Source organism: Myxococcus sp. CA040A, from assembly GCF_013336725.1.
Lineage (GTDB): Bacteria > Myxococcota > Myxococcia > Myxococcales > Myxococcaceae > Myxococcus > Myxococcus llanfairpwllgwyngyllgogerychwyrndrobwllllantysiliogogogochensis.
Genome location: NZ_JABUMR010000002.1, coordinates 486,656 through 601,998, shown reverse-complemented (window position 1 = coordinate 601,998; position 115,343 = coordinate 486,656). Strand labels below are relative to the sequence as shown.

At 68.3% G+C, this 115,343-nt stretch carries 85 protein-coding genes, 2 tRNA genes and 1 pseudogene (2 of these 88 running past the window's edge); 30 read left to right on the top strand and 58 right to left on the bottom strand.

Features of this window, described 5'->3' with window-relative positions:
- A protein-coding gene (locus HUA75_RS09305) for a reverse transcriptase domain-containing protein (protein ID WP_254627473.1) crosses the window boundary here: on the bottom strand, positions 1-302 show its beginning. Its footprint begins 334 nt before the window's first position; 302 of the gene's 636 nt are visible here — the first part of the coding sequence; the start codon lies at positions 300-302; its stop codon lies off the left edge, out of view.
- A gap of 1,111 nt (positions 303-1,413) precedes the next feature.
- Between HUA75_RS09305 and HUA75_RS09300 the strand changes: the two genes are divergently transcribed.
- Together HUA75_RS09300 and HUA75_RS09295 are read left to right on the top strand one after the other, a co-directional pair.
- Entirely contained in the window at positions 1,414-2,691 is a 1,278-nt protein-coding gene (locus HUA75_RS09300) for a fibronectin type III domain-containing protein (RefSeq protein WP_174486160.1), read from the top strand.
- Positions 2,692-2,745: 54 nt separating this feature from the next.
- Positions 2,746-3,162, top strand: coding sequence for a hypothetical protein (locus HUA75_RS09295; RefSeq protein ID WP_174486159.1), 417 nt, complete (start codon positions 2,746-2,748; stop codon positions 3,160-3,162).
- 426 nt (positions 3,163-3,588) lie between these two features.
- Here the strand turns inward: HUA75_RS09295 and HUA75_RS46170 are convergent, their stop codons facing one another.
- From HUA75_RS46170 to HUA75_RS09230, 13 genes are all read right to left on the bottom strand, one after another.
- Positions 3,589-5,040, bottom strand: coding sequence for a hypothetical protein (locus HUA75_RS46170; RefSeq protein ID WP_217446004.1), 1,452 nt, complete (start codon positions 5,038-5,040; stop codon positions 3,589-3,591).
- A gap of 80 nt (positions 5,041-5,120) precedes the next feature.
- Positions 5,121-8,129: an SNF2-related protein gene (locus HUA75_RS09285; protein ID WP_217446003.1), complete on the bottom strand. Its 3,009-nt coding sequence runs from the start codon at positions 8,127-8,129 to the stop codon at positions 5,121-5,123.
- A gap of 312 nt (positions 8,130-8,441) precedes the next feature.
- Positions 8,442-8,657 carry a hypothetical protein gene (locus HUA75_RS09280; protein WP_174486156.1) on the bottom strand — a complete coding sequence of 72 codons (216 nt, stop codon included), beginning with the start codon at positions 8,655-8,657 and terminating at the stop codon, positions 8,442-8,444.
- 205 nt (positions 8,658-8,862) lie between these two features.
- A complete protein-coding gene (locus tag HUA75_RS09275) occupies positions 8,863-9,063 on the bottom strand; it encodes a hypothetical protein (protein ID WP_217446002.1) in 201 nt (66 codons plus the stop codon).
- Positions 9,064-9,305: 242 nt separating this feature from the next.
- Complete coding sequence (locus tag HUA75_RS09270) at positions 9,306-10,319, bottom strand: phosphotransferase enzyme family protein (RefSeq protein ID WP_174486154.1); 1,014 nt, start codon at positions 10,317-10,319, stop codon at positions 9,306-9,308.
- Positions 10,320-10,327: 8 nt separating this feature from the next.
- Entirely contained in the window at positions 10,328-12,076 is a 1,749-nt protein-coding gene (locus HUA75_RS09265) for a hypothetical protein (protein ID WP_174486153.1), read from the bottom strand.
- 6 nt (positions 12,077-12,082) lie between these two features.
- A complete protein-coding gene (locus tag HUA75_RS09260) occupies positions 12,083-13,579 on the bottom strand; it encodes a TolC family protein (RefSeq protein WP_174486152.1) in 1,497 nt (498 codons plus the stop codon).
- On the bottom strand, positions 13,576-15,687 hold the full coding sequence (locus HUA75_RS09255) for an ABC transporter ATP-binding protein (protein WP_174486151.1): 2,112 nt from the start codon (positions 15,685-15,687) through the stop codon (positions 13,576-13,578). The genes HUA75_RS09260 and HUA75_RS09255 overlap by 4 nt, the downstream gene beginning before the upstream one ends.
- On the bottom strand, positions 15,684-18,413 hold the full coding sequence (locus HUA75_RS09250) for an ATP-binding cassette domain-containing protein (RefSeq protein ID WP_174486150.1): 2,730 nt from the start codon (positions 18,411-18,413) through the stop codon (positions 15,684-15,686). Before HUA75_RS09250 ends, HUA75_RS09255 begins: the two co-directional genes overlap by 4 nt.
- A 2-nt stretch (positions 18,414-18,415) precedes the next feature.
- Positions 18,416-19,633, bottom strand: a complete 1,218-nt coding sequence (locus tag HUA75_RS09245) for an HlyD family secretion protein (protein WP_174486149.1) — start codon at positions 19,631-19,633, stop codon at positions 18,416-18,418.
- A gap of 610 nt (positions 19,634-20,243) precedes the next feature.
- Positions 20,244-20,654: a hypothetical protein gene (locus HUA75_RS46565; protein WP_254627472.1), complete on the bottom strand. Its 411-nt coding sequence runs from the start codon at positions 20,652-20,654 to the stop codon at positions 20,244-20,246.
- Positions 20,655-21,968: 1,314 nt separating this feature from the next.
- Positions 21,969-23,219, bottom strand: a complete 1,251-nt coding sequence (locus tag HUA75_RS09235; protein WP_174486148.1) for an imm11 family protein — start codon at positions 23,217-23,219, stop codon at positions 21,969-21,971.
- A 15-nt stretch (positions 23,220-23,234) separates the two neighbouring features.
- Complete coding sequence (locus HUA75_RS09230) at positions 23,235-24,599, bottom strand: AHH domain-containing protein (RefSeq protein WP_246137451.1); 1,365 nt, start codon at positions 24,597-24,599, stop codon at positions 23,235-23,237.
- A gap of 498 nt (positions 24,600-25,097) precedes the next feature.
- Between HUA75_RS09230 and HUA75_RS09225 the strand changes: the two genes are divergently transcribed.
- Positions 25,098-25,171: transfer RNA gene (locus tag HUA75_RS09225), tRNA-Ile, on the top strand.
- An 11-nt stretch (positions 25,172-25,182) separates the two neighbouring features.
- Here HUA75_RS09225 and HUA75_RS46560 read toward each other — a convergent pair.
- Positions 25,183-25,674 (bottom strand): hypothetical protein, encoded by a 492-nt coding sequence (locus tag HUA75_RS46560; RefSeq protein WP_254627471.1) that lies wholly within the window; start codon positions 25,672-25,674, stop codon positions 25,183-25,185.
- Between the two features lie 170 nt (positions 25,675-25,844).
- Positions 25,845-26,432: a hypothetical protein gene (locus HUA75_RS09215; protein WP_174486147.1), complete on the bottom strand. Its 588-nt coding sequence runs from the start codon at positions 26,430-26,432 to the stop codon at positions 25,845-25,847.
- 180 nt (positions 26,433-26,612) lie between these two features.
- On the opposite strand from HUA75_RS09215, the gene HUA75_RS09210 reads away from it, so the two are divergent.
- From HUA75_RS09210 to HUA75_RS09200, 3 genes are all read left to right on the top strand, one after another.
- Positions 26,613-26,870 carry a ribbon-helix-helix domain-containing protein gene (locus HUA75_RS09210; RefSeq protein WP_141645598.1) on the top strand — a complete coding sequence of 86 codons (258 nt, stop codon included), beginning with the start codon at positions 26,613-26,615 and terminating at the stop codon, positions 26,868-26,870.
- Positions 26,867-27,040: a hypothetical protein gene (locus HUA75_RS09205; protein ID WP_174485933.1), complete on the top strand. Its 174-nt coding sequence runs from the start codon at positions 26,867-26,869 to the stop codon at positions 27,038-27,040. Before HUA75_RS09210 ends, HUA75_RS09205 begins: the two co-directional genes overlap by 4 nt.
- Positions 27,041-27,125: 85 nt before the next feature.
- Positions 27,126-27,515, top strand: coding sequence for a hypothetical protein (locus HUA75_RS09200; RefSeq protein WP_141645597.1), 390 nt, complete (start codon positions 27,126-27,128; stop codon positions 27,513-27,515).
- Positions 27,516-27,554: 39 nt separating this feature from the next.
- Here the strand turns inward: HUA75_RS09200 and HUA75_RS09195 are convergent, their stop codons facing one another.
- Genes HUA75_RS09195 through HUA75_RS09185 form a run of 3 tightly spaced genes read right to left on the bottom strand, consistent with a single transcriptional unit; the run spans position 27,555 to position 29,574 of the window.
- On the bottom strand, positions 27,555-28,619 hold the full coding sequence (locus HUA75_RS09195) for a lysylphosphatidylglycerol synthase transmembrane domain-containing protein (protein ID WP_174486146.1): 1,065 nt from the start codon (positions 28,617-28,619) through the stop codon (positions 27,555-27,557).
- A gap of 17 nt (positions 28,620-28,636) precedes the next feature.
- Complete coding sequence (locus HUA75_RS09190; protein ID WP_174486145.1) at positions 28,637-29,368, bottom strand: CpsB/CapC family capsule biosynthesis tyrosine phosphatase; 732 nt, start codon at positions 29,366-29,368, stop codon at positions 28,637-28,639.
- Complete coding sequence (locus HUA75_RS09185) at positions 29,365-29,574, bottom strand: DNA gyrase inhibitor YacG (RefSeq protein ID WP_174455586.1); 210 nt, start codon at positions 29,572-29,574, stop codon at positions 29,365-29,367. The genes HUA75_RS09190 and HUA75_RS09185 overlap by 4 nt, the downstream gene beginning before the upstream one ends.
- Positions 29,575-29,658: 84 nt before the next feature.
- On the opposite strand from HUA75_RS09185, the gene HUA75_RS09180 reads away from it, so the two are divergent.
- Complete coding sequence (locus HUA75_RS09180) at positions 29,659-30,648, top strand: NAD(P)H-quinone oxidoreductase (RefSeq protein ID WP_174486144.1); 990 nt, start codon at positions 29,659-29,661, stop codon at positions 30,646-30,648.
- Between the two features lie 65 nt (positions 30,649-30,713).
- Here the strand turns inward: HUA75_RS09180 and HUA75_RS09175 are convergent, their stop codons facing one another.
- Positions 30,714-32,075 carry a M57 family metalloprotease gene (locus HUA75_RS09175; RefSeq protein ID WP_254627470.1) on the bottom strand — a complete coding sequence of 454 codons (1,362 nt, stop codon included), beginning with the start codon at positions 32,073-32,075 and terminating at the stop codon, positions 30,714-30,716.
- Between the two features lie 323 nt (positions 32,076-32,398).
- On the opposite strand from HUA75_RS09175, the gene HUA75_RS09170 reads away from it, so the two are divergent.
- Positions 32,399-32,902, top strand: a complete 504-nt coding sequence (locus HUA75_RS09170; RefSeq protein ID WP_217446001.1) for a hypothetical protein — start codon at positions 32,399-32,401, stop codon at positions 32,900-32,902.
- 39 nt (positions 32,903-32,941) lie between these two features.
- On the opposite strand, the gene HUA75_RS09165 is transcribed toward HUA75_RS09170, so the two are convergent.
- Entirely contained in the window at positions 32,942-33,472 is a 531-nt protein-coding gene (locus HUA75_RS09165) for a hypothetical protein (RefSeq protein ID WP_174455589.1), read from the bottom strand.
- 390 nt (positions 33,473-33,862) lie between these two features.
- Between HUA75_RS09165 and HUA75_RS09160 the strand changes: the two genes are divergently transcribed.
- From HUA75_RS09160 to HUA75_RS09145, 5 genes and pseudogenes are all read left to right on the top strand, one after another.
- Positions 33,863-36,697, top strand: a complete 2,835-nt coding sequence (locus HUA75_RS09160) for a serine/threonine-protein kinase (RefSeq protein ID WP_174486142.1) — start codon at positions 33,863-33,865, stop codon at positions 36,695-36,697.
- A gap of 7 nt (positions 36,698-36,704) precedes the next feature.
- Positions 36,705-37,724, top strand: a complete 1,020-nt coding sequence (locus HUA75_RS09155; RefSeq protein ID WP_174486141.1) for a hypothetical protein — start codon at positions 36,705-36,707, stop codon at positions 37,722-37,724.
- An 11-nt stretch (positions 37,725-37,735) separates the two neighbouring features.
- A pseudogene (locus HUA75_RS47885) lies at positions 37,736-38,872 on the top strand (DUF4215 domain-containing protein); the annotation flags it as partial.
- An 87-nt stretch (positions 38,873-38,959) separates the two neighbouring features.
- The gene (locus HUA75_RS46550; protein WP_254614516.1) at positions 38,960-39,436 is read left to right on the top strand and encodes a hypothetical protein; all 477 of its coding nucleotides are present in this window, start codon (positions 38,960-38,962) and stop codon (positions 39,434-39,436) included.
- A gap of 43 nt (positions 39,437-39,479) precedes the next feature.
- Positions 39,480-40,517 (top strand): agmatinase family protein, encoded by a 1,038-nt coding sequence (locus HUA75_RS09145; RefSeq protein ID WP_174486139.1) that lies wholly within the window; start codon positions 39,480-39,482, stop codon positions 40,515-40,517.
- A 3-nt stretch (positions 40,518-40,520) separates the two neighbouring features.
- On the opposite strand, the gene HUA75_RS09140 is transcribed toward HUA75_RS09145, so the two are convergent.
- Positions 40,521-41,156, bottom strand: a complete 636-nt coding sequence (locus HUA75_RS09140) for a response regulator (RefSeq protein ID WP_174486138.1) — start codon at positions 41,154-41,156, stop codon at positions 40,521-40,523.
- 243 nt (positions 41,157-41,399) lie between these two features.
- On the opposite strand from HUA75_RS09140, the gene HUA75_RS09135 reads away from it, so the two are divergent.
- Together HUA75_RS09135 and HUA75_RS09130 are read left to right on the top strand one after the other, a co-directional pair.
- On the top strand, positions 41,400-42,743 hold the full coding sequence (locus HUA75_RS09135) for a trypsin-like peptidase domain-containing protein (protein ID WP_174455593.1): 1,344 nt from the start codon (positions 41,400-41,402) through the stop codon (positions 42,741-42,743).
- Positions 42,744-42,821: 78 nt separating this feature from the next.
- Positions 42,822-45,173 (top strand): protein kinase, encoded by a 2,352-nt coding sequence (locus HUA75_RS09130; protein WP_174486137.1) that lies wholly within the window; start codon positions 42,822-42,824, stop codon positions 45,171-45,173.
- Positions 45,174-45,225: 52 nt separating this feature from the next.
- Here the strand turns inward: HUA75_RS09130 and HUA75_RS09125 are convergent, their stop codons facing one another.
- From HUA75_RS09125 to HUA75_RS09115, 3 genes are all read right to left on the bottom strand, one after another.
- Positions 45,226-47,166: an ATP-binding protein gene (locus tag HUA75_RS09125; RefSeq protein WP_174486136.1), complete on the bottom strand. Its 1,941-nt coding sequence runs from the start codon at positions 47,164-47,166 to the stop codon at positions 45,226-45,228.
- A gap of 117 nt (positions 47,167-47,283) precedes the next feature.
- Positions 47,284-48,660 (bottom strand): general secretion pathway protein GspE, encoded by a 1,377-nt coding sequence (locus HUA75_RS09120; protein WP_174486135.1) that lies wholly within the window; start codon positions 48,658-48,660, stop codon positions 47,284-47,286.
- A gap of 54 nt (positions 48,661-48,714) precedes the next feature.
- Positions 48,715-49,101 carry a VOC family protein gene (locus tag HUA75_RS09115; RefSeq protein WP_174455597.1) on the bottom strand — a complete coding sequence of 129 codons (387 nt, stop codon included), beginning with the start codon at positions 49,099-49,101 and terminating at the stop codon, positions 48,715-48,717.
- Between the two features lie 27 nt (positions 49,102-49,128).
- On the opposite strand from HUA75_RS09115, the gene HUA75_RS09110 reads away from it, so the two are divergent.
- Entirely contained in the window at positions 49,129-50,508 is a 1,380-nt protein-coding gene (locus HUA75_RS09110) for a response regulator (protein ID WP_254627468.1), read from the top strand.
- Between the two features lies 1 nt (position 50,509).
- Here the strand turns inward: HUA75_RS09110 and HUA75_RS09105 are convergent, their stop codons facing one another.
- The 7 genes from HUA75_RS09105 to HUA75_RS09075 all read right to left on the bottom strand — a co-directional run bounded on the left by HUA75_RS09105 (position 50,510) and on the right by HUA75_RS09075 (position 67,230).
- Complete coding sequence (locus HUA75_RS09105; protein WP_174486133.1) at positions 50,510-53,575, bottom strand: hypothetical protein; 3,066 nt, start codon at positions 53,573-53,575, stop codon at positions 50,510-50,512.
- 9 nt (positions 53,576-53,584) lie between these two features.
- On the bottom strand, positions 53,585-57,193 hold the full coding sequence (locus tag HUA75_RS09100; protein WP_174486132.1) for a flagellar motor protein: 3,609 nt from the start codon (positions 57,191-57,193) through the stop codon (positions 53,585-53,587).
- Positions 57,190-59,094: a hypothetical protein gene (locus HUA75_RS09095; RefSeq protein WP_174486131.1), complete on the bottom strand. Its 1,905-nt coding sequence runs from the start codon at positions 59,092-59,094 to the stop codon at positions 57,190-57,192. Before HUA75_RS09095 ends, HUA75_RS09100 begins: the two co-directional genes overlap by 4 nt.
- Positions 59,095-59,137: 43 nt before the next feature.
- Positions 59,138-60,805, bottom strand: a complete 1,668-nt coding sequence (locus HUA75_RS09090) for a hypothetical protein (RefSeq protein WP_174486130.1) — start codon at positions 60,803-60,805, stop codon at positions 59,138-59,140.
- A gap of 249 nt (positions 60,806-61,054) precedes the next feature.
- Positions 61,055-62,023 carry a FecR domain-containing protein gene (locus HUA75_RS09085; protein WP_174486129.1) on the bottom strand — a complete coding sequence of 323 codons (969 nt, stop codon included), beginning with the start codon at positions 62,021-62,023 and terminating at the stop codon, positions 61,055-61,057.
- A gap of 36 nt (positions 62,024-62,059) precedes the next feature.
- A complete protein-coding gene (locus HUA75_RS09080) occupies positions 62,060-63,907 on the bottom strand; it encodes an ATP-binding protein (RefSeq protein WP_141648754.1) in 1,848 nt (615 codons plus the stop codon).
- Positions 63,904-67,230 carry a response regulator gene (locus tag HUA75_RS09075; RefSeq protein WP_141648755.1) on the bottom strand — a complete coding sequence of 1,109 codons (3,327 nt, stop codon included), beginning with the start codon at positions 67,228-67,230 and terminating at the stop codon, positions 63,904-63,906. The genes HUA75_RS09080 and HUA75_RS09075 overlap by 4 nt, the downstream gene beginning before the upstream one ends.
- Before the next feature lie 198 nt (positions 67,231-67,428).
- Between HUA75_RS09075 and lexA the strand changes: the two genes are divergently transcribed.
- On the top strand, positions 67,429-68,094 hold the full coding sequence (lexA, locus tag HUA75_RS09070; protein ID WP_141648756.1) for a transcriptional repressor LexA: 666 nt from the start codon (positions 67,429-67,431) through the stop codon (positions 68,092-68,094).
- A gap of 34 nt (positions 68,095-68,128) precedes the next feature.
- On the opposite strand, the gene HUA75_RS09065 is transcribed toward lexA, so the two are convergent.
- The 4 genes from HUA75_RS09065 to surE form a co-directional block, all read right to left on the bottom strand.
- A complete protein-coding gene (locus HUA75_RS09065) occupies positions 68,129-69,265 on the bottom strand; it encodes a lipopolysaccharide assembly protein LapB (protein ID WP_141648757.1) in 1,137 nt (378 codons plus the stop codon).
- A gap of 15 nt (positions 69,266-69,280) precedes the next feature.
- Positions 69,281-70,372: a hypothetical protein gene (locus HUA75_RS09060; protein WP_174455606.1), complete on the bottom strand. Its 1,092-nt coding sequence runs from the start codon at positions 70,370-70,372 to the stop codon at positions 69,281-69,283.
- Positions 70,373-70,502: 130 nt separating this feature from the next.
- Entirely contained in the window at positions 70,503-71,246 is a 744-nt protein-coding gene (locus tag HUA75_RS09055; RefSeq protein ID WP_371746098.1) for a peptidoglycan DD-metalloendopeptidase family protein, read from the bottom strand.
- Positions 71,247-71,458: 212 nt separating this feature from the next.
- Entirely contained in the window at positions 71,459-72,241 is a 783-nt protein-coding gene (gene surE, locus HUA75_RS09050) for a 5'/3'-nucleotidase SurE (protein WP_141648760.1), read from the bottom strand.
- A gap of 79 nt (positions 72,242-72,320) precedes the next feature.
- Between surE and HUA75_RS09045 the strand changes: the two genes are divergently transcribed.
- Positions 72,321-73,391, top strand: coding sequence for an ADP-ribosylglycohydrolase family protein (locus HUA75_RS09045; RefSeq protein ID WP_174455608.1), 1,071 nt, complete (start codon positions 72,321-72,323; stop codon positions 73,389-73,391).
- Between the two features lie 113 nt (positions 73,392-73,504).
- On the opposite strand, the gene HUA75_RS09040 is transcribed toward HUA75_RS09045, so the two are convergent.
- From HUA75_RS09040 to HUA75_RS09025, 4 genes are all read right to left on the bottom strand, one after another.
- Positions 73,505-73,681 (bottom strand): hypothetical protein, encoded by a 177-nt coding sequence (locus HUA75_RS09040; RefSeq protein WP_174455609.1) that lies wholly within the window; start codon positions 73,679-73,681, stop codon positions 73,505-73,507.
- Between the two features lie 384 nt (positions 73,682-74,065).
- A complete protein-coding gene (locus HUA75_RS09035; RefSeq protein WP_141645765.1) occupies positions 74,066-74,491 on the bottom strand; it encodes a type II toxin-antitoxin system RatA family toxin in 426 nt (141 codons plus the stop codon).
- Between the two features lie 33 nt (positions 74,492-74,524).
- Complete coding sequence (gene glpX / locus HUA75_RS09030; protein ID WP_174486128.1) at positions 74,525-75,493, bottom strand: class II fructose-bisphosphatase; 969 nt, start codon at positions 75,491-75,493, stop codon at positions 74,525-74,527.
- 13 nt (positions 75,494-75,506) lie between these two features.
- A complete protein-coding gene (locus HUA75_RS09025; RefSeq protein WP_141645763.1) occupies positions 75,507-75,917 on the bottom strand; it encodes a thioesterase family protein in 411 nt (136 codons plus the stop codon).
- A gap of 100 nt (positions 75,918-76,017) precedes the next feature.
- On the opposite strand from HUA75_RS09025, the gene HUA75_RS09020 reads away from it, so the two are divergent.
- Complete coding sequence (locus HUA75_RS09020) at positions 76,018-77,634, top strand: alkaline phosphatase family protein (RefSeq protein WP_174477722.1); 1,617 nt, start codon at positions 76,018-76,020, stop codon at positions 77,632-77,634.
- Between the two features lie 57 nt (positions 77,635-77,691).
- Here the strand turns inward: HUA75_RS09020 and HUA75_RS09015 are convergent, their stop codons facing one another.
- Positions 77,692-78,453, bottom strand: coding sequence for an alpha/beta fold hydrolase (locus tag HUA75_RS09015; RefSeq protein ID WP_174486127.1), 762 nt, complete (start codon positions 78,451-78,453; stop codon positions 77,692-77,694).
- Positions 78,454-78,557: 104 nt separating this feature from the next.
- Between HUA75_RS09015 and HUA75_RS09010 the strand changes: the two genes are divergently transcribed.
- Complete coding sequence (locus HUA75_RS09010; RefSeq protein WP_254627466.1) at positions 78,558-79,259, top strand: YafY family protein; 702 nt, start codon at positions 78,558-78,560, stop codon at positions 79,257-79,259.
- Positions 79,260-79,266: 7 nt separating this feature from the next.
- Here the strand turns inward: HUA75_RS09010 and nadC are convergent, their stop codons facing one another.
- From nadC to HUA75_RS08990, 4 genes are all read right to left on the bottom strand, one after another.
- Positions 79,267-80,148, bottom strand: a complete 882-nt coding sequence (gene nadC, locus HUA75_RS09005) for a carboxylating nicotinate-nucleotide diphosphorylase (protein ID WP_174455614.1) — start codon at positions 80,146-80,148, stop codon at positions 79,267-79,269.
- 11 nt (positions 80,149-80,159) lie between these two features.
- A complete protein-coding gene (locus tag HUA75_RS09000; protein ID WP_174486126.1) occupies positions 80,160-83,978 on the bottom strand; it encodes a valine--tRNA ligase in 3,819 nt (1,272 codons plus the stop codon).
- Between the two features lie 66 nt (positions 83,979-84,044).
- Entirely contained in the window at positions 84,045-85,337 is a 1,293-nt protein-coding gene (locus tag HUA75_RS08995) for a PleD family two-component system response regulator (RefSeq protein WP_174477718.1), read from the bottom strand.
- A gap of 117 nt (positions 85,338-85,454) precedes the next feature.
- Positions 85,455-86,270 carry a chemotaxis protein CheW gene (locus tag HUA75_RS08990; protein ID WP_141645757.1) on the bottom strand — a complete coding sequence of 272 codons (816 nt, stop codon included), beginning with the start codon at positions 86,268-86,270 and terminating at the stop codon, positions 85,455-85,457.
- 50 nt (positions 86,271-86,320) lie between these two features.
- On the opposite strand from HUA75_RS08990, the gene HUA75_RS08985 reads away from it, so the two are divergent.
- Positions 86,321-87,700 (top strand): diguanylate cyclase, encoded by a 1,380-nt coding sequence (locus HUA75_RS08985; protein ID WP_141645769.1) that lies wholly within the window; start codon positions 86,321-86,323, stop codon positions 87,698-87,700.
- 1 nt (position 87,701) lies between these two features.
- Here HUA75_RS08985 and HUA75_RS08980 read toward each other — a convergent pair whose 3' ends face one another.
- Positions 87,702-88,094 (bottom strand): demethoxyubiquinone hydroxylase family protein, encoded by a 393-nt coding sequence (locus HUA75_RS08980; protein ID WP_141645756.1) that lies wholly within the window; start codon positions 88,092-88,094, stop codon positions 87,702-87,704.
- Between the two features lie 149 nt (positions 88,095-88,243).
- Here HUA75_RS08980 and sinK point away from each other — a divergent pair, with 149 nt between their 5' ends.
- A complete protein-coding gene (sinK, locus tag HUA75_RS08975; protein ID WP_174455878.1) occupies positions 88,244-89,755 on the top strand; it encodes a hybrid histidine protein kinase/response regulator SinK in 1,512 nt (503 codons plus the stop codon).
- Entirely contained in the window at positions 89,752-90,915 is a 1,164-nt protein-coding gene (gene sinM / locus HUA75_RS08970) for a signal integration modulator SinM (protein WP_174486125.1), read from the top strand. Before sinK ends, sinM begins: the two co-directional genes overlap by 4 nt.
- A 114-nt stretch (positions 90,916-91,029) precedes the next feature.
- Here the strand turns inward: sinM and groL are convergent, their stop codons facing one another.
- Both groL and HUA75_RS08960 read right to left on the bottom strand, forming a co-directional pair.
- Positions 91,030-92,682 (bottom strand): chaperonin GroEL, encoded by a 1,653-nt coding sequence (groL, locus tag HUA75_RS08965; protein WP_141645753.1) that lies wholly within the window; start codon positions 92,680-92,682, stop codon positions 91,030-91,032.
- A gap of 169 nt (positions 92,683-92,851) precedes the next feature.
- Positions 92,852-93,208: a response regulator gene (locus HUA75_RS08960; RefSeq protein ID WP_174455618.1), complete on the bottom strand. Its 357-nt coding sequence runs from the start codon at positions 93,206-93,208 to the stop codon at positions 92,852-92,854.
- 91 nt (positions 93,209-93,299) lie between these two features.
- Here HUA75_RS08960 and HUA75_RS08955 point away from each other — a divergent pair, with 91 nt between their 5' ends.
- Positions 93,300-94,373, top strand: coding sequence for a metallopeptidase family protein (locus HUA75_RS08955; RefSeq protein ID WP_174486124.1), 1,074 nt, complete (start codon positions 93,300-93,302; stop codon positions 94,371-94,373).
- Here HUA75_RS08955 and HUA75_RS08950 read toward each other — a convergent pair.
- The gene (locus HUA75_RS08950; RefSeq protein ID WP_254627465.1) at positions 94,327-95,355 is read right to left on the bottom strand and encodes an NAD-dependent epimerase/dehydratase family protein; all 1,029 of its coding nucleotides are present in this window, start codon (positions 95,353-95,355) and stop codon (positions 94,327-94,329) included. The genes HUA75_RS08955 and HUA75_RS08950 overlap by 47 nt on opposite strands.
- Positions 95,356-95,436: 81 nt before the next feature.
- On the opposite strand from HUA75_RS08950, the gene HUA75_RS08945 reads away from it, so the two are divergent.
- From HUA75_RS08945 to HUA75_RS08925, 5 genes are all read left to right on the top strand, one after another.
- Positions 95,437-96,060, top strand: coding sequence for a TetR/AcrR family transcriptional regulator (locus tag HUA75_RS08945; protein WP_174486123.1), 624 nt, complete (start codon positions 95,437-95,439; stop codon positions 96,058-96,060).
- 40 nt (positions 96,061-96,100) lie between these two features.
- Positions 96,101-96,199, top strand: a tRNA-Sec gene (locus HUA75_RS08940).
- Positions 96,200-96,956: 757 nt separating this feature from the next.
- Positions 96,957-98,333, top strand: coding sequence for an AHH domain-containing protein (locus tag HUA75_RS08935; protein WP_174477715.1), 1,377 nt, complete (start codon positions 96,957-96,959; stop codon positions 98,331-98,333).
- A 15-nt stretch (positions 98,334-98,348) separates the two neighbouring features.
- Positions 98,349-98,945, top strand: coding sequence for an imm11 family protein (locus HUA75_RS08930; RefSeq protein ID WP_141645749.1), 597 nt, complete (start codon positions 98,349-98,351; stop codon positions 98,943-98,945).
- Between the two features lie 341 nt (positions 98,946-99,286).
- A complete protein-coding gene (locus HUA75_RS08925; RefSeq protein ID WP_254627464.1) occupies positions 99,287-100,156 on the top strand; it encodes a HEAT repeat domain-containing protein in 870 nt (289 codons plus the stop codon).
- Positions 100,157-100,240: 84 nt separating this feature from the next.
- On the opposite strand, the gene HUA75_RS08920 is transcribed toward HUA75_RS08925, so the two are convergent.
- The 9 genes from HUA75_RS08920 to HUA75_RS08880 form a co-directional block, all read right to left on the bottom strand.
- Positions 100,241-100,933, bottom strand: coding sequence for a glutathione S-transferase C-terminal domain-containing protein (locus HUA75_RS08920; protein WP_174486122.1), 693 nt, complete (start codon positions 100,931-100,933; stop codon positions 100,241-100,243).
- A gap of 27 nt (positions 100,934-100,960) precedes the next feature.
- Positions 100,961-102,238, bottom strand: a complete 1,278-nt coding sequence (locus tag HUA75_RS08915) for an MDR family MFS transporter (RefSeq protein ID WP_371746082.1) — start codon at positions 102,236-102,238, stop codon at positions 100,961-100,963.
- Positions 102,235-103,359 carry a beta-propeller fold lactonase family protein gene (locus tag HUA75_RS46165; protein WP_217446000.1) on the bottom strand — a complete coding sequence of 375 codons (1,125 nt, stop codon included), beginning with the start codon at positions 103,357-103,359 and terminating at the stop codon, positions 102,235-102,237. The genes HUA75_RS08915 and HUA75_RS46165 overlap by 4 nt, the downstream gene beginning before the upstream one ends.
- A gap of 88 nt (positions 103,360-103,447) precedes the next feature.
- Positions 103,448-104,977, bottom strand: coding sequence for an FAD-dependent monooxygenase (locus tag HUA75_RS08905; protein ID WP_217445999.1), 1,530 nt, complete (start codon positions 104,975-104,977; stop codon positions 103,448-103,450).
- 61 nt (positions 104,978-105,038) lie between these two features.
- Positions 105,039-106,457, bottom strand: a complete 1,419-nt coding sequence (locus HUA75_RS08900; protein ID WP_174486121.1) for a cytochrome P450 — start codon at positions 106,455-106,457, stop codon at positions 105,039-105,041.
- On the bottom strand, positions 106,454-107,317 hold the full coding sequence (locus HUA75_RS08895) for a cyclopropane-fatty-acyl-phospholipid synthase family protein (protein ID WP_174455625.1): 864 nt from the start codon (positions 107,315-107,317) through the stop codon (positions 106,454-106,456). Before HUA75_RS08895 ends, HUA75_RS08900 begins: the two co-directional genes overlap by 4 nt.
- Positions 107,318-107,418: 101 nt before the next feature.
- Positions 107,419-108,495, bottom strand: a complete 1,077-nt coding sequence (locus HUA75_RS08890) for a methyltransferase (protein ID WP_141645733.1) — start codon at positions 108,493-108,495, stop codon at positions 107,419-107,421.
- Positions 108,496-108,616: 121 nt separating this feature from the next.
- Entirely contained in the window at positions 108,617-108,829 is a 213-nt protein-coding gene (locus tag HUA75_RS08885) for an MbtH family protein (protein WP_141645734.1), read from the bottom strand.
- Between the two features lie 58 nt (positions 108,830-108,887).
- Positions 108,888-109,811 carry a hypothetical protein gene (locus tag HUA75_RS08880; RefSeq protein WP_141645735.1) on the bottom strand — a complete coding sequence of 308 codons (924 nt, stop codon included), beginning with the start codon at positions 109,809-109,811 and terminating at the stop codon, positions 108,888-108,890.
- A 245-nt stretch (positions 109,812-110,056) separates the two neighbouring features.
- Here HUA75_RS08880 and HUA75_RS08875 point away from each other — a divergent pair, with 245 nt between their 5' ends.
- A protein-coding gene (locus HUA75_RS08875; RefSeq protein ID WP_174486120.1) for a non-ribosomal peptide synthetase crosses the window boundary here: on the top strand, positions 110,057-115,343 show its 5' portion. Its footprint extends 17 nt past the window's final position; 5,287 of the gene's 5,304 nt are visible here — the first part of the coding sequence; the start codon lies at positions 110,057-110,059; the stop codon falls past the right edge of the window.

Here is a 115,343-nt window from a genome sequence, read left to right as displayed (position 1 = left end):
ATGTGCACCCGACGCACGGGCGGCGCTCGGTAGGTGCCGGACTTCATACGCCCCAGCAGCGAGCGGAGGTTGTCCTCCAGACTCGCCGCGTACTCCTGGGCCGTTTGTCCGTCGACGCCTACCGCGCCGTCCTTGCGCACCCGCCTGTGAGCCTCGCGTAGCCAGTCGATGTCGATGTGGTGGGCCAGCGTCGTGAAGGCAATGTCCGGCCCCTGCCTCGCCAGCGTTGCTATCCTTTGAAGTCGCGTTGAGATGGGGATGGGACTCGGTGTTCCCGCCATCTTTCCCTCCTTGGGGTCCATGTTCCGGTGCCCCCTTCCCTCCGCAGGGTCCGGCCCCGAGCAGCAGCCGTTCCCCTGCCTCTGCGGTACTACGAAGCACTCCGACGCCATGTCGCTCCTCCCGCTATCGGCTTCGTTGCCTTCGCCCTCGCGGTACCACCCTCGTCCGTCTTTCGCTCCTCCGGGAGGCGGACGCATCGCCCGGAAGCCAGGGTTGTTCTGACGGGTTCCCCAACCGTCTCGTGGAGGTGGAAGAGACAAGGCCTCCCAGGTTCCTGGGGAGCCCCCTTGCGTACGTACCCCGCTCTGGCGACCCCGGTGAGGCTGGGAACGCCTGGCCAAACTCGCGGCGCGCCCAGTACAGCCTTCCGTCTCTTGAACGACGTCGGCCCTCACGAGACCAACTCTTTCCGGGCTCAATAACGCGGCCCGCACGCTCGCTGTCTACGCTTCGCAGCCCGGGTTACCCCGGCGCCACGCAAGACTCGCTTCCGGCTGGTGGCCACCTTTGCCGGACAGGGATTTCACCTGCTGGGCTCCATGTGAGGTTTCGGTTCCGGCTATGCCATTACGTCCTCCTCATCCAGGCTTGGCCTAGCGCACTCAAGGTAGATGTCGCGTGAGAGGGTTCAGTCGAAGCGCTTCAACTCCTGTACGGCAGGGGTGAGGTTCGGAGAGGGGCCGAGACGGACGGGGCCTGCTGGCGTCCAGTTACGCGTGTCGCGGCTCCTGCGCTCCGGGTGACGGGCTTGGGCGCGCAGGTACACTTGGTGGCGTCCGGCGAGCAGCGCGGCCTCGCGGCCGAAGTGCCTATCCTCCGGTATGACTAAACGGTTGGCGGAGTGGCGATGCTCGGTGTTGTACCAAGCCACGAAGCGCATCACCCAGGCGCGCGCGTCCTCAGCCGCGTAGGGGCGCTGCGGGAAGGTGGAACTGTACTCCAGCGCCCGAAGCCCCCGAGCAGTATGGGTCCACCGAACAATCCCACTGCGATTGTAAACCGCCATCAGCAGCGGGGCCGCCCCGCCCTCCGGGCGTTCTATCGGGCAACACATGCGGCTTACACTCCCGCGCGCCATCCCCTCCTCGGCTCGAATCCCTGACCGGGGCAATCCTGCTTCAGGAGCGTCTCATGAATCGATATCTCAGCATCCTCTGCGCGGCCCTCCTCCTCTCCGGCGCGCTGGGGCCAGGAGTCGCGACGGCCAGCCCGACGTTTCCGTATCCCTGGCCGGACTACTCGGTGGTGCCGGTGTTGTTCGTGCCCACCGACTGGAGCGTGAGCAGCGCTGAGGTGCAGGCAGAGGCCACCGCCATCAACAACGCGATGGCCGACATCCAGCGCTTCTATGCGACCTACAATAACGGGGCGACCTTCGTGCGCAACCCGGTGCAGGTGGTTCAGGCCAACGGCGCCAAGGAGGCGTACGGCATCTCGTGGGGTCCGGGAAACATCTACGACGACGGGGTCATCACCATCACGGGCAACATGGAGGGGGCCGTCATGGCGGAGCTGCACTCGCGCGGATTCCCTACCCCTCCGGCGCAGAATGAGAGCGGCTACGTCACGATGATCTTCTTCAAGGGCGCCGGCGGCTTCGCTGGAGGACGTGGGTATACCGGCGGCAACGGCGGCCAGGCCATCGTCGGCGACTGGGCCATCGACAGCCTCCAGGGCCACGTGGCGGAGGGCGCCTACTGGTGGTCCGGCCAGCGCAAGCAGACCGGCGCCGTCGCTCACGAGCTCGGCCACGGCTTCGGCCTTCCCCACCCCGATAGCGTGGGCTGGGGGATGGAGACCTCCGTGATGGGCTTCTGGTGGGACTATCCGACAATCGGTCTGAACGACTACGACCGGAACTCCCTCGCCGCGAACAAGAGCGCCTTCTTCACCGTTCCGGCGGCGCCGACCGGTCAGACCGCGACCGCGCTCAATGGCAACAGCATCCGGGTCAACTGGACCGACAAGTCCAGCAATGAAACCGGGTTCCAGATCACCAACGGGGTCACGACCGTGAGCGTGGGCACCAACACCACCACCTACACGTGGACGGGCCTGTCGCCCAACACCTATATGTGCTTCGCCATCCGCGCCTACAGCGCCACGGGCACCTCCGCCTGGACGCCGTACGCCTGCACCACCACGCCCGCGGTGCCCGCCATGCCGACGAACCAGACGGCCACCGCCATCAGCAGCTCCAGCATCCGGGTGAACTGGACGGACACCTCTGGCAACGAGACCGGGTTCCAGCTGACCAACGGTGTCACCACGCGGAACCTCGGCGCCAACACCACCACGTATACCTGGGGCGGCCTCGCGTCTGGCACGTACATGTGCTTCGCCATCCGCTCCCAGAACGCGGCAGGCGCCTCCGCCTGGACGCCGTACGCCTGTACGACAACACCGTAGCCACGGGCAGAGGGACGGCCGCGCAGAGGCATGTCACACTGGGTGGCCTCCCCCATGAAAATCGTTCGCAACATCCTCGCGGTCATTATCGGCTTTGCCGTGGGCTCTGTCGTCAACATGGCGCTCGTGACGCTCGGCCCGCGGGTGATTCCCGCCCCCGCCGGTGTCGATGCATCCAACGCCGAGAGCCTCGCCGCTTCGATTCACCTGTTCGAGCCAAAGCACTTCGTGTTTCCGTTCCTGGCCCACGCGCTCGGCACGCTCGCCGGAGCGCTGGTCGCGTTCCTCATCGCAGGGAGTCGTCGCAGGGTCTTCGCGTTCGCGGTCGGCACGCTCTTCCTGGCCGGCGGCATCGCGGCGAGCTTCATGATTCCTGCACCGACGTGGTTCATCGTGATCGACATCGTGGTGGCCTACCTGCCGATGGCGTGGCTCGCCACGCGGGTGGGGCGCGAATTTCCCTTCGTGTGACTCCGCTTCTTTCCAAGCGTCACGAACACAAGTCCTGGGCGTGTCCACAGCATGCGCGAGGTGGGCCTCGGCACGAGGGCCCCCCAGGCCGTGTGGTGTTGAGGCTCAAGTCAGCCAACAGGCCCAGGCTCCTGCCACTCACCTGATGGGAGTGAGGCCTGGGCAGGCGTGTACCCCAATGGGGCTCACGCGGCCTGTCCACCAGCCGGGAGCTTCGCTCGGGCGGCCCCATCTGCGGCCCTCCTCGGCCCCTCTGCCCCCTCAACAGCGCTCTCCTTCCCTCTTATGCGCGTCGCGCTCTCGATCTTCGTCTTCTGGGGGCGTCGCTCCGCGTAAGCCTGTCTTGGACGCAACGTTACTGCCAGCGTATTCCCTCAAAAGGACCGTTGACGTCATTCGGGTGCGGTTAGAGATGCTTCCTGAGTATCAGGTCATTTCCTTGTCGACTGCGCCCACTGGAGCACGACGCCTGTGGCGTTCGATGTTGTCCGCAGCGGAAGGAGGGCGGATGACACCGATTTGATAGACAGGCAGGCTGAGACCATAGGAAACAGCGAGAAACGGAAAGTCTTCGTCTTTCACGCCCTGCACTTTTAAGTCCCGGGGGAGTGGGAATTCCAGCTTCCGAAGTCCGGGAACATTGCAGCCGTCCATGAGGCGCTTGCTGGTTGTTTCCAATGCGTCAAGATACACCTTCATCTTTCTTCCCCCTCCTGCGATAAAAAGAGGGACGCCAGTGCGCCAGACGGGTGACAGTGGGTCCCGACAGTTGCGGACTTTCAGTAACATGGCCATCAGCATCTGTGTGCACGCTTGCGCGAAGGATGTATCTACTGTGTCAAGATTCAGTCCGGGCTCGCGCGAGTATGCAGCAATGGCATCCGGAATCTTCTTGAGAGGGTCTTCATGTCGCCACTCGCTCTCGATAGCGTGTCCTCGCTGAGAGAGCTGGCTGAGCCGATACTTGTGCAATTCGTACACACCCTTGGGCTGTACGTCGCATTCGAGCAATTGATATTGGTCGTCACCCGTTTCAGGAGAGTGGAGTACGAAACCGCAGAGGTCCACGGTGGATGCTCCGATGTCCAAGAGGAAGTGTAGGCCCTCTTTTCGCAATGAACTCCTGGCATAGCCGGACGCTTCTGCGGCCACCTCTGGGACGACATTCAAATCAACGGGTTGACCCGTCTCGTCGCGAGCGGCTTCGAGACTGCATCGTGCGACCGCGGCTTTAGCGGCCTCCTCTGTGATAGGCCCCGACGTGCAGGCCAACGCCCACCCAGCCTTCGCGACATCTCCGAAGATGCGCTGCAATGCCTCGTCGCCGCTTCCTGTCGATGGGATACCGAAGTTCATCGACCAGCGGATTCGTCCTTGGCGTGTAAGTGCCCGTTCTTCGTTGGCGGAGAACCATTTGCGAGCCTCTCGAAGGACCAGTCCGACGTACCCTGCAGCGCAAGCCCTGATGTCCATTGGGTTGTGAGGAGACCTGGCAGCAGGTAGCTCCAAGAGGCGCACTTTCAGGTCACGGATGATGGTGCCGTGGTCAGATGTCTTGAGGTCGAACCTCCCGTCAGTTCCGATGCGGACTGCCGTTGGCACACGGAATCGTCCGGCGCGCGCCTCTATTTTCTCAAGAGGGATTGCAACCACACGCCCTCCGGCAACGAAAGGAGTGCGGATGGTCACTTTGGTGCTGGATGTTCCGAAATCGAATCCGATGACGGTTTCGATAGATGGGGCCGGAGACGTGCGCTGCGTCCGGATTACCCGACTTGCTGCAGATGCAAATTCTTTGAGTCGTGCCGCAACTCCCGAAGATGGAGCTGCAGTGGAATCTGTTTTAGCGTTGCTTGTTTCGCGCGAAGGAGCGTCCAACGGACGACTCCGAGTGGGACTTCTTTCCCGACGACCATGCGCAGGTTCATCAGACATGTACTCCCCCCAGGAGGCATGGGCTATCGCCCAATGACCTCCAGTAGCCCTACACATAAATCTGTTTTGAAATGCTTAAGCTCTCTGCGTTCGGAGATGGCTAATCGTTGGCGCTCGACGCGGGCTTTGATCATCGCGATACGCGTTTCAGTCGCCCGAGCCAAGCCTGTGCGGCCTGCCAGTCGGTGCTTCTCATAAGTTGCTCCCAGGCGCCGCATTTGACCCTCTAAATGGAGTTCGAGGGTGTGCTCCTGTGCATCGGCCCGGTCGATGTTCTGGAGCTGCAGCTCGCCAACGAACTTTTCGTACTGCTCGTCGCAGCGCTCAAGGCATACATTGTTGATACAATGCGCTGCTCGACTGATGAGGTCGTCAGTGGCTCCGCGCCAGTTCCGGCCATGTTGGGTCGCGATGACGACAATTCGCTCGGCTTCCTGGGGGCTTACGAGCGGGAAGGTGCCGTCGAGGCGTTCCACTGCATAATGGAGTTGCTCAATCTCCTGGACACCACGAACCGACCAAAGCTGCGTGCTGAACGCATAGAGGCCGGGTGCCACTCCCTTTTCGTCGCGTGCAGCGTCTAGTTGAAGACAGACGGCTGGCTGACTGTCAACTCCCAAGTCTCGCTCACGCCTCACCGCAAATCGCACCACTGGGTGCATTTGCCCGATGGTTTCGTGAGAGTGACTGTTGGCGCCGACAATGCGATTGTCGAAACGGCAGGTAACGGGGCGTGGGTCGTTACGGATAAGTGATGTTGCGGCGCGAGCTTTTGTGTTGCGTAGAAAGTTCTCCAGGTCGAATTTGGCCTGACTGGAAAGAGAGACCTCCATCACACAAGCATCGCCCCCGATCTGTCGGAACTGGCTTCCAGCATAATGCAGCGTGAAGAACCCGACGACGAAGTCGCGCACGTCCTCGCCGGTGATTCGTCGACCTGTTTCTCTTGCTGCGGAGATGTGCTGCAGGATGTAGTCGCCGTATTGAACCAGATGCGCAGCCTCTTTCTCCAGGTCGTCCTCTTGCTGTCGGCGGTTGGCAATCGCTTGTGCCGTCTGTTCTATTCGTGCCTCCTCCTCCTCTGGCGTCAGCTTGCGCGAAAGAAGTTCGAGCGTGAGGTCTTGGATGTGCTCGGCAAGAATGGGCTCCAATGAGCCAAGTGATGCCTCGGCTATCGCGAGACGTCGATAGAGCCGCTCGTAGATTCGCGAATCGATGGTGTCGTCATAGAAAAGATTCCACACCACGATGCGCTCGGACTTCTGTCCGAGACGGTCGAGGCGGCCGATGCGCTGCTCAAGCCGCATCGGATTCCAGGGGAGATCGTAGTTTATGAGCAACCGGCAGAACTGCAGGTCAACACCCTCGCTGCCTACCTCGGAGGACAGAAGGACACGTGGACCATCCTGCTTACCGAATCGAGCCAAGACTTCGTCTTTGTCACTCCCTCCATAAAGCAGAACGGCCGTGATATTCTCGCCGGTCAGCCGCTCATGGAGATACTCCAGCGTAGGCCGAAAGTATGCAAAGACGACGACGCGCTCTGTGGGATGGCTTTTAAGGTATTCCCCCAGTTCGGTGCTGAAGCGGTGGTACTTGGAGTCGCTCTCCCAGAGTTGCTTGAGATTGCCCAATTTTGACGCATTGGCCACGAGTTGCTGGACGAGAGGACCACCCGAGTCATCTGTTTCAACGTCAATGCCTAGGTCCTGTGTGAGGAGGAGGGCATCATCAGCGCCTCGTTTTTGCCAGGCACGGAGAGCCGCTGGCATGGAACTCGACATCTGCCGCTGTGGCGTGACAAGGAGAAAGCCTTCGTGGCCACCTGCCTTGATGCAGTACTCGCGCACGGTCTCGGTTACGATGTCGTAGAAACTGCGCTCGACTTCTGTCAGGTGAATTGCTTGGTCGCGTGGCTCCCGGATGACACGCCACTCGGTAACATCTCGTTTCCGGGTGCGGGTGACCGCATGCCCTAGCAGGTTGACCGATTCCAGGCGTTGCGCAAGCCTGCTCACCGTTTCACGGTCGAAGGCGGTCGAGGTCGTTTGGGCTTCCTTGAGGAGGCCGGCCAGTTGGCGGCTCGTCTTCAGTACGGGATGCGCTAGGGCGGTACGGAGTAGCTCTGCAAGCTCCGTGGGGGTACATCGGCCTGTCAACAGGCGGTCCCTTGCGCGGATTAGAGGTGCATTGGCTTTTAATTGCTGTTCGAAGACGGCTGGTTGATGAAATGTGTCTTCGTCGATCAGGGTGAGGAGCTGGAATAGATCCTCGTTCTTGAGATGGATCGGCGTCGCCGACAGCAGGACGATGTACTCCGAAACACGTCGAAGGAGCCGGGCTACCTCCGCACTCTGGCTTGCGGGATTGCGCAGATAGTGAGCCTCGTCGATGACAAGGACATCTATCAGTCGGGTGCCCTCTTGATTCTCTTGAAGAAAGCGAGCCAGTTCGCTAGCTCCTCCTTCTGTATCGGTGTCCTCCCATCCTCGCAGTGGACGGATGCCTTGCAGGCTGGCGATGATCGCGAACTCTCCGGCGTGCCCGCTATCGAGTGCCTCTTTCATCCGGCTGAGCGTTTCTCTCGCCCCCAGAACCTCGGCCTGCACGCCAAAGCGGCGTGCCAGTTCATCCTTCCATTTCGTGCGCAAGACCGAAGGACACACCACCAGAAGGCGACGAGCGTCAAAGCGGCTGCGAAACTCCGTCCAGATGAGTCCGGCTTCGATGGTCTTGCCCAAGCCGACTTCATCCGCGATGAGAATGCCTGTCGTGGGAGACTGAAGGAGCTTTACGACAGGCTTGAACTGGTATGCATAGAAGTCGCTATTCGTTGCGTCTAGGCTATACAGGACGTTGGCCAGTCGTCCTGTGAGCCGTGCGCGCACCAGGGCGCGTCCAAGTTCATGTACGGAGCTGAAATGGCCGCTTTCGAAAACGTCGAGCGGATCCTTGGGTACCTCGTCGACTGCCTCGAGTTGATCCTCAGGTACGTACTGGGAGCCTTCGGGAAAGGCGACCTGGCGCAGCAAGCTATTGCCGCGTTGGCGCTGGCCACTTCCGAGAAGACCTACTCGCGTAGGATCTGTCCTGAGGCGTACCCTGCTACCGGGTTCCATGGTTGGAGAGTCTTCCAACTCTGGTGCGGTCTTTCAATCCAGGGGGAACGACGCGCCGCGGTGCAAGTCTAGTGCAATCTGAAAGGTTGAACTTCTCTGGGGAAATGAAGGAGCCGCGAGCCTCATCCACACTGTGAGGTGTGCGAGCTGAGGTGCAGGACTACCCGGTCTGCTGGGTCTGAGATAACCCTGAGCTCTGGCGAATAGGGAGTATGTGTTGCGCCGCTACTCTGCTCCCTCGGGACGCATGCACAGGATCTTCAACATCGACGCGGCGTGGATGAACGTCGCGACCGTGTTGGCCTCCGTGGAGGGCGTGGACTCGGACGAGGTGGACTCGTCGAGGATGCGAGCGCGGGCTCCAGCCATGAATCCGATGGTGTCCCTGGGATTGGCCTTGCTGCCCTCACGAGCGTTGCTGGTGTCGATGCCGCGGCGCATCAGCTTGCAGCAGAGTCCTCGTGGGGAGGCTCAAGTTCTCGGGGGTTGTCGAAGCGGGCGTCGGGAAAGCGGGTGAGAGCCATGGAGGATTGAAGGACGGGTGATGGCAGCCTCTCTCAGGGCTCGTTTCCCGGAGGCTCGACGAACGGGACGCCACACCCGGGACAGGCCGGGGCGCTCGCCGCTCCACCCAGGTACTTGTGCATCAGGGGCAGCGCCAGACCAGGAGCATGGGCACCACCGTCACCGCCATGGCGCCCATGAGCAGCTTGCCGAGCAGCGGCGCGTGCTCCTCCGGCCACGGCAGGAAGGACAGGCTCAGCAGCCGTGTTGTCAGTACGATGGCGTCGTTGAGGATGCGCCGGCGCGCCCTGAACCTCGCGGCGACCTCCGGGTCGAACGTCATGGCTAGCGCCCGAAGCCCACCGCCATGTGCGAGGTTGGCCCTCGGCACGAGGGCCACCCCAGGCCGCGTGGTGTTGAGTGTCAAGACAGCCAACAGCCCCAGGCTCCTGCCACGCACCTGATGGGAGCGCGGCCTGGGCAGGCGCGTGCCCCAAGGGGCTCAAGCGCCCTGTCCACCGGCCGCGAGCATCACTCGGGCGGCCCCGCTAGCGGCCCCCTCCCTCCCCCTCAACAGCGCCCGCGCTAGAAGCTCGTGAAATCAATCTGCAGGACGGGTGTGTCCGCTTCGATGTCGCGCCTGAACCGCCCCCACCGGTCGAGCGTGCTCTCGTCGAGCACAGCCGGGTCGCGATACTGGTGGAACAGCGCGTAATTCATCGAGCGCTGGAGCGCGAGCAGGTCCGGCACGGCCGCGAGCCACTCGCGATCCATCCGTCGGAGCTCCCGATACCCTTCGAGGAACGGCCCCAGGAACGCAGCGACCGCTTCGTCGCGCGCCTCTCGAGCCTCGCCTCGCGCGATGTAGAAGAGGAGGACCGCGATGTCCTTGACAAACCACGCGTACTCGCAGTTGTCGAAGTCGAACGCGGTGATCTTCCCTTCGGCGAAGCAGAAGTTGTGCATGTGGAGATCGGCGTGGATCAGCCCGTAGCTCTCCGGTGTTCGCGGGAGCCGATTCAATCGCTCGATGATCGCCGCGGTGCGCTCGCGAACGAGCTTCTCCTCGGGGGGCGCGAACCGGTCGATGTCGACCACGTCGTACTCATGCCATTCCTGGCGCTTGAGCCTGGGGCTCGAAGGCGCGTAGGTCTCGGCGCGGTTGTGGAGCCGCGCGAACAGCCGGCCCATGTCGCGGAACAGGGGGGGCTTCCAGTAGCGCTCCTTGAGCGGAGGCGCGTCGTCGAAGACGACGCCCGGCGCGCGCTCGAACGCGGTGACGACGAAGTAGCTGCCGGGCTCGCGGTCTTCGATCCGCTCCACGAACTGCCCCGAATCGGAGAGGATCGGCGATGCGACTGGAATGCGCGCGGCGGCCAGATAGCGAACGAACTCGACCTCCCCCTGCGTGTAGTCAATCGTTCGCCGCGTACTGTGCGAGATGCGCAAGATAAGGCCATCGCCGTCGTCGTTCTCCGCCTCGTAGACGAAGTTCTCGAAGGCCTGGAGCTCGGTGAGCTGCTCGGGCGACAGGCCATACCGGCGCGCGGCCTCATCGCGAATCGGTTCGTGGAAGCGGCGGACAAGCTCTGGATGCATCGAACCCTCTAGTCCTTCAACGTGAGGCTGCTCCCACCGTAGCCCAGCACGGTCGAGGCAGAGTCGCTGGTGACCGAGACGCCCAGGCCGCGCGCGAGGGTCTCCGCCAACGGGGGGCCATTGCGCGGCCGCGTGAACACAGCCAGGTCCATGCCGGTCAGGGGGGAATCCGGGCGCCGGAGCCGCTGGTTCAGCATCGCTTGCTCGCGCTCGACGACGCGCAGGCACCGGCGCTCAAGGGCGAACGCGCTGGCAGCGACGCTGGCGAGTTCATCGCGGATGGGCTCCGCCACGACCGCGTCTTGCGGCAGCCCGTGCGCGAAGAGCTCGGCCAGTCGCCGCCGGCTCGTGTCCTGCTCGGCGGGATCCAGCTTCGCCAGCTCGTCCAGCGAGGTGCCCTGTGGCGTGCCGAGGAACGCCTCGCCAATGCGCGCGAACAACCAGCGGCTGAGCTTGATCTCGCGCTGGTATGTCTCCGCGAGTGGGAAATCGTCCCGGAGCAACGGGTAACGCGCGACATCGATCGGCGCCTCCACGAACTCTTGCAGCGCGGTGCGCGGGAGGTGTCCGGCGAACGCCGCCCGGAGCCGTTCGTGGAGCAGCCCCTGGCTCGCGCCGAGGAAGCGGACCACCGCTTCGACGCGCTGCCCGAGCAGGCCGTAATCGATCGCGGCGTCGAGATCGCCGAGGCGCGCCGCGATGTCGGGCTGGGCCTCAATGGGTGCCGGGGCCGCGCCGATCAACACCTGCATATACTCATTGATCAGCGCCGGAGGCCCGGCGCACACGCCGTGCGGACCATTGAAGACCGCGTGACGCTCGGCATAGTCCACGATCGTTTGCACGGTGACGGGCTGCTCGGGGGCGTCGCGCACCAGGTCGTTGGTGACCAGGCGAACTCCGTCGATCAGCCGGAACATGGCCGCGAGCCCGCTGTCGAGCTCTCCGTTCGGCACGGGCTGGTTGCCCCGCACCATCACGTACCCGACCGACGCGAGCGTGCAGACGACCATCATGTGGAGTTCGCCCGCGGTGAGCACGCCCGGGGTCCGGGGCGGCATGCGCGCGAAGAAGGCCTTGCGGAACTGCTCGGTCAGCGAGAGCAGGTCCGGCCACTGACGCGCCATGGCCTTCATCGCGGTCACGTTCATCGGGAGTTCGTTCTGGTACCGACTCCCCGCGTAGTGGCACTGCTTGCGCACGGTGGGGAGATCGAGGAACAAGGTGCGAGGTCCGACGTTGTTCTCGCCCACTTGCCGGCCGTCACCGTCGACCGCCGGATGCGCCACGCGGTAGACCGGTACGACCACCTCGAGGTTCGACAGCTCCAACGCCCGTCCGTACGCCTGTTCGGTCAGCACGGGGCAACGATTGTCGTGGGCGCTGAACGTGAGCGGCTCACGCCCGGCTGGCACCTCACCCAACCGCTCAGGGTAGGACACCGAGGTGCGGCCCGTGGGCGCATCCGAGACCCGCTTCAACACCCCCTGTTCGATCAATGCCTCGAGCAGGTCCCGCATCGTGTCCCAGGAATGGGGCGAGCCGTCCGACCACGCCATGGCGTCGGAGGCTTGAAATTGCTCGACCTGGAGCAGCTTCTCACCCACGGGCGCGATGTCCGGCTCGTCGAAGATGAGCTCCACCTCGCCATAGAAGAGGTGTAGGACCTGCTGGCCATTCCCCGCGTCGATCCGGTCGTGCGTGAGTCGCCTTCGATGGGGAATGTAGAGAATCTCATCCGCTTGTAGCTGTGCCATGGCTTCTCACTCCCGATTCAGTGTGACGTCGCGCGACCAGGTGCCGCCGAGCGAACGATAGACCGCGACGCGATGGTTGAGCAGCAGCCGTTGCGCTTGCAGACTCGCGCGCTCCAGCCCGACCAGGTTCGTCAGGGCGGAGAGCACCGTCAGGTAGTCCGAACGCCCCTGCTCGAAGAGCCGCCTCGCCTCGTCCAGGAGCTTCCGCCCGAGCTGGACCTGCGCGCGCAGGGCGCGCAGGCTCGTCGCCCCGGTCTCCTCCTGGACCACGGCATCCTGCACCCGTCCGATCGCGGTGTTCAGCGCGAGCTGGTATTGGACGTGGCGACGGTGGAGCTGGATCGGCAGGCGCATGTGCTCGGTGAATCGCCTTCCATCGAAAAAGGCCCAGGTCAGGTTCACGCCGACGACGGACTGGTGGAGGACCGGCTCCGAGAGGCCGACCTTCGCGGCGCCCACGCTGCCCACCAGTTCGATTGTCGGAAGCCAGCTCGCCCGGTTCGCGTTGATGCGGTGCTCGACCTCGGCGACGCGCAGCTCCTGGAGCCGCATCTCCGGCGTGTTCGCGTTCAGGTCTCCTGGCGTTCCGAGTCTGGGCGGAGGCGGGAGATCGGGGAGCTGTCGCTCGAGGGGGACGATGTCGTCCGCGGGATTGGGGACCCGGCCCAGCAGCGCCTTCAGCTCCGAATTCAAGAGCGCGCTCCGGGCGGAGATCAGCGGCACCTGCGCTTCGAGGTTCAGCAGCAACTGCTCCTGCTGCAGCACCGCGAGCCGGGGCGTGAGTTGCTGGTCGAACCGCGCTTGAATCAGCCGCAGCAGCTCCTTGTTGTAGTCGATCTGCCGCAGCGTGAGGTCCCGGAGCGCGCGGGCCTCGAGGATGTCGAACCAGACCTGGGCGATCCGCTGCGCGAGGTCCTGGACGCGGGCCTCGGTGAGCTGCCGCTGCTGCTCGGCGAAGTTCATTCCCGCGCTCCGCTGCGCGGCGAGGTTTCCGAACAGGTCGACCTGGTACCTCACGCCGACATCGGCGGTGGCGATGCTGTACCTGGCCCGGGTTGCCGGCGCGGGCGGAACGATGGCGACCACATGACTCAGCCCCGCCGGGTTGAGGATGCCGACCTGGAGCGGGTACCACCAACCTTGCGGCACGTTGGGGTCGAGCTGGTTCTCGTAGATCAGATCCCGCACGTCGTGCAGGACCAGGCTGTTGGCGAAGCACTCCTGGATGGCCGTGTCGAGCGCCGGATCGGCGAACGCCGACCACCAGACCTCGTCCTGGGTGACGTGCTCGGCGGGCCGCGAGGGTGCGCCCTCCTCCTTCGGCGGCCGAGGGCTTGGAGCCCCACCCTCGGGTGCGCTGGACGGTGGAGGCGGCTCGGTGCTCGGCTCGACGGAGGTCGAGTAGCTGCCTGGCGCCTGAGGCGGTGTGACGACGACGGGACGGATCAGCCCACAACCGGAGCAGGTCGTCGCGAGGAGTGCGAGCGTGAGTCGAAGGCTCATGGGTGACTGACGACCACGAGGGCTTTGGCGTGGTTGAGGACGCAGCGCTGCGCGACCCGCATGGTCTCCGGGTCGAGGGAGGCGAAGCTCTCGTCGAGGATGACCAGCTCGACCCCCTGCAGCAGCGTGCGCGCGATGTAGAGCCGGCTCTTCTCGCCGTGCGAGAGTTGCCAGCCGGTCTCGCCGATCATCTCCTCGAGGCCGGCGGGCATCTTGGCGACCAGTTCGTCCAGCCCGAGCTCCTTGCACAGCGCGGCGGCCTTGGTCCGCAGCTCGGGCGAGGTCGGCCACTCGCGCCCGAGCAGGAGGTTGTACGCGAAGCTGCCGGACAGGACGTGGTTCTCGTGGAACTGCGGCGCGGCGGTGATGCGCTTGCGCCAGCCCGAGGAGCCGAACGTCGCGCGGTCCAACGCGTGCAGCAGCATCACCCCGCCCTGCGGCGTCCTCATGCCCGTGAGCAGCGACACCAGCGTCGACTTGCCACCGCCCGAGGGGCCCTCCAGCAGGATGCGGTCGCCCTGCGCGATCTGGAACGAGCAGTTCTCGAGCACCGGCCGGGTGCGCGCGTCGTGCCGGAAGGTCACGCCCCGCGCCTCGATGAGGTTTCCGCCGGCGGCGTCGGTGGGCTTGCCTCCCTCCATTTCGAGAGGGACCTTCGATTCGAGCTCGGGGCGGCCCACCGCGAGCAACAAGTCGCGAATCTGCTCGAACGACACCGCCGCCTGGGAGACCTGCTGGAAGAAGACGGAGACCTCGTCGAAGGCTCGCAGCGCGAGCAAGATGCCGCCCACGGCCACCGCCAGCGCGCTGGCATTGGCCGTACCGCTGCTGAACGTCGGCAGCAAGGTCAGCAGGGCGAGCACCAACCAGCCGTCGCGCAGGAGCGCGGTCAGCTGCATGGTCCGGCGATCCATGACCTTCGAGATCTCGGAGTAGGAGCTCAAGCGGACGTCTTCGCCATCATGCCAGCGCTCGAGTGGGAGCTGCGCCAGCCGCGTTCGATGGCCGAGCATGCGCTCGAGCAGGTCGTGGGTGATCTCGACGCGCGCGCCCGACCACGCCCGCTGGACGCCGTAGTGGCGGCGCGCGAGGACGAACGCGACCACGACCAAGAGGACGAGCACGATCGCCTGGAGCCACCCTCCCGCCCCGAGCACGAGGATGACGCCCGCCAGGACCAGGTCGACGAGCGACAACACCGCGAGCAGCGCGCCGCCGACCGCGAGCTGCTCGACGACCTCGGCCTCGGCGACGCGGCCGAAATGGCGGCCGATGCCGTCGAGCCGCACCTCGTCGGGGGTCAGCTTGAGGGTTCCCGCGAGGAGCTGCTGCTTGAGCAGCGTTCCGAGCCGGATCGAGAACACGCCCTGCCACCACACCTCGAGCATGCGCAGCGGAATCGCGCACGCGATCACGGCGATCCACCCCAGGAACCAGCCGGTCTCGAGGTGGGCCTGGAGCGCGGCGCGCCCGAGCAACCAGAACGAGGCAGCCAGCACCAGCGAGAGGAGCGTGTGGCTCACGAGGATGCCGACGACGAGCGACGGGATGTCGCCAAGCAGCGTCCGCCGGCTCGCGGTGCGCCTGGGGCGCATGATCCAACCGGTGCGCAACTGCGCCTGGCCGAGCCGCTGCAGCAGCATCTGGGAGCGGGCGTGCTCGCGCGCACGGGGCGACATCTCCACGCCGCCGAGCAGCTGGTCCACCTCGGCGACGGTGGCTTCCTGCTCTTCGCGCAGGAGCGCGAGCGCGCTCTTCGTCGGGACCGAAACCGCCGTGGCGTCGCGCGCGAGCAGGCGCAGCTTCCCGCGCCGCATCCCCAGCAGCACCAGATAGGACGGGACGCCGTCTCGCCGGACCTGGAGGATGCAGGGCGCGGCGCGTTCGAGGACGTCGGGCAGCTCGCTGTAGAGCGGCGTGATTGGCTCGAGCTCCACGCCGAGTCGATCTCCGAGCGCGAACATCCAGACCCGGCTCGGCTCGACGGCCGCCGCGGGCGGAGCGATCTCGCCCGCGGCCCTGCCATAGCCTTGCCTCTGCGCCAGTTGCTCCAGCGCGTCGGGCAGTCGCTCGACCGGCCACAACAGGTCGGAGTTCGAGCGCGTCATCCCACCAGCTCCAAGCCGCCCGCGGCGGGCTCCGCGACCGGCGTCTCCACGGGCTTCGGCGCCGGCCTCTCCACCAGTTGGCCGCCCGAAAGCCACCAATGGCGCCAGTGCCCACCGCCCCAGAGCAGCGTGCGATTCTCCTGGTCGGCGCGAAGGAGCACGGAGTACCGCGACTCCTTGTTCGCGAGCAGCACCTTCGGCGGCCCGTTCTCGAGGATCCGACCGTTCTCGACCACGAGCACGCGATCGAACTCCTGGGTGTGCTCGACGTCGTGGGTGACACAGAGGAGCGTGATGTCCGCCCAGAGCCGCCGGGACTCGGCGAGGAGCCGCGCGCGCCGGTCGCGATCGAGACCGCGAAAGGGCTCGTCGAGGATGGCCAGGCGCACGCCGGAGCGAAGCATCGCGCGCGCCAGGCGCACGCGCTGACCCTGGCCTCCCGAGACCAGCCCTCCGCCTTCGCCCAACGACGTCTGCAGCCCGTCTGGAAGCGCCTCGAGGATGTCGAGCATCTCGGCGCCCTTGAGCGCCCCAGACAGTGCCCAGCCGTGCGCGCCATCGTTGCCATACCGGAGGTTGTCGATGAGGCTCTGGTTCCAGAGACTGATCGCCGGATCCACCCAGGCCGTGGTGCGCCGCAGCCGCTCGACAGCGGCCTGATCGAGTACCTGCCCGTCGACCTTGATCTCACCGCGCGCCGGCCGGAGCCAGCCGAGCAAGAGGCCGACCAGCGTCGACTTGCCTGCTCCGGAGACACCGACCACGGCCACGTGCTCGCCGGGGGCGATGTTCAAGGAAACCTTGTCGAGGATGGTGTGACCGCCGCCTTTCACGCGGACCTTCTCCATCACGATCGAAACGCCGCTCGCGGCGTCCGCGGACGCGACAGGCTCCTGCACTGGTGCCTCGGGCCGGGCTGGCGTCTCCTTGATGTCGCCGATGATGTCGAGGAGCCGGCGAACCCGGTTCATCGCATTCGGGAACGCGCGGCTCAGCACCATCAGTCGCTGGCCGAGGATGGGGAACCGCAGCGCCCAATAGACGACCAACAACACCAGCGATGCCCGCTCGGTGCCCGCGAGGTACGCATAGACGAGCAGCATGACGAGGCCGTAGCTCCCCAGCATCAGCCCGCCTTCGAACCCGACCGACAGCGTCTGGATCCAATAGCGCGCCTTGGTCCAGCTGACGAGCAAGGTCTCCTGCGCGCGGCGCAACGACCGCTCGGCGCCGTGGATCCGAATGGGCGTGAGCCCGACGAGCGCGTTCAGGGTGAATCCGCTGAGCGCGCCTGAGTGCATCTGCACGCGCAGGTCGGGCTCGAAGAGCAGCTTCTGCGCGACCAGGGGCACAAGCAGCGTGACCGCCGCGAGCGCGAGCACGATGTGCCATGCATACGGTGCGGCCCAGATGAGCGCGGCGGTGATGCTCGCGACCTCGAGCGACAGGATGACGGCCTGCGCGAGCAGCTGCGGCAGCGACCGCATCGCCTGGATGTTGTGCGTGCGAGACGCCATGTCGGAGGCGAGCCGGCTCTGGAAATAGCGGTCCTCCATCTCGGGGAGCTTCTCGAAGTACGCCTTCCGCAGCCGCACCTCGAGCCGGCGGCCGATGCCGAGCAATCCCAATGAAATGGGGATTTGGATGACCATGAAGCAGAGCGCGACGCCCGCGAGAACGGCCATGCCCGTCGCGCGCTGCGCGAACGTGCCGAGGTCGCGCCCCAGGTCGAGCACGCCCCGCAGCATCAGCGCTTGCAGGATCCGCCCGAAGGTGGCGAACACCAGTCCCACCGCAATCAGGCCCGGAACGACCCACGAATCTTCGCCTCGCAGGCGGAGCAGCGTTCGCGCCGGGCTCACCTGCCTGGCGACGAGCTCCGTCGCCAGGCTGCTCGCGAGCACGGCTTTCGGCGCGTCTTCGCCCGCGCTCGAAGCCTCGCGCCAACCGCGAACCCGCATCAGCACCGCGCCGGTCATCGACACCTCGCCCTCCACCTCGGGGTTGGGGCGAGCGGACCAATAGGCAGCGGGAATGGGCACTTCGCCGGAAGCGTCCTTCGCAATCATGGATTGCAGCAGACCCGCCGCCGTCCGACCTCGACGGACAGCGCCCGCGCGGATCATCGCTTCGGACGCCCGGCACGCGGCGTCGAGCCTGGCGATCGACAGATACCCGGGGTCCTCGAGCGCCCGGGCAACCAGCTCCCGCGCCTGCGTCGCCCCCAGGTCCAGCAGGCGGCGCTCGAACGTCGCGACCGCCTCCTCGGACCCGGCCCATTCGCGCCAGCCGGCCGCCGGAACGGACGTGGTGTGCTGGTACAGGTGGCTCTGCAGCGTCGAAATCCGGGTCCAGTGACGGCCCGCCGCCGGGTCCATGACCTGGATGAATGGGCCGACGCGCTTCCACAGCACCACGAAGTGCGGCCGTCCTCCCGCGCTGAGCGTGACGATGATGGCGGGGAGCGCCTTGGCTTCAGGGACCACCACGTGATCAAGCGGAAGCATCACCTCCTCGGAGTCGAGCCCGAGTTGGTTCGCGACTTCATCCAAGGTGACGATCGAGGTGCCGTCGACGTCCGTCTGACACACTTCGCGCAGGACGCGATAGTTGAGCTCGACGCCCATTCCCGCGAACAGGCTCTTGAGCGAAGCGGGACCGCAGTCCGTCGCCGAGATCTGGATCACCTCGGGAATGATCGAGCGCCGGACCCTGGGAGCAGTCATGGTCAGCGGGCCTCGGCTTCGGGCTGAAACACGGTCACGGGCGGTTCTTCAGGCTGCGGATTCCATTCGCCGAGCGCCCGCATCAGCAGCGCGACAGGCGACGCCCGCGCGACCTCGACCTCCACCACCAGGGTCATGCCGTGGCGGAGCTGGATGCGCGGATCGTCCGGCGGTGCGAACTTGAGCTCGACGCGCACCGTACCGGGGATGGCCTCGGGCGTGGCGGTCTGCCCGGGCTCGGTCCCGACGGCCGTCACCCTGGCGGGGACCGTCCCGTAGATGGTGTTCGGGTAGCCGTCGAGCTTGAGGCGCGCCGTCTGGCCGGGCTGGATCAATCCGACGACCTCCTTCGGGAAACGGGCGCGCACCCGCACCTCGGCATTGCTCGCGACGATGGTTCCGACCCGCTGACCATCGGCGATGAATGCTCCCGAGCCGAGCTCCGCCACGTCGACCAGGTGGCCCGTGGCCGGCGCCCGATACAGCTTCCGCTCAATCTGGTACTCGAGGCGGTCGATGGCGCCCCGGAGCTCCCGGATCCGCCCCTCGGCGCCCAGCTCCTCGCGCTCGAGTCCGAGCAGCTGCGCGGCGAGGGCTTGACGGCGCACGTTCTGCTCGCGCTGCAGTCGGGTGAGCGCCAGGCCCTGCGCCGTCTGCGCGAAGCTGAGCGCGTCGACATCGGTCTTGCGCTCGAGCTTCTCCATCTCCGAGACCGCGCCCGTCGGGCTCTTGATGGCCAGCTCCGCGCGTTCCACCGCGAGCCGGTGCCTGGGCACGAGCTCCTGCGCCCTCCCTAGCACCTCCTTGACCGCGACCTCGTCCACCCGTGCCGTCAAAGCCGCCTCTTCGCGCTTGTTGGTGATCTGCTGGCGGATGATGGCGAGTTCCTTCTCGGTCGCGGCGAGCGTCGCCTTGCTCCTCTCGAGTTCGAGGCGCTCGGCCCGTGCGTCGAACTCGATGAGAAGGTCGCCTTCCTTGACCTGGTGGTCGAGTTTGAGCATCGAGAGCACGACCCTGCCCGCGCTGGGCGGCTCAATGCGATGGACGGCGTTGTGTGGCTCGATCCGAGCCTGTGAGCTGGCCTTGACGAGCGGGACCTTGGCGAACAGCGACCAGGCGATGAGCCCGCCGGCGCACAACACCATCAGAGCGACGAACACGAGGCGCGTGTCCGACTCATAGCTCAGGGAACGAAGGGTCCGCTCGAAGGGATATGCCATGGTCCGCGAACCAAAGTCGCCTTAATGGTCGCGCCCTGTCAACACCTCGGCCACTGCTTTGTGATTCACGCTCCCATTGGATGAATACGGGCGCATCGATGCGACACGGGACTTTGCCCGCATCGCCGCAATGCGCCACACATTGTACCTTGGTTCGATTTGACATTCAGTTTCTACTACACGTACCGTTCAACCAGAAAGGAGGCACGACATGAAGATCAAGCTCCACGTTCGCGGCGGCCCCAAGGCGCGCGCGTAGTCAGTCGTTTTGACGCCTGCTGTCGAAGCTGGGCGTCCCTCGTTTTCGATACCAGAGAAGGGGTTGATGGGGAGCTTCCATCAGCCCCTTCTCTCATTTCTGGCAACGTCTTGACCTTGCAGGTGCTCATTCCCGCCAGGTTGCTCCAGAACCTCTCAGGTGCTTGAACCGAATATACCAGGGCGCGCCTGAGTGGCTGTTGTAGCAGTCTCGGGGCTTCCCAACCTGGGGCTGCACCTCAATCCCAACTCCGCAAGTCGGGCAGGCTCGCCCGCCATTTTCTCCCTGCTCCGCCGTGTGCCGCGGCAGCATTGATGAGCAAATCGGCCTGCTTGAGCTGACTTGGCACCCTCATCCTCCGACCTGCTGAGTCAGCCACCCTCGGCACGGAGATTTTGAAGGGTTCAGGCAGCAGCGGCCACCGCTACTGGGCCTGGAGTCCGCTCGCCCAAGCCTGGTGCGGGCGCGGTCTGGAGTGAACCGCCAGCGGACGCGGGCGCCCTCCTTGTTGCGCGTTCGCGCCCACCGGGCCACCTCCCGTTTCCACAGCGCCTCCTTGACCGCGACCTCGTCCACCCCTGCCGTCAAAGCCGCCTCTTCGCGCTCGTTGGTGCTCTGCTGGCGGATGACGGCGAGCTCCTTCTCGGTCGCGGCGAGCGTCGCCTTGCTCCTCTCGAGCGCGAGGCGCTCGGCCTGTGCGTCGAACTCGATGAGAAGGTCGCCCTCCTTGACCTCCTGGTCGAGGTTGGGCAGCGAGAGCACGACCCTGCCGCGCTGGGCGGCTCGATGCGATGGACGGCGTTGTGTGGCTCGATCCGGGCCTGTGAGCTGACCTCGACGAGCGGGACCTTGGCGAACAGCGACCAGGTCATGAGCCCGCCGGCGCACACCGCCATCAGAGCAACGAACACGAGGCGAGTGTCCGACTCGTAGTTCAGGGAACGAAGGGTCCGCTCGAAGGGACATGCCGTGGTCCGCGAACCAAAGTCGCCTTGATGGTCGCGCCCTGTCAACACCTCGGCCACTGCTTTTGATTCACGCTCCCATTGGCTGAATACGTGCACATCGATGCGACGCGGGGCTTCGCCCGCATCGCCGCAATGCGCCACACTTCTGAAGGAACTATTGTTCCTTGGTTCGATTTGACATCCAGTTTCGAGTACACGTAGCGTTCAACTTGAAAGGAGGCACGACATGAAGATCAAGCTCCACGTCCGCGGCGGCCCGAAGGCGCGCTAGTAGTCAGTCGTTTGACGCCAGCTGTCGTATCTGGGCGTCCCTCGTTTCCGATTACCAGAGGGGGGTTGATGGGGATCTTCCATCAGCCCCTCCTCTCATTTCTGGCAACGTCTTGACCTTGCAGGTGCTCGTTCCCGCCAGGTTGCTCCAGAACGTCTCAGGTGCTTGATCCGAATATTCCAGGGCGCTTCTGGGTGGCTGTTGTAGCAGTCTCGGGGCTTCCCAAAGCGGGGCGGCACCTCAATCCCAACTCCGCAAGTCGGGCAGGCTCGCCCGCCATTTTGTCCCTGCTCCGCCGTGTGCCGCGCCAGCATTGATGAGCAAATCGGCCTGCTTGAGCTGACTTGGCACCATCATCCGCTGACCTGTTGAGTCAGCCACCCTCGGTGAGTACCTCGGCACAGAGACTTTGAAGGGTTCAGGCAGCAGCGGACGCGGGCACCCTCCTTGTTGCGCGCCCGCTCCCACCGGGCCACCTCCCGTTTCAAGGTGGCCTTGGTGCCAATTCGCCTGTCCAGGCCTTGGCGGGTGAGCCCGCTGATTTCAATCTCCACCGTGTTCAGCGTCGTAACGGCGGGGCTTGACAGGCATGGCCTGCAGGGCGTGCGGGCTTCTCCCATCAACTGGCAGGGAGTCTCATCGAAACAGACCACCAGCCTCTTGGCGGCTGGTGGTTCGAGGGGGGGGTCCGCGAAGTCATCAGATGATCGCCATTCCGCGAGAGGGCGTGCAGGCCCCCCTGGCTCCAGCTTCTCGTTGTGACGCCGGCCAGCGCCCAACCCTCGGAGCTGGCCGGAGTTGCCCTCCGTGATTGACGTCATCCCCTGGCTGAGCCCGTCACACCACGGACTGGCGCCAGGCGCGCGACAGATGCCCCTGGCCGTCCTGGGCGAAGCGCCGCACCAACTCGTCCCGACCGCGCTTCCCGTGTTCGAGCAAGTACGCCAGCTCCACGGGCATCAACACCTTGACGGTGACCAGCCGCACCTCGCCCGCCGACAGGGTGAAGCGGACAGGCAGCGTGCTCGATTCCATCCCCAGCAACACCCCCACCCGGCCCTCCTTCGTCAGCAGAGAATCAGGCATCCCCTGGCCTGAGACTTCCATGGAAAGAAAGCCTGCCTTCACCTTCTCACGCACGCTTTCGTGTGCCGCGAGTTCGTCCCCCACCCGCTCCAACACCTGCAGGTGCCAGCTCTTCTCGACATGATCGAGGGGCTCGTTTGTCTCCAGGGCCAATTCCACACCGAAGCCCACCGACGGCTCCGCGCGGTCCACGAAGGAGTCCGAGAGGCCATCCGTCACCAGCAGGGTCCGTTCATTCCCGCGGTGGATGACACGCCACGCCTGACGCCGGGCCGGCCAGCAACCACCGACGACGATGGGAATGATGACCTCTTCGTCCAGCCTCCCCAGACTTCGCCAGAAGGCGCTCCGGGCAGCGTCTGTCTGCTCCGCCAGCGTCATGAGCCTCCGGTTGCGTTCGCGTTCCTCCGGTCTGAGGTCGCTCGGACCGGTGACCTCCTCGAATTTCCCCCCCGTGACGCCCGCTCCTACCAGAGCCTCCTTGATGTCCTCGGACACGATGAGTGTCCCAGTCCAGCCCCAGGTCCGGAACACCTTCGCATCACCTACCTTCGTCGGGTCGATTCGCATGCCCGACACACTGCGATACTGCCCGACCTTCTCCGGGCGCCCATCCTCCGACTTCCAGTACCTCACCTCGCGGGAGGTATTGTCATCAATGCACCGGATCAGTCGAGTAGCCACGAGGATACAGTTCGGCCCAGGCAGCCCGTCGATGTCGACCGAGATAACCTGCACATCGTCAGGCGCCAGCTCCGCGAAGATGGTTGCGACTCTCTGATGAACGACGGGAGCGCCACCAACGTCCGTCAGCGTGAAGTCGAGAGGGCTCCCAGGGTGGTAGATGGGAATCCGGAACCGCTCTCCAATCGCAACGGGGCAGCCCTCTGTGAACTGCCACGGGTCGTCCACCTCTCGCCCCTGTGAGTCCGTGGGGTCTCCCAGCAACCAGCGCCCCTGGATCTCCATGTCATCAGCTAGCTCAAAGAATCGCTTCGCCATGAGTTTTTCCTCACCTCACTCAGTCCGCGTCACCAGCTTGTTGAGATCGGTGCCCGGCGTGGATATCTGTACCGACAAATCCCTCAGTTCCGCCGTCAGACTTTCACGACACTGCTGAATGCTCCTGCAGCGCCTCATCGCGTCCTGCAGTCGGCGGAACACCTCTCGATGATATTCAACGGGGTGAGGCCCTTTGTGGCCCGACACGCGAACCCTATTGACGGCGTCGCCGAGTGACATTCCGGCCCGGTCGAAGAGCCTCTGGAATCTAGGGGACCACGGGCCACCGTTGCTGATGGAGTCCCACCACTTGTTCGTGGCGATGTGGTGTTCGTGCGCAGCGGTCGCCACCGGCTCTGCCGCCACGGCTTGCGTACCACGTGCTGTCTCCGCGACAGCCTCCGGGTCCAAGGCGATGGTGATGACTCCTCCCGGAGCCACCGCCACGGAGGTGACCTGCCCTGCCGCCGCCAGCCTGAAGCCGCCCTGCTCGACTCCAACCAGTGCCGCCTGTGCGGAACCAGGGAGCGTGGGGATCCGTGCAGCCAGCGTCTGAGCCGTACTGCCCAGCGCCGCCATGGCCAGCATGACGAACGCCCGCGCGGCGTTCTTTCCCATCACCTCCCCGTACTTCTCTCCGGCATCCTCGATCTCATCGAAGGTAGTCGCGACCTCCACCTCCGTCGCCAACACCCTCCAGCCTTGGACAAGGCTCCACACCGTGTCCCAACCCAGGTAAGCAATGAGCGCCACAGTCAGCGTCGCGGCGATTCCCTTCGAAAGAACCGGGTCAGGCGCCAGCCACAACGCGAAGTAGACGGCTCCCGTCGTGGCTAGCATCGTCACCATTGCATCCTTGTCCGTCAGGTCCTCCAGTGCCTCCGCCGTTTCATCCCAGACCGAGTCCAGGGCCAGACGAAAGGCCAGCGTGCGCTTGCCGTCCTCGTTCAGCGTGACGTCCTCAGCCAGCAGATGCAGACAGTCCTGAGGCTTTTTCTGGCGCTGGCACCAGCGTCCGTAGGCACTCGCCAACTCCGTTTGCGCACCCTGCTCCTCCTTCACAAGAAGACGACCCCGCTGCGGATCTTCGACGGAGACCAATCCCAATCGCCCTCGCACATGAGACGAAGTGCGAGCGGGTCCCAGGTTGAACAGCCTCAGCGTTGCTTCTTTTGGTCGAGAGGTGCGTGGCGAGGTGCGCGCCAGCTTCTGGACTGCCTCCTGAAACTCGTCGACCTCCAGTCTGACTGGCTCGTCGTCCGTACGTGGCGTGTAAACAAGGGCGAGCCCCTCGCCCGTTTCCAGGCGCACGACGCGCGTGGTCGCGCAGCCTGTTCCCAGAAACACCAGCAGCACCACCATGCCCCAGTGCAGCGTCATGCGCCTCCCCTCGTCATTGCTTCCCATCTTGAGGGACGAAATCCATGGAGTACCAGCGCGGATTGACCGCTCCCAGGGAGAGTGATGCAGAGATGCTCCACGCCACAGTCCGCGGCAAAGCGACCTGGTGGGAGTCTTTCGCTGACATCCAGCCTTCAGCACCGGCGCCGCTGGCTGGCGACGTCATGGTCCGAAGCAACGGCGCCTGGAGGGTGGCCCCCGCCGCGCGGGCCCCCCTCCGGATTTATCTCCGGGAAGGCAAGGACCCAGCACCACGAGTACGGCCGGGCTGCTCAGGCCCCAGGCGCGGCAAGGTCCTCTGTTCCTCGTGCCACCCGGGTGGAAAGGACGCCCGGTCCGGCACGGAGGTCCACTTCCGGAAGGGTCCTGTACCCGCCCCGCGCTCTGAAGCCCGACGGAGGCAACAGCCTGGTCGCCTGGTCGCTTCGAAGTTCTTGCGGTGACGCGACGCTCCCGATATACGGGCCCTCACTTCACGGCCAGGTAGCTCACCTGGTTAGAGCGGCGGTCTCATAATCCGCAGGTAGTCGGTTCAAGTCCGACCCTGGCCACTGCCCCGGAGTCACTTTCTGAGTGATTCCGGGGCTTTTCTTTTTCGTGGCACTGGGACTCCCCAAGGGGCCAGCCCCACGCCGGAGCAGCTCAGGCGTCGTAACCCGTGGCCCCCCGCAGCACGACGACCGTGCGCGTCGCCGGGTAGGCTGAACGCGTGGCAGTTGTGGCAGCGGACCTCCAGCGTCGCGAGCCACGCCTGGACCTCGCCACCCCCGGCGTAGGCATCAATCCCCGCCAGCAGTGCCGCCCCGTCACCGGAGTCGTTCGACGACAGCAGGAGGCTCTGCGCAAGCCCCGCCCGGTTCGTCGCGATACCCTCCGTGAACGTCGGGGAGTCCTGGTACCGCATTCGAGCCACGGAAGTCGAAGAAGCGCGGATACACACCGTGTAGCTCGTGGCCGTCCCCGTGAAGGTCTCCACGGAGATGAACAGCGGCAGGCCCGACAGGCCCCATACAACCAGACACGCAACCAACAGCAACAGGTTGCAAAGCCTCATCAGTCCGCTCCAGGCGGTTGACTCAGGGAATAAACAAGAACGTGACCATCCGGCCACGAGACATGCCAATCCCGTCACACCCGCGCGAGCACCGAGTCGCTGTCGGATTGATACACCCTCGGAAAGCAGCGCCGGCCCGAACCCAGGGCCGACGCCTCACGACCTTCAGCTCAGGAGTCGTAACCCGTGTAGCCCTGCAGCACGACGACCTTGCGACTGGCCGGGTAGTACAGCACCGCGTACTGGTAGAACTCGTGGCAGTTGTGGCAGGGCACTTCCTGGGTGGCAATCCATGCCTGGATTTCCCCACCGCCCGCGTAGGCATCAATGGCCGCCAGCACCGCGAGGCCATTGCCGTAGTAGTTCGAGCTCAGGAAGATGCTCTGGGACAGGCCCGCGCGGTTGGTGAAGATGCCGTCCTCGGGGAACGGTAGGCCCTGGTTCAGGTCCGCCACCTTGGCCAGCACCGCCTGGATGGTCACCGGAGTCGCGGGGCACTGCGGGGTGATGTAGGCATTGATGGTGTCCAGGTAATGCCAGGCACCACTGTTGGAGCCGGCATTCCAAGCCACCCGCGCCGGCTCCAGCGACGACGCGTTGATGGCCGTCAACGACAGCGGCACCGCGGGACATACCTTCGCCAGCGACGCGGCGGACTCGTCCGCCTGCACCAGCGACACGGGCTCCCGAACTCCCTCGGCGCCAGCGGAGAACGAAAAGACAGCGGCAGCGGCGACGCACACACGACGAATGTTCATCAGTTCGCTCCAGGTGAGAAGTCCGCGAATTACCACACCAATTTGAGAAAACGGATAACAAAGGTGTCACTTCCACCCCGCGTGGTCCGGGCCGTTTTGTTGACGAGTCCCCGGAGCGCCCTCCTAATGCCAGGACAGGTCGGTAGCGGCCTGTAGCAGCCACGCCAGGAGGAACCCCCGATGCAAGATGGAAACGCCAGCCCCCTGAGCCCCGAGCTTCCCGTGTCCCCGGCCGCCGCCGAGGTCTCCGTGGACGCACGTGGGCCCGAGGCCGACATCGTCTCCACCCACGTCCTGGTGCCGGAGGAGCAGGTCCAGAAGCTGCGCGAGCTGGCGCGGCGGACCCGCATCCACCAGAGCGAGTACCTCCGCGAGGCGGTGGAGGACCTGCTCGGCAAGTACGGCCGAGGCCCCGCGAAGGAAGAAGGCCAGTCGTGACGCGTCGGGCCTTCATGCAGCACGGAGTGCCGCCCCGCACGCGCGAGCACCTGTCGCCCGCGCGGCTCCATGACAGGGAGACGGCGCGTGGCCCACGCGCTCGTACGGCTTCCGAGCGCCCCACCTCCATCCGCGACGCCATCATTCGCTGGTTGGACCAGGAGTTGTAGGACCGACACACCCGGCCCCTGTCTGGAGGCTGGCGACACGCGCGGGCTAGGCTGGCGGCATCCTTTCGCAGGAGCCCCGCACCCCATGCGCTCTCTCATCCTGACCGCCACCCTCGCCGTCGCCGCCTCCGGCTGTTCCACCACCGGTGGCTTCCAGAAGCTCTACCCCGGCATGACGGCGCGGGAAGTCGTAGATGCCATGGGCGAAGGTCCCACCCGGGCCCAGGAGTTCCCCGACAAGTCCACCGCCTGGTACTACGGCGAGGACCGCTGCGTGCTGATGCGCGACGACAAGCTCGTCTCCAAGGCGACGTCGAAGGAGCGCGTCGCGGTGGACACCCCCGTCGTCTCCATCCGGGACACCGCCAAGGCCTGGTGCGCGCCGGACGGCTACGCCGACGAGGGCCGCAGCGAGCACCAGGTCGACACGCCCTTCGGCACCATCAAGCGGAACATCGACCCGTCGGCGCCCTGAACAAGTCCAGGGCGCACTCCCGCGAGGACCTCGCGGGGCTCACGTCGTGGGAGCCGCGGCTTCGCCTTCCTTCTCCAGCTTGCCCGCGATGTCCTTGAAGGACAGGTGGCCCAGCGACATGAGGAGGATGCCGAAGCCCACCGTCTGCGCCGTCTGCGCGAACCACATCACGTTCGCGTAGGCCAGCCCGCTGGCATTCACCACGGAGGCGGGAAGGAAGAGGCTCAGGCCCACCTTGCAGGCCGCCTGGAACGTCCCGACCATGCCCGGCGCCGCCGGAATCATCACTCCCACCACCAGCACGCACAGCACCACGTAGGCCTGGAAGAGCGACAGCTCCAAGGGCTGACACGCGGTGCCGGCCGCCACGCCCGAACAGTCGAAGGCGTTCGCCAGCAGCATCATCCCGAAGCCGTTCAGGCCCCAGTAGCCCAACGTGAAGAGGAAGAAGTAGACCACCTGCTTCGCGTCCGGCAGCTGCCGCATGGCGCCCACGAAGGTGTCGACGATGTCCGCCACCTTGTCGGCCAGGCCCGGAGCGAGGCGGCCCACCGTCGCGCGCACCAGGCGCACGGTGCGCTCCTGCTGCCACAGCCCGACGAGGAGGAAGAGCAGCCCCCCGCCGAACACGGCGAACATCAGCCACGAGCCCAGCTTGACGTAGCGGACCTCGGGCGTCTCGTTCGGGACGAAGAAGAGCAGCACGCGCATCGACGAGGCGACGAAGAGGCCGTCGACGATTCGCTCCAGCACCACGGACGTCATCGCCGCGCTGCGGCGGATGGAGCTGCGCTGGGCGATGAGGAAGGGCCGGGCGAACTCCCCCAGGCGGAACGGCAGCACCAGCAGCATCATGAAGCCGATGCCGGACGCCTCGTTCAGCTTGCGGAAGGGGATGCGCTCCATGCCCGACAGCAGGCTCCCCCATCGCAGCGTGCGGAACACGTGGATGGCGAAGAGGCAACCGAAGTACGGCACCAACCAGACGTAGTTGGCCGACTTCAGGCTGGCGAGTTGGGTGCCCCAATCGGTGTCCCGAAAGGCCCACCACAGGAAGAGGACGGTGACCAGCAGACTGGCTGTGAGCTTGACGGCGCGTTTCACGGCGGCCGGGTATACCGTCAGTCCTGGCCGGACTCCAGCGACTCTCCCACCAGAAGGCGAGACGGGTTGCCCCGGAGGAGGCGGCCGAATGCCTCCTCCCCTGCCCTGCCCTTGAGTTCCTCCAGTGCTCGACCGAGCCAATCCCGGGCCCCGACGGGGCCGTGGAGGTCCGTGGCGGCCACGGAATAGAGGCCGTCGTCCAGGAACGCCCGGGCCAGCTTCTTCGCCGTCGCGCCATAGCGGCCGATGAGCGCGCCCACGTCGAGCTGGAGGTGGGCACCCGAGCGAACGGCGTCGGCCGCGCGCCCCTTGCGCTCGAACTCCAGGCACCGCTCGGGATGGGCGATGAGCGGCATCACCCCCTTCGTGCGAATGCGGAAGAGGATGTCCAGGAGCGCCGGGACGGGCGCGGTGTAGGGCAGCTCCACCAGCGTCACACGGCCCGTCCCCAGCATGCGCGCCGAGGGCGTTCCCAGGCCGCGCAAGAAGGCGTCATCCAGGATGTTCTCCGCGTTGCGGCCGAGCACCAGCGGGATTCGCTCCCGCGCCAGGGCGGCCGTCAGCTCGGCGAGCCGGGCCTCCACGACGTCGACGGGTGCGTACTCGGGGCGGGCGTGGGGGCTCGGCGCCACGGTGGAGAAGCCCAGGTCGACCAGGACGCGCGCCATCTCCAGCGCATCCTCCAGCGTGCGCGCGCCATCATCCACGGCCGGCAGCAGGTGACAGTGCAGGTCGACGAAGCCGCTCACGCATCCTCGCCCTGGCGGTCGGGGTGGCTGCCGGATGGCAGCTCATCCTCCGACTGCTCGGCCTGGCGATCGGGCATGCGGTACTCCTCCCCCAACCACCGGCCCAGGTCCACGGCGCGGCAACGCCGGGAACAGAACGGAAAGGCTGGGTTCTCCGACCGCGGAGGGGAGGGCTTCTTACAGATGGGACAGGGGGCAGTGCTCATGATGGACCTGTCCTTAGATAAGCCTTGACGCTCTCGCGAGCCAGGACGTTTCGTGCCCGCTCGTTCGAGAGGGAGGTCCGCGCCATGAAGGTCATGCGAATCACCGAACCCGGTGGCCCCGAAGTGCTCGCGGAGGAGGAGCGCCCCGAGCCCACGCCCGGCCCCGGCGAGCTGCGGGTGCGCGTCCGGGCCACCGCCCTGAACCGCGCGGACCTGCTCCAGATTCGCGGGCTCTACCCCGCCCCGCCGGACGTGCCCCCTGACGTGCCGGGCCTCGAGTACGCGGGCGAGGTGGAGGCCGTGGGTCCTCGCACGCGCCGCTTCAAGGTGGGCGACCGGGTGATGGGACTGGTGGGTGGTGGCGCCTGGGCGCAGCAGTTGCTCACGTACGAGCGCGAGGCCCTGCCGATGCCAGAGGGGATGGACTTCACGGACGCGGCGGCGCTGCCCGAGGCGTACCTCACCGCGTACGACGCGCTGGTGCTCCAGGGAGGCTTGAAGCCCGGCGAGACGGTGCTCGTACACGCGGTGGCCAGCGGCGTGGGTTCCGCGTCGGCGCTGCTGTGCCAGGCCATGGGTGCGCGCGTGGTGGGCACGGGACGCAACGCGGCCAAGCTGGCGCGAGCCTCCGACTGGGGCGTGGCGCGCACGGTGCTGTGCGAGTCCTCGCCCCCCAGCTTCGCGGACGCCGTGCGCGAGGAGACCGGAGGCCGGGGCGCGGACCTGTGCCTGGACCTGGTGGGAGGAGACTACGTCCCGGAGTCGCTCCAGGCCCTGGCCCCTCGGGGGCGGATGATGCTGGTGGGGCTGGTGGCCGGGATGCACACGGACCTGAACCTGGGGCTGCTGTTGACCAAACGTCTCACCATGACGGGCACGGTGCTGCGCAGTCGCCCCATGGAGGAGAAGATGGCCCTGGCGCAGAGCGCGGAGCGCCACCTGCTTCCCCTGTTCCGCTCCGGCGCGTTGCGAGCCGTGGTGGACGCGGTGCTGCCCAAGGCTGAGCTGCGTCAGGGATTGGAGCGCATGGCGCGCAACGACTCGGTGGGCAAGCTGGTCGTGCGCTGGGAGTGACGGGCCAGCGCGGGACGGCCGGGTTGTCCTGGCCGCCCCGCTCCTGGAATGTCGTGGCGCTCAGCTCAGGGAGGCCCGAGGCGGCCCACGCGGATTCGCCCGTCCGCCGAGGCATAGAAACGCCCGCCACCGACGGAGTCCCACAGGGTCCCGCCGCTGTAGGGATTGTTGTTGTCGACGGCGATGGTGAGCGGCTGGGTCCCCGTGCCAAAGGCAACCGTATAGGTGCTCAGGGCCGGCATGGACACCCCCGCGAAGGTGGCCCGGTACCAGGTGTAGGTCGCGCCGAAGGGGCTGCACTGGACTCCCGTGTTGAAGACAGACGTAGCGACTCCCGCCACGGCGCCGGCGAAGCCATTGCCCACGCGAATGTGCGCGGCCGTCGGCGCCGCCCCCGCGGCGAAGCAGCCCTCCGCGAAGTTCGTCTGCACGTCGATGGGGAAGTAGAACGATTGGGCCACCTGGGCCGTCACCGACACGTTGTGGGTGTGCGTCGCGGGCACGGAGCGGTCCACGTTGGCGTTCGTATGCCAGCCATAGAGGAGGGCGGCGCCCGCGGCGTCCGGATAGGTGATGTTGAGCGTGGAGGTCGTCACGCCGTTGCACCAGGGATAGTGCATCGTCGAGTTGACGTCGTAGGGCGTGAGCGCGCGCCAGTTGTTGTCCTCGAAGCAGGGACTGGGGTTCCGCGTGTGCTCATGCCGGAAGCCCAGGATGTGCCCCAACTCGTGGATGAGCACCGTGGCCGTCGTCACGTTGGGCGAGCTGGGCGGCGCGGGGTCCAGTCCGGCGATGTTGATGACCAGCGTGCGCGCCACACAGCCACCTCCCGAGGGGAAGAAGGCACACGCGCCGCTGCCCGTCCAGGGCTGCACGGAGAACGTCACCGCGAGGTTGGCATTGGTGCAGTTCGCATCCTGGCTCGCGTCATAGATGAACTGGACGTCCGCGACGAACCGCCAGTTCGCCGCCGCGTTCGCCATCTCATTGACCATGCGCGCCTTGTTCGCGCCAAACGCATTGCTCACGCAGTAGCGCAGGTTGAAGCGTGAAGCCCAGGGCCAGATGTCGTCCAACCCACCCACCGTGTTGACGATGAGCGGTGACGTCCGAGTCCCCAGCGGCTCCGGGGCTCCTCGTTCCCCCAAGGCCTCCGCCTTCACGTACCGGTCATAACGCTCACGGAGCGCCTCCAGCGACACACCCAGGTCCCACTCGACGATGTAGTGCTCCTTGCCATCCACAACCTGCCGGGCGCTGCGCTGGTACTCCTCCCACGACACCACGCCTCGCGCGGACTCCCCCGCCGGAGGTGAGGCCGACGGTCCTCCGGCGTCCCCCGTCGCCGACCCACACGACCACAGCAACGGAATGACCAACAGCCCCCACCCCATGAACCTCGGCGCTGCGCCTCGGACTGGCGTCATGATTGCTCCTCTTTGGAATTGCGTGTCTGGGTACGGCCATATGCAGACTCGCACCTGACAACCACTCGCGGTCAATCGTGGAAGGCCTCTATTCCCTCACGTCTTGGATTGCCAGTTCCGCTGGCGTGGCCTTTTGGCGTGACCGATGGAATCCCGTGAGACATCAACGCGGTGCATCAGTGACGGGAACGTCACGCTCCCGCCCGCGAGCCTCCACGCACGGTGCTTGACGGCGTCACGCGCGGCGACTTATCTGAAGACTGAATCAACCCTCAACTCACGGATTCGCCGCACACGTGCGGCCCGGGAAGGCAACGCGCGACATGGGACACCTTCGGCATGGCATGGTCATCGGCTTGGCGCTGCTCGCGGGATGTGGAGGCCTGGAGGGCACGGAGGCCGGAATGGAGCGCCCCGAGGACACCGGCACCGTCGAGGCCGCCGTCTACGAGTCACCTGACAGTCTGGCCGGGCTGGTGGGCACCTACTCCCGCACCTGGCCCCTCGCGGCGCCGGAGGAGCTGCTCACGATGACGCTGACCGGCACTGAGTACGCCGACCGCGTGGAGGGCAGCTACGTGCGCACGGTGAGCCGCACCTGCCCCGTGCTGGGCTGCAACACGGAGACCGCCAGCTTCTACGCGCTCCCCAACAACCCCGCCATCGGCTCGTTCATCGCATTCAGGGACCTGGCTGGGGAGACGCGTGACGTCTATTCCATCAGCCAGATCCAGCGCAGCCTCTTCACGGGGAAGATCACCGGCATCGTCCTCCAGAAGGGCGTCAATGGCTCACAGCCCTTCACGATGACGCGCGTGGGTTTCTGACCCGCCTGGGGCGCCCGGACCTCGGACCCGGGCGCTCCTTCAATCCCAGCCGTACCAATACTTCTTCACGGGGTTGTACGAGTACTTCCAGAAGACGATGGTGTAGCAGGTGATGCCGTAGTCGTCTGGCCCCTTGCGGTAATAGCCGCCATCCGAGAGTCCCTGCCTCACCGCGGGTTCGCTCTCCAGCTCGCACGACGGCGCCTTCGACAGGTGCGCTGGAATCAGCTCCGCCACCGCCTCGGGGTACTGCCCCTTCTCGGCGTGATAGGCGTCCAGCGCCGCGATGAGCGGGGCGAACTCCTCCTCGACTCGATCAAATCGCCAGGACATCCCGCGCACCATGCCCGCGCCCGCGAGCGCGACGCCGCCCAGCAGGTAGGCCAGGGTGACGAAGTTCACCGACCTCCGTGCGGGCAGCACCGCGAGGACCAGCGTCACAAGCAGCAGCAGCCCTCCCCCCAGCGCCAGCAACGGCACGAAGAGGGCCGCGTTGAACGAGAGGTGCCCCAGCGCCGTCATCATCGCCGCGCCCACCAACACCAGGACGGGCACGAGCCAACGTGTCATTCCCTCACCGTAGCAGGCGGGCATGACAAGGTGTCGCGCAGTCGATACCCCACCCCACCTCCCGTCCCGAGGCCTGTTTCCGCCCGGGGCGCACGCGCACGCCCAAGCGCCGCTCACACGACACAGCCCTGCCCTCGCGTTCACATAGGCAAGCAGGCAAGTGTGCTCAAGATTGGCAACGAGAGCTTTCTCCGGAAAGTCCGTCCTCCCCTTCTAGAGCTCTCGTCAACGGCTGGCATCAGTCTCCCCGCGAACAGGGACCCGGGTTGCGGTCTCGTCCCTGTCGGACCCGCCCTCATCGAGATTCGCTGAAGCACGGCCCGCACCCTTCGCGGGGGCGATGGGCCGCTCGCGCTTTCCCGAGGCCCCCCTGCCTCACCGAGTACCCCTATGAAGCCAGACCCCTCTTCATCCGCCCGCAGTGCGCCCCATCCCCATGCCCCACTGCCCGGAAGCCTCGGAGCCTTTGGCCCGGGCACTCGCATCCAGCACTACGAGCTGATTCGACAGCTCGGCAGCGGAGGCATGGGGACCGTCTTCCTGGCGCGCGACACCCGGCTCGGCCGCCGCGTCGCCATCAAGCTGCTGCACACGCAGGACGCGCAGTTCGCCCGCCGCTTCATCCTCGAGGCCCGCACCACCGCCCGGTGCAGCCACGAGAACATCGTCATCATCTACGAAGTCGGTGAAGCCAACGGCAGCCCGTACATGGTGCTGGAGTACCTGCAGGGCCAGCCGCTCGACAAGCTCCTCAAGAGCAGCCCGCGCCTGCCGCCCTCGCGCGCCGTGGAGCTGATGTCGCCCGTCCTCCGCGCCCTCTCCTGCGCGCACACGCACAAGATCGTCCACCGGGACCTCAAGCCGGAGAACATCATCGTGACGGACTCCGGCACCATCAAGGTGCTGGACTTCGGCATCGCGAAGGTGCTCCAGGGCGATGAGCACCGCGGCGAGACGGACCCGCGCGCGCTCCTGGAGGGACTGCGACTGCTGCCTGTTCCGGGGACCCGGAATGAGTCGCTTCACCTGACGCGCCAGGGCGCGCTGCTCGGAACGCTGGCGTACATGTCCCCCGAGCAGTGGGGCAACGGCATCCCCGTCGACCACCGCACCGACATCTGGGCTGTCGGCATCATGCTGTTCCGGATGCTGGCGGGCCGCCATCCGCTGGAGCCCCTGCGGGGTCCCCAGTTGATGGTCACCGCGCTGCTCAACGAGCCCATGCCGACCCTCCGGGCCGTGGTTCCGGATGTCCCCGTGGAGCTCGCTTCCGTCGTCGACCGGTGCCTGCTCAAGCACAAGGCACAGCGCTTCCCGGATGCACTCGCGGTGCTGCGGGCCCTGGAGCCATTCCTCCCCGGTCGGTTCGTCCACGAGGCGGGGCTCGACGAGAGTCCCTATGCGGGCCTCGGCTCGTTCCAGGAGGCGGACTCGGCGCGGTTCTTCGGCCGCGCACGGGAGACCGCCGCGCTCGTCAACCGGCTCCAGGACCAGCCCCTGCTCGCGGTCGTCGGCCCATCGGGTGCGGGCAAGTCGTCCTTCGTTCGCGCGGGACTGGTGCCGGTGCTCAAGCGGACCGGCATCCCCTGGGAGTCGCTCATCATCCGCCCGGGGAGAGATCCGCTCGGGGCGCTGGCCAGCATGGTGGCTCCGCTCGTCACGTCGTCGCCCACGCTGGAGGAAGACCTCCGGAAGCAGCAGCAGATCACCGCGCACCTGCGACTGGAGCCGGGCTACGTGGGCGCCGTCCTGCGAGCCCGCGCCCGCCGCGAGCGCCGGCGCATCGTGTTGTTCATCGACCAGTTCGAGGAGCTCTACACGCTGGTGCCCGATGCGCGGGAGCGTCGCGCCTTCACGGCCTGCCTGTCTGGAATCGCCGACGACGCCACCTCCCCCATCCGCGTCGTCCTCTCGTTGCGCTCCGACTTCCTGGACCGGGTATCGGAGGACGAGCGCTTCATGGCGGAGCTGTCTCCAGGGTTGTTCTTCCTGGCGGCGCCCCAGAAGGACGGCCTGCGTGACGCACTCGTGCAGCCCGCGGAGATGGCGGGCTATCGCTTCGAGTCCCCCGAGATGGTGACCGAGATGCTCCAGCACCTGGAGACGACACCCGGCGCCCTGCCCTTGCTCCAGTTCGCGGCCACCCGGCTGTGGGAGGCGAGAGACCCCTCGCGCCGGATGTTGACGGAGAGCGCCTTTCAGCAGCTCGGCGGAATCGCGGGGGCGCTGGCCACGCATGCGGACAGCGTGCTCGCGGGCATGTCATTGCAGGAGCGGGCCCTGGCCCGGGCAATCTTCCTGCGGCTCGTCACGTCCGAGCGCACGCGCGCGATTGTCTCGTTGGAGGAGCTGCGAGAGCTGACCCGGGACGCGGAGGAGCTTCAGCGGCTCATCGACAGCCTTGTCCAGGCGCGACTGCTCGTCATCCAGACGGGAAACAAGGCCACGGGCGCGTCGGTGGAGCTGGTCCACGAGTCACTCATCTCCGGCTGGCCCACGCTGCGCAGGTGGCTCGAGGAGGGCCAGGAGGACTCGGCGTTCCTGGAGCAACTGCGAAACGCGGCCCGACAATGGCAGGCCAAGGCTCGGGACAGCGGACTGCTCTGGCGCGGCGAGATGGCGGACGAGGCTCGGCGATTCCAGCGGCGATATCGGGGAGAGCTGCCGCTGTTGCAGCGGGCGTTCCTGGACGCGGTGTTGGCGCAGGCGACTCGGATGGCTCGCCTCAAGCGGGGGTTCGTCGTTGGCGCGGCGACGTTGGTGACGCTGTTGTTCGCGGCGGCGGCGGTGGCGCTGGTGTTCATCCGCGAGGCGAAACAGGAGGCGGAGCACCAGGCCGTCATCGCGTTGCGCGCGGAGGCCTCGGCTCGAAACGCGGAGTTCCTGGCGAAGCGTTCGGCGGCGGAGGCCGAGGAGCGACTGGCGGAGGTCCAGGCCAAGGAACTGGACCGCCAGGAAGCGGAGCTTCGCGCGCTCGAGGCCAACGCCCAGGTCGAATCGACCAACGAAGAGCTGTTGAAGAAGAACGCCGAGCTGGTCAAGGCCGTGCAGCGGGCGCGATGGGCTCAGTACCTCGCGAACCAGGCGCTGCGCGGGGCCGAGCAGAGCGCTCAGCAGGCGCGACTCGCGCGCGCGGAGGCGGAACGACTGCTCCAACGCGAGCAGGAACGGACGTTGCGCATCCAATCCACGCTCGGAAGTTCCTTCATCGAAACCCTGAGGTGAGGCACCCATGACAGCCATTCAGAGAGGCGGCTCGCGTGGACGCGGGCTGGCCGTGGTGTTGATGTGTCTATGCGCGAGCGCTTCCATGGCGCAGCGTGTGGACAAGCCGCTGGACGTGGGCGGCGACCGCCCCTGGGCCCTGGGCGTGCCCCGGGATGAGCAGCAGGCCGCCCAGGCGCTCTTCTTCGAGGGAAATGAGCGTCTGCGAGAGTCGGTCTTCGTCGAGGCGAGTCGGAACTACCGCCGGGCCTTGCGGCATTGGAACCACCCGGCGATTCACTACAACCTGGCGCTGGCGTTGATGAACCTCGACCAGCCCATCGAGGTCCACAAGCACCTGAAGGCGGCGATGGGCCATGGACCCGAGCCGCTCGACGCCGGCAGGTACGAGCACGCCCGCTCCTACAACGCGCTGCTCGAGAAGCAGCTTGCGTGGGTGGACGTGCGGTGTGACCAGGAGGGCGCCGTCGTGACGTTGAACGGGCAGGCGCTGTTCACGGCGCCTGGGAGATATCAGGCGCTCATCCGACCCGGTGTGCACAGCATCGTCGCCTTCAAGGATGGGTATCTGCCGACGGAGAAACGTCAGCCATTGCTGCCCGGCGAGAAGGCCGAGCTGGACCTGGAGCTGTACACCGAGGACGAGGTCATCCGTTATCGGCGCCGATGGTCGGCGTGGATTCCGTGGACGGTGCTGGGCGTGGGGGTGGTGGCGGCGGGAGGTGGCGGGCTGATGCACTGGAAGGCGAATGAGGCTTTCCGGGACTTCGATTCACGCATCGACCCCAAGGGGAGCCTCCTGGAGGGAGAGCTGTCGGCGCTCCGCAGAACGGGCTCCAGATTCCACGCGGGTGCCGTGGGTGCCTATTCCCTGGGAGGCGCCGCCGCCGTCACGGGGGCGGTGCTCATCTATCTCAATCGTCAGCGGGCCTTCCGCCTCAATCCCGAGGAATCAGGTCCGTCCATGGTCATTGCCCCCGCTCTCGACTCCGAATCGAAGGGCGTCGTGGGCACGGTTCGCTTCTGAAGAGGTGATTCATGAACCAGGACTCCTTCCTCCGTGGAACCGTTACGGCGTTCATCCTCTCATTCCTGACCGCCGGCCCCCTCGCCTGTGTCCAGCCCGAGAGCACGGTCTGTCCCTCCGGAATCGTGTGCCCCGAAGGCCAGAGATGCGCCGCGTTCCAAAAGGCCTGCATCCTCAACGATTGTGGTGACGGGCTCGTCCAGACCCACCAGGGCGAACAATGCGACGATGGAAACATCAACCAGAACGACGGGTGCAACTCCGCGTGCCAGGTCGAGCGGTGCGGCGATGGAATCCTCAGCGCGGCCGATAGCGAGATGTGCGACGACGGAAACAACACGAACAACGACGGATGCAGCGCCGACTGTCTGTCCGATGAGTCCTGTGGCAACCGCGTCGTCGACGCCGTAACCCAGGAAGCCTGCGACGACGGCAACACCGTCGGTGGCGACGGGTGCTCCCAGGACTGCAAGTCCCAGGAGAAATGCGGCGACGGCTTTCTCAATGTCGAGTGGGGTGAAAACTGCGACGACGGAAACAACGAGAGCGGCGACAGATGCAGCGCGGACTGCCGGTCCCTGGAGGTCTGTGGCAACGGCGTCGTGGACGCGGCCACGGACGAGAAGTGCGACGACAGGAACACCCTCTCGGGTGACGGCTGTAGTGCCGACTGCAAGTCCACGGAGACGTGCGGGAACGGCGTCGTCGATTCCGTCGTGGGGGAAGTGTGTGACGACGGCAACAAGCTCAGGGGTGATGGGTGCAGTCCAGACTGTCACTCCAACGAAACGTGTGGAAATGGAGTGCGCGACACGGAACAGGGCGAGCAGTGTGACGACGGAAACACCGTGAGCAACGATGGGTGCCGCGATGACTGTCATTCCACGGAGCGGTGCGGCAACAGCCTCGTCGACACAGCCTCGGGTGAAGTGTGTGACGATGGCAACACACGTGACGGCGACGGATGCCGCGCGGACTGTCGGTCCAATGAGCGCTGTGGCAACGGCCTTGTCGACCCCGGAGAAGAGTGCGACGACGGGAATGAGGACAGCAGCGACAACTGCGTCGACACCTGCAGGGTCGCGAAGTGTGGCGATGGACATGTCAATGTCACGAGCCTGGTTCCCGAGAGTTGTGATGATGGGAACTCAAATGCATGCGGCGCGTGCAACCACGACTGCACCCAGGAACAGACTCCTGGCCGGGCCCAGGGCCGCATCCAGGTCAACGGGACAGTGAATGACGGCGAACTCGTCATCCTCAGCGACGGCAATCGTCGGTGCATCTTCGAGTTCGACACCAACGGCGTGACGCCTGGCACCCACACTCCCGTCGCCATCGCGGCCGGTGCCGAATCGATTGCAATCGCCCAGTCACTCCAGACCGCCATCTTCATGGCGACGAGAGATGCACTCGAACCGGGTTGTACGGCGCCCGAGACGAGACCCTCCGAGCTGCGGCTTCGTGTCACCAGGGAGGAAAGAACCCTGGAGCTGCGCCACGTCTCCGCGGGCGCCGTGGGCAATCAGCCCATCATCGAATCCGTCGCGAACTCGGACTTCACGGTGACGTCCCTGAGCGGGGGGGCCGGCCATGACTGCCCCGTCGACATGGGCTGCACCAAGGACCACGACTGCGCGCCAGGCGACGGAACCCTCCACTGCCTGAAAGAGGTGGGCCAGACCGTGGGGAAGTGTGGCCCGCGCCCCTAACGGACAGTTGCACCCCGTTCCCGGCCCCTTATCCTCCGCCGCCATGGCCACCCACTTCGACCCCAGCGCCGCGGCGCAGCCGGGCTCCGGCGTCTTCGGACTCCCCCACTCTCCCGACGAGGCGCACGTCGTCCTCATCCCCGTCCCCTTCGAGGCCACCACCAGCTACGGCGGCGGTACCTCCGAGGGCCCCGCCGCCGTCCTGGACGCCAGCCGACAGGTCGACCTCTTCGACGTGGAGACGGGCCGCCCCTACGAGCGCGGCATCGCCATGCTCCCCGAGTCCGAGGAGCTCCGCGACTGGAACACCCGCGCCAAGGAGCGCGCCCAGGTCGTCATCGAGGCTGGCGGCATCCACTCGGGCGAGGCCGAGCTGCTCGCGGCCGCTCGCGGCGTCAACGCCCTCTGCGACCAGATGAACGAGCTGGTCTACCGCACCACGAAGCACTGGCTCGACCAGGGCAAGAGCGTGGCCGCCGTCGGTGGAGACCACTCCATCTCCTTCGGCATCATCCGCGCCCACGCGGAGAAGTACCCCGGGCTGGGTGTCCTCCATCTGGACGCCCACGCCGACCTGCGCGTCGCCTACGAGGGCTTCACCTGGTCCCACGCGTCCATCATGTACAACGTCTCCGAGCGTATCCCCGGCGTGAAGACGCTCGTCCAGGTCGGCCTGCGCGACATGAGCCAGGAAGAGCACCGCTACATCGAGGACTCGAAGGGGCGCGTCCACGGCTTCTTCGACGCCACCCTCCAGAACAAGCGCTTCGACGGCATCCCCTGGAACCGCCAGGTCGATGAAATGGTCGCCCTGCTCCCACAGCAGGTCTACCTCTCGTTCGACATCGACGGCCTGGACCCCGTGCTCTGCCCGCACACCGGCACACCTGTCCCCGGCGGCCTGTCCTTCCCGGAGGCCATCGCCCTCATCTCCGGCGTCGTCCGCTCCGGCCGCACCATCGTCGGCTTCGACCTGACGGAAGTCGCCCCGGACCCCGAAGGCAGCGAGTGGGACGGCAACGTCGGCGCCCGCCTGCTCTACAAGATGATTGGCTGGATGCTGAAGTCCCAGAAGGCCTGAGCCTCAGCTCACGCTCCCCTTCGGCACCCGAGCCCCGAACAACAGGCCCCGCCCCAACGGGGACTCCACGGACAGCGCGCCCCCGTGCAGGCGCGCCAGCTCCGACGCCACCGTATCCATCGACTCGAGCTGCGCGCGCAGGACCTCCAGCGCGGCCCGGTCCACCGAGGGCCCCGACTCCAGGCGACGAAGCTGTCGCCGCGCCTCCTCCAGCGGCCCCTGCAGCGCCCTCGCCGCCCACTGGCTCAGCGTCGCCCCAGGTGGGACTTCGACTCCCACCGCGGGCTTCGGCGCGTTCACCAGCGACTGGTGGATGAGGGCCTCGAAGTCCGTGATTTCGAACGGCTTGTGCAGGAACGCGTGCGCCTCCGGCGCCCCCTGCGGCAACACGGCGCTCAGCAGGATGACGGGCACGTCCTTCAGGTCCGCGTCTCGCTTCAGCCGGCGGCACAGCTCCACCCCGCTCAGCCGAGGCATCATGTGGTCCGTCACCACCAGGTGTGGGCGACACGCCCGGGCCAGGCCCAGCGCCTCCTCGCCGTCTCGAGCCCTCACCACCTCATGCCCGAGGTCCTCCACCACCTGGCTGAGAACTTCCAGCACGGCGGGTTCATCATCCGCGACCAGGACGAGACTCATTCTTCCGCTCCTCGGCACCAGCGCGGCCCCCAAGCCACGCCGCCAGGACTTCGCCTGCCCCTGGGATGAACCGGAATCCTCGGGGAACGGCCGCCTCCCGGTGATGCAATCGTTCACGGACGTGCGGACTGATCTATGAAAGGCAACGCACCGCCTCCAGCGAATCGTGGGAATGACGCCGGCTTCCCGACAGTCTGCGTGTCATTCGCCGGACAATCCGCTGCGGGCGCACGGAGGGCTGACATGAAGGCTGGAGTCATGAGGTGGGGACCCCTGGTGGTGACGCTGCTGGCATCCAGCGGCGCGAGCGCGGACATGGCACGGCGTCGCGATGCCGTGGTGGAGGTCGTCCAGAAGGTCTCCCCGGCCGTCGTCTACATCGGCACCGAACAGGAGGTGGAGTCGCGCTTCCGCCGCCGGTCTCCGCTGGAGGAGTTCTTCGGGGGCATGGGCGGCGAGCAGGGCCGCCAGAAAATCGAGGGCCTGGGCAGCGGCGTCATCATCGACCCGACGGGCATCATCGTCACCAATGACCACGTCATCCGGGGCGCCTCCGCCATCCACGTCGTGCTCGCGGACGGTCGCTCGTACGACGCGGAGGTCATCGGCAGCGACGCGGGCAACGACCTGGCCGTGCTCAAGGTGACGGCGAAGGAGGCGCTGCCCATCGCCCGGCTGGGCACCAGCGCGGACCTGATGATTGGCGAGACGGTGGTCGCCATCGGCAGCCCGTTCGGCCTGAGCAAAACCGTCACGGCGGGCGTGGTCTCCGCCGTGGGCCGCACCTTCCGCGCGGACAACCGCGTGTACAACGACTTCGTCCAGACGGACGCGGCCATCAACCCCGGCAACTCGGGCGGCCCGCTGCTCAACGTGGACGGCGAAATCATCGGCATCAACACCGCCATCTTCGGCGGCGGCGCGCAGGGCATCGGCTTCGCCATCCCCGCCGACAAGGTGCGCCGCATCGTCGATGAGCTCACCCGCTTCGGCAAGGTGCGCCCGTCCTGGGTGGGCCTGGATGCCGTGGACCTGACGCCGAGGGCGGCCCGACAGCTCGGGTGGGACCGCTCCTACGGCGCGCTGGTGACGTCCGTGGAGGCCGGCAGCCCGGCGGACCAGGCCGGCGTGAAGCGAGGGGACATCGTCGCGGAGCTGGGCGGCTCCCGCATCCAGGACGCCGAGGACTTCGACACCCGCGTGCGCGGCTACCCCGCGCGCTCCGCCTTCCCCCTGGTCCTCTTCCGCGAAGGGGCCTCACGCACCGTCCAGCTCACCCCCTCCGAGTTCCCCCCGCGCATGGTGGAGTCCCTGGCCTGGGACCGACTAGGACTCAAAGTGAAAGAGTCCCGGGGCGTGCTGGCGCTGACGGGGGTGAGGGCGGGGAGCGCGGCGGCGGAGGTGGGGCTGGAGCCCGGGGACATCATCCTCCGGGTGAACAACCAGCCGGTGGCCTCGGCGGACGCGTTCAAGGAGGCCCTGGTGACGGCGAGGCGCGGACGGAGCGTGTTGTTGCTCGTGCGGAGGGGCCGCTACGGGTACCACATCACGCTGCCCTTCGAGCAGGACCGGGGCCAGAGCCTGTAGGGCTGGCCTCCGGGCAAGCGTGGCAGCGGCTTCCTCGGATTTCGATGGGCGCGCAACTCGCACTAGCATGCGTGCCCCATGAGCACCGTGCGCTACCTGTCACTTGGTCCCCTGCTCGCCGGGGCGGGCTCCCGAGCCTTCCTGGGGCTTGCCCTCGAGGATGGCTTGCCTCCTCGCCCCGTGGTTCTCATCTGGGCTCCGCAGGAGGTGGTGCAGAGCCCGGAGCTGACGGCGAAGCTGACGCGAGAGACGGGCCGGGCGCTCGTCTTCGAGCACCCGAACATCCTGCGCGTCCACAGCCTCGCGGCCCAGGACGGCGGTCTGGCGCGCGTCACTGAGTTCGCCGATGGAGAACCCTTGCGCCGCGTGCTGGAGGCGAGCCCTCGGCTGCCTCCGCCGCTGGCCGCGCTGGTGGCCGCGGATGCCGCCACGGGCCTGCACTACGCGCACATGGCCGGCAACGACGACGGCTCGCCGCTGGTGCACGGCGACGTGCGGCCCGAGACGCTGATGCTCTCGTTCAGCGGCCTGACGAAGGTAACGGGCTACGGCGCGCTCAGCGTGGCCCCGCGCGAGCGCGATGGAAAGCGCGTGAAGAACCGCCGCGCGTACAGCGCTCCCGAGCAGCTGTTGGGGGGCCGCGAGGCCGTGAATGTCCAGTCGGACGTGTTCCTGCTTGGACTCGTGCTGCACGAGTGCCTGTCCGGGAAGATGCCCTTCAAGGACAACGCGGACCCGGACAAGGCGACGCTCACGCGCACGCTGCCGACGATGTCCGTGGACGTGCCGCTGAAGCTGGATGCGGTGGTGCGCAAGGCAACGGCGAAGCGCGCGTATGACCGGTACCCGTCCGCGCACGCCTTCCGTGAAGCGATTGTGGAGGCGGTCGGCACGCTGCCCGCGCACACGTCGCTGGCGGACTACCTCGCCAAACTGTTCCCGCCGGAGAACGAGGCCCGCGCCGCGCGGCGCCGGGTCATCGAGGCGGGCATCGCGGACGTGCTCCAGAAGGTCGGCGTCGCCCCTCCCGCCGTGGCGGAGTTCCTCGTCACGGGCACCCTGCCCCCTTCGGCCATTCCGAAGGTGTGGCCGGCGATGCAGGGCCAGCTCTCCATCCTCGCGGCCATGTCCGGCGGCACCAGCGGCGTGCAACTCGCCGAGGTGAGCACGACGACGAGCCCTGCTCCATCGACGGAGAGCACGGGCTCCTCCGCGACCGTCGCGGCGGGAGCAGCGCCCGCCACCGAGGCGACGAGCATCACCGCTTCCAATCCCACGCTGCCCGCCGTCGCGACCCTCCACGCGACGGGGAGCGCCTCCGCCACCGCGTCGACGAGTACCCCGGACGGGACCAGCAGCGCGGGTGTCTCAACCGCGAGCGCTGGAACTCCCGCCGACACCGGGTCGGCTACCGCGAGCGCTGGAGCTCCCACTGCCACCGGGTCGTTTACCGCGAGCGCTGGAGCTCCCACCGCCACCGGGTCGGCTACCGCGAGCGCTGGAACTCCCGCCGCCACCGGGTCGGCCACCGCGAGCGCTGGAGCTCCCACCGCCACCGGGTCGGCTACCGCGAGCGCTGGAACTCCGGCTGCCACTGAGTCGGCGACCTTGAGTTCGGGAGCGCCCGCCGCCACCGCGAGCTCCGGGCCCTCCGCGGCCACCGCCGCCTCAACCATGGGTGCCGCGCCGCTCGCGGGCACCTCACCGGGCGTCGCGACTGGAGCGGGTGCATCCGGGGTCTCCGCGCCGCAAACGGGCGCGGTGCCTGCCTCGGGCCCCGTGCCGCCCACGGCCGGTACTCCTCGAAAGTCCTCTCGGGCCTGGCTCGCCGCCGTGGGCGTGGGCACGGTGCTCGCGCTGGGTGGAGCGGCCGTCATCGTCCAGCGACTGCCCCCTCGAATCGAAGCGGAGCTGGAGGATGCGGGTCCTCCGTCCGTGGCGATGATCGGCCTGGATACCGACGCGGGGACGAGCGCTGACAGTGGCGTGGATGCGGGCGCAGAGGTGATTGCGACGGGCTTCCTGGACCTCACCGTCGACCCTCGTGTGGACGTGTCCTATTCCGGCGGGTTCCTCGGTCGCACGCCGCTCAGCGTGGCCCTGCCCGCGGGCCGTCACGTGCTCACGCTCACCAATGCCGTGCTCGGCATCCAGGTGGCACGCACGTTCACCATCACCGCGGGCGGACGGAACGCGCAGCAGATCTTCCTCAACAAGGGCTTCATCAACGTGCGCGCGCCCAAGGACGCCATCGTCACGCTCAACGGTCGGCTCGTCGGCGCCGCCCCCGTGGAGGAGCAGGACGTCTACGAAGGCACGCACCAGCTCCTCGTCATCGCCAACGGCGCGCGGTGGCAGAAGACCTTCAAGCTGGAGCCCGGGCAGCGCGTCTCGTTCGACGTGGACTTCGAATCGCCCTCCGAGGAGTAGACCCCCTCGATGCTCGCTGGCAGGCGCTCCCGGAAATGAGCCCTGCCAGCGCCTACGCGCGGCGCTCCAGGCGCAGCAACGCGATGACCTGGTCGGTGTCCAGGGGACGCGTCACGCAGTCGCTGGCGCCCGCGTCCAGGCACTTCGCCCGCTCGTCATCGCGCGCATTCGCCGTGACGACGACGATGGGCAGCCCCCTGAAGCGCGCATCCGCGCGGAGCGTCCTCAGGGCCGTGTAGCCCGCTTCCGTCATCGCGATGAGCAGCAGCAGTCCATCCACTTCGGGCGAGTCCGACAGGACACGCAGGGCCTCGTCCATGCTCTCCGCGTGGAGGCTCTCCAGCCCGCGCGACTCCAGGACGCTGATGAGTGAGAAGGCCTCTCGGATGTTGTCGTCCACGACGAGCACGCGACGCCGCATGACCGTCTCGGGCGGCGCGTCGTAGTCGAGCATTCTCGACTCGCGCCCCTCTTCCAGGACCCCAGCCGCCGCCACCACGACTGAGTTCGCGCCATCGTCAGGCCCACGAGGTCCGCCCCGCGCTGGCCCGCCCCGGGCAAACGCCGGGATGTCGGCCGCCGAAAGCTCCACCGCGCCTTGCACGACGGACCTTCCAGCGCGCGTGGGGTCCCGCGACTCCCCTACCTCGTCCAGGGCTTCCGCCCCCACATAGACATCAGGCAGGTAGAGCGTGAAGGTGCTGCCACGCCCCAGCTCGCTGACGACATGGAGCTCTCCACCCAGGAGGCGCGCCAGCTCGCGGCTGATGGACAGCCCCAGGCCCGTGCCCCCGTATTTGCGGCCCGTGCCCGGCTCCGCCTGCTGGAACGCCTCGAAGATGCGCTGGAGCTTGTCCTGCGCGATGCCGATGCCCGTGTCCACGACGCTGAACGAGAGCACCTCGCCGGCCTGATTCAGGACCGGGTTCTCGAAGTGAACCAACCCCTGGGCCATCTGGGTGATGCGCAGCTCCACTCGCCCCGCATCCGTGAACTTGAAGGCGTTCGACAGCAGGTTCTTGAGCACCTGCCGAAGCCGCATGGAGTCGGTGCGCAGCGTCGGAGGTAGCGTGCCCGAGAGCGCGACGCCGAAGCCCAGGCCCTTCTGCTCTGCGACGTGTTGGAAGTCGCGCTCGATGAGCGACTTCACCTCCGTGAGCGCCACCTCTTCCGGTTCGATCCGCAGCTTCCCCGCCTCCACCTTGGACAGGTCCAGCAGGTCGTTGATGAGAGAGAGCAGATCCACGCCCGAGGCATGGATGGTCCGCGCGTACTCCGCCTCCTTCGGCCCCAGCCGCTGGTCCGAGTCCTCCGAGAGAAGCTTCGCGAGGATGAGCAGGCTGTTGAGCGGCGTGCGCAGCTCGTGGCTGATGTTCGCCAGGAACTCGCTCTTGTGCCGTGACGCGAGCGCCAGCTTCTCCGTGAAGCCCACGTTGTCGTTGAGCTCCTTCCACACGCCGGAGTGCCCCGTGTCAGCGCCGCCGCCCGTGCTCTCCACACCGACCCGCCGCGAGACGCGATTCACCTCGCTCGCGAAGGTCGTCAACTGCGCCACCATCCTGTTGACGATGTTCTTGAGCTCCAGCGACTCGCCCCGGACCTCCACGGTGAGCGTCTGCGACAGGTCCCCTTGCGCCACCGCGCCGCTCACCCGGATGAGGTCCCGCACCTGCGCGGAGAGACTGCCGGCGAGGACATTCACTCCGTCCGCCAGGTCCCGCCACGCTCCGACGGAACGCGCCACGTCGACCCGCGCGCCGAGCCGCCCCTCGACTCCCACCTCGCGGCCCACCCGGGCAACCTCTCGCGAGAGGGCCGACCACCGCTCCGCGCCCGCGTTGAAGGTCTCCGCCAACCGGTCCATGAGCGGATTCGCTCCCCGGACGGACACGCGCCGCGAGAAGTCACCCTGGTTGGCTGCCTCCATCGCGGCCAGGAGGTCCCGAAGCTGCGCCTCGTGCGGTGCTGTCCCCTGGTTGCCGTCGTCTTCCAAGCCTTGCTCCCGTGAACCCGCGTCCGTCACTGGGACGAAACGCACCCGGTCTCGCGACGCCACGTCACCGCGGCGTCAGCGAACACCCGAACCGTCTTCGAGAATCCCGAATGGGGACTACGCGCTCTTGCGGCGCCGCATCATCGCTTCGTACGAGCGACCCACGCTCTGCGAGAGGATCATCAGCTCGCCCACGTCCGGCGGCGTGAGCTGATCCGGCCCATTGTCCACGTACAACAGGTGCACGACCTTGCCCCGGACCAGCAGCGGCAGGATGACCGCCGTCGTCGGGAAGCCGCCACCCAGCAGCTTGTAGAACACGCCCATCGCCGCGTCCCGGCGCACCGGCCCCACGTAGTGCGAGCGTGTGTCACGAACCAGACGGAACGTGCTCTGCTCCCGGAGCGCGACGCCGATGCGACGCACCGCCGCCTCGCGCACCCCCGGGCCCATGCCGTGCCAGCCCGTCACAAGGCTGCCCTGCACCGACAGCAGCAGGTTGCGCCGCCACTTGCCCAGCGCGAAGCGCAGCACCGTGCGCGCCACATCCTCGCGGTCCGTGCTGCGCGCCAGCTCCGCCTGCGCCTCCGCGAACGTCAGCGGCGTGGGAGGTGGCTCGGGCGGACGCTGCACGGGCGCGGTGGCCACGGGAGGACTCGCCACGGGTGCCACCGGCGGCCTCGGAGGCACCGGGGCCGCGGGCACGCCCACCTGCATCGGAGGAGGCGGGGGCGGCATGGGCGGCGGAGGCGCCACCGGGCGCGGCGCGGGGGGCTGCGCCTGCATGGCGGGAGGCGGGGCCACCGGACGCGTCACGGGCACCGTCGCCATGGGCATCGGCGGGAGCTCGGGAAGGGCCTCCACCACCTCGACGCCAGTGATGACCTCCTCCTCGCCGACGTCGCCCTCGTAGTCCGCGCCGCCGCGCAGGGCCTGCGCGTAGACGGACTGGAACTCCTCCTCGCTCATCAGGTCGGGCGGCTTCTCCTGCGCCTTGGCGATCTCCGCTTCCGCCTGGGGCGAGCCCGGCTTGGGACGGGGCCGCACCGCGTTCATGTCGATGGCGCGCAGCGGGCGGAACGCCTTGGTGTAGCGGCGCAGCAGCTGGTTCATCCGGAACTCGGGGATGACCACCGGCACCACGCGCTTGCCCGTCTTGAAGGCAATCGCGTCCAACGTCTCGAAGTCGTGCGGGTTCACCACCGCGACGCTCAGGCGCGTCGCGTCCACCCGCATGGGGAGCAGCTCCTTGTCATCCGCCTGGTTGGCGGGCACCAGCTCCAGCGCCTTCGGGTCCGGCACCATCTCCCCGGAGGCGAACGCGCTGTTGTGCAGGGAGCCCAGCACCCGGGCCAGGTCCACCTCGGACACCAGCCCGAGCTCCACCAGGTTCGTCCCGAGCCGCCCGCCATGCACCACCTGCGCCTCGAGCGCCTCCTCGAGACCCTCCGCGGTGACGAGGCCATCCTTCAGGAGCTGTTCGCCCAGGCGCATGACCGGCTTGTAGCCGCGCCCCATCCCGGTCCGCAAGCACGCACACCCCGCCCCCTAGTCCTCCGGGTGGTGACTGAGCGCCACCCGGTTGCCCTCTGGATCCCTCACGTACACCGTCCACCGCGTCTCGTGCTCCAGGGGGACGCCCGCCTGAGTAAGCTCGGACACCACCGCGTCGCGCTCCGCCCTCGCGATGCGGAACGCCAGCATCAGCAGGCCCGGACCCGGGTGCCGGAAGGGCTGGGGTTCGGGCTCCGCGCCCGCCGCCTCGATGGCCAGGAAGCCGCCCCCGGGCACGCCCACCCAGATGCTCCGCAGGGTGCCGTCCGGGCGCGGATGCCGGGTGAGTTCGGGAAAGCCCAGCAAGTCCCTGTAGAAGGCTGTCACGCGCTCGATGTCCCACGCCTGGATGGCCACGTGGTGGAAGCCCTGAACGTTCATGGGGGCGATGCTATGGTCCGGCCGCCCATGGCGCGACTGCTCATCGTCGAGGACAACCACGAACTGGCCTCCCTCATCGTCTCCACGGCCCAGAGCCGGGGCCACGACGCGCGCGCCGTGCACACCGGCGAGGCCGCGCTGGAGGCGCTCAGCCCCGGCTCCACGTGGGACGCGGCGCTGGTGGACCTGCTGCTTCCCGACATCCGAGGCAGCGAGGTGCTCGGTGCCCTGCGGGCCCATGGCATCCCCGCCATCGCGGTGAGCGGTGTGTACAAGGGTGACCGCTTCGCGCAGGAGGCCGTGCAGGTCCATGGCGCCCGAGGCTTCTTCGAGAAGCCCTTCGAGCTCATCACCGTGCTGGAGGCCCTGGAGCGCGCGGGCGGCGTCGAGCCCGTGCCCCGCGCCGCGCCTCCCGTGGAGGAAGACGCGGCCCAGGATGAGCTGCTCGACGACGTGGACCTCATCGTCCTGGAGGAGCTGATTCCCGACACGGAGGAGGACGCGGGCGAGGCCAGTGCGCCCATGCAGGCCATCCCCGACTCCGCGCCGCTGCCCGGCCTGGAGAGCGAGGAGCCGGCCCTGCCGCTGCCCTTCGCCCACCGGGGGAAGGTGTGGACCGACGCTCAGCCCGCGTCGGCCAAGACACGGCGCGCGCTGCCCGAGTGGTCCCTCGGTGGAGACCTGAAGGACACCTCCGTGGCGCGGCTGCTCAACGCCTATTACGAGGCGCGCCACCACGGGGAGCTGAAGCTCCAGCAGGGCTCCATCCTCAAGGTCGTCTACTTCGAGTCCGGCCGCATCGTGTACGCGGCCTCCAACCTGGCCCACGAGCGCTTCGGTCGCTTCTGCGTCCGGCGCGGCGTGCTCACGGAGGAGAAGCTCGCGGAGGTGGCCGCCGTCGCGAAGCAGCAGGGGCTGCGCACCGGTGAGGCGATGATTCGCCTGGGTGTGCTGGATGCCCCACGGCGGCGACAGCTCCTGGAGGAGCAGGTCCGCGAGCTGCTCTGGTCCACCTTCACCTGGACGGAAGGCGCCTACGGCTTCAGCGCCATGAGGCCGCAGCGCGCGGACCTGGTGAAGCTGTCCGTCTTCCCGGGCGACCTGGTGCTGGAGGGCGTGGAGAAGACGGAGACGCTGGTGGCCCTGCGTCAGCGCATGGGCCAGGGACGTCGCCTGTTCCCCACCGCCGACCCGCCCTACGGCCTGCACGAGCTGAAGCTGCAGGGGCCGCAGGCCTTGCTCCTGGCCTACGCGGACGGCAGCAAGACGGTGGAGGACCTGCTCGCGCTGACGGACCTGTCGGAGCGACAGGCCCTGGCGACGCTGCGGGGCCTGGAGCTGCTCGGCGTGCTGGAGGAGCGGCCGGAGACTCCCAGCCGCCGCCACCGCATCTCCTTCGGCCTCTGACTCAGCGCCGCGCGCCGTCCCGACGACGGCGCAGCCACTGGGCCACCGCGAGCAAACCCAACAGGGCCCCGCCCGAGCTTCCCTGCGAGCAGCCACAGGACGAGGACGGCTCGCGCGACAGGGCTCCCGATACGGGCACGCCGTTGAGGAACACCTCGCCAGTGAAGCGCGGCGAGGACAGCAGCCGAGGCCGGGCCACGTACGTCAGCGTGCTCGTCGCGTGCGCGGCGAGCGCGACACCCTCCACGGCGAAGCCTCCCTCGTCGGACTGCTCCGCGAGGGCCAGCCCCGCGACCTTCACGCTGCCGGGCACCAGCTCCATGCCCTCGACGCGCTCCACATAGCGCAGGCCCGTGACGGCACAGTCGGTGGTGTTGCTCAGCTGCACCACCACGCCCACCAGTCCGGTCTCCTGGCCGGAAGCGGTCTCCGTGGAATGCGCCACGTCGACAAAAGGCTCCGCGACAATCGGCACCGTGTGCACCCGCGCCGCCGCGTTGCCCCCACCCGCGTCGGCACTGACGCGCAGGGTGACGGACGTCCCCACCAGTTCCTGCAGGCCTGTCTCGCGCGTGGCCACGGTGACGCTGCGGCCCGACAGCTCGCCCTGCGCGAGCGCGGGGCCACCTTCCTGGGACCAGGAGACGCTCACGTCCGAGCACGCGTCGGGAGGAATCTCCTGCGTGAGGGTCGTCGTCGCGCCCTCGCCACAACGCGCGACGAGCGCCTCACCCTCCAGCTCACCCAGGGCGACCGCTCGCGCCTCGGAAGTCACCGTCTGTCGCGTCCGGCCCGCCTCGACGGGGGCGGCGACGTCGGAGAAGAGCTCGCCTCGCACCGTGTATGTGGTCGCCGAGCAGATCGCTGGCAACTGGAAGCGCCACGCACCGGGCACGGGCACCACCTGGGAGGAAATGGGCGCGCCATCGGCGGACTCCAGGAACATGCGCGCCTTGAGCGCATGCGCCCCAGGGCAGCGCAGGGACGTGCCCAGCGTCGCCTCGACGTCCTGCCCGCCCGTGACACGCATCGACAGGTCGAGGCTGGCGGCCGACACATCCTCCGCCTCCGGCTGGGCCTCTACCTTCACCACGGACTCCGGCCCTTCCAACAGGCCCACTCCCGCGACGGTCATCCGGTTGCGGGCCACCAGCGTCAGCGACGTGCTCGCGCAGCCTTCCGCTGACACCTGGAGCACTGGCGCGGTGACGGGCGAGGTCAGGTCGACGGGGTTGCCGGCACCATCCTTCACCGTCAGCCCTGGAGGCACCGCGCCCCCATCCTGGAGCCGCCACACCGTCTCCACTTGTGGCAGCCCCGCCGTGGCTTCACAGGGGTGCAGCGCTTCGGGACGCAGCTCCGCGGTGTGCCCGGAGGTCAACGGGCGCACGGTGTTCGGCGCAAAGGGCGCCGCGGGCTTTCCCCACGGCCGCACGTCCACGGTGAACGTCGTGGGCTCGGATGGAGCCAGGCCCTTGTCCCTCGCCCGCACCTCGTACGTGTAACGCGCGCCTGTCGCCGAGCAGAGGAAGTCCGAAGGCATGAACGTGGCGGAGCGGCCGCCCGCGTCCGTGTGCAACACCGGCTGGCCCGGGGGCGTGCTCCACACGTAGTCCACGGACTCGCAGATTCCGGCGCCAGGTGACGCGGCGAACACGAGCGCGGGGCCTCCCGCGGACGTCGTGGCCTGGAGCGGCATCACCACGGGCGCCCCAGGGCCCTCCGTGTTTTCAATGAGCACGGACACGGTGGCCTGCCGGTCATGCGTACCCAGACCATCCGAGGCGAACACCGTGAACTGGGTCATCGTCGGCTCGCAGACCACTGGAGCCGTGAGGGACAGCGACACCGCGTCCACTCCGGGCGTGGCGTTGACCTGCACCAATGACTGCCCCACCTCCGCGGAGACTCGGACCGCGTCGCCGTCCTCATCGGTCGCCGTCACATCCAGCGTCCGCGTCGTGGCCTCGTTGATGTTGACCGGCGCCGGAATCGCGCCGAACACCGGTGCCACGGCGTTGATGTAGTAGATGACGTTCTGCACCGGGTTGCGCAGGGCGATGACGCAGAAGGTGGAGTCCACGCAGGACACCTGGGCGAACGGGTCCGACACCGGCAACGACGCGTTGGCGAACGCGGGATGGATTCGCCACGTCACCCCCGAGTCGGTCGCGCTTCCCGTCGGCACCGCGCCGAGCACGACGTTCTCTCCGCCGTTGCGCGTGCCCACCGCGAGGCCAAAGCCCGTCCCCCGGCTGCTGCTCAGCTCGGTGTTCATGTCCACGGACACGATGCTCACCGGTCCCGAGTCGAGCAGCGTGACGCGCTGGAAGTCCTGGGGAACCGGCGAGGCGGAGAGCGGCGCGCGGAACAGTCCATCCGAGTTGCCCGCCAGGATGATGGGATACACCCCGCTCGTGGAGATGAGGTCCACTGTCAGGAGCGGCAGCGTCGTCAGCGAAGCGTCCATGTTGAACGCGGCCTCGCTCCGGTCGCCTCGGATGTAGAGGAGGTTCGGATTGCCGACGACGGGGATGATCGCATGGGCCACTCCCCCCGCGGTCTCCGTCACGCCCATCACCGACGTCGCCTTGTACTGCCCCGTCTCCAGGACGCGGGTGTTCCACGGGAAGGTGGCGGTTTGGGACGGGCTCGCGTGCAGCAGCAGGAACTCGTTCGTATCGACCGCGACGGAGGCGTAGCCAGTGCCCGACGCGGTCTGTATCACCCGGCGAACCTCGGTCGTCGTCGCGGTGGGCAGCTCCGGGAGGATGCTGTCAGGAGGAAGGCAGTCGTTGTGGGCGAAGATATCCCCATCCCCCCGCACGCCCGCGAAGCAACCCGAGGACAACAGCAATGTGCCCACGGCGGGCGACAAGACCCGGTTGGCCACCTGCTCCCCGTCGATGTGGAGCTCCACGCCCTGGGAGGAAGCGATGGCGACGGTGCCAGGACGCCACACCCTCACATCGCTCGGTTCTCCCGCGACCGAGAGGCCTTCCTTCCACTCCGCGGCCGCCACCGCGGACAGTCCCAAGCAGAGGCAGATGAGGATGCCGGAGCGCACGCGATACTCCTAGTAGGCGAGCTCTGCCCGGAGGTAGAGCCGGTCCTGATCTTCAGACGACTCGGAGCCCAAACCCAAGCCGCTGAAGCCCAGCAGTGTGTACCCGACGGCCATTCGGAGCTTCTCATCCATCCGATATGCCACTTCAGCCCGCACCGCTGTCAGCCGGTCGCCGTCGGGTGAAGCCGTCCGACGCGCCAGCTCGCCCGCCACTTCCAGCCCACCCACCACGCGGACGGCGGGGCGCACCGTGCCCGTCCACACCCACCGCGAGGAGCCTTCCAGGCTGCTGTGTCCCGCGTGCAATCCCGCCGCGACGGAGAACCTGTCGCCCAGGCGCACCGCGGGAAGCAGGGAGAGAATCTGGAGCGCCCTGTCGCCGAAGGCGGCGCGAGTGCCCGGCAGCAGCTCCCGGGTGACTCCGTAGCGCGCCACCACGAGCCACGGTCCGGGTCGCCACGCCAACGCCGCGTAGCCCTCCAACAGCCGGGCCTCCAGCGCGTCGTCGTTGAGGGTTCGCGAGAAGTCCACGCGACCGGAAGCCGTCACGTCGCGCGCCAGCTCCGCCTCGGCGGCCAGCGCCACCACCGTCTGCAACCGGTCCACGGCCTCCGTCGTGCCGCGCTCCGGCGTGCCCTTCTCCCGTCGCAGTTCGAACCGCCCCTCCACCCGCAGCTTTTCCAGGAGCAACTGTCCGAAGACGCCGCCCGCGTCGCGCCGCAGCGGAGGATTCACGTCCAGCAGGCTGCGCACGCCGCGCTCGTAGCGAGCGCCCACGCTGAAGCCATCCAGCACCGTCTTCTGGAGGCCCACCGCCCGCGACAGCCGCACGGACGTCGCGTCGTGCAGGCCCACCTCCTCGACGAACAGCGCGGTGCCGCTGTCGGGCAGCTCCGTGCGAGCGCCCGTGAGCGTCCGTCCGGCACCGAAGTCCGGCCCATCCACGTCCACCGAGTAGCCGCCGTAGTACACGTCCGAGCCGCGACGAGACTCCACGTTGGCCCACGCGCGAGGCCCCAGCTCGGGCCCCCAACCACCGCGCACACCCACTCGCGTGTCGCGCCCCAGTTCGACGTCCACGCCCGCCGCGCTGAACGTGTCATCCACGCGTCCCGGCCCCGCGCCATGCAGGGACAGCTTCTGGCGATGCGAGGCCTGGAGCCAGAGGCCGTCGAGCAGTTGGTAGCGACCCGCGACGCCCACGGAGGTGCGGCCGCCTGTCAGCGCCTCGCCCTGCCCCACGACCTCCGCCGCCTTGAGCCGAGCGTCCCGCGCCTCCACGCTCACGCCCCAGGTGGACTCCTCCCACCCCACGCTCGCGCCCACGGTGCTCGCGGAGAAGGGGTTGTCCACGAAGGGCTCGCGAGGGTCCGCCGAGTCGCGGCCATCCGCGAGCAGCAACAAACGCAGCCGTCCCAACGGCTGACGCAGACGCAGGGCGAGTTGCTGGAAGCGCGCCGCATCCAGGTGCGCGCCATCCGAGAAGCCCCGCCCGCGCCAGCGGTAGGACGCATCCACGGTGCCGTCGCCCCACAGGCCCGGCCCCCGCATGCGCAGTCCCAGGGCCTCGCCGCCCGTCGCCAGCCCCGCGCCAGGGCGAAGGAAGCTCAGGCCTCCGTCGTCGGACACCCCGAACACGGCCGAGTCCACCGCCATGCCACGACTGGAGGCCGCCTCCGCCTCCAGTGAGTACGCGCCCAGTCGCGCCGAGCCCCGGCCCGAGTACAGCGTGTAGGGACGGCCCTCGCGGCCTTCCCGCACCGCGGCCAGCCCCACGCGCGCGCCGCCCCACTCGGCCCACACCTCGCCGCCACCGGAGTCCTCCGTGCCCGTCGTGCGCAGCGCCGCGTAGTCGACGACGAGCACCGGCTCCGGGGCCTCCGTGAGCATGTCGGTGCGAAGGAAGGTGTCGCCCGCGAGGAACGACAACGGCCGCGACAGCAGGATGCGCCCGGCGAAGTAGTCGATGTCGTAGTCGCGCCCGCGCACCAGGTGGCGCTCCGCCAACGGCAGACCGGTGACGCCGTCGCGCACCTCCACGCGAACCAGCTCCGAGCCCTCCGCCACCGACACCGCGCCCAGGTAGAAGAGGCTGCCGCCCGTCGCGCGCAGCTCTTCATGGGCGGGGACGGCCGAGAGGCCGCGCGTCGGGTCCGTGAGGCCGCCGCCGAAAGCATCCACACCGGCGCGGAGCCCCGCGCCCTTCTCGCTCGAGGTGGTCAGCTCCGCATAGGGGCCGAAGAGGGGGCGGTGGTAGCGGCCCACCTCGCGGTCCTGCACCAGCGCCCGGTACGTGCCCAACCCCGCGCGGCCGAAGTCCGGGTGACGCGCCTCCACGCGAAGCCGGGCCTCGGTGGCGTTCGGCGTCAGCGACACCGAGTCGTCGCCCCACTCCTCCGGCGAGAAGTCCGGGTCCGCCACCCGGTCGAAGCGCTCGGGGACGCGAGGACGCAGCCAGTCCGGAAGCTCCGCGCCGCGCAGCGTGCGGCCATCCGTGTCGCGCAGGTCCAACTCCCCCACCACGTCCACCGGCCCCAGGCGCACTTCCGCGTGCGCGGAGCCCCGGCCTCGCAGCTGGAAGTCGCTGTCCGCCGGCGCAAAGCTCGCTTCGAGGTCCAGCAACCCCACCGCGAACGGCCTCGGCTCCGCGAGGATGTCCACCACCGTCTCGTGCGCGGCACCTCCCCCCGGCGGCGTCAGGGCCAGCGTCACGCGGTTGTTCCCTGAAGCCAGCGTCACGGGGACCTCCACGCGCCCCTCGGGCCCGACCACGGAAGACTCACCCTCAGGGCCTCGCACCGACGTCCCCGCCGGAGCCTCCACCTTCAGCCGGGTGACACCACTGGCCGCGGCCTCGTCACGCGCGGAGGGAAGCTGGAAGGAGCCCACGAGCACCAGCGGCCTCGGCACCACCAACCAGCCTTCGGCCCGGCGCACGACGTCGACCTGCTGCCGTGACAGGCGCACCCTGCCATCCGGAGTCGTGGCCTGGATGGACAGCGTGTTGTCCCCGGCGATGAGGGGAACCCAGGCGCTCCACCCACCGCGAGCATCCACCTCCGCGTCCAGCGCACCGACGCGCACGCGGTCTCCCACGGCGGCCTGACCCGCGAGGCGAAAGCGCACGGCCCCCTCGCCGGCGACCACGTCCGCCACGGGAGGTACTCGCGAATAGGACAGCTCCAGCGGCGGCGCATCCGAAGCCAGACTGCGCACCGCGAAGTCCTGGAGGGCGACGGCGCCCCACGGCACCTCCACCGTGGCGGCCTCCGGAGTCACGCGACTGGCGGCCGGCAGCGAGCGCGGATCCACCTTGAGCCGGTGGCGCCCCGGACGAAGGTGAAGGCCGCGCGTGGCGTCCGGCGTGCGGGAGTCCACGCCCGTGAGGTGGAAGCGTCCTCGCGAGTCCGTGCGCACCTCGCGCCCCGTCGTCAGCACCAGCCGCACGCCCGCGACACCGGGCTCGTCAACGCCACAGCGCCCATCCCCATCGACATCCAGACACACGCGACCGGCGATGGTGGACGCCAGCGAGGGCACGTCCATGGACACGCCCTGTCCCCAGGCCGCCCCAGCGCACAGCATCGCGCTCACGAGCAGCAGGCCCGGAAGCCTCATGGGCGCACCTCGATGAGCGCGGTGACACCCGTGGCCACGTCCGCCACGGAGACGCTCACCGGACGCGTGGAGCGCACGGTGAAGGACGTGCGTCCCTCGCGGACCTCTTCGCCCTCACGCGTTCCGTCCGACAGCGCGACATGCACCGCGCGCCCTTCCAGGACGTGTCCGCGGGAGTCCTCCAGCCAGTACGTCACGCGAGCGCCTTCCCCGCGGAGCCGCACGTTGACGGGAACCTCGGGCGCCACGCGCACCTGCTGCGAGACGGCCTCCGGCACGAGCGGCACATCCAGCGGATACGCCAGTCCCTCGCCGCCCAGGACGTGGACGGTGCGCACCAATCCCGTCCACAGGCCATGCGCCACCAGGTGTGTCCCCGGAGACAACGCGCCCAGGGCCACCGTGCCGTCCAGGCCCGTGGTCAGCTCATGTCCATCCAGGCGCAACGGCTGCGAAGGCACCGGCAGTCCCGCCAGGTCGGAGACGCCCGCATACAGCACGCCTCCGCGCGGCCACACTGCGATGCGCGCGGGCTCGCTGCCCACCGGCCCCCAGGCCCGAGCGCTCAGCGTCACCTGCTCCGTGCCCCCGGGGACAGGCGGCTGCCAGGCGCTCGCGAAGTCACCGGGCGCGGACTCCACCGCGGGCGTGAAGCCACCCTCGGGAGCCTCCAGCGACAACGTCGCTCCGGGGCGTGCACGGCCGAGCGCATCCCGCGCGCGCACGGACACCCGCGCCTGGGCGCCCCGGTGCACGAGCGCCTCCGACACGGACATGGCCAGCTCCGCCACCGGCCCCTGCACGAGCTGCAGCGACAACACCTCGCGAGAGCCCGCGCCGCGCTGGGGCCACGCGGCTTCGATTCGCTCGTCATCGCCGAGCGTCCGAGGCGCCGTGTAGAGCCACTCCAGCATGCCGCCCGCCGCGCGTGACGGTCCTCGCAGGACACCGCGACGCGCCTGCGCCGTCACCTTCGCGTCCTCCACGGGCTTGCCCAAGGGGTCGCTCGTCGCGCACAGGAGCCGCGCCTGAGACACTCCATCCGCCGGCAGTCGCTGCGGTTGAAACACACACGCGAGCCCGTCGGTGGGCGGCAGTTTCAAGTCGATGTTCTCACGCCGCGCATTGCCGGCCCTGTCCACCACGCGGCCCTGGCCGAAGCGATGTCCCGGCGGCACGACGATGGGAAGACGGAAGCGGCCATCCGGTCCCGCCGTCACGGGGCCAAAGCTCTCCCCCGCGATGTCGATGGACATGCGCGCATCCGGCTCCGTCGTGCCCGGCAGGTTCACCGACGCGGCGAGCGGCACCAGCACGCGCCCATAGGCCCCGTGGACGGACTGCGGACTGGGCCACGCGGAGAACGCCACCAGGATGGCCACCTCCGGATGGCGCGTGTCCGGGAGGACGTAGCGCGCGCGATAGGTCCCCGGCGCGACGCGCTCCAGCCCTTCCACCCTGCCGGTGCTGACCCGCACGACCGGCGGCGCGCCGCTGTCGTCAGCCGTGCCATCCGGCCGCAGCAGACTCACCGTGAGCACCGCCTCCTTGTCGCGCCCCTTCACCGGCGCGGCGGGCTCCAACCCCAGCTTGACGTCCGTGGCGGGTGGTCCGAGCACGAAGCGCGCCTGCGCCTCCAGTCCATCCACCCGCGCGCGCACCTGCACGTCGCGCGCGCCCGGGCGGGGCACGACGATGAAGGTGCGAAGCGGCGGCTGCGCGGGCCCTTCTCGAAGCTCCGCGCCATCCACCGTGAGGGTCGGCGTCCCCACCAAGGGCACCGGCACTCCGGACGCATCCTTGCGAACCACCGCCACCGGGAAGCCCTCTGGCGTCACGGCGGACGACGGCCCAAGCAGTTCGAGTGTGTCGGCCCTGGCCGAAGCACACACGCACAGCATCACAAGGACTGGGAGCGGAAAATGTTTCAGGACGAGACGAAGTCTACAGGGCCCGTCCGCTCCGCCGAAGTTCCTTCCGCGAAACCCTCACGGAGACACGCCGGGGACGCGCCAGCCACAACGCCACCAGCGCCAACCCGGCCGCCGCCATCGACGTGCCTCCCGCGCTACACCCTGCTCCATGTGTTTCGCCTTGCGGCACAAAGGTCAGGGATGACACCCCACCCACCTCGAGGGACAGGGGAGCCACGTACTCGCCGGGGATGCGCTCCTCCCCCTTCACCGGAGGCGGCGTCACGTCGCACTGTGACGCGGTGCCATAAATGCGAATGCGGAAGGAGCTTCCGGCATTTCCGGAGATCAGCGCCGCCAGCCAGGTGTTGCCATCCAGGGTGACATCTCGGGCCACGAGCGACACGGTGGGCTTGAAGCTGGAGGGGTCGACGATTTCGGCGCCGTCCAGCCACACCCAGCCGGACGTGGCGCGCTCGCCGCTGTAGCCGTTGTCGACGCACAGCACCCCGGCCCCCAGGCCGTAGAAGCCGAGTGACACCGCGTTGGGCTGGCCCGTGGTCCGCGCCACTTCCAGCGCGGCGAGCAGCGGCGTGGACCCCGGCTGCGTGCACACCGCCTCGGCCGTGCGCGGAGGCTCCGCGGACGCCACGTCCTCGCAGGGGGCGTTTCCCGGCAGCTTGAAGGTGAACGAGTGCACGTTGAAGTCACCGTTCTCCGCCACCGTCCACACCACGCGCACCGTGCCATCGTCGGCCACGCTCAAGTCGTTGAGGTTCTCGTTCTCCGCCGATTTGGTGAGCAGGTAGAGCGTCTGCGTATCCAGGTCGTAGAGCGCGATGTCGAAGTCGCCCTTCGCCGGGTCCTTGCGCTCGAAGGCGATCAACGAGCCGCTGATGCTGGGGTTCGCATCCAGTCCCGGCAGCGCGAGTCGCTGCTCGGTGCCGCCATTCACCGGCTTCCAGTAGATGTCGCGGTCCGACACCCCGTCCACCATGCGCGTGCTGGCGTAGACGACGATGTCCCCGTTGGTGTCGGGCTGGGACTCCTCGCCCTCGCTGCCGGTGAGCGCCTGCGAGTTGAAGCCATTGCCAGCCCAGCGCGCCTGCCAGATGTCGCAGTGCTGCCCCTGCGCGTCGCACTTGGCCCAGACCACCGTCTTCCCGTCCGGAGCCACCGACGGCGTGCGGTCCAGCATGCGATCATCCGTGAGCCGGGTGAGCGTGCCCTGGTCCAGATCGAAGAGGGCGATCTCCGGCTCCAACGTGCTGCCGGTGTAGCCGAAGTCCTGCCACGCCACGGTGCGACCGCCAATCACCGCCGCCCTGCGACTGCTGCCCGCTTGCGGCGCCAGCTCCACCGGCGCCTGCGCCGTGCCCACCTCGTACGTGAAGATGGCGCTGGAGGTGTTGACGCGGGTGAACACCACGGTGCTTCCGCTGATGTCCGACACGAAGTCGAACGCGCCGTCGTTCGGAATCGCCTGGTCCGTCCCAGACGCCAGGTCGTGGTAGCGAATCTCGCTCGTGCCTCCGGATTCGCTCGTGTAGGCGACCAGGGCCCCGCTCACGTGCGGGTCCGTCTGGTCTCCAGGGCCACCGTTCACCAGCTTCGCGGACCCGGAGAGACTGCCGACTTCAGGGGAGGCGGGGGACAGCGCAGGCAACAAGCACGTCAAGAGGGCCAGAGCGCGCAGCATCGGAAACCACCTTCCCGGGGGGACTCAGGAACGACAGACCCATGGCCCGCACAAGGCGCAGTGGGCCCGGAATGCTCCCCGGAGCGTGCTTCCCACGGCGGTCACGGCCGGCCGGACTTCAGGCCCCGCGGCTTTGCGCACCAGGCCTTTCGGCCAGGATTGCCCTTGAACAGGAACGACTGTGGTTCAGAGTCTAGGGAGACCCCCTGGCAGGGGTCAAGCCGACTGCTTGCCCGCACGCTCCCCGAGTCAGGGAGCCGCGTCGCTGGCCTGGTTCCAGATGTCGGGGTCCGTCTTGAGCGAGGGCGGCCGGGTGTCGACGATGAGCTCCGCCTTCTCGTGCTGCTCGACACGCCCCACACCCACGGCGCGCACATCCACGGTGTTGGAGCCTTCGCGCAGCTTCACCTTGCGCTCGAAGCGTCCGTCCGCGTCGGCGAGGACTCGCACGTCGTTCACCTGGACTCGGCTGCCGGGTGTCGTCTGGCCCCGAACCACGAGGTCCTTCTCCCGGCGGGTGCGCTCCGAGGGCCAGTCCACCTTGAGCAGCAGGCTGGTGGGAACGGCCGCCGGCTCCGACGGGGCCTGACCGGGACGGATGACGGACTGCTGGCCCGCACGGACGATGACGACCTTGCCCTGACCGAGCAACGTCACTTCACCCTCGCGCGTGCCCACGGCCACGGTGCCCTGGCCGTTGTTGCTCATGGTGAAGGCACCGGCTTCCTGCAGGGTCGCCACCGCGTCGCTCTGCGCGGCCTTCACCTCGAAGGTGTGGCGCTTGCCGGGCCGCACGACGGCGGTCGCCATGCCGTTGGCGAGCAGGATGCGGGACACCGACGCGGTCAGCTCCTCCACGGACACCTCGGTGCCCGGGTCCATGCGGAACTCCACCGCCTCACCGCCGATGAGCACCGCGTAGGAGCCGTCGTTGGTGCGCACCTTGTCGTGCCGCCGCAGGGCCATGCCCACGGAAGCCGTGCGCCAGGTGCCGTCGCCTTCCTTCACCTCGACGGTGCCCGTCACCTCGGTCAGCTCCAGCTCCATCGCCTTGGGCACCACGGGCGCCGGCGCCGACACCACGGGCGGGGCGGGAGGCGGGGGCGGCGGGGGCGGCTCGCGCAGGAAGATGAACCACCCCAACGGCAACGCCGCGAGGATCAGCGCGAGGCCGACGAAGAAAGGCGTCTGGCGCCGGGAGGGGCGGGGCTCGGCCATGGCGTCTCTCTAGCTATCACAGCCGGAGTGGGATGCTCAGGCCCTCGGCAGCTCGACGGTGAAGCAGGCCCCCTGCCCTACTTCCGAGCGGACGGAGAGCGTTCCACCTGACTCCGTCACGACGCGCCAGGCCACGCTCAAGCCCAACCCCACGTTGGACCACACGTCCTTGGTGGTGAAGAAGGGCTCGAAGATGCGCGGACGGATGTCGGGGGAGATGCCCTTGCCGGTGTCCTCCACCTCCAGGAACGTCCGGCCGTCGCGCTGGCCCGTGCGCAGGGTGAGCCGCCGCGTGGGGGACTTCAGCATCGCCGTGCGCGCGTTGGACAGGAGCGCGAGGATGACCTGGGACAGGTGCCCGGGGTCGGCGCGAACACGGCTCAGACCCGGCGACAACTGGGTGGCAAGTGTCACGCCGTCACTGAGAATCTGATGTTCGGTGAGGCTGAGGGCATCGCGCACCACGGCGTTGAGGTCCACCGGGCGCAGGTCGGCGCGCTCGCGCTGCTGGGAGAAGCGCAGGAGGTTCTGGGTGATTTCCTTGCAGCGCTTGGCGCTGTGCTCGATTTTGCGCAGCGTCTCCAAATCCGGGTCCGAGGTGCCTCGGTCCAGCATGAGCAACTGCACGTTGCCGAGGATGCCGGCCAGCGGGTTGTTGATTTCGTGCGCCACGCCCGCGCCGAGCTGTCCCACCGCCGCCAGCTTCTGGGCCTCGAGCAGTTGGGCCTGCGCGCCTCGCAAATCGTGGGTGGCCTCGTCCACGCGCATGCGCAATTCGTCATTCCAGCGCAGCATCCTGGCGCGGGCCGACTCCAGCTCCTCGCCCATGCGGTTGAAGGTGTTCGCCAGTTCGCTCAGCTCGTCCTGGCCTTCCACCTTGACGCGCCGGCTCAGCTCGCCGCGCCCGTAGGCCTCCGCGCCCTGGACCACCTCCTCCAGCCTGCGGTTGAGCCGCCGCGTGAAGAGCGCGCCCAGCCCCAGGAGCACGAAGAACGCCCCGCCGATGGAGGCCAGCACCGTGCGCCGCATGGCGTGCACTGGAGCCAGGGCCGTGGCCTCGTCCACCTCCACCACCACATCGAAGCGCAGGCCGCGGGACACCCTCGCCACGCTCACGCGCCGGGGCGGCCCCTCCACGCGGAAGCTGCGCACCAGGTCCGGCTCCGGGGCCGTCTGCGTCAACAGATGCGCGGCCAGCTCCGGGGCCAGCGTGCTCATGCGTCGCGCGGGCTCGGAGCTCGCGAGGATTCGCCGGTCCTCGTCCACCAGGTCCACGCGCCCGAGGGCGCCCTCGGGACGGCGGAGCAGCGCGGCCTCCAGCGGCTCGAAGACCACCTCCGCCAGCGCGAAGGGGGCATCCTCGCCATCAGCCAGCTTCACCGCCACGGCCACCGCCGCGTGCCCGCTCTCCGCGTGGACATAGGCGCCGCCGAGCGCGGCCTGTCCCTTGCCGCCCCCGCGGAGCTGCTGCACGGGCACGGACTGGACCATCCGCGTCAGCCCCTCTGCCTGGAAGCCGGGGTGCCCCTCCACGCCCTGGGTCCGGAACACGGGCGCGCCCAGCGGGCGGCCGTGGGCGTCGAGCTTCAACACCGCGCTCACCGCCGGGGACTGGCCGTAGAGCAGGCGCAGCCCTCCCACCGTCTCCGCCTCCGTGGCGGACTGCCAGTCGATGAGCTCGGCGGAGCGCGCCAGCGCGTCCACCACCTCCATCAACGTGGCGCCCACGGCCTCGGCCGCGGCGGAAGCCCGCGTGCGTTGCTCCGCGTCGATGCGAGCAGCGAGCTCCGCCTCGGCGCGTGAGAGCAACAGGAAGCCGACCGCGGCGAGCGGCAGCACCGTTGCCGCGAGCATGAACAGGACCAGCTGCTGGTAGAGCCTCACCCGGCGACGGAGCGTACCACCTGCTCGCGGTCACTGCGCAGATAGACGGAGCCCAGGATGGCCTTGGCGCGCTTCTTCATGTCCGCCGCGCGCCGGGCAAGCTCCGCGTGGTCCTGGGTGCCGTCCGTCATCACCGCGACGATGGACACGCTCATGATGGGGAAGCGCCGGCGCTCTCCGAAGCGGTCTTCCGCCTCGATGTGGCCCCGCTCGCGGTCCTGCCGGTCGTAGTAGAGCGGGATGATGCGGTCGAAAGTTTCGATTGCCGTCTGACAGACGCGGTCGACCGACTCCGGCGCGGCGATGAAGACGAAGTCGTCCCCGGCCACGTGTCCCAGGAAGTCTCCGGGCAGTCCTTCCTGCGCGAAGATTTCGCGCATCAGGTCGCCCGTCTGGCGCACGACGCCATCGGCCTTCGCGAAGCCGTAGTAGTCGTTGTAGGCCTTGAGGTTGTCCAGGTCCAGGTAGCAGAACGCGAACGGCCGCCGAGCCACGAGCCGCCGCTGCACCTCGCGTTCGATGGCGGTGGAGCCCGGAAGCTGCGTCGTCGGAGAGGCCGACAGCTCCTGCTCCTTGCGGCGCAGCACGCTCTCCACCCGGGCGCCCAGCTCCAGCGCGTCGAACGGCTTGGTGAGGTAGTCGTCACCGCCCAGCTTGAGGGCGCGCACCTTCGAGGACGTCTCCGCGCGAGCGGAGATGAAGATGACGGAGATGTGGCCACTGGCGCGCTCGGCCTTGATCTCCTCCAGGAAGAGGAAGCCGTCGCCGTCCGGCAGCGTCACGTCCAGCAGGATGACGTCCGGCCGGCGCTCGCGCAGGGAGCGGCGCCCCTCTTCCAGCGAGCCCGCCACCACCACGTCGAAGCCGATGTTCTCCAGCACCTCGCGGCAGATGGTGGCGATCTTCACGTCGTCGTCCACCACCAGCACGCGTCCGTGGGCCGTGCCCGCGCGGCCACGCACCAGCGAGTCCACCGTGGCCAGCAGCTTGTCCGGCATCAGCGGGCGCACCAGGAAGGCATCGGCTCCGGCGCGGAAGGCGCGCTGGCGCTCGTCGAAGGCGGACGAGAGGAGCAGCGGCGCGCGCCGCGTCTCGGGGTCATGCCGGAGGATCTCCGCCAGCCGCAGCCCGTCCACGTCAGGAAGCCGCACGGACACCAGCACCATGTCCGGGTGGTGGAGCCGAGCGCTCGCCAGGCCCTCTTCCGCGTTGAACGCCAGCCGCACGTCGTAGCCGCGCGCGGACATCAGCGCCTTGGCGATGTAGCCGACCTCCGGCTCGCCCTCGATGACCAGCACGCGGCCCCGGCTCTCGCGTCGTCGGGGGCCCGGTGCCTCGCCCGCGTCGTCGGACTGGCGCAGCTCCGGCGGCGGCTCGGTGGGCAGCACCGCCATGAAGCGCACGCCATCCGCGCACGGCTCGCACCAGATGCGGCCGCCGTGGGCCTCCACGATGTTGCGGCAGATGGCCAGGCCCAGGCCCGTGCCGCGCACGGTGCGGTTGGCCTTGGTGCGCGCCTGCTCGAAGCGGTCGAAGATGCGCTCCAGGCTGTCCTCGGCGATGGGGTCGCCGCTGTTCCAGCAGGAGAGCACCACGTAGCCGGGCAGGCTGGACGTGGCGTGCAGCTCCACGCGCACCTCGCCGCCCTCCGGCGTGAACTTCACCGCGTTGTTGAGCAGGTTGTTGAGGACCTGGTTGAGCCGGTTCGGGTCGGCGACGACGCGCAACGGATGGCGCGGCAGTCCCGGCGTCACCTGCACGCGCTTCTCGCCGAAGGCCGGGCCGTACTTCTCCACCACCCGCTGGACGAGCTCGTCCAGGTAGGCGACCTCGAAGTTCATCCGCAGCCGGCCCTTGGCGAACTTCGACAGGTCCAGCAGGTCGTCGACGATGGTGTTGAGCTTCTCGGTCGAGTCCCGCGCCAGCGACAGGTAGCGGCGCTGCCGCTCGTTGATGTCCCCGGCCATGAAGTTGAGCACCAGGTCCAGCGCGCCAGAGATGGACGTGAGCGGCGTGCGCAGCTCGTGGCTCACCATGGAGACGAACTCGTCCTTGCGCTCCTCCAACCTCTTCTGGTCGGTGATGTCGCGCAGCACCACGCACACGCCGCGCAGCGTGCCGCGCGCATCGCTCACCGGCGTGGTGGTGGTCTGCACGTGCCGGTCGAAGAGCTTCACCTCCTCGCGCAGCACCTGCGTGCCGCTGTACTCCCAGCCACGCACCAGGTGGAAGGGCTGGAAGCCCAGCCGCTCCTCCATCATCCGGCTGGTGTGCTCGGTCGGATCATCCCCCACGCGCAAGAGCCTGCGCGCCGCCGGGTTCATCACGACGATGTCGTTCTTCTCGTCGGTGAGCACCACGCCGTCGGCCATGGACTCCACCATCCGCTCCATGCGGTGGCGGGCCTCTTCCTCCGCCGAGCGCAGGGACTGGATGGCGTCCGCCGTCTGGTTGGCGAGCACGTCCAACAGCACGCCGTCGTCCTCGGTGAAGGCGTCCGCGCGCTGGCTGAACAGCGACAGCATGCCCACCGGACGCCCACCCGCGACCAGGTTCACCGTGAGCTGGCTGGGGTAGACAGCCGGCGCCGCCGCGTCCTGCGTCGTCGTCCCCGCCACGCGGGTGATGACCCGGTCCTCCGGCAACAGCAGGCCGCTGCTCTTGCGGTACGCGCCGAGCATCGACTCCTTCACGCCCAACAGCGCCTGCTCGCCCACGGTGCCATGGCAGCGCAGCCGCAGCGTCGCGCTGCGCGACTCGTCCGGGGCGATGAGCGCCGCGCCGCAGTCGTACGGCAGCACGCGCGCCACGGCGATGAGCACGCGGTCGATGATGTTGTCGTAGCTGGCCGGATCATTCGCGCTGGCCCGGCTCACCTCGTACAGCACGAACAGCGCTTCCACGCGCTGGTGGAGCTGGCGGATGAGCCGCTCCTTGTCCCGCCGCAGCTGCGTGTACTCCACCGCGTTCTTCACGGTGATGAGCAGGTCGTTCACGTCCCAGGGCTTGGTGATGTACCGGTACACCTGCCCCTTGTTGATGGCCGCGATGAGGTCGTCAGGGTCGGTGAAGCCCGTCAGCAGAAGCGTGGTGACGTCGAACCCCTCCGCGCGGGCTGTCGCGGCCAGCTCGATGCCCGTCATCTCCGGCATCCGTTGGTCCGTGACGAGCACGTCCACCGACTCGCGACGTAGGACTTCCAACGCGGCCTGACCGCTCAAGGCCGTGAGGACGCGATACCGGCGCTGGAACATCCGCGAAAGGATGTCCAGGACGTCGGCCTCATCGTCGACGAAGAGCAGCGTGTGGCGGAGCTCGGACAAAGCGGGCGGAATTGTACGTCGAGATCGTCGTCTGCCCTCAAGAACTGAGAATGCCGAAAAGTTCGACACGCACTGAGGGTGCGCCGTGGGACACTGAACGGATTGACTCTACACGTATGTTCAGGGAAAGTGGACACTGAAAGCCTGTTGCCTGGGGACCTGCCCCAAGGGAATCAGGCCGGCCGAGCGAGGGAGCGCATGGAAGAGCTGACGGACCGCCAGCGCGAGATTCTCAGCTTCATCGTGAAGGAGTCGGAGACTCGCGGATTCCCGCCCACCATCCGGGAGATTGGCGAGCACATGGATATCCGCTCCACCAACGGGGTGAATGACCACCTGAAGGCGTTGGAGCGAAAGGGCTACCTGAACCGGGGTGAGCAGCAGAGCCGCTCCCTGGTGCCCACCAAGCGAGCACGGTTGCTGCTGGGCCTGGGCGCCAAGCGCGACGCGGGCATGGTGGAGGTCCCCCTGCTGGGCAAGGTGGCGGCCGGCGCGCCCCTGCTCGCGCAGGAGCACATGGAGGACTCGGTCAAGATCGACAGCTTCCTCCTGGGCGGCGTGAATGGCCGGGAGGTCTTCGCCCTGCGGGTGAAGGGCCAGTCGATGATCGACGACGGCATCCACGACGGCGACTACCTCTTCGTGAAGAAGACGCCGGCGGCCAATCCGGGCGACATCGTCGTGGCGCTCATCGAGGACGAGGCCACGGTGAAGCGCTACTACCCGGAAGGCGAGCGCATCCGCTTCCAGCCGGCGAACGCCACCATGCAGCCCATCTACGTGAGCCGCACGGAGTTCCGCTCGACGATGATTCTGGGCCTGGTGGTGGGCGTCTACCGGAAGATGCAGGGCGGGCGCGCGTAGCGTCGTCGCGGGCCCTCCGCCCCTGGGCGCACGCTCAGGGGCACTTCTTCACGCGAGGGTCCGCGGCCAGCGCGCGGGCACACGCGGCCTTCTCCAGCACGACATCCTTCAGCTCCCGGGCGAGCCGCGCCGTGGAGAGCTGGAGGTCGGCGTCCTTCACCAGGTCGTGCTCCGCGCTGAGGCTCGCGAGGATGCGCAGCGCATCCGGCTTGCGCTCCATGGTGACGAGCAGGTCGGCCAGCTCCCGCAGCTCGCGCACGTCGTTGCCCTGCACGGACTCGAGCGCCGCGGCGAGTTCCTGCTCCGCGCCCTGCTTGCTCTTCATCGCGAGCTGGATTCGGGCCAGCGCCACGTGGACGATGGCGCGGTCCTTCACTCGCAGGGATTCCTTGTACGCATCGATGGCCTCCCCCGGCTTGTCGAGCTGCAGCTGGATGGTGCCCACCAGCTCCCACAGCGTGGGGTCCCTGGGGGACTTGCTGGCGGCCTCCTTGTAGGCGGCGGCGGCCTCGGGAAGCTTGCCCGCGCGCACCAGGGCGTCTCCCAGCGCGGTGAGCACCGCCGCCGTGCGGATGCCCTCGTTGGCGGCCTTCTGCACGAGCGCGAGCACCTCCTGCTGGCGGCCGACCTGGATGAGCACCTCGGTCGTGCGGAGGACGAGTTCGGACTTCACCGAGCCCGAGGCGGCGTTGGCGGCCAGGATGAAGTGGCGGATGGCCTCGTCCTGCTCGCCCTTCTTGAGGTGGATTTCTCCCAGCTGCTCCAGCGCGTTGAAGTCGTTGGGGTACAGCGCCACGGCCTTGCGCAGCGAGCTGAGGGCCTCATCGGGGCGGCCCAGCTGGGCCTGGACGAAGCCCAGGCGGCTCCAGTTGGTGGAGCGCTTGGGGTCCTGCTTGAGGGCGGCCTCGAACTCGGTGGCGGCCTCGGCGAGCTTGCCCATGGAGAGGAAGACCTCGCCGCGAGCCGCAGGCAGCCGGGGGTCGGTGGGCGCCAGCTTGCGCATCTCCTCGAAGGACGCGAGCGAGGCCTCGAAATGGCCCTGGAGATACTCGGCGGTGCCCTTGATGTAGAGGCCCTCCGCGTGGTCCTTGGGCGTCACCGTGGGACTGTCGTCACAGGCGGCGGTGGCGAGCAGGGCAATCAGGGACAGGGAACGCAAGCGCGAGAACATGAGGGGCTCCGAATCCTAGAAGTGGTACGCGATGCCCAGGTTGAGGTCCAGATTGAGGCCATCGCCGAGCTTGGACTCCGCGAGTCCGAGCACGGCCTGGGCCACATTCGTACCGGCCTCCAGTTGGACGCCGACGTGTCCGGCGATGAGGTACTCCAACCCGAGGAAGCCGACGACGGTGGGCAGCGGCCCGGTGGACTGGAAGATGCCGAAGTCGCCGAAGGACAGCTGCACGCCCAGGCCGAAACCCCAATAGGGGCGCAGTGACTTCTCCACGTTGTGATAGTGGCGCGCGCCGACGACGCTGGGCAGGACGTTGAGGCCACCCTCGGCGCCCGCTGTGTCGGAGCGCAGATAGGAGAAGCCCACCTGGACGAAGCCGAGCCACTCCGGGTGGAACCAGTAGCCCACCTCCAGGTCGGCGCCTGGATTGAAGTTGGCCAGCTTGTCGACGAAGTTGTTGTTGATGCGCAGGCCCAGCGAGAGGCCGCCGCCGCCGACCATGGGAGCCCCACCGATGAGCGGCCGCGCGCCCTGAGTCACCCCGGGAGCCACCAGCTCGGCGACCAGCGCGTCGGCGATGGCGTAGACGGTGGGGAACAGGGTGTCCGCCTCGGGCGACTCCGCGCGCGGCTTGGACAGGCTCTCCTCGCGCTCGGTGTCGAGGAGATTGGCGGAGAGCAGGTAGGAATCGCCGAAGCGGTCCACGCGGCCGATGACGACGAACCGGGCCCCAGTGAGCGTGGAGAGGTCCTTGAGGCAGGCGCCCCGTTCGCACGAGGTCTTGAGGTCCGCGAGCTGCCGGCGCTGGGCGTCATCGAGCGACGCTTCGACGTCACGCTGGGAGACGACCCACAGGCGCGGAGCTTCGGCCAGCCGCCCGGTGATGAGCGAGGTGACGCCCGTCGCGGAGTCCCGGGCGGAGGCGTTGGCCTCGAACGCGAGCACCGCGACGCGAAGGGGCGCCTCCTCCTTCGACGAAGGCGCCGTCGGCCCGGCGGCCGCGGCTTCGGAGTCAGGCCCGCTCGACGGGGAGAACACCTGGGCCCGTGCGGTCGGAGCGAGAAGGACGAGGAGGAGGGCGAGCTGTGCGAAGGGGTGCGGCACGGCGCGGCACTCTACCCTTCCCTGGCCCGGTCCCAGAGGGGGCCTCGGGCCCTGGCGCCTGAATTCGCGGGGTGCGCCCTCCGAATCCGGGTCCACGGGCGAGGAAGGAGGCGAGCCCCCGCCCCGAGGCTCAGGTGGACGGCATCGGCCCCAGGTAGTCGAGCGGGTCCACCGGCTTTCCGTCCAACCGCAGCTCGAAGTGCAGGTGCGGGCCGGACGTCTTCCCGGACTCGCCCACGGTGGCGATGACCTGCTCCCGGCGCACCTTCTGCCCGGTGCGCACGCGCAGGTCGCGGTTGTGCGCGTAGAGGGTGATGAGCCGGTTGGCGTGCTCGACGATGACGATATTGCCGTAGCCACGCTGCTCGCCCGCGTAGAGCACCGTGCCTTCCTGCGCCGTCTTCACCGGTGTGCCCGCGGGCGCGGCCAGGTCGATGCCGTCATGGGGCTCGCGCCCCTTCTTCCCAAAGCGCCCATACAGGACGCCCCTCAGGGGCCAGTCAATCATCCCCTGGGTGGCCAGCCGGGGCCGCCCGGCGCCAGGACGCGACGCGGGCCGACGCGGTGGCTCCTCGCGACGCGCCACCACCTGCCGGGGCGCTGTACCGGTGGACGTCCGCACGGGCTCCGGGTCCGCTTCCGCGGCGAGCGTGTCCGACGACTCCACCGGCACGCTGCGCTCCACGCCCGGAATCGTCAGCTCCTGCCCCACCGCCAGCGCGCGAACGTCCTTGATGCCGTTGGCGGAGGACAGCTCGTCCACCGTGAGGCCGTAGGTCTTGGCGATGCGGTACATCGTCTCGCCCGGCGCGACGCGGTGCCGCACGGACACCAGCTCCGGCTCCGGGTGCGCGGCGCGCAAGGCGAACGGCAACGCCCCATTGCGCGGTGGTGGCGCGGGCTCCGAGGCAGTTGGAGCGGGCGCCCCACGCGTCTCACCGGACGGGGCTGGCGCGTCCGAGTCCACCAGCGTGAGCTCCGTCCCGGGAGAGGCGGCTCGGGGGCCCACACAACCCGCGACGAGCGCGGACACGAGGAGAACCAGGAGCGCCCTGCCCGCTCGGATGGGGGTGCCCGGCCTCAACGCTAGGCACCATCCGGCTCGTGTCGGACGAAGTCCGGGACGCTCCAGCCCCCCAGGTCCTCGAGCTGACCATGGTCCGTCAGGTCCAGGTGCAGCGGCGTCACCGACACCCGCTTGGACAGGTGCACGGCGTTGCAGTCACTGCCTGGAATGTCTTCGTGCTGATAGTCGCTGCCGCCAATCCAGTAGTACTTCCGGCCGCGAGGGTCTTCCTTCTCCACCACGCTGTAGCCATACGAGTGCCGGCCCAGGCGCGTGACGGTGTAGCCCTCCGGCTCCACGCCGCCGGGGATGTTCACGTTGAGCAGCATCCGCCTGGGCAGGGGTCGCGACAGCGCGGCCGTCACCAGCGAGCGGGCGAACCGCGCCGCGGGAGCGAAGTCGAACGAGCCTCGCGCCACGAGGCTGAAGGCGATGGCGGGAATCCCGAGCAGGGCCCCTTCCATCGCCGCCGCGACCGTCCCCGAGTAGGTGACGTCTTCGGCCAGATTCGAACCGTGGTTGATGCCGGACACCATGAGCGTGGGGCGATCATCCTTCAGGAGATGGACGATGGCCAGATAAGCGCAGTCGGTGGGTGTCCCATCGACGGCGAACCACCGCTCCCGGACCTCCTTGATGCGCAGGGGCCGGTGCAGGGAGATGGCGTGGGACGCGGCGCTCTGCTCGCGGTCCGGCGCCACCACCCAGACCTCTCCCAGGGGACTCACCGCCTCCACCAGTGCCTGAAGTCCTTCGGAGAAATAGCCGTCGTCGTTGGACACGAGGATGCGCGGTTTCCGCATAGCCGCGCGGTTGTAGAGGAGCCCCCGAGCATGGGCAAGCACGCTCACCGTCGCCGCTGTTACAGTGTCCACCCGCCGAATGCCGCCGCCGCCCCGTCGCCGCAATGCCCCCCAGGGGCCCGACCCCCTCCTCGCCCAGCGACGCAGGGGTGCCCTGCTCGGACTCGCCGTGGGCAACGCCCTCGCCGTGCCCACCGCGCACCGTCCGCTGCAGGCGGCGCCCTTCCCCTCTATGGCGGATGGGCCCTACGACAGATTGATGGGCGGAGGCCCTCATCAGCTGCGCAAGGGTCAGGTGACGGAGGAGGTCCACCTGGCCTGTTGCCTGGGGCACAGCCTGCGCGACTTCAAGCGCTATGACGCCGCGGACGCGCTGCGCCGCTACCGGGCCTGGCAGCCTCACGCCTTCGACGTCAGCGAGGCCATGAAGGAAGTGCTGGAGGATTGTCAGGCGGGCCTGCCGCCCCTGGGCTCGGGCAAGCGCGTCTGGCTGCGCGGCCACCGCAAGGCCGTGGGCGCTGGCAGCCTCGCGCGCATCGCCCCGCTGGGTGTGTACCTGGCGAGCGACCCGAAGGCCCGCACCCAGGCCACGCTGGAGGACTCCGCGCTCACCCACTTCGACCCGCGCTGCCAGCTGGCGTGCGCCGCCTTCACCGCCGCCATCGCCAAGGCCGTGACATCCGGCGCCGACCTGAAGGCCGAGGACCTCCTCACCGCCGCGGAGTCCGGCATCCTGCTGGCTGGCGCGGCGTTGGGGCGCTCCGCCCCCGACTACGTCCAGGAGGTCTCCTTCGCCTCCAGCCTGCTGCGCGAGGACCTGGCGCGCGCCCGCGACGACGACCCCCGGCTGTACGGTCCGGACCTGCACGTGCACCGCGCCCAGCACGCCATCCACGTCGCCTTCCGACTGGCCTTCTGGGAGCTGCTCCACGCGCCCACGGCCCAGGCCGCCCTCATCGACGTCATCCACCGGGGCGGAGACACCGAGGTCCACGGCGCGGTGACGGGCGCGCTGGTGGGCGCCTTCCACGGCGAGGAGGCGCTTCCCGCCGAATGGCGCAAGCAGGTGCTGGAGGCGCTCGGCACGGTGAAAGGCCCGCTCTGGGACGTCTACCACCCCCGGCATCTGCTGAGCCTGGTCCCCGCCTGACGTCGCCCATGCGGGGCGTTGGATGCACGAAGCCCGCGGGGGACGGTCCTCAGGGGGACGCCCGCCGCGGGCTCGTTGCCACGCCAATGCGGCCCGGGGGCCGCGACTGTCACTCAGGCCAGCAGGTCGATGACCACCACGCCCCGCTGGGGCTTCTCTTCGTCGGTTTCAGTCCTACGACGCGGGCGGTCGTCGGGCATGGGCAGCGGCAGCTCCACCACGGGCCTGTCGTGCTCCTCCCGGCGGCGCTCCCTGCGCTTGATTTCTTCGATGATGAAGGCGTCGAGCATGGGTTTCCGTCTCCCCTCAGCCTACGTACCCCGATGTACGCCCGCCGTCCCGCCCAGAAATCACTGCCACCACTCTCAGATGCAAATTAAGAACCCCGGTTCCGCACTGGGTACACTGCCGCCATCTCGCACGGTTGCTCGTCCGCCATCCGACATCCGAGCCAGGGGAACCGTGGCGTAGATGTCATGGAGACCCGAAACTTCCGGTCGGGATGGTGTTGATTCTAATGCCCTCGCGACGGCCCGCAAGCGGACCCACTCCCTGGCACACCTCCGGCATTCGGGGCGGCGGGCACCCGGCGGAAGGGCCTGCCCGCCTGTCTACTCCCAGGCGGGCGGGTCAGCGAGGAACATGGGGTCCAGAGGGACCCCTGTCTGCCGCGTTCAGGGCGCCTCGGCGCGGCGCTTGAACGCCTCCAGCATCTTCGGCAGCGACGTGTCGACCAGGGCGTTGACGACGGCCTTGGGCACCAGCAGGCCCAGCGCCATCTCCACGTTGTAGGTCGCGCGCGTCTTGCCCTCGCCCTCGGGCTCCAGCACCCAGCTGCCCTTGTTGTCCTTCATGACCTCGCCCTCGATGAAGGTCCAGGACATGCGGCGCGGGCGCTCCTCCACCACGCGGATGGAGTAACGGACCGTCTTCATCACGTCGACCTTGTAGTGGACGTCGACGGTGTTGTCCTTCCGGTTCGCGGTGCGGGTCTCCTTCACCTCGGACAGGAACTCCGGGTAGCGCTCATACTGGGTGATGACGTCGAACACCTTTTCGATGGGGGCGTTGATGACGATGGTCCGCGAGGCGCCAGGCATGGTGTCGGTCTCCGAAAGCGTCGAGGGGACGGCCTAGAAGGCAGCGTAGCCCGGCTTCTTGTCGAACTTGTGCAGGGACTGGATGAAGCGCACGGTGCTCGTCTTGCTGCGCATGACCACCGAGTGCGTCTCGCAGCCGCCGCCGAAGAAGCGCACGCCCTTGAGGAAGTCGCCGCTGGTGACGCCCGTGGCGGCGAACATCACCTCGCCCCGGGCCAGCTCCTCGGCGGCGTAGATCTTCCCCATGTCGGTGATGCCCATCTTCTTGGCGCGCTCGATTTCGCCCGGGTTGCGGGGCACCAGCCGGCCCTGCATGTCGCCGCCGGTGGCGCGGATGGCCGCCGCGGCGATGACGCCCTCGGGCGCTCCACCGGTGCCCATCAGCACGTCCACGCCCGTGCCCTCGAAACACGTGGCGATGGCGCCCGCCACGTCACCGTCCTCGATGAGCCGGATGCGAGCACCCGCGGCGCGGATCTCCTTGATGAGGTCCTGGTGCCGCTCACGGTCCAGGACGACGACGGTGAGGTCCTCCACGTAGACCTTCATCTTCTCCGCGACGGCGCGCAGGTTCTCCGTGGCGCTCTTGCGCAGGTCGATGGCGCCCCGGGCGCGCGGGCCCACGGCCAGCTTCTCCATGTACGTGTCCGGCGCGTTGAGCAGCCCGCCCTTGCTGGCCATGGCCACCACGGTGATGGAGCCCGGACGGCCGTAGGCGCACAGGTTGGTGCCCTCCAGCGGATCCAACGCGATGTCCACGGCGGGGTCACCCTCGCCGCGTCGGCCCACCTTCTCGCCGATGTAGAGCATGGGCGCCTCGTCGCGCTCGCCCTCGCCAATGACGATGGTGCCGTCGATCTGCAGCGCGTCGAAGGCGCGGCGCATGGCGTCCACGGCGGCCTGATCCGACTCGTTCTTGTCGCCGCGTCCCATCAGTCGGGCGGAGGCGATGGCCGCCATCTCGGTGACGCGCACGACCTCCATTGCAAGGTTGCGATCCATCGTCTGTGCTCCTTCAGGTTCCTGCGTTCGGATGTTCCAGCAGCCGGGCCACGGACTCCGGCAACCGCGTGGGCTTGCCGTCGCGCCCCACGCACGCGTGCAGGGTACGACCGGTGCACAGCAACGTGCGCGGCTCGCCCTCGCGGAAAAGCTCGTAGGTGAACACGACCGAGGCCCGGCGCAACTCGCTCACCATCGCGCGGATGATGAGCACGTCGTCGTAGCGCGCGGGGGACTTGTACGCGCAGCTCGCCTCCGCCACCGGCAGCATCAACCCGGAGCTCTCCATCTCCCGGTAGCTGCCTCCGCGCGCGCGGAAGTACTCGCTCCGGGCGAACTCGAAGTAGCGGAAATAGTTCGCGTAATAGACGACACCCATTTGATCGGTGTCACCGTAGATGACGCGCAGTCGGGCCTCGACCATGAGGGCGCGGACCGTAGCAGGGGCTGACTGCCGCCGTCCAAGACGCCGAAGCGCTTGGCGGTTGCATCTTCCCCGTCGGGCAGTGCAGCTTCTTGGACGTATGATTCGCGCCCTCGTCCTGACCGCCCTGCTGGGTTCGCTGCCCGCCGCCGCGCGTCCTCCCCGACTCACCCTGCTCATCACCGTGGACGCGCTCGGCAGCGACGTCTTGTTGCGCAACCGGCCTCGGCTCCAGGGCGCGTTGGGTCAACTGCTCGACAGTGGCGCCTACTTCCCGTACGCGCGTTATGCCTACGCGAAGTGCCGCACCGCGCCGGGCCACACCACGCTGGCCACGGGCACCAACCCCTGGCGTCACGGCATCGTGGACAACCGGTGGGTGGACCGCTCCACGGGGAAGCTCGTCTATTCGTTCGTGGACCCGGCGCATCCGGTGCTGGAGGCGACGCTCAAGCCGGGCCAGGACGCCAGTCCCGCGAACCTCATGGCGGAGACGCTCGCGGACCGGCTGCGGATGGCCACGCAGGAGCGAGGCAAGGCGGTGGCGGTGTCGCTCAAGTCGCGCTCGGCCATCGCCCTGGCGGGCCGGCTGGGACAGGCCTGGTGGTTCGACGACGGCGTGGGGAAGTTCGTGACCGGCACCTGGTACACGAAGGAGTTCCCCGAGTGGGTGAAGCAGCTCAACGCGCGGAAGATCCCGGAGTCCTCCTTCGGCAAGACCTGGGACTTGATGCGTCCGCGCGCCGAGTACATCGGCGAGGATGACCGGAGCTACGAGGCGGACTCCTATGGCCTGGGCCGCACCTTCCCCCATCCGCTCACCGGCGGACTGAAGGAGCCGGGGCTCAACTTCTACAAGGCGTTCGGCGTGTCTCCGGACTCGCACACCCTGCTGGTGGAGGCGGCGAAGGCGGCCATCGTCGGAGAGGCGCTGGGGAAGGACGCGGTGCCGGACCTGCTCGCGGTGAGCTTCAGCGGGACGGACAACGTGTTCCATGAGTACGGCCCGTACTCGTGGGAGATGCAGGACACGATGCTGCGGCTGGACAAGGCGCTCGGGGACCTCATCTCCGCGGCCGAGCGCGCGGCCGGTGGACGCGCCAACCTGACCATCGCGCTGGTGGCGGACCATGGTGGAGCGACGGCGCCCGAGCAGTGGGCAGCCGCGGGACTTCCCGCGCAGCGGATGAACCCCAAGACTATCAGCGAGGGCATCTCCGCGATGGTGAAGGAGCGCTTCGGCCCGGACGTCACGGTGATGATGGAGGAACTGGACGTGTACCTCGGCGGTCCCGCGCTGACGTCGGGCAAGGTGGATGGCGCGCAGGTGCGGCGCGCGGTGGCGGACTGGTTGCTGAAGCAGCCCCATGTCGTCGCGGCGGTGACGCGTGAAGAGCTCTTCTCCGCGCCGGACCCGGCGGGCTACCTGGCTCCCCTGCGCAAGGGCTACTACCCGGAGCGCAGCGGCGACGTGGTGTATCTGCTGCGGCCCTTCCAGGTCGTCTACTTCGACCCGGAGGGAAGCACGCACGGCTCGCCGTATTCATACGACTCCCAGGTGCCCGTGGTGTTCGCGGGCAAGGGCATCAAGCCGGGGATGTACATGACGGAGATCGACCCGGTGGACGTGGCGCCCACGCTCGCGGCACTGCTTGAGATGGGGATGCCCGCGTCCACGGAGGGCAAGCCTCGCGCGGAGATTCTCACGGGGAAGTGAGCGGGATTCGAGGCATGGGACCTCCCGCGTGAGGTCCCCGCCGACGGGACGAGCAGCTCAGCGCACCGATGCGAGAAACCCGTCGAGCACGCTGTTCACCCAGGCCGGTGCATCGAGCTGCACCCAGTGCCCGGTGACAGGCTCCACCTTCTTGAACGGCAGCTCGGGCACCCGAATCTGGTACGCATCCGGACCCTCGTTGTGCGCCGTCATGACGGACAGCTTGGGCCCCGGATAGCGACGCAGCGCGGAGACCGGGTCGAACGTCAGGAGCGAACCCAGTCCCGACCGGACCGCCACCTGAGCGGTGGCACGCAGTCCTCCGAGCACCTGCTCCCGGACCTCGGGCCGCGAGGGGGCGAGCATCGGCGCCCAGTACTCCTCGACGACCTGAAGCCACGCCTCGGTGCCCAGCACCGCCATCAGCCCCTGCGCCTGCTCTTCTGGAATCAGTCGTCCATCGGAAGCAGGGTCGAGCAGCAGCAACCCCGCCACGCGCGACGGATGCGCCGCGGCGTAGGCCGTGCAGACCGCTCCGCCCAGGCTGTGCCCCACGAGCACGAACCGCTCCAGCTTCAAGCCATCCACCACCGCCGCCACGTCCGCCGCGAAGTCCTCGACGGAAATCGCTCCCTCGGTGGGGACCTCGGACTGGCCGTGGCCTCGCAGGTCCAGCGCCAGCGCCCGACGTGTCTCGCGCAGGTGCGAGAGCTGGGCCGCCCAGTGCTTCGTGCTCCCAGCGCTGGAGTGGACGAACACCACCGGAAGCCCACCCACACCACCGTCATCCACGTACAGCGTCCCAGCCGGGCCCTTCATGACGACCTCCTCGATTCAGGGGCGCGTCCAACCGCGCCATGAATCCTTGAGTACGGCCCATCCCTGTCAGAATCTGTCAGCAAATGGCACGCGTCAGCCGAGTCATGCGTCTGGTCGACTTTCTCCGGGGCCGGGAGGCCACCACCGTCGCGGAGATTTCCGCCGCACTGGGGGTGAGTCCGCGCACCATCCACAGGGACCTCGCCACCCTGCGGGAGCAGGGCCTGCCCATCGCAAGTGACACCGGGCCGGGAGGCGGCGTTCGCCTGGAGCGAGACAGGGGTGTCACCGCCGTCCACCTCGGCGTCGAGGAGGTCGTCGCGCTATGGCTGGCCGCGAGCCTGTCGTCGACGGGGAGCGCGTTGCCGTGGGGGAGCGCGGCGCGCTCGGGGCTCGACAAGCTCTTCGCCAGCGTGCCGAGGGAGCGCTCCCGGAGCATGCGCGAGCTCTGCCAGCGCGTGGTGGTCGGCCGCCCCGCGACAGCCCGCGTGCTCTCGGAGCTGGGAGCACCTCCCGAGGAGCTGCTCGCCATCTTCGAGCAGGCGTTCCGCGAGCAGGTGTGCCTCGCCTTCGACTACGAGGACCGCCACGGGAAGAAGAGCCGCCGCTGTGTGGAGCCACACGGGCTGCTCGTCGAGTCCCCGGTCTGGTACGTGCTGGCACGCGACGTGGAGAAGTCAGCGGCGCGCATGTTCCGGATGGACCGCGTCCACCGGCCCAGGCTGGTGCCCGAGCGCCGCTTCACGCCTGACATGGAGGGGCTCAAGGCCCAGGCCCTCGCTCAGCGGAGCAAGGGCCCGGAGTGAGTGGGGCTCAGCCCTGCGAAGGGGCGGCGCGCGGACGGCGCGTCTTCTTCGCGGCGGTGATTTCCAACGACAGGTCCATGGCCCGCGCCGAGTGCGTCAGCGCCCCCATGGAAACGAAGTCCACGCCCATCTTCGCCAGGCGCGGCAGCCGGTCCAGGGTGACGCCACCGGACACCTCGAGCGGAACACGCCCGGCCGCCAGCTTCACGGCCTCGCGAATCTGCGCGTCGTCCATGTTGTCGAGCATCACCACATCGGCGCCGTGCTCGAGTGCCTCGGCGAGCTGCTTGAGGTTGGTGACCTCAATCTCGATTTTGCACAGGCGAGGACCGTTCGCCTTGGCGAGCCGGAGCGCCTCGGAGATGGAACCACCGACGGCCGCGATGTGGTTGTCCTTGATGAGCACGCCATCGAAGAGACCGAAGCGGTGGTTGGTGGCGCCGCCCATGCGGACGGCGTCCTTGGCCAGCACGCGCATGCCAGGGGGCGTCTTGCGCGTGTCCAGCACCTGCATCTTCGAGCCGCGCACCGACGTCATCGCCTGCTGAGCCAGGGTGGCGATGCCGGCGGCGCGCTGGACGAGGTTGAGCGCGGTTCGCTCGGCGGCGAGCAGCGAGCGCAGCCGCCCGTGACACCGGGCGGCCACGACCTTGGGTTTGATCTCCTGGCTGTCCTGGCGGAGCAGCTCCACCTCGACGTCCGGGTCGACCTTGTGGAAGACGCGCGTGAAGGCCTCCAGCCCCGCGAGCACCAACTGCTCTTTGGCGACCAGCTCGGCACTGCCCTCCGCGTCAGGCGGAATGAGGGCCTGCGAGGTGACGTCTCCCGCCGCCCCCAGGTCTTCGTCAAGGGCGAGGTCGATGAGCCGATCGAGGTAATCCTGCTGCACGTCTCCTCCTGCTACCGCCGGGCCTTGGCCCGTGCCGAGGGCTTCGCCCGGGTGACCTTCTTGGCCGCCGCCTTCTTCGCGGAGGACTTCTTCGCGGGAACTCTTCCGCCCGCCTTCTTGGCCGCCGCCTTCTTCACGGGAGCCTTCTTCGCCGCGCTCTTCTTCGAGGAAGCCTTGCCAGCCGCGGCCTTCTTCGCCGCGCCCTTCTTCGCCGAAGCCTTGCCACCCGCGGCCTTCTTCACCGCGCCCTTCTTCGCCGAAGCCTTGCCACCCGCGGCCTTCTTCACCGCAGCGGCCTTCTTCACCGCAGCGGCCTTCTTCGAGGAGGCCTTACCACCCGCCGCCTTCGCGGCAGCCCCCTTCTTCGCGGGAGCCTTGGTGCTCGCGGCCTTCGCGGAGGCCTTCTTCACCGAAGCCTTGGTGCTCGCGGCCTTCGCGGGAGCCTTCTTCTCCGGAGCCTTCTTGGCGGGAGCCGGGGTGCTCGAGGCCTTGGCGGGGGCCTTCTTCGCCGCTGCCTTCGCCGGGGCGGCCGTAGCCACGGTCGGCTTCTCGCTCGAAGCCTTCGGGGCCTTCACGGCCGCCGGCTTCGCGGGAGCTTCGGTGGCCTCGGAGGCGGCAACAGCCTGGGGCTTCGCCTTCTTGCCACCCGTGCGCGCGAGCTTGGACGCCGTGCCCTTGGCCGGAGCCTCGCGGGAGTCGCCGCCCTCCTTCGCCTTGCCGAACTCGCGCATCGCGTCGTCCACGAGCCCCATGCTCATGTACGCGACGCCCAGATCATGGTGGTCCGTGGGAGACAGGCCTTCCTTCGTCCCCTCGCGCAGCTTCGCCAGCGCGTCCTGCACCTGGGGGTCCTCCTCGGGCACGCGGCCCTCATCCCCCATCTCACCCTTCAGTTCCTGGCCCAGGTCCACGCCGCCCTTGTCTTCCTTCGACGGGGCGACCTTCACCTGGGCTGGCTGGGAGGGGGAGGCACTCTCCTCGGTGGACGTGCTGCTGCTCTCGGTCGGCAGATTCTCAGGCATGGACGGCTCCGGGGCGATCCGCTGCAGGTGATCTTCGAGCTTGGCCTTGCGCTCCTTCAACTCCTGCACGCGAGCGCGGTCCTTCTCCACCACGTCGGGCGGCGCCTTGGCCACGAAGTTGGGATTCTCCAACTTGCGCAGGATGCTGGCCGCCTCCTGCTCCGAGCGGGCCATCTCCTTGCGCAGCCGGTCCCGCTCCGCGTCCAGGTCGACGAGCCCCGCCAACGGCACGTAGATCTCCAGATTCGTCGCCATGAAGGCCGCCGCCTGGGGCGGCTTCGGGCCCGGAGGACCCACCTGCACGTCTGACAGGCCCGCCAGGGGCAACAGGTAGCCGCGCCAGCGCTCCAGCAGCTCGCGCGTGCGAGCGTCCGGGCTCTGCACCACCGCCTTCACCTTGGTGGCCGGAGACAGGTTGCTCTCGCCTCGGATGGTGCGCAGTCCCTCGATGGCCGCGATGACCGGCGCCATCTCCGACTCGGCCGCCTCGTCCACCAGCGCCGTGTCCGGCGTCGGGTACGGGGCAATCATGATGCTCTCCGTCGGCCGGGTCATCGGCAGCTTCTGCCAGATCTCCTCGGTGATGAAGGGCATGAACGGGTGGATCAACCGCAGCACGCGATCCAACGCGTAGACGAGCACCGCGCGCGTGGTGTCCTTCGCCGCCGGGTCCTCGCCATAGAGCGAGCCCTTGGCCAGCTCGATGTACCAGTCGCAGAGCTCCGCCCAGAGGAACTGGTACAGCGTGGAGGCGGCCTCCGCGAAGCCGTAGACCTCCAGCGACGCGCTGGCCTCCGACGTCGCGCGCTGCAGCCGCGAGAGAATCCACCGGTCCGCCAGCGTGAGCGGCAGCTCCTTCGGCGAACGGCCGTCGTACTGGTACCCACCCATGTTCATCAGGGCGAAGCGGCTGGCGTTCCACAGCTTGTTGCAGAACGCCTTGTAGCCGGCGAGCCGGTCCATCGACAGCTTGATGTCGCGGCCCTGCTGGGTGAGCGAGGCGAGCGTGAAGCGCAGCGCATCCGCGCCGAACGCGGGCATGCCCTGCGGGAACTTGTTCTTCAGCGTCGCGTTGAGCTGCTCGGGCTTGGCGCCGAGGATGACGTCCAAGGGGTCGATGACGTTCCCCTTGACCTTCGACATCTTCTCGCCCTTCTCGTCGCGCACCATCGCGTGCAGGTAGACGGTGCGGAAGGGCACGTCGCCCATGAAGTGCAGGCCCATCATCATCATCCTGGCGACCCAGAAGAAGATGATGTCGTGGCCCGTCTCCATGACGGACGTCGGGTAGAAGGTCTTCAGCTCCGCGGTGTCGCGAGGCCAGCCCAGCGTGGAGAACGGCCAGAGCGCGGACGAGAACCAGGTGTCCAGCACGTCCGAGTCCTGGACGAAGCTCTTGCCGCCACACTTGGGGCAGGACTCCGGCATCGTGCGCGCGACGATGGGCTCCGCGCGAGCGAAGTCCACGCCGCCCACCTTCACCGTCGGGGCATCCAGCGGCAGGTCCGTGTCGTCACCCTGCCGGGGGCTGCACGACGTGCAGTAGTACGCGGGAATCTGGTGGCCCCACCACAGCTGGCGGCTGACGCACCAGTCGTGGATGTTGCGCATCCAGTGGAAGTACGTGTTCGTCCACGCCTCGGGGACGAACTTCGTGCGGCCCTGCTCCACCGCTTCAATCGCGGGACGCGCCAGCGGCTCGATCTTGATGAACCACTGCGGCGACAGGCGCGGCTCCACCACGGTGGTGCAACGCTGACAGGCGCCGATGGACAGCTTGTGCGGCTCTTCCTTCTCGAGCAGCCCCTGCTCCTGCAGGTCCGCCAGCACCGCCTTGCGCGCCTCGAAGCGGTCCATCCCGGCGTACTTGCCGGTGTCCTTCGTCATCCGCGCCGCTTCGTCCAGGATGGACACCATCGGCAGCTTGTGACGCAGGCCCGTCTGGTAGTCGTTGAAGTCGTGCGCGGGCGTCACCTTCACCACGCCGGTGCCGAACTTCGGGTCCACCAGCTCCGCGTCCGCGACGATGGGAATCTCGCGCCCCGTCAGCGGCAGGACGACGAGCTGGCCGGCCAGCCCCACGTAGCGCTCGTCCTCGGGATGGATGGCCACCGCCGTGTCGCCCAGCATCGTCTCCGGGCGCGTCGTCGCCACGGTGAGCGTGCGGTCGCTGCCCTTGATGGGATAGCGGATGTGCCAGATGGAGCCGTTCTTCTCCTCGTGCTCGACCTCCAGGTCGCTCAGCGCCGTGCGGCACGAGGGACACCAGTTGATGAGCTTCTGGGCCCGGTACATCAGGCCCTCTTCGTACAGCCGGACGAAGACCTCGCGGACCGCGGCGGACGACGGCTCGTCCATGGTGAAGCGCTCGCGGCTCCAGTCCAGCGACGCCCCCAGGAAGCGGTGCTGTTCGCCGATGCGGGCGCCGTACTTGCCCTTCCACTCCCAGACGCGCTTGAGGAACGCCTCGCGACCGATGTCGTGACGGCTCTTGCCCTCGGTCTTCTTCAGCTCCTTCTCCACCACCATCTGCGTGGCGATGCCGGCGTGGTCCGTGCCGGGGAGCCAGAGCGCATTGAAGCCGCTCATCCGCTTCCAGCGCGTGAGGATGTCCTGGATGGTCGCGGTCAGCGCGTGACCGATGTGCAGGCTGCCCGTGACGTTGGGCGGGGGCAGGACGATGGAGAAGGCGGGCTTGTCGGACGTCGCCGCGGCGCGGAAGTAGTCGCGCTCGAGCCAGAAGGCATAGAGGCGAGCCTCGACCTCGGTGGGCTCGTAGGCCTTGGACAGTTCGGTCGTATCGGTCATTGAAGACGGCCAGCCCCCTGAGGGGGCCGGCGGGGAAGTCAGGAGGTTTGCGGCGAGAAACTCGCCTCAGTGCTGCGTCTCTCGGTCCTTGATCAGCCGCTCGAGCTCCTGGCGGATGATCGTCTCCGCGAGCTGCGGTACGACCTCCCAGGCAATCTTCTCGATGACCTCACGGGAAGCCTTGGACAGCGCCTCGCGCAGCAGGGCCTCGCCCCCATCCGCCGCGGGACGGGCGACCGGAGGCCCCCGCTGCGCCGGAGCGGCCGGAGCCACGGGCCCACCCATGTCGAGCGAGATCTCCTCCGCGCCGCTCGTGTCGGGCAGCGAGTCCTCGATGCTGATGGCGGGCTGCGCGGCCACGGGAGCCGGAGCGGCGGGAGCGCCCAGCCCGAACGGATCCCTCGCGCGGGCCGCCGGCTGCGGCGCGCCCCCCTGGATGGGAGGAAGCGGCGTGGCGCCCGGAGGACGCGGCAGCCCCCCCGGCATCCCCGGCCCCGGAGCGCCAGGACGGGCCACCATGCCCGGAGCCCCAGGGCCCGGCGGCATGCCCGGACGAGGAGGCATGCCCGGCGCGGGAGCACCCGGCGGAGGCGGCACACCCGGACGCGCGACGGCGCCCGGCGGCATGCCCGGCCCAGGAGGACGCGCACCCGGTCCCGGCGGCATTCCAGGCCCAGGAGGACGCGCACCCGGCCCCGGCGGCATTCCAGGCCCGGGAGGACGCGCACCCGGCCCCGGCGGCATGCCAGGACCCGGAGGACGCTGCGCCATGCCCGGCCCCGGCGGCATGCCAGGCCCCGGAGGACGCGGCGCCATACCAGGCCCCGGCGGCATGCCCGGCCCGGGAGGACGCGCACCCGGCCCCGGCGGCATGCCAGGACGGGCACCCACCGGCGCCGCGACGGGCGCGGGCTGCGGCGCCACCGGAGCGGCGGGCGTGGCGGAAGGACGAATCACCTGCGTGGCGATGGAGGCCGGCAGCGTGTTGGACTTCTGGCCGACCAGCGCCTTCACCTTGTCGAGCAGAATCTGGCTCTCGAAGGGCTTGGTGACGTGGTCGTCCGCGCGGGCGGCGCGAGCCCGGTTCTCGTCGAAGGCCTCGAAGGTGCCCGCCAGCAGCATCACCGGGATGCCCTGGGTGGCGGGGTCGTTCTTCAGCGCCTCGCAGACCTCGTAGCCGCTCTTGCCCGGCATCGTCACATCGGCGAGGACGACGTCCGGGCGCATCTCGCGCACGCGCGAGATGGCGTCCAGCCCGTTGTCCACCGCGGTCACCTGAAAGTCCTCGGTCGCGAAGATCATGCCGATCACCTTGCGAATGGTGAGCGAGTCATCGGCGACCAGCAGATTCTTGGGCATCGGTATCGGGCCTCGGGGGCGTCGACCCCCCTGAATTCGTTGAGAAATCCGGCCGAGAAAACCTTCTTCACGGCACGGTATCAAGCCCGGCAGCTTACGGTTTGCGCTCCGGGACGATCAAGAAAACATGCGCTGCAGGTCAAGGAACAGCACTGGCTCCGGCAATCCAGGGACGCGGAAGCTTCCCGCGGTGTCGTCCGGCTCGAAGCGCTGCAGGACACCCAGCACTCGCGTGGCCGTCAGCCCTACGTTACGCCCCGCCAGTTCCGCCAGGAGAAAGAATGGCTCGGGCGCGGGGGGAGCCCCCAGCAAAGCGGGAACCGAACAGATGGGCCACAGGACCTGGGCATGCGGAAAGATACCGGCCACCGGTCCGCTCTGCACGGGCAGGACGCTGAAGGACTCACCCCGCTCCACCACCTGGGACACGAAGGCCAGGGGGACGCCGAACAGGCGCCCCTGTGACTCGAAGACGAGCGCCCGCTCGGGCACGGACTCGGCCCAGTGCACGGGGCGCGGGGGAGCAGGCGTGGCCCGAGGCCCCACCCGATGCGGCAGCGCCTCCGCGATGAGCTCCAGGTACAGCCGCTCCTTGTGGAGCACCGCGCCCCGGCTCAGCGGCGCCAGCGAGTCCGCCAGGCCCGAAGGCAACAGGAAGAACGGCGCGCGCGCGACATCCGCGACCTCCACCACCGAGCGGACCCGCACCGCGAGCGTGGGACTCACGTCGAGCACCACCACCATGCCCACGTCCGGCTCCGGCGCGCCGCCGAGCAGCGCCGCCAGATCCTTCACCTCGAGCACGCCTCGCAGGTTGCTTCCATGGGAGCCAGGCATCGCCACTTCCATGACGGATGTGGCTTCCACGGCATAACGGGTCTCCCCGGCTTCGACGAGCAAGCAGAGTCGGCGACCGCTTTCGAAGGGCGACACGGGAGCGACCCTAGCAGCGTTCCGATGGATGGTGCTAAGCCATGCGGGAGATGGCGCGCATCCTCCTCGTCGACGACGAAAAGATCGCCCGCACCCTCTACGGCGACTACCTCACGGCCGTGGGGCACACCGTCACGGCGGTGGCCACGCTCCACGAGGCCCGACAGGCGCTCGCCGCGGACCGCTTCGACGCGGTGGTGACGGACCTCATCCTCCCCGGTGGCGACGGCATGGAGGTCCTCCGGCACGTGCGGGAGCGACACCCGGGCGTGGAGGTCGTCGTCATCACCGGCCTCGACAAGGTGGACCCCGCCGTGCGCGCCATCAAGAGCGGCGCCGCGGAGTACCTGGTCAAGCCCGTGGCGCCAGAAGCCCTGCAGCACGCCGTGCGCCGCGCGCTCACCACCCGCGACCTGATGCGGGAGAACGCCTCCCTGCGCCGACATGTCGCGCTGCTGGAGGCCGGGCAGCGACTGGCCACGACGCTGGACCGGGAGAAGCTGGCCACCGCCACCACCGGCGCGCTCGAGTCCATGGGCTCCGCCAACGCCATCGTCCTGCTGGAGCGCGACGCCGCGGTGGGCCTGCGCACGCAGGGCACGCGCGGGCTGCCCACCGGCGCCGAGGAGACGGTGGTCGCCTGGCTGCGCGAGCAGCTCCTGGAAGCGCGCTCCCCTCGCGAGCTCGAGGTGCCGGACGTCCCCTTCCAGCGAGTCCTCACCTTCCCCGCCGTCGAGGGCGACGCGGTGCTGGGGCACGCGGTGCTCTTCTACGCGGACGCCCGCGACAGCGAGGGCAGCGCCTCCGAGGCCGCCAGCTACCTGGTGCGCAACTGGGCGCTGGCGCTGCGCAACCTGGGGCGCTTCGCGGCCGTCGAGGACCTGGCGTACATCGACGACCTGACGCGCCTGTTCAACACGCGCTACCTGCACCTGATGTTGGACCGGGAGTTCCAGGACGCGCCCCAGACGCACCGCCCCTTCAGCCTGCTGTTCCTGGACCTGGACCACTTCAAGTCCATCAACGACAACCACGGCCACCTCGTCGGCTCGAAGCTGCTCGTGGAGACGGCGCGCGTGGTGAAGGGCTGCGTGAGAGACCACGACGTCGTGGCGCGCTACGGCGGCGACGAGTACGTGGTGATGCTGCGCAACACCGACTCGGGCGGGGCCCTCAAGGTCGCCGAGCGCATCCGCCGCACCATGGAGACGCATCGGTTCCTGGCGCGCGAGGGGCTGTCGCTCAAGCTCACCACCTGCATCGGCGTGGCGAGCTTCCCCGAGCACACGCGAGACAAGGCCACGCTGCTGGATTTGTCGGACCGGGCCATGTACCGCGGCAAGCGCGGCACCCGGAACGTCGTCTACATGGCCGCGCAGGACCTGGAAGCCCCCCCAGCCGAACGTCGCCAGGGAAGCACCGGCACCTAGCTCAGGGCCGCATGCTGCCGACGGTGAGGCGCTTGACGATGCTGGGCTCCGGCGCCTCGGCGCTGGCGCCCTCCTTGCCCACGGCCTCCACCGACTCATGCGGGGCACCGGAAATGATGAGCTTGAACTTCTCCACCGCCTCCTGGGCGTGCTGGGCCTGCTCGGGGTCCAACCGGGCGATGAGCTGCCAGAAGAGGGCGGCGTGCTCACGCTCCTCGTCCATGACGTGCCGGAGGACGGCCTTGGCCTCCTCGTTGTCGGTGGCGTCGATGTGGGCGGCGTAGAGGTTGATGGCATCCAGCTCCGCCTCGATGTTGAGCCGGATGGAGCGGGCCAGCTCGGCGTCGGTCATCTTCCGAGGCACGAGGGAGTGGAACGGGTCGGTCTGCGGCATGAGAGGCCCTCCGAGGCCGGGCGACGGCGTCCAGCAGGCTGGGCGACGCGGGAAGAACGCGGGGAGCATCCGCGTCCCCGGCGGGCCGGTCAACGGATTCCCTCCAGGCGCGTTGCGTGGGATGGGCCGCCTCCGTCATGCTTCCCGACATGGAGATTCCCGCGCCGCTCGCCCAACTGCTCCAGGCCCTGGACGCGGGGGACCTGCCAGCCGCGCGCACGGCCGCGGCGGCGCTCCAGCGCTCCGGCCTCCACGCCACCCAGCTCGCCGCGGAGGTGCTCCACGAGCTGCGCCAGCCCCTGCTCGGCGTGAAGGCCTATGCACAGCTGCTTGCCGAGGACGGCGGCCCCTCCGGCCCCCTGCGCCTCTTGATGTCCCAGGTGGAGCGGATGGAGCAGATCGTCTCCGACTTCATCCGGCTCGCCAGCGAGCGACATGCGCCGCAGCAGCGACTGTCCCTGGCGGCGCCCATCTGGGCCGCCGCGAAGCTCTTCAGCGTCAACCCCGACTCGGCGCGAATCTCGCTGGAGGTGGAGGCCCCGGAGGACATCTCCGTCCAGGGAAACTCGCGCCTCATCGAGCAGCTCACGCTGAACCTGCTCAACAACGCGCGCGACGCCATGTCGGGGCGTGGACGGGTGAAGGTGGTGCTCACGCGCGAGGGCTCTGCGCCCGTGCTGTACGTGGCGGACTGGGGCCCGGGCATCCCCGACGAGCTGCGCGAGCGCATCTTCGAGCCGTACGTCACCGCGAGCAAACGCGGCACGGGACTGGGGCTCGCCGTGTGTCGACGAATCGCCGAGGAGCACCATGCGCGCATCGACCTCGCGCCGCAGGGCGCGCTGCGGGACGTGCCGGCGCCGGCCACGGTGTTCCGCGTGCAATTCCCCGCCTCGGAGACGGCACCCGGGCCGCGCAAGCGCCTGCTGGTGGTGGATGACGAGACCATCATCCGCATGGTGTTCCGCGACTTGATGGGCAAGGAGTGCGAGGTCATCGAGGCGGCGAGCGGCGAGGAGGCGTTGGACCTGCTGCGCGAGGCGCCCGTGGACCTCATCGTCACGGACAAGAACCTGCCGGGCCTGTCCGGGCTGGAGCTGGCACAGCAGGCGCGCCGGCTGTCCGCCACGTCTCGGGTCATCCTGATGACGGGCTATCCGTCGCTGGTGACGACGCAGCAGGCGCTGGAGCTGGGCGTGGTGGACTACCTGCTCAAGCCCTTCGACGACATTCGCGAGGTGCGCACGCTCTTGCGCTCCACGCTGGCGGCGCCGCCCACGCAGCCCGGCGCGGCGGCCCAGGTGAAGCGCGTGGACGTGCTGGAGGACAACCCCGCCACCGCCGCCCAAATCGCCGAGGCGCTGGAGTTGATTGGCCTGGAAGCCCGCGTGCTGCCCACCTCGGAGCTCATCGCGCTGGAGCCGCCCGCGGGCGTGGTGGTGTCCTGGGACTTCGCGCCGGCCTATGGGCGCAAGGCGCTGGAGCTGGGCAAGGCCATGGCCCAGGGAGCGCCCTTCGTGGTGCTGGCCGAGCACCTCACCATGGAGACCGCGCTGGAGTCGCTGCGCGCGGGGGCCTCGGCCTGTCTGCCCAAGCTGCTGTCCGACACCACGGCGCTGAGCCGTGAGCTGAGCCGCGCGTTCAAGAAAGGCGTCCCATGAGGCTTGCGCTCCTGTCCGTCCTGCTGCTGGGTGTGGCGTGTTCCTCAAACAAGCCCCCGGTGCAGGGCGAACCGGACGCGAGCGGCCCGGAGGACTCGGGCTCGGACGCGGGGACGCAGCCAGACGGAGGCGTGGACCCTGGCGACGGCGGCTCGGGTGATGACGGCGGCACGGGCGCCGACGCGGGGCCCGGTGAGGAGGACGCGGGAAGCTGCGAGCCACCTCCGTCGGTGCGGGAGTCCCTGCTCGTGCCCGGGCTGAACAACCCCCGCCGACTCGCCGTGGACGCGACGGACATCTACATCTCCGAGTCGCACTCGCTGCGGCCCCAGGCCGACGACGGCGATGGTCAGGTGCTGCGGCTGTCTCGCGCGGATGGCGCGGTGAGCTCCGTCGCCAAGGGCTTCCGTTCCCCGGACGCCATCGCGGTGGACGCGAAGAACGTCTACGTGCTGGACCAGGGCGGACTGTGGCGCGTGGACAAGGCCACGGGCGAGCGAGGGCCCGTCCCCATCGAGGCCTCGTTGAACAGCGTCATCACGGGAGGCACCGATATCCGCATCGGACGCTTGTCCGGAAAGGACGTCCTCGTCGTGGCGACAGGGGCCCGGCGCCTCGTCCGAGTCGACACGACCGGTGCCACACCCTCGTCCCTGGTGCTCTTCGAGGGCACCGTCGACACCCAGGTCCGTGGCGCGCGCATCGACGGCACCGACGTGTGGTTCCTCGTCACGGGAGGCACCGAGCCAGGCCTCTACCGCGTCCCCCTGGACCTGGACACGCCGGCCCAGCGCGTGGATGCGAGCATCACCACGGGCACCTCGCTGGAGCTCACGCCCACGCACTTCCTCATCACCGAGGGCGGCGGAGGCACGGGCCGGCTGCTCAAGTTGCCCCGCGCTGGCGGCGAGGCCCGCGTGCTCGCCGAGGGCCTGCAAGGACCGCTGTTCCCGGTGGAGCTGAACGGCGCCGTCTACTTCAAGGACGCCGTGCCCCGCTCCTCCGCCTTCCTGCGCCGGACCCGGGGCTGTCCTCCCGGCACCTCCGACGCGGTCGGCCCCGAGGGAACCGGCCCGGGTGGACTCATCGCTGACGGCGACACCCTGCTCTTCACATCCCAGGAGAGCGGCACCGGGGGCGCCGTCGGCCGCGTTCCCTGAAGTTCCATTCCCTACGAAAGACAACGGCCCCGGCGCCTCGAAAGAGGCATCCGGGGCCGAGGCCAGCTCACCCACCACACCCCAGGCCGTGAGGCCCGGGACGCGGAGCGTGGCTCAGTACTCCATGTCGTCGCCGCCGTAGTCCGGCATGCCGCCGCCGCTACCACCGCCGCTGCCGCCCTTGGACTTGCCCTTCTGGCGCTCGGCGACCATGGCCTCGGTGGTCAGGAGCAGCGAAGCGACGGAGGCCGCGTTCTGCAGCGCGGTGCGCTCCACCTTGGTCGGGTCGATGACGCCGGCCTTCTCCAGGTCCTCGTAGGTGTCCGTGCGCGCGTTGTAGCCGAACGCGCCCTTGCCCTCGCGAACCTTGTTGATGACCACGGCGCCCTCGACGCCCGCGTTGCTGGCGATCTTCCGCAGCGGCTCCTGGAGCGCGCGACGGATGATATCCACGCCGAAGTTCTGCTCGCCGCCCGGCTTGAGCTGCTCGAGCGCCGGCAGCGTGCGCAGGTAGGCGACACCGCCGCCCGGGACGATGCCCTCCTCGACGGCCGCGCGAGTCGCGTGCAGCGCGTCCTCCACGCGGGCCTTCTTCTCCTTCATCTCCGTCTCGGTGGCCGCGCCGACGTTGATGACGGCCACGCCGCCCACCAGCTTCGCCAGACGCTCCTGGAGCTTCTCGCGATCGTAATCGCTGGTGACGGTGTCGATCTGGCCGCGGATCAGCTTGATGCGGCCCTCGATCTCCTCCTTCTTGCCGTTGCCATCGACGATGGTGGTGTTGTCCTTGTCCACCGTGATGCGCTTGGCGCGGCCCAGGTCGTTCAGGGTCAGGTTCTCGTACTTGTGACCCAGCTCCTCGCTGACCACCATGCCGCCGGTCAGCGTGGCGATGTCCTTGAGCATCTCCTTGCGACGGTCGCCGAAGCCCGGCGCCTTCACCGCGGAGACGTTCAGCACGCCGCGAATCTTGTTCACCACGAGCGTGGCCAGCGCCTCGCCCTCGATGTCGTCGGCGATGAGCAGCAGGGGCTTACCGGAGCGCGCGACCTGCTCCAGGATGGGGACCATGTCCTGCATCGAGGAGATCTTCTTCTCGCTGATGAGGATGTACGGGTCCTCGGCGACGACCTCCATCCGGTCACGGTTCGTCACGAAGTACGGAGAGATGTAGCCGCGGTCGAACTGCATGCCCTCGACCACTTCGAGCGTCGTCTCCAGGCCCTTGGCCTCCTCGACGGTGATGACGCCCTCCTTGCCCACCTTCTCCATCGCGTCCGCGATGATGGTGCCGATGGTCTCATCCCCGTTCGCGGAGATGGTTCCAACCTGGGCAATCTCCTTCTTGTCGGAGGTCGGCTTGGAGAGCTTCTTCAGCTCCGCCACCACCACCTCCACCGCCTTGTCGATGCCGCGCTTGAGGTCCATCGGGCTGTGGCCCGCGGCCACCAGCTTCAGGCCCTCCTCGTAGATGGACCGGGCCAGCACCGTCGCCGTCGTGGTGCCGTCGCCCGCCTTGTCGGAGGTCTTGGACGCGACCTCCTTCACCATCTGCGCGCCCATGTTCTCGAACCGGTTCTCGAGGTCGATCTCCTTGGCGACGGTGACGCCGTCCTTGGTGACCGTGGGCGAACCAAAGCTCTTCTCGATGACCACGTTGCGGCCCTTGGGACCCAACGTCACCGCGACCGCGTCCGACAACGTCCGGACGCCTCGCAGGATGGCCTCACGCGCGGACTGGTGGAAGAAAATCTCCTTCGCTGCCATCGCAACCTCCTGATGTTACTTGGAATTTTCGTGGATACTACGCAGGTCGTTAGCACTCGACCCTGGCGAGCGCCAACATAAGGGTCAGCCCAACGATGTCAACCAGGAAGGGCGGACGTGTGGGCGAGCGGACGGCCCGACGCGTGCCGGGGAGGAGCCTTTTCGGGGGCTACTCGGCGAAGCGCATCAAGGTGAGCAGCTGGCCCATGTCCAGGGGCTTGTTCAGCGTGAGGGCCACGCCCTTGCGCAGGCCGCGCTCGGTGATGTTCCCGTCCGTGCTGGCCGTCATCAGGAGCACGGGGATGGCCTGGAAGCGCGGGTCGGCCTTCAGCTGCTCGGTGAAGGTGATGCCGTCCATGTGGGGCATGATGAAGTCGGTGATGACCATGCCCACCTGGTTGCGCTCGAGGATGTCGAGCGCCTGGAGCGCATCCGACGCCGAGTACACCGTGTACCCATGCATCTCCAGGAAGCGAGAGAGCAAGGTGCACAGCTCGAGATCATCGTCGACGACAAGGATGTTCACGGGACGGAACGCCGCACCAGCACGGGCGGCGGAACGTAACAGCCGCCCCCGTCGTTGACAACGCACAGCGGGGCTTCTTATGAGCCGGGCCATGGAGAAGCGGACCGGGAAGCGATCGGGGTCGGGGGACCCGACGGCGCGGCTGGAGGCGGTGTCGGACGCCTTCGAGTCGGGTGACATCGAGGCGGCGCTGGCACAGGTGGAAGGTCTGCTTTCGGACGCGCCGGAGCTGCCGGAGGCCCTGCACTACCGGGCCGCGGCGCTCGCGGAGCTGGGACGGCTGGAGGAGGCGGGCCGCGCCTATGGCCAGGCCCTCAAGGTCGCCCCCGAGGACCTGGAAATCCTCCTGGGCGCCGCGGACTGCCTGGTCTGCCGGGCCGGCGAGGACCGGGAAGCGGTGGAGGAAGGCCTGGGCCTGTGCGCGCGGGGCAAGCGCCTGGCCCAGCGCGAGGACGACGTGGAGATGCTCTACGAGTTCCTCCTCCTGGAGGGCATGGGGCTCAACCAGATGGGTGAGTCCGAGCAGGCCCTGCTGAGCCTGGACGCGGCGCTGGGGCACGTGCCGCGCTCGGTGGACGCGCGGCTGGAGCGGGGCATCGCCTTGTTCGAGTTGTGCCGCTTCGACGACGCGCGCACGGGCTTCGAGGCGGTGCTGAAGGACGCGTCCGACGAGGCGTGGGCGCACCACTACCTGGGGCTGATGGCGGAGCGGCGGGGGGACGAGAAGGAGGCCAGGAAGCGCTTCGCCAAGGCGCAGTCACTGGCGTCCGAGGAGTTCCCGCCCCCCGTGGAGCTGGCCGAGGCGGAGTTCGACCGCGCCGTGGAGGACGCGGTGAAGGCCCTGCCCCAGCATGCCAAGCAGTACCTGGACAACGTCACCATCGCGGTGGAGGACCTGCCGTCGGAGGAGGACCTCCTGGGGCAGTCCCCTCCCCTGTCTCCGAGCATCCTCGGCGTCTTCCGGGGAACGCCCGTGGGCGAGCGCAGCGTGACGAACGCGTATGACCACTTCCCGGCGTCCATCGTGCTGTACCAGAAGAACCTGGAGCGCTTCGCGAAGACGCGCGCGGAGCTCATCGAGCAGATTGGAATCACGGTGATGCACGAGGTCGGTCACCTCATGGGGTTGGACGAGGACGACCTGTGGCTGCGGGGGCTGGACTGACGGCGGCGGCCGCGCGCCGTTGCTTCAGCGCGGCGAGCGTCTGGCGGATGCCCTCGGCGTAGGGCGTCTTGGGCACGTCGCCGAGCAGGTGGCGCAGCTCCGAGTCGTCCATCAGCACGGGCTGGGTGTGCAGGTAGTGCATCTCCACCAGCTCGCGCATGAACGGGTCGAAGAGGCCGACGAGGCGAATCATCCCCTTCCCCATCGTCATGACCTTCGTGGGGCGGCCGACCTGTCGGTAGGTTTCCTCGACGAGCTTGCGCTGGCTCGTCACGCCCGCGCCGGCGAGGTTCCAGGAGCGGCCATAGGCGCGAGGCTCGTCCATCAGCTTCGTCACCACGGGGCCCACGTCGGGCACGTAGATGAACTCGTGCGGCGAGTCGATGGGGCCGATGAGCTGCGCGCGCTTGCCGTCCACGGCGGCGACGAAGGCGCGGTACAGGAAGCTGAGCTCGACGCCGGGGCCGTAGAAGTCGGGGAGGCGAAGGATGGTGCCGCGAATCGTGCCGGCGGCGTGTTCGGCCAGGAGGAGGTCTTCCTGCTCCTTGCGCATGCGGCCCTTGAAGCTGTTGGGCTCGCGCGGGTGGTCGTCCTTCACGGGCGTCGTGCGCGGCAGGCCGTAGGGGTAGACGGTGCCGATGAGGACCACCTGCTTGACGCCCTCGGCGATGGCTCCGTCGAGCGTCTTGCGCATCAGCACCGGGTGCAGGTGGAACTGCCAGTAGTTGACGCCGACCATGTAGACGAGGGTGTCGACACCGTGGGCGGCCGCGCGGACCGACGCCGGGTCCTCGGGGTTCCACGTCACGATTTCCGCGAGCGGGTCTGAGCCGAACTCGGCCTGCAGGGAGGCCTTCGAGCGGCCCACCACCCGATAGGCCCTCCCCTGCGCCTTCAGCGCGTTGGCCACGCTCTGCCCGATGACTCCCGAGGCTCCGAACAACGCCACCTTGCCGTCCATGATGCGCTCCGCTTCGAACATCGAGATTTTTATGAACACCGTTCCGTGAACACCGTTCATTTACTGGTGGCCGTTCGAATCGTCAAGCCCTAGGGTTGAGGCATGGGGATTTCGGAGCGAAAGGAGCGGCAGCGGGCGGAGCTGCGGGAGCAGATCCTCCGGGTGGCGCGGGACATGGTGGTGAAGGAGGGGTTCAGCGCGCTGTCGATGCGCAAGCTGGCGGAGGCGGTGGAGTACGCGCCCGCGACGCTGTACCTGCACTTCGAGAACCGGGAGGCGATTGCCCGGGAGCTGTGCGTGCGGGGTTTTGGGGAGCTGCTGGGGGCGCTGGAGCCGAGCTCGGCGGTGGCGGAGCCACTGGAGCGGCTGTCGGTGATGGGCGCGGCCTATGTGCGGTTCGGGCTGGAGCACCCGGAAACGTACCGACTCATCTTCATGGAAGACCCCAGGCTGTCGACCGAGCTCTTCCAAGGCGACTCGGATGGTGCGGGGCCTCGCGCTTTCGGCCTGCTGGCCCGGGTGTTCGAGGACCTGAAGTCAGCGGAGAGACTGGCGGCGGAGGCAGACCCGGGACGACTGGCCGAGGCCCTGTGGGCGGGGCTGCACGGCATCGTGAGCCTGAAGCTGACGTGCGCGGCGTTCCAGACGTCCGCGGAGGAGCTGCGAGAGACGCTGACGGAGACGCTGGTGCATGGGCTGCCGGGGCTGAAGCCCGCGGCACGGTGAGCGTTGACGGAGCTGGGAAGGCCCGGCACTAATCGGCCACGGTAGGGCCTCCGGACCTGGTGGCCGGCTTGGTCTTCAAAACCAATGAGAGGCGTCGAGAGACGTCTCTGGCGAGTTCGATTCTCGTGCTCTACCGCCATGTATCCCTTGAGTTCTCTGGCGCAGCCTTGCCTGGACCATGGGACAATCCAAACAAAGCCTCTACACATGACACAACCTTGGGCTTGCAGTTGCATCTCGCTTCATTGAAACCCTTGGAAGAGGCTGCGGACTTGTTATCTGCAAACCCTTCCCGCTTCAGTTCGACATCAACAGAAGGACCGACCCCTCGCTCTCCAGCTTTTCGAAGATCCAACAGCTTGCCGCGCGTAGAAAGCTTCAGCAGTATTGGGGGCGACTCGGATTTGAACCCATCAAAGGAACACCATACCTTGGGTTAAACATGGATTATCGCCATCCAACCCGGCTGGACCTTGGATTGGAATAGCTCACAATAGATTCAACACTGCCAACAAAATGCACGCCCGTTGCCTCCTTGGGCTCCAGGCCTGCGCCTGAGTGCATCGCTGACGATCAAGATGGGCACATCCCTGAAGACCCTGACCGTCCGGCAAAGGCTCTCATCACTCTCAAGTCGTCTGTTCGCTTCGTGTTGAAAGCAGAGGCGACGCCGGTGATGCAACCCGAGGGACGTTCGCGCTCAGCACTGGGGACCGAGCAGACTGCGCACGATCTCGCGCCCGGGCGTGGCGGTCCAGGAGGCACGCCGTCGGCCCCACCCGCTCCATCACAGGCAGTGTCAGCCCGGATCGCCTGTCAGCTCTATCTGGTATTACCCGACCCTGCGCTGCCGATGTGCTCCCGAGCGATGGGGGCCAGCGCCAGGAGGGCTCCACATGCTGCCACGATGGTCGATTCTCCTGCTGTTCGTGATGCTGGCCGGGTGCAGTAGCGCGACAAGATCGGTGCGTCTGGACACGGGTCCGGGCAAGCCCATCACCTTCACTCCACGCTCCGGTGACGCGGGACCGGTGGAACTGAACGAAGACGACTTCGAAGAGGCCGTGGCGAAGTTGGGCCGAGATGTGCCCGGGTCCACGCAGCCTCGATCGGACGCTCGGCGGCTGTTCTGGTTCCCTGCGAATGATGCGTACGCAGGCGCACGAGGGCGCATCGGTCTCGTGTCTGTTGGCTCGGAACTGGACTCGTACAGCGACCACCTCCCACCGATTGGGGCATGGAGGCCGGAGGCGGATTCAGAACTCACGCGCGCCTACGGCCGCTGGTGCAATCGGACGCAGCGCACCCGAGATTGTCTGCATCTACTGGAAGACGGCCCCACTCTTGGCGAAGAAGGAAAGCGCACCCTGGCCCTCCAGTTCGCAATGGGCTCGGTCATGGACGAGACCCATGATGCGCTGGGAAAGATGGTGGATCCGGTCGCTGTGCGGAACACCATCATCACGGCCATGGCCGTGTACCTCGGCCTCTGGTTGCTGCCCGAACCGGTGAGTAAGGGCGTGGCCGCCACCCTGACGGTCTGCCTCATCGCCTACTTGGGGGTGGACACCGTTTGGAACCTGGTCGCGGGGTGGCGGCAGCTTGCCGAGGACGTAGCAGTCGCCACGACCTTCGACGAGGTACGCATGGCTGGCGAAAAGTACGGCATGGTCATGGGCGAGAACGCGGCGCGCATCTTCATCATGCTCGCGACCGCCGCCATTGGGAGCACCGCAGGGCTGGCGATCAAGGCACCGGCGCTTCCGGGCTCGGCACAGGCGGTGCGGCTGGCCGATCTCCAGGGAGGCTTCCGGTTCACGGCGATCGCGGAAGTGGGCTCGGTGGCTATTCCCACCGAGGGAGCCGTCACCATCGCGCTCGCTCCTGGTGCGCTGGCCATGGCGGCACGAGGGACGAGCGCCGCTAGCACGGCCCCAGTGGACGCGGAGGGCCCTTGGCACCACGTCGCCTCCGACAAGTTCAGCACCTCCACCAACAACGGGGGGCCCTGGACGCCAAGGTACCAGGAGATCTTCGACCGGGCAGGCATGTCGCTCGACGATGCGGCGAACCAGGTCCGCGTCCCGCGCCACAAGGGGCCGCACCCAAGGGAGTACCATGAGGAGGTCTACGAGCGGCTGGACGAAGCAACATCGAGTTGCAAGAGCATCGAGCGTTGCCGGGAGGCGCTGACGAAGATCCTCGGTGCGTTGGCACGTGAGATCTCGAAGCAGGGGACCAGGCTCAATCGGCTGGTGACGCGAACCGAATGACGGAAGAATGACCTCATGCCGAAGCGGTTCTTCAAGTTGACCGATGATGTGTACATCTCCGGCCGGTGGGAGCTGGGGCATCCTCTGGATCACGAGGGCCGGAAACTCGATGACCCGTGGCAGTTCAGGATCGGGCAACGGGCTCAGTCGGACGAGCGCATCAAGATCCCCATCAAGATCTCCGGCAAGCCGCTCGACTATTCCCACGCGGCCTTCAGCATCCCCGTCGTCCACGCCCGCGTGGCCTCCCTCTTCACAGAGGTGGCACCCGACGACGTGCAGCTCATCCCTGTGGAGATCGACTCCCAGCCGGCTCAGCACTTCATCCTCAACGCCACCCGATTGGTGAAGTGCATCGACGACGCTGCGTGCGAGGAGGTGCGTTACTGGACACTGGAGGACGGAATGCCCGAGAAGGTGGGGACGTACTCCTCGGTGTCCGGGATGCGCATCGACACGGCGAAGGCGGAAGGCGCAAAAGTGTTCCGCACCTGGGGCTGGACCGTGGCCTTGATCGTGTCCGAGGAGATCAAGGAGGCCCTGGAGCGCGCGGGCCTCACCGGCGCGAAATTCACGGACGTAACCGGCCCCGGGCCAGCCAATGGCCCTTGACCCATGCCGTCCCCACCCTCGTACCCAAGATGGTCGGACGCGGGTGGACCTCAATGGACGCTCCACCTGCCCCGCTCCAGAGGGAAACCGGCCGACCCTCAATCCCTAAACGCCAACCATTGCGAACAAGGGACTGGGCGCAGGTCCTGTTCCCACTCCACGAAACAGCAACGAGACAGATGTCTTCGATTAACCCAAGCACATCCCGCGCCCTGATTGTGGGTCACCCGAACCACTGTCAGAGTCCGCATTGACGCGCGGTTAGCGCAATTCACCACAGGCTCAATCCAAATCGAAGCGCCCACTCGACATGAACAATGCAGTCGTGCATTTGAACTCAGATGGCCGGCAGCCTCGACACGCATAGGGACATCATGAGTCATCCAGAACGCGACGATGAGAGAAGCACCGAAGCGCTCATCCAGGCATCACTCGAGGGTGAAGAGGATGACGAGCGTGCCTGGGCAGCCATCCGAGTGCTGCATTTCCGGGGAACGCGCGACGTGCTGGACGCCGCCCTGCGCCTTCTTGACGCTCCCTCCGCGAAGGCTCGGGGGCGCGGCGCGGATATCCTTGGCCAGCTTGGAGCGAGTAGCCCTGGATCTGTCCCCGTCTTCACGGAGGAGCGTGGCGAGGCGCTGTTGGGCCTGCTCCGGCGGGAGGAAGACCCGGCTGTCCTTCTGTCAGCAGGCGCTGCACTGGGACACCTCAGGGAGCCTCGTGCCCTTTCCGAACTCATCCGACTGGCGAGTCACCCCACTTCCGAGGCTCGGTATGGCGCGGTGCACGGCCTGGCTGCCATGGATGCACCGGAAGCTGTCGAGGCGCTCATCAGGCTCTCGTCCGACGAGGACCGCGACGTACGGAACTGGGCAACCTTCGACCTGGGAACGCTGAGGGAGGACGTGGACACACCGCAACTGCGTGATGCGCTCGCAGCGCGCCTCGGTGAGGAGGACTCAGAAATTTTCGGAGAAGCCCTCGTAGGTCTCGCGGCTCGCAAGGACCCACGCGCTGTCGAGCCCGTACGCGCCGCGCTGTGTGGCAATCCGGTGACGGTGTACACGCTCGAGGCCGCTGCATCCCTTGGCGACCCGGAATTCTATCCGCTGCTCCTGGCCCTTCGCGATTCATCGGCCAAGGCGGATGGCTACTTCTTGAGCGTCCTCGATGACGTCATCTCCCAGTTCGAACAGAGAAAACAGCCATGAGACCGTGGTAGCTCTCTTCGGAATGCATTCTGGCAGCCATCCCCCCACCGGCATGTCAATGCATTGCGGCACGGAGCGCCATCGCTAGCCCGGCCGCACGCTCAAACCGGCGCGAGCCAGGCGTGGTGGGTCCTCGAACTCCAAGAACGACTGCCCCCCTGCCGCGCGCAGCATCTCCTCCACGGCAGTCCGGTTACAGCCTGTGAGCGACCTGAAATAGTCGCGTGCTCGCTGCAGCATCCAAAGACTGTACGGACTGACGATGCGCTTGCCCTCCTGTCCTTCCAGGACGAACGCGCCCATGCCAATGGCGCGCGGCAGGGTCTCGCCAGGATGCGCCCCCATCCACTCGCTCACACGCCGCGCGGTATCGGCGAGCACGGGCATCTGCTCGATGAACATCCGACGTAGAACCGCGAGCAGCGTCACCGGCGCCTCATCGGCCGCCCGAAACTCACCCGACAACGGCATGGGGTGCAGCATCCGCTCGACCCATTGCGCGACTCGCGGCGCCACCCGGCGCAGGTGCTCACCACTCTTCGGATCCCGGTACTGGTGTGCATACAGGGGACCGAAGAGTCCAAAGTCACCCATCGACGGGCGGTCACCCAACAGGAAGTCATTGTGCTCGAAGTGCCTGGACAGCTCCGCGAGCAACCCTTCGTAGGACGCCTCGATGGCGGCATGCATGTGCGGCTCCGCCCCCAATCGCACGGCGGCCTTGGCAAAAGCCGCCGCGAGGCGGATTCCCGTTTCCAGTTGCTCCTCGGGTGTCATCAAGGCTGCCGCCGCCCCCACACACGCTCAGAGGCCGGAGCCTGGGGCCTCCATCGCCGGGCCGGGCTCGCCCCATGGACGAACCTGACGACGCAGGAGCGCGCCGAAGACCAGGTACCAGACAGCGGCGAGCAACCCCAATCCGAGGCACCCCATCCACAGCGCGAACGCACCATGCCGGCCGAGCACCTGTCCCCCGAGGGCGGGAGCGACACACGTGGCGAGGCCCCACACCATGTGGAAGGCCCCCTGGTAGCTGCCCCGCGCATCCACGGGCGACAGGTCCGCCACCACCGCGGGCGCCACGGGGGATTGAATCATCTCCCCCAGCGTCCAAACCCCCACGGCCACGGCGGCAAGCCCCGCGGAGGCGGAGAGCGAATGCAGCCCGAAGCCCGCCCCCGTGAAGACCGCGCCCCAGGCCAGCAGCGTCAGGCGACGAACCCGGACCGTCGCGCGCAACAGCAACGGCTCTCCCACGGAGATGATCAACCCGTTGACCGCCATCACCGTGCCGAACATCGCCGGGTCCATGCCGCGCGACTCCAGGTCCACTGGAAGCGCGACGCCCCCCTGACAAAGGATGAACGTCGTCGCGAAGATGGGCACGACCAGGCCGACGAACCGGAGATTGCGGAACGGCGTCAGCATCGAGCCCACTTCAACGGGCGTCTGGCGCACGCCCTCCGTCGAGGGCCGCGTCTCCGGCACCAACACCCAGATGACCATGCCGTAGATGAACGTCGTGCAGGCATCGAGGATGAAGAGGAGCTGGAAGCCCTGCCTCGACATGAACCCCGCCAGTGGCATCGACACGACGGTGGACACGTTGAGCACCCAGTACAGCAGGCCATAGGCGCGCGGGCGATCCACCTCCTGCACCACGTCCGAGATGATGGCGAAGAAGGCGGGCCGGTACAGCTCGCCCACGACGCCCAGGAGGAAGGCGGCGCCAAAGATGTGCACGGGCTCCCGGCAGAAGCCGAGCAGCAACATCGCCCCCGCCCCCAGCCAGAGTCCCCCCGCCACGGTGAGCCTCCGGCCCACGCGGTCCGCCAGCATTCCACCGAGCGGCCCGGCCACCACCGCGCCCGCCCCATACAGCGACGCGACGAGCCCGGCCCGCTCCACGGTGAAGCCCCGCTCCCCCGTGAGGTAGAGGGCCAGGAACGGCAGGATGAACGTTCCCAGCCGGTTCACCAGCGTCCCCAACCACAGCACCCAGAAGGTCCGGGGCAGGCCACCCACCAGGGGGCGCAGGACCGCGGCGACGTGGGCCCTCAGCCTCCCCGGCGGCGCGCTCACTGGGGTGTCCCGGTGAGCACGATGGCCGAGGGGCTCGACCCCGACGGGAACGGTGAGCCGACGATGGGAGCCAGCGCTCCCGACGCGGCGTCGAGCGTGTAGACCGAGACGTTGGGGCCTTCCGTCTCGATGTTCGTCAGGTACATGCGCCCGCCCACCAGGTCGAACGCGATGAAGCGAGGCCCCACCAACGCCGCGAACGGCGAGCCAGGCACCGGGACCAGCGCGCCGGTGCCGGGAACGACGGAGAAGCCAGACACGGTGCCGTCCCCCCAATCCGCCACATAGACGAAGCGGCCGGAGGGGTGGATCTTGATCTGCGCGGGGTTCGCGCCCGTCGGAAACGGAGAGCCCGCGACGGGCGTCAGCGCACCAGTGATGGGATTCGCGGCGTAGCCCCAGACGTCGCTGGACAGTCCGTGCGCGACGTAGACCGCTCCCGTGAACGGATGGACGGCCACGGAGAAGGGCATCGTCCCCGCGCCGAAGGGCGACCCCGGCACGGGCGTCAACGCCCCGGTAACCGGGTTGATGGCATACGCGGTGACGGTGTTCGAGACATCGTTGACCGCGTACAGGAACCGCCCCAGGGGATTCATCCCGAGCGACAGGGGATGTGGCCCCGTCGCGAGGGGGGACCCCGCGAGCTGCGTCAGCGCCCCCGTCGTCGCATCCACCGAGTACGCCGTCAGCGTGTCATCCCCCCAGTTCGCCACATAGGCGAACCGGCCCTGCGGCGTGAACACCAGGTTGATGGGGCGCACTCCGGTGGAGAACGGCGAGCCAGGGATGGGCGACAGCGCTCCGGTCCTCGGGTCGATGGCGTAGACGGAGATGCTCGACGAGAAGTAGTTCAACGCGTACAGCAGGCGCCCGTTGGGGTGCAGCCGCATGAACGACGGGCGCTCGCCAGCCGCGAACGGGGCGAACGGCAGCGCGCCGAGCGCCCCCGTCCTCGGGTCGATGACATGCCCGGTGATGTCATGCGTATAGAAGTGACTCACATAGGCGAAGCGCCCGCCAGTCGCTCCACCTTCCGCGCTCGCGGGACTGGCGAGCGCGACCAGGCACATCAACGCTGACAGCAGGACGCACCGGCCCCAGGACTCGGGCCGCGACATGAGACGATCCACCAGGAGCACAGCGTCTTCTCTTTCTCGACACGGATGTGGCGTCAGGGGGCCCTGACAGTGGGCCCGGGTGAAGTCTTCAGGCGCTGGCCGCGGCGCGCGCGGGCACGGAGGCCTCGGTCGGTCCGCCGCACCACTTGTGGAGCACCGCCTCCAGGCCCGGTACGCCGGCGCGCGTCACGCCCCAGGCGACGATGCCATCGGGCCGGACGAGCAGCGCGGGGGGCAGGTCGATGCGGTCCCACGCGCCGCCGCGCGCCACGACCACCCGGTCCTCCCAGCCATGCCCCACGACGCTCGCGAAGCGCCCCTCGAGAGTCCTGTCCACGAGGACGAACCGCCGCTGGCGCAGCAACTCGTAGAGCCGGACCGGCCGCGCGTGAGGAAGATCCATCTGGATGTCTGGGACGCGGCGTCCGACGAGCGGGTGCGCGTCCGCGCCGCGCGGCGGAGGATAGCGGAGCGTCAGCCCCGCGAACTCCTTCACCACGGGCAGTTGGATCGCCTTCACCTTCAGCGACTGCATGATGAGCCAGCGCACCAGCCGCAACGGGGCGGCGCTGGAAATCTCATACTTGAACACGAGGTCCGTCTTGCGAAGGGTCGCCTTCGCGATGGGATGGCGCTCCTCCTGGTACGAGTCCAGCAATCCCTCCGGCGCCCAGCCTTGGAGCTCCGCGATCAGCTTCCACGCCAGGTTGATGGCGTCCTGCACGCCCACCTGGAGCCCCTGCCCTCCCGAGGGAATATGCGTATGGGCGGCGTCTCCCGCGAGCAGGACCCGGCCCGCGCGGTAACGGTCCGCCTGGCGCTGGTCGCTGCGGAAGCGAGACATCCACAGCGGCTCGTGAATGCCCAGGTCGACGCCGAGGATGGCGCGCACGCTCTGCTCCACCTCCTCCAGCGTGACGGCCTGCTCCAGCGGGACCTGCATGCGCGCGCGGTCCAACACGATGAGCCGGAAGGTGCCATCCCCATAGGGGAAGACCGCCACGGTGCCTCGCGCGCCGGTGATGGCGTGCACAGGCGGATCCGGCGGGTGTTTCAGTCGCACGTCGGCGGTGACCAGCGAGCAGTCGTACGACATGCCCTCGAAACCGATTCCCGACAGGGAGCGAACCGCACTGCGCACGCCGTCACACCCGACCACATAGCTGGCGTGCTCCTTCCACGTCTTGCCGTCCGCGCCCTCCACGTCGAGCGTCACGCCCGAGTCCTCCTGCCGCAGCCCCACGACGCGGGCCTCGCGAACCAGCTCGGCCCCCGCGCGCAGCGCCCACGCCTCCAGCACCTCCTCGGTGCGGTTCTGAGGCATGATCAACATGAAGGGGAAGCGCGAATCGAGTCGCCCGAAGTCCAGGTAGCTCTTCCCATCCCCCAACGGGCCGTGCTTCCACGGCAGGCCCTTCTCGATGGTGGCGTCGGCCTGACCGCGCATGTCGAGCAGCTCCATCGTGTACGGCGTCAGGCCGAACGCCCGGGACCACGAGGATCGCTGGGCGCGGCGCTCCAGGATGCGGCAGGGGATGCCCGCGCTGGCGAGCTCGGCGGCGAGCGTCAGACCGGTCGGTCCAGCACCGACAACGATGACCTTCGGGACGGGCGACACGGGGCTCCTGACGAGGACGGCGGTGGTGTGGTGAAGGGATGGGGAGATGCGAGCCCCGGACTCAGACCAGCTCCACGGATGCGTGGATGTTTCCGCGCACGGGCGTGACCGGCGGCTGGTGGTCCGGCGCGAGGAGGACCATGGGCAGCCCCAACTTGGGGACCAGCGAGATGCGCATCGCCCGGTCGACGCGCGCTCCCGGGACGAGCGTCGGCCGGAAGCGCTGCAGCAACATGGACAGGACGAGCTTCATCTCCAACTGGGCCATGTGGCGCCCCAGGCAGTTGTGGGGACCGGCGCCGAAGGGGGTGTACTCGTGCACCGTGGGCGTGGCCGTCCTCCACCGCTCCGGGTCGAACCGCTGGGGGTTCGGGAAGAGCTCTGGCAGCCGGTGCGTCACGTAGGCGCTCGCGAACACCATGGTGCCCTCGGGCAGCTCGTAGGGGCCGAGCTGGCACGCCTCGCTCGTGTAGCGCATCAGGAACGAGGCGGGAGGGAACAGCCGCAAGCTCTCCTTCACCACCAGGTCCAGGTACTCCAGCTTCTTGAGCTGCTCCACCGTCGGTGGCGCGCCGCCCAGGGTCGTGCGCAGCTCCTCCTGGAGCGTGGCCAGCACCTGGGGATGTCGGTCCAGGAGGAAGAGCGTCCACGTCATGGACGCCGCGCTCGTGGAGTGGCACAGGACGTTGTAGGCCTCGCCCACGAGCTCGTCGTCCGTGAGCCCCTGCCCGTTCTCGTCCCGCGCCGTGATGAGCGCGGAGAGCACGTCCAACTGTCCGGCCTCCGCCTCCCGCTTGCGCCGGATGAGCACCCCGAGGATGTCCTCGATCTCCCGCGCGACCGCCAGCATCTCCCGGTAGGGCGCGCCAGGCAGGTCCACACGCAGGAGCAGCGTGGTGGGAGCGGAGGCGAGCTCCAGCAACCGGGCGATGAGGTACTGGAGCCGCACGCCGTCACCGGCGGGGTCCAGGCCGAACATCGTCTGCATGGCGATGCGCATGATGAGCCGCAGCAGATCCTGGTCGAGCCGTGGCCGCGTCTCCCCCACCGTCCACCGATCCAACTCCGCCTGGGTGAAGCCGACGATGGTGTCCCGGCAGGCGTCGATGCGCTGGGGACGAAAGGCGGGCTGCATCAGCGTCCGGTGCTTGCGGTGGGCCGCGCCGTTCAGCCGGAGCAACCCGAACGTCAGCCGCTCCATGGCCGAATCGCGCGGCAGGTTGCTCTCACGGAAGGCATCCGAGATGAAGCGTTCCGGCTGGGTGAAGAGGAGCTGGTTGTACTCGGGGCCCAGCGCGTACACGTGCCTGGGCTTACGCGGGTCCCACGCGCTGACGGGGCCGTAGCGCTGAAACGCTCGCATGAAGTGCGCGGGAGGGTCGCCCAGCATCCGCAGGCCCTCCAACTGCCAGCCAATCAACGGCAGCGAGCGCGGCCCTGGCAGGCGAGGGGCGCGCGCCGCCACGGCCCCAGTCGTCATGACGCGCTCCGCGCGGCGGCGTGGGCGGGACGCTCCGCGGAGGCGATGACGAAGTCCAGGTTCTCGAAGGTGCCGAACCGCTTCAGGTAGGCGCGGGCCGCCCAACGCACCACCGGGTTCATCCGCTCTGCCATGGCCCCCTCCCCCACCCGACGCAACAGGAAGGAGGAATAGGGCGGGCAGACGTGCTCGCGGATGGACTGGACCTCCACCGCGCCGAAGCCCTCGGCGGCGAGCTTCCGCGCGTAGACATCGCGGGTGTACATGTTCTCGCCCTTGATGTGCATGTTCTGCCGCTCGAAGGCGCCCACCTTCTGCCCGGCCATCGGCAGGATGTCCGCCAGGACGACGCGCCCCCCGGGCTTGAGGACCCGGAAGGCCTGGCGGAAGAACGCCTCGCGCGTGTTGAAGTGGTGGGCGGCCTCCACGCACACCACCTTGTCGAACGTGCCGTCCTCGAAGGGCAGCTCCGTGGCGGAGGCGGCCCACAGGTTGATGCGCTCGCCCAGGCCGCGCTCGAGGACGCGCCCCTGCACCACCTTGAGCTGCGATTCGCTGATGTTGACCGCGTCGATGCGCGCCGGTCCGAACTCCTCCATCCACAGGAGGTCCTGGTCCCCGAAGCCGCACCCCACGTCGAGGAGCCGGTCCCCGGGACCGAGCCTGGCCGTCTGTGCGACGAGCCGCACCAGCGCGCGGGCCGCCTCGTCCAACGTGGCCGGGGCGTCCTTCCAGAAGCCCATGTTCATGAACATGCTCTCCTCGGAGAGGGAGCCGCCCTGGGCCAGGAAGCCATAGTGCGCGCGGACGCGATAGTCGTGCAGGCTCAGCTTGCGGTATGCGTGTTGAAGGATGTTCATGGACCCACCTGTCTGGGGTTTCGTTCCACGGCCTCGAGCGCGCATCGCTCCGGCGACACCGGAGCGCGGCGGTGCCCGAGGCACATGGGGCGGAGAGTTCGCTACTTCGTGGCCTGGAGGACGCCGTGGGGCGTCCAGGCACCGCAGGGGATGCGGTCGGCGCGCTTGAAGCCCGCCGCCTTGACCCACGATTCGTACTGCTCCCACGCGTAGATCATCCCGCCCTCCGCGGGGATGGCCGCGAAGTACACGCTGTCCAGCGCCGCCATCAACGGACCGTCACCCGCGTCGTTGGAGATGGAGCTGAAGATGACCACCCGGCCACCGGGAGGCAGCGCCTCGTAGGCCCGGCGCAGCAAGGAGGTGTTCTCCTCCGGCGTCCAGATGACGAGCTGATGGGAGAACAGGACGCAGTCATGTCCCGGGGGGAACGGCTCCGCGAACATGTCGCCCGCGTGGACCTTGATGCGCTCCGACAACCCGGCCTCCGCGATGCGCCGACGCGTCAGGGGCGCCGTCCCGGGAATCTCCAGGACCGTCACCTCCACGTTCGGGTACGCCTGGGCCAGCGCGATGGCGTTCACCCCATCACCGCCGCCCACGTCCAGCACCTTGCGCACGCCCGAGAAATCCACGTGCTTGAACAGGAGCGGGTTGGACAGCTCAGACCACGAGCGCATGTACTCGTAGAAGACCTGCTCCATGTGGGGGTTCTCGGAGAGGCGGTGGTAGAGGTCCCGTCCCGCCCCGCGCACCCGACGAAGCCCCACGTTGCGGTTGGCCTTCAGCGACTCCGTGAAGTCGACCTGGCCCTCGTAGCAGATGTACTGCTCGAAGCCGACGACCGACTTGAAGATGGCCCAGGTCTCCTCCTTGAACATCCGGCTGATGACCTCGGCGTTGCGGTACGCCCCGTCCACCCGCTCCGTCAGCCGCAGGGACGTGGTGCCCAGAAGCAGGATGTCGATGGCCCGGGGCTGCAACTCCAGCCGCAGGGCAATCTCCTCCTTCGCGAGGCCCGGCTTGTGCTCGAGCAGTTCGAACAGGTTGAGTTCGCAGGCCGCGTTCAGATACTGGGCCGCCGAGGCGCCGAACAGGATGAACGTCAGATCATCGTGCGTCAGCGGACCCGTGGCGGGCCGAGCCGCCACCTTCAAAAGCGCGTTGTCGGTCTTCATCTGGGTGTTCCTCCACATCAAGAGACTGCAGTCGTTCGACCGGCCACATCACGAGGGCAAGGCTCCGCCAGGACCCCACGGGGCCTCTTCCTCGACTGACTTCTGGGAGACGGCAAAAACCCTACGACGTCTGCTCACTCCGGGTAGACAGGGGACGCATGTCTGTCCATGCATTGTCGATGTGGGCCACACAGTCCGAACGGGCTCCGTGGAATCCCTCATCTCGCCAGCCGGGAGGATTGGGGCGCTCCACGGGCCAGATGGAGTACTGCCCTTCGTGGTTCACCACGACCTTGCATGACACGGATTCGTCACTGCCCAGGAATGCAGCCATTGTCTTGTTCCTCCCCCCCAACTCCAGGGAACCAGCATCCAACGGGTCGATGCGGCGCTCACTCCTTGATGAGGTGGAGGCGCACGCGCTTGAAGTGTTCCAGGAGCTCCACGGCGGACTTTTCCGTCCGCTCGGCCATCAACAGACTGGTGCGCTCGGTCCCCACGAAGCTGGCACACACCGTTTTGTGTGCGTCATAGGCCCGCGCGACGGATTGGTAGAAGCCCTCGCGCGCCTCTTCCAGCTCCACCGGGAGCCCCGCGAAGATGGGACGCAGCCCGGCGAGCACCTTCACCATGTATTCGTGGTCGCGCCACCGCAGCCCTGTCATGCCCGGAGGCGCCACGGGCGGCATCAAGGTGGGACGGACCGACTTCTCGTAGGCCGTATAGGAATAGTCGCCCGTGAAGCGCAGCGCCACCTCGGCGCCATTCATCAGGGCGGTGACGCGCTCCAGGTCGGCGCGCGCGGCCTCCAGGTTCCCCGCCTCCACGTCCTCGCGCAGGACGTGAAGGATCACCACCATCCCCTGCACGAGTGACATGAAGACGTAGTGCCCGCGCGTCCACCGACGCAGCGCGTCCCGCTCGCCAGACGCCGTCGAGCGCGGGGGCGAGAGCGCCGCGGCGCCCTCCCGGTCCACCGGCCGGTCCAGGAGCATGTCGAAGAGCACGCTGTAGGCATGCCGCAATCGCCCCCACGCCTCGGGCTCCAGGTCCGTGCCGCTCGTGAGGGCCTCATCCAACAACGTCACGAATCCGTGGAGCGTGCTGTGGACGAGCAGTGGCACCACCCGTCCCTCGACCCGGACAATGGCAAATGCCTGATCATTATCCTTGTTGCCCTGCGAGGCCTCCGGGTCGTCCACCACCGGGGTGAAGTCCCCATCCCCCAACCCCAGTCTTGACAGGGAATCCCGCGCCGCGAAGATCGCCTGATCCTCGGCCGACCTCCGGTGCAGCGCGGCAAGGGGCTCCAGCACCGCTACCTGAGCAGCCTCCCTTTGGAGTTCCCCACGCAGGCGTGGCAGTCGCTCGGGTCGCAAAAGATAGATGCCTGGCGCCGTCACGTGCCTTCTCCTTGCCAATCACTGGCATCCCCACCAAACACCAGCACATTGACACGACTTTCTTGGCTTTACAACTTTAATTGACATTCCGGTTTTAAGTCTTTACGGTCCAGCCCTTACATCAACCATGGTTGGAGTTGTTCTGGGGGCGCCTTCCCGTGGCATTGGACAAATCCCTCTCAATCAAACACGCGCAGCTCCCCCGCCACACGCTTGTCACCCTTCTGCAACAGCGGGCGGAGACCGAGCCGACACGCGAGGCGTTCAGCTTCCTGGGTGAGTCCGGCCAGGTGGAGCAGCGCGTCGACTACGCCACGCTGGCGCGGCAGGCCCGGGCCATCGCCGCGAGGCTTCAGGCGCAGGGGGCGGTGGGAGAGCGAGCGCTGCTGCTCTATGCCCCCGGCCCAGAGTATGTGGCTGCCTTCTTTGGCTGCCTGTTCGCGGGAATGGTGGCGGTCCCTGTCTATCCACCGGAGCTGGCGCGCCCGGAGCGCAGCCTCTCACGGCTGCTTGGCATTGTCCGGGACAGCGAGGCGAAGTGGGTGCTCACGACCGCGATGCTGCGCGGCGTCGCGGAGGGGCTGTTCGCCGAGTTCCCCGAGCTGGAGCGGCTGAAGTGGGAGCTGACGGACGAGCTGCCTTTGGAGGTGGCGGAGGACTGGCGCGCCCTGGAGGTGGATGCCTCCACGGTGGCGTTCCTGCAGTACACGTCTGGTTCGACTGCGACGCCGAAGGGCGTCGTGCTCACCCACGCCAACCTGCTCCACAACCTCGAGGCCATCCACGAGCGGTTCGGCCTCACCCGCCAGAGCCGGGGCGTCATCTGGCTGCCGCCCTACCACGACATGGGACTCATTGGCGGTATCCTCGCGCCCATCCACGGTGGGCTCCCCGTGGACCTCATGTCGCCTCTCACGTTCCTGCAGGCTCCGTTCGCGTGGCTCAAGGCCATCTCGGACCGCAAGGGGACGTGCAGCGGCGGGCCCAACTTCGCGTATGAGCTGTGTGCCCGGAAGGTCACCGAGGCCCAGAAGGCGACGTTGGACCTGTCGTCCTGGGAGCTGGCCTTCTGTGGAGCGGAGCCGGTGCGCGCGGACACACTCGACGCGTTCGCCCGGGCATTCGAGCCCTGCGGCTTCCGTCGGGAGGCGCTGTACCCCTGCTACGGACTGGCGGAGGGGACGCTCATCGTCACGGGGCCCGCCAGGGGCCGGGGGGCCCGCGTCCGGACGTTCCAACGAGAAGCGCTGGAAGCCCACCGTGCCATTCCCCTGGAGCGCGCTCCAGAAGACGGGCAGACGAGCGCGACGCACGTGAGCTGCGGCGAGGCGGCGGCGGGGCTGCACGTGGGCATCGTGGACCCGGGGACGCGGCGGCGGCTCGAAGAGGGCCACGTGGGAGAGATCTGGGTCCAGGGGCAGAGCGTGGCCCAGGGCTACTGGCGACAACCCGAAGCGACGGAGCAGGCCTTCGCGGCCCACGTGGCGGGCTCGGACGACGGGCCGTGGCTGCGCACCGGGGACCTTGGCTTCCTCCAGGATGGTGAGCTGTACGTCACCGGGCGGCACAAGGATCTCCTCATCATCCGGGGCCGCAATCACTATCCCCAGGACCTGGAATTGACCGTGGAGCGCAGCCACCCCGCGCTGCGTCCGGGTTGCGCGGCGGTGTTCGCGCGCGGTGACGAGGCCACCACGGGAGTCGTCGTCGTCCAGGAGCTCGACCGGCGCTACCCGGGCGAGGACTGGGACGCCATCTCGAACGCCATCCGGCAATCCCTCTCCCTGCAACACGGTGTGGGCGTCGATTCTGTCGTCCTCATCCGCGCGGGCGCCCTGCCCAAGACCTCCAGCGGCAAGGTCCAACGTTCCGCGTGCAGGGAGGCCTGGCTCGCGGGACGACTCGCCCCCGTCCACGCGGACGCGCCCCAGACGCGGGAAGTGCCCGACCGGCTCTCGCGAGACGACCTGATGGCGCGCTCCGAGGACGAACGGCGCGCCGTGCTCATCGACTTCCTCTCCCGGGCCGGGAAGCTCCCCCCGGGGTTGCCTGCCCACGAGGCCGCGCACCACTCGCTGGGGCTGGACTCGCTCGCCCTCGTCGAATTGAAGCATCGCCTCGAACGGGACCTGGGCGTCTCGTTGGAGTTGAGGCTGTTGTTGGGCGCCCCCTCCCTGGAGGAACTCGTCACCCACCTGCTGGAGGCGTTGCGCGCGGCGGCGCCACCTCCGAGGGCCGAGGAGTTCCCACGCGACCAGGAGGCCCACCTGCTCCTGACGCCGGGGCAGCGGGCCTTGTGGTTCCTCCAGCAGTTCAAACCCTCCTCCCTGGCCTACATCCTCGCGAGGGCGGCCCACATCCGAGGGCCCCTGGACGTGGCCGCGCTGCGCCGCGCGTTCGAGGTGCTCGTCGCGCGCCACCCCTCCCTGCGCGCCACCTTCTCCCTCGTCGGAGAAGAGCCCATCCAGCGACTCCACGCCCGGCGCGCGGACCTCCTCCAGGTCGTCGACGTCTCGGGTGAAGACTCGCACACGAGCCACGCCCGACTGAGGGAAGCCGCCTTCCAACCCTTCGACCTGGCCCGGGGTCCGCTGCTCCGCGCGACGTTGTTCTCGAAGGCGGCCGACGAGCACGTCCTCCTGCTGGCGTTCCATCACCTCATCGCGGACTTCTGGTCGCTCGCCGTGCTGGTGGAGGAGCTGATCCAGCTCTACGAGGGGACTGGGAGCGAGGGCGCGCTGCCCCCGCCCGGGCATCCCGCGACGTGGCTCCAATGGCAGCAGCAATACCTGTCGAGTCCCCGCCAGCAGACTGACTGGGAATACTGGCGACAGCGGCTCGACGGCCCCTTGCCCCTCCTGGACCTGCCGCCCCCGTCGCCCGTCCCCTCCGCGCGACCCCCAGCTCCGGTTCATCACTTCGCGCTGGGGCAGCGGATGCAACGGCGCGTCGACGACTTCTCCCAGCGCCACGACGTGACGCCCTTCGTCTCGCTGCTCGCGGCGTTCCAGGCGCTGCTGCACCGGCTGAGCGGACAGGACGACCTCATCGTGGGGACCCCGGTGGCGACGCGAGGCCCCGCGGGCACCGCGCGACTGGTGGGCTATTGCGTCAACACCCTGCCGCTTCGCGTGGACCTGGCGGATGGGCCCGGGTTCGCCGCCCTTGTCCGGCGCACCCGCGACCTCGTCCGAGGGGCCCTGGAGCATCAGGAGTTCCCCTTCCCCCTCATGGTCGAACGACTGCATCCGGAACGCGTCGCCGACCGCACGCCCATCTTCCAGACCCTCTTCGTCCATCAGCGCAGTCCCCTCTCGAGCCATCCCGCGCTGTCGTCGTTCGCGCTGGGCGATGGCGCCGCCCGGCTGCGCATGGGCGGCACGAGCGTCGAGCTGCTGCCACTGCCCCCCGCCGCGTCCCCCTTCGAGCTCATGCTCGCCATCGCGCCGACCGATGAGGGGCTCTCCTGCGCGTTCGAGTACGACCCGGCGCGCTTCGACGCGGCCTTCATCGAGCGGCTCGCGGCGCAGTACGGTCACCTGCTGGAAGCGGCCCTGGACGACGCGGACACGCCCATCGCACGGCTGTCGCTGCTGCCCGCATCACAGCGCGAGCAGCACCTGCTCGCGTGGAATGACTCCCACCGGTCCTATCCCGCGGGCGACGCTCTGCACGCCCTCGTGGCCCGTCAGGCGCGGCGGACCCCGGACGCGGTGGCGCTGGTGCACGGCGCGCGGCGGATGACCTACGGCGAGCTCCTCGCACGGGCCTCGGGGTTGGCGGCGAAGCTGCGCCGGCTCGGCGTGGGGCCCGAGGTCCGCGTCGGCGTCTTCAGTCACCGCACGCTCGACCTGGTCGTGGGTCTGCTCGCAGTGCTGGAGGCAGGGGGCGCCTACGTGCCGCTCGACCCCCAATATCCGCAGCCGCGCCTGGACTTCATCGTCCGCGACGCACGCATCCACGCCCTGCTCACGGAGCGCTCCTTGGACGAGCGCCTGCCCGCGAGCACGGCCCACCGCGTGTTCCTGGACGAAGCACACGACGAGGGGACGCTGGCCCCCGAGGCACCCGCGGAGGAGGTCCACCCCGACCACCTGGCGTACATCCTCTACACCTCCGGCTCCACCGGCCAGCCCAAGGGCGTGGCCATCTCCCACCGCAGCGCGGCGAACTTCATCCACTGGGCCGGCGAGGCGTTCAGCGACGAGGAGCGACAGGGCGTCCTGGCGGGCACGTCCATCTGCTTCGACCTCTCCGTCTTCGAGCTGTTCGCGACGCTCAGCCACGGAGGCAGCGTCATCCTGGCGGACAGCGCGCTGCACCTGCCGGAGCAGACCTCGGCCACCGTCACCCTCCTCAACACGGTGCCCTCGGCCATCACCGAGCTGCTCGCCTCGGGCGGCATCCCCGACACGGTGCGCACCATCAACCTCGCGGGTGAGCCCCTCACGCGGGAGCTCGTGCGGCGGCTCTACCAGGAGACGAAGGCCACCCGCGTGGTGAACCTGTATGGGCCGTCGGAGACCACGACGTACTCCACGTTCACCACCCTGCCCGCCGAACCCTCCGAGCCGGTGAGCATCGGTGGGCCGGTGGCCAACACCCAGGTCTACGTGCTCGACGCCCACCTCCAGTTCGTGCCCGCGGGCGTTCGGGGCGAGCTGTTCATCGGCGGCGCGGGCGTGGCGCGGGGCTACGTCGAGCGGCCCTGGCTCACCGCGGAGCGCTTCCTCCCGGACCCGTTCTCCGGACTCCCGGGGGCGCGGATGTACCGGACGGGAGACCACGTACGACAGCTCCTGGATGGAACGCTGGAGTTCCTGGGCCGGGTCGACCACCAGGTGAAGCTGCGTGGCTTCCGCATCGAGCTGGGCGACATCGAGGCCGCGCTCCGACAAGAGCCCGGGGTGCGCGACGCCATCGTCGTGGTCAAGGGAGAGGGCGCGCGACGACAGCTGGTCGCCTACGTGGTGCCTGTCCGCGAGAGCACGGGGTTGGAGGTGTCCGCGCGCCATCTGCGAGAACACCTGCGCGCCCGGCTCCCGGAGTTCATGGTGCCGGCGACCCTCCTGGTGCTGCGGGAGCTGCCGCTGACACCCAACGGCAAGGTCGACCGCGCGGCGCTGCCCGACCCACTCACCCGACCGGAAGATCCGGGCGCCGACTACATCGCCCCGCGCAACGAGCTGGAGACTCGCATCGCCCAGGTCTGGGCGGAGTTGCTCCAACGAGAGCGCGTGGGCGTCCACGACAACTTCTTCGACCTGGGCGGCAACTCCCTGCTGGCGACCCGGGTGGCCACACGGCTGTCCTCGGCGCTGCAAATCCAGGCCAGCGTCCGCACCGTCTTCGAGCACCGGACGGTAGCGACGCTCGCGGAGAACCTCGCCCAGGCACGGGCGTCGTCCTCCGGCCCCTCCACCATCACCGCGCAACCCCGGGTGC

What these genes read in the sequence shown, in the direction of transcription:
- HUA75_RS09255 (WP_174486151.1), bottom strand. Translation starts at nt 15,687, where the DNA reads ATGACGCGCTCGAACTCCGACCTGTTGTGGCCGGTCGAGCGACTGCCC.
- HUA75_RS08950 (WP_254627465.1), bottom strand. Translation starts at nt 95,355, where the DNA reads ATGTTCGAAGCGGAGCGCATCATGGACGGCAAGGTGGCGTTGTTCGGA.
- HUA75_RS09085 (WP_174486129.1), bottom strand. Translation starts at nt 62,023, where the DNA reads ATGGCCGAGCCCCGCCCCTCCCGGCGCCAGACGCCTTTCTTCGTCGGC.
- HUA75_RS09215 (WP_174486147.1), bottom strand. Translation starts at nt 26,432, where the DNA reads ATGAACATTCGTCGTGTGTGCGTCGCCGCTGCCGCTGTCTTTTCGTTC.
- HUA75_RS09295 (WP_174486159.1), top strand. Translation starts at nt 2,746, where the DNA reads ATGAAAATCGTTCGCAACATCCTCGCGGTCATTATCGGCTTTGCCGTG.
- HUA75_RS09235 (WP_174486148.1), bottom strand. Translation starts at nt 23,219, where the DNA reads ATGGCGAAGCGATTCTTTGAGCTAGCTGATGACATGGAGATCCAGGGG.
- HUA75_RS08935 (WP_174477715.1), top strand. Translation starts at nt 96,957, where the DNA reads ATGCTGCCACGATGGTCGATTCTCCTGCTGTTCGTGATGCTGGCCGGG.
- HUA75_RS09140 (WP_174486138.1), bottom strand. Translation starts at nt 41,156, where the DNA reads ATGAGTCTCGTCCTGGTCGCGGATGATGAACCCGCCGTGCTGGAAGTT.
- HUA75_RS09065 (WP_141648757.1), bottom strand. Translation starts at nt 69,265, where the DNA reads ATGTTCTCGCGCTTGCGTTCCCTGTCCCTGATTGCCCTGCTCGCCACC.
- HUA75_RS09110 (WP_254627468.1), top strand. Translation starts at nt 49,129, where the DNA reads ATGGCGCGACTGCTCATCGTCGAGGACAACCACGAACTGGCCTCCCTC.
- HUA75_RS09145 (WP_174486139.1), top strand. Translation starts at nt 39,480, where the DNA reads ATGGCCACCCACTTCGACCCCAGCGCCGCGGCGCAGCCGGGCTCCGGC.
- HUA75_RS09280 (WP_174486156.1), bottom strand. Translation starts at nt 8,657, where the DNA reads ATGCGCCGCGGCATCGACACCAGCAACGCTCGTGAGGGCAGCAAGGCC.
- HUA75_RS08885 (WP_141645734.1), bottom strand. Translation starts at nt 108,829, where the DNA reads ATGGCTGCATTCCTGGGCAGTGACGAATCCGTGTCATGCAAGGTCGTG.
- HUA75_RS09155 (WP_174486141.1), top strand. Translation starts at nt 36,705, where the DNA reads ATGACAGCCATTCAGAGAGGCGGCTCGCGTGGACGCGGGCTGGCCGTG.
- HUA75_RS09090 (WP_174486130.1), bottom strand. Translation starts at nt 60,805, where the DNA reads ATGCTGCGCGCTCTGGCCCTCTTGACGTGCTTGTTGCCTGCGCTGTCC.
- HUA75_RS08930 (WP_141645749.1), top strand. Translation starts at nt 98,349, where the DNA reads ATGCCGAAGCGGTTCTTCAAGTTGACCGATGATGTGTACATCTCCGGC.
- HUA75_RS09020 (WP_174477722.1), top strand. Translation starts at nt 76,018, where the DNA reads ATGATTCGCGCCCTCGTCCTGACCGCCCTGCTGGGTTCGCTGCCCGCC.
- HUA75_RS08955 (WP_174486124.1), top strand. Translation starts at nt 93,300, where the DNA reads ATGGAGAAGCGGACCGGGAAGCGATCGGGGTCGGGGGACCCGACGGCG.
- HUA75_RS46560 (WP_254627471.1), bottom strand. Translation starts at nt 25,674, where the DNA reads ATGAGGCTTTGCAACCTGTTGCTGTTGGTTGCGTGTCTGGTTGTATGG.
- HUA75_RS09210 (WP_141645598.1), top strand. Translation starts at nt 26,613, where the DNA reads ATGCAAGATGGAAACGCCAGCCCCCTGAGCCCCGAGCTTCCCGTGTCC.
- HUA75_RS08945 (WP_174486123.1), top strand. Translation starts at nt 95,437, where the DNA reads ATGGGGATTTCGGAGCGAAAGGAGCGGCAGCGGGCGGAGCTGCGGGAG.
- sinM (WP_174486125.1), top strand. Translation starts at nt 89,752, where the DNA reads ATGAGGCTTGCGCTCCTGTCCGTCCTGCTGCTGGGTGTGGCGTGTTCC.
- HUA75_RS09130 (WP_174486137.1), top strand. Translation starts at nt 42,822, where the DNA reads ATGAGCACCGTGCGCTACCTGTCACTTGGTCCCCTGCTCGCCGGGGCG.
- HUA75_RS09185 (WP_174455586.1), bottom strand. Translation starts at nt 29,574, where the DNA reads ATGAGCACTGCCCCCTGTCCCATCTGTAAGAAGCCCTCCCCTCCGCGG.
- HUA75_RS08920 (WP_174486122.1), bottom strand. Translation starts at nt 100,933, where the DNA reads ATGACACCCGAGGAGCAACTGGAAACGGGAATCCGCCTCGCGGCGGCT.
- HUA75_RS08985 (WP_141645769.1), top strand. Translation starts at nt 86,321, where the DNA reads ATGGCGCGCATCCTCCTCGTCGACGACGAAAAGATCGCCCGCACCCTC.
- HUA75_RS09010 (WP_254627466.1), top strand. Translation starts at nt 78,558, where the DNA reads ATGCGTCTGGTCGACTTTCTCCGGGGCCGGGAGGCCACCACCGTCGCG.
- HUA75_RS08890 (WP_141645733.1), bottom strand. Translation starts at nt 108,495, where the DNA reads ATGAAGACCGACAACGCGCTTTTGAAGGTGGCGGCTCGGCCCGCCACG.
- HUA75_RS09165 (WP_174455589.1), bottom strand. Translation starts at nt 33,472, where the DNA reads ATGACACGTTGGCTCGTGCCCGTCCTGGTGTTGGTGGGCGCGGCGATG.
- HUA75_RS09250 (WP_174486150.1), bottom strand. Translation starts at nt 18,413, where the DNA reads ATGACTGCTCCCAGGGTCCGGCGCTCGATCATTCCCGAGGTGATCCAG.
- HUA75_RS09120 (WP_174486135.1), bottom strand. Translation starts at nt 48,660, where the DNA reads ATGCGCCTGGGCGAACAGCTCCTGAAGGATGGCCTCGTCACCGCGGAG.
- HUA75_RS09275 (WP_217446002.1), bottom strand. Translation starts at nt 9,063, where the DNA reads ATGACGTTCGACCCGGAGGTCGCCGCGAGGTTCAGGGCGCGCCGGCGC.
- HUA75_RS09015 (WP_174486127.1), bottom strand. Translation starts at nt 78,453, where the DNA reads ATGAAGGGCCCGGCTGGGACGCTGTACGTGGATGACGGTGGTGTGGGT.
- HUA75_RS09230 (WP_246137451.1), bottom strand. Translation starts at nt 24,599, where the DNA reads ATGACGCTGCACTGGGGCATGGTGGTGCTGCTGGTGTTTCTGGGAACA.
- HUA75_RS09300 (WP_174486160.1), top strand. Translation starts at nt 1,414, where the DNA reads ATGAATCGATATCTCAGCATCCTCTGCGCGGCCCTCCTCCTCTCCGGC.
- HUA75_RS09180 (WP_174486144.1), top strand. Translation starts at nt 29,659, where the DNA reads ATGAAGGTCATGCGAATCACCGAACCCGGTGGCCCCGAAGTGCTCGCG.
- HUA75_RS09040 (WP_174455609.1), bottom strand. Translation starts at nt 73,681, where the DNA reads ATGCTCGACGCCTTCATCATCGAAGAAATCAAGCGCAGGGAGCGCCGC.
- HUA75_RS09035 (WP_141645765.1), bottom strand. Translation starts at nt 74,491, where the DNA reads ATGCCTGGCGCCTCGCGGACCATCGTCATCAACGCCCCCATCGAAAAG.
- HUA75_RS09100 (WP_174486132.1), bottom strand. Translation starts at nt 57,193, where the DNA reads ATGAGGCTTCCGGGCCTGCTGCTCGTGAGCGCGATGCTGTGCGCTGGG.
- HUA75_RS08925 (WP_254627464.1), top strand. Translation starts at nt 99,287, where the DNA reads ATGGCCGGCAGCCTCGACACGCATAGGGACATCATGAGTCATCCAGAA.
- lexA (WP_141648756.1), top strand. Translation starts at nt 67,429, where the DNA reads ATGGAAGAGCTGACGGACCGCCAGCGCGAGATTCTCAGCTTCATCGTG.
- HUA75_RS09260 (WP_174486152.1), bottom strand. Translation starts at nt 13,579, where the DNA reads ATGAGCCTTCGACTCACGCTCGCACTCCTCGCGACGACCTGCTCCGGT.
- HUA75_RS09025 (WP_141645763.1), bottom strand. Translation starts at nt 75,917, where the DNA reads ATGGTCGAGGCCCGACTGCGCGTCATCTACGGTGACACCGATCAAATG.
- sinK (WP_174455878.1), top strand. Translation starts at nt 88,244, where the DNA reads ATGGAGATTCCCGCGCCGCTCGCCCAACTGCTCCAGGCCCTGGACGCG.
- HUA75_RS08980 (WP_141645756.1), bottom strand. Translation starts at nt 88,094, where the DNA reads ATGCCGCAGACCGACCCGTTCCACTCCCTCGTGCCTCGGAAGATGACC.
- HUA75_RS09115 (WP_174455597.1), bottom strand. Translation starts at nt 49,101, where the DNA reads ATGAACGTTCAGGGCTTCCACCACGTGGCCATCCAGGCGTGGGACATC.
- HUA75_RS09045 (WP_174455608.1), top strand. Translation starts at nt 72,321, where the DNA reads ATGCCGCCGCCGCCCCGTCGCCGCAATGCCCCCCAGGGGCCCGACCCC.
- HUA75_RS09095 (WP_174486131.1), bottom strand. Translation starts at nt 59,094, where the DNA reads ATGCTGTGCGTGTGTGCTTCGGCCAGGGCCGACACACTCGAACTGCTT.
- HUA75_RS09135 (WP_174455593.1), top strand. Translation starts at nt 41,400, where the DNA reads ATGAAGGCTGGAGTCATGAGGTGGGGACCCCTGGTGGTGACGCTGCTG.
- HUA75_RS09245 (WP_174486149.1), bottom strand. Translation starts at nt 19,633, where the DNA reads ATGGCATATCCCTTCGAGCGGACCCTTCGTTCCCTGAGCTATGAGTCG.
- HUA75_RS09170 (WP_217446001.1), top strand. Translation starts at nt 32,399, where the DNA reads ATGGGACACCTTCGGCATGGCATGGTCATCGGCTTGGCGCTGCTCGCG.
- HUA75_RS08895 (WP_174455625.1), bottom strand. Translation starts at nt 107,317, where the DNA reads ATGAACATCCTTCAACACGCATACCGCAAGCTGAGCCTGCACGACTAT.
- HUA75_RS09270 (WP_174486154.1), bottom strand. Translation starts at nt 10,319, where the DNA reads ATGCATCCAGAGCTTGTCCGCCGCTTCCACGAACCGATTCGCGATGAG.
- HUA75_RS09175 (WP_254627470.1), bottom strand. Translation starts at nt 32,075, where the DNA reads ATGACGCCAGTCCGAGGCGCAGCGCCGAGGTTCATGGGGTGGGGGCTG.
- surE (WP_141648760.1), bottom strand. Translation starts at nt 72,241, where the DNA reads ATGCGGAAACCGCGCATCCTCGTGTCCAACGACGACGGCTATTTCTCC.
- groL (WP_141645753.1), bottom strand. Translation starts at nt 92,682, where the DNA reads ATGGCAGCGAAGGAGATTTTCTTCCACCAGTCCGCGCGTGAGGCCATC.
- HUA75_RS08900 (WP_174486121.1), bottom strand. Translation starts at nt 106,457, where the DNA reads ATGACGACTGGGGCCGTGGCGGCGCGCGCCCCTCGCCTGCCAGGGCCG.
- HUA75_RS09265 (WP_174486153.1), bottom strand. Translation starts at nt 12,076, where the DNA reads ATGGCACAGCTACAAGCGGATGAGATTCTCTACATTCCCCATCGAAGG.
- HUA75_RS09160 (WP_174486142.1), top strand. Translation starts at nt 33,863, where the DNA reads ATGAAGCCAGACCCCTCTTCATCCGCCCGCAGTGCGCCCCATCCCCAT.
- HUA75_RS09200 (WP_141645597.1), top strand. Translation starts at nt 27,126, where the DNA reads ATGCGCTCTCTCATCCTGACCGCCACCCTCGCCGTCGCCGCCTCCGGC.
- glpX (WP_174486128.1), bottom strand. Translation starts at nt 75,493, where the DNA reads ATGGATCGCAACCTTGCAATGGAGGTCGTGCGCGTCACCGAGATGGCG.
- HUA75_RS46165 (WP_217446000.1), bottom strand. Translation starts at nt 103,359, where the DNA reads ATGTCGCGGCCCGAGTCCTGGGGCCGGTGCGTCCTGCTGTCAGCGTTG.
- HUA75_RS08995 (WP_174477718.1), bottom strand. Translation starts at nt 85,337, where the DNA reads ATGCCCAAGAATCTGCTGGTCGCCGATGACTCGCTCACCATTCGCAAG.
- HUA75_RS09000 (WP_174486126.1), bottom strand. Translation starts at nt 83,978, where the DNA reads ATGACCGATACGACCGAACTGTCCAAGGCCTACGAGCCCACCGAGGTC.